This window comes from Mesorhizobium sp. M0590 (assembly GCF_040320905.1).
Classification (GTDB): Bacteria; Pseudomonadota; Alphaproteobacteria; order Rhizobiales; family Rhizobiaceae; genus Mesorhizobium.
In genome coordinates, this window is the sequence record NZ_JAMYQN010000013.1 from 1 (window position 1) to 115,343 (window position 115,343).

Consider the following 115,343-nt stretch of genomic DNA (forward strand, 5'->3'; position numbering starts at 1 on the left):
ATGGTCTCGGCCGGGGCTGTGGCGGTCGAGGTGCCGCCGCTGGAGGTGGCTTCGGAAGGGGCGGTGGCAGTCGAGGTGCTGCCGCTGGAGGTGGCTTCGGAAGGGGCTGTGGCGGTCGAGGTGCCGCCGCTGGAGGTGGCTTCGGAAGGGGCGGTGGCGGTCGAGGTGCTGCCGCCGGTGGTGGCTTCGGAAGGAGCGGTGACAGTCGAGGTGCTATCGCCGGTGGTGGCCTCGGAAGGGACCGTCGCCGTAGAAATGGGATCGGTGGCCGCAGCTTCGGAAGGAGCAGTCCCGGCGGTGCTGAGATTGTGTTGCCGGAAAACGGCCTGCAGTTCCGCGGAGCTCTCAAGCGCGGTGTCGCCTCGCTGTGAACCCCAGGCGTACGCGTACTCGAAGGCGGGTGACGGAACCAGCTTGGCCCAGTGGTCCATCATGGTTTCCATCTGGGCGGCGGTGGGCACCACATATTTGCCACCCATGTCGGTGTTATAGTCGCCACCGCCAAACGTCTGGTAGCCTGGAATGATCTTGCTCGTCGGGATGCCCGATGCCTGAGCGGCAGCGACGAATTTGTCGATCATGTTGTAGTCGACCGCGCCATCCGTGCGGACAGGATAGACATCCACGCCGTAGTAATCGATACCGGTATTGGCGGGATTGTACGTGCCCGAAAAATCCGGATTCGCCGACGTCCCCAAGCTCATCATCGTGATGTAGGTCTTGGCGTCCGGCACATTGGCGTGAATCCAGTCGGATTCTGCCTTCAGATTCGCGGCGGAGGCGTAGGTGCCCCATTGGCCGGTGGGATCCGGCTCGTCGACAAGGAAGAATCCGAACAGCTTCGGATTGCCGATGAAAGGCGTGATCTTGTCGATAAAGGACGACGTCGCTCCGTCAGTTTCGTTGAGGTAGACCAAGCCCTTCATACCGTCCGGCAGCGCATTGAGTTGGTCAACAGATGAAACGTCGGCCAGATTGAATCCGGCTTGCGCAATTTCCGTGCCCGATCCACCTGACGTGTAATGCAGAGTTGTCATCCAATATTCCTTTTTCTGTTTCGACCGTGCCTACTTACAGACGGCGTATATTAGCGCCAAATCACATACCGACACCCTCTGACAGAAATATTGAGGTTTGAAGTAGGATTGAGCGTTGGAGGGGCGCTCCCTTCGAACTCGTTTCCGCAACGGTATCGACGACCAGCCAAGGATGGTTCTATTCGGGATAAGACTCGGCTGACTTGATCCGACCGTGTGGAGCTTGGCTCGAATGGCGAGGTCGAGAAGCCGTCCGACGCAGGACGGCCGGGAAATCTGAAAACCAGACCAAAAACAAAACCCGCCTAGCGGCGGGTCGTCAGTGCGAATCTGCACCGTACCCAAATTACTAGCATAGCTGCCGGCACAAAGCAAGAACAAAATGTGACACAATCGACGAAGCTGCCGATCTAGACGGCGCTTCTCCGAAATGCGAATGCGCCTCGCAGCCGGCATTGCCGCAACAGCGGTGCCGTGCAACATCGGCGGCTTGGAAGGAACCCCGGTGCTGTCTCGCCTGATCGCCGGCCTGCTGCTCGCCTGCGGATTGACCCACAGATCATGTATTCGCTTGCGCAGGCGTCGTGGGGCTACCCAGTTGCCTTTTCCGCGAGGCGACGGTTGGACTCAAACATCTTCTGCGGCATCCGCCGAAAGCTCCTGATCATGACGTTCGCGCGGAAGAGGTTGGCCGGATTGGCCGCGAGGCTGGTGCAAGGCGATATATCCCAGACACCAGGGCGCGGACGAGCGGCTTGCGTACCGGCGTCTCGATGAAGCGCCAGACGATAAAAGAGGCAAGGAGGACCCCGGCCAACACGACGAAGAATGCGGCGTTCTTGCCGACATGAGGCGCCAGCGCGTTAAGCGAAATGTAGCCGATATACTGGTGCAAAAGATACAGCGGATAAGTCAACCCTCCGAGCATCATGATAGCCTTGGATGGAGCAATCACGGAGCGGAGCAATATCGCGCCAGCGAAGACTCCGTAGACCACTATATTGGCAGCGAGGAGGGCCGGATACGAAATGGCTGCGCCAAAGTGCTCCTGCATCCAGTTATGAGAGAACATTGCGGTCTGGCAAGACACCAGGAACGCGACGGCAAGAAACAGGAACGCAGCCGGTGAACGGCCCCTTGCAACGATGTCTTCCGCGAGGATGCCGGCGGCAAACAAAGGCGCATAGTTTGTAATGAAGAGAATGCGTATCACCGGGTTCCCAAAGAAGAACTCGTTGGTTGCCGAAATTGCGAGCCAGATGGCCGCGATGGGTATTTTCCAGCGCTGAAAGGCGCCGGCAAAGATCAGCACTGCAACCCAGCCGTAAAACAGGATCTCGAGCATGATCGACCAGTAGACGCCATCCATGGACGGCCTGCCGAAGAGGCGGGCGAACATGGAAAGATTGGCTACATAGGTTGGAACATCGGTCGGAAAACGCTGATCTTTGGCGACGACGAGAACAACAAACGTCGCGGTCATGCAGACGAGGAATCCGGGATAAAGCCGGGCGAAGCGGGCGACCGCGAATTCCTGCCAGGTTCGACCTTCGGCCGACCACGCGATGACGAAACCGCTGATCAGGAAAAACAGATTGACGCCGAGATAGCCGTAGATGGCGTAAGGTGCTGCGGCAGGATATTCCACGTCGAGATTGCCCGCGATCGCGCCGCCAAAAAGATAGTGAAAGAGCACGACCGCGAGGGCTGCAGCTAGGCGCAGCAGGTCGAGTGATGGCATGCGCGCCGGAATGGCCTTGCCTGCCGGTTCCACAGCTACCTCCCGCAGCCGTTTCAGCTTTTGACAACCATCAGCGGCCTGATCCGCAATACCAGTGCTAACGCGAAGACTGCAAACCGGCGGCAGGTCAAGCCTTTACCTTCTCAAGTACGAACAGCTGCTCGCAGGACAGGAACCGCAGGACGCTAAAAGAGCGTACCAGCTTGAGCCCCGCCGCCGCGAAATCCTGTCGTGCAACGGTGAGATTGACGGGATGAGGCGCCGACATCCTTCCGGTGATCATCTTCCGCAGCCTTAGCCGTATTCTCTGGAGGCGGGTGCCAAGGCCGTAGGATACGATCAGGCGACGGCTGGCAACGCGCGCGAGCTCAATGATAATGTCGCGCCTGAGATGTGGCGGGATAAGGTGAATGAGGCGAAGGCAGACCACCGTATCAAAGCTTTCGTCGGCGAACGGCAGCTGCGTCACGTCACATCGGATGAATCCCCGAAATCCTGATTGACCTTCATATGCTGATTTAGCCAAGGCCATCATTTCCATTGAAATGTCTGCAGCCAGCACCCGACAATTATGCTGGCCCAGCACGCCGGCCAGCTTCCCGGTTCCGCATGGGATATCGAGCACCTGAGATGGAGGCGGGCTGCACCTCTCCAGCGCCTTGGCGATGCAGCGTTGCTCCCGTCGCGCAATGACGTATGACGCAACGGTGGACAGCTTCAACCGGCCTGCATAGCCGTTCAGGTACCAGCTCGCAAAACTCGGATCTTGATATCTCTGTTTTGTCGGGAGCTCATAGGCCGCGACTGCCGCGACCTTGGCGTTGTAATTGGCAGGTATAGCCGTATTTGCCGCTGCCGTCTGATGTGGCTCGAGGTTCTCGCTCATATGCCTGCTTTCATACGATTTCTCCTGCAGATGAGATCGAAGATTTTTGTCCGACACGTTCATTGGATAGCCGACCAAGCTGCCCTATTGGCGATAGAGGGGATAAACGGCCAGTTGGCTGCGTCCATCACAGAGAAGGTTTCCAGAAGGCTGGGTGTCTCGCATCCCTCGAACGGATGAGACATGCCGAACTCATGACTGCCGCGCCCTCGCGGAAGTGTGCTGGGGAATAGGGCTACTGCACATCCCTTTCGGAGACGGAACGGTAAACGGACGGTAGGCAATCCGGAAGGATAGTCACCGAAACGCACTCCTTCCGTTCACGATTTTGGCGTCCGTCGATATCCTAACGTGACCACACCGTCATTCATACGGATGGCGCGGATTCCTGGCTCGTCGGCTAGACATCCCAGGAAGAGATGGGCGTTCGCTTCAGCAAATGGACATGACGTCACTGCCAGTAGGCTTCCCTCAGTCTGGATTGAAAGATGATCTTGGAGCTATTTGGGCCGTCCGGTGCTGGTAAGACGACGTTAGCGTCCGAGCTGGTGCACGTTTTGCGAGCTCAGGGCTACTGTGTTGTTTTGCAGACCGGTGACCGCCGACATCCGGTTAGGAGGGCCGCCTTCAAACTGGTCTCCGGCTTGCATTCAAAGTGGATCGGACAGCGTTCTCTCGGTGCAGAAGTGCTTAAGATTCTTCCACCCAAGAATGAGCTGTGGGCGGCTCGCCTGAACTGGCATCTTGAAGCTCTTCTTCAAGCTTGGCGCGCGGCAATAGCGTCCAATGACACGATCTCAATTTTTGACCAGGGTATGGTGCAATTCGTATGTTCACTGGTTTTGTTCAGCGGCGTAACGGATCGTGAAAGGGTGTCGCGCGCGCTCGAGCTTCTACCCAAACCGGATCTGCTTGTCCGATTGCAGGCGCCAAGGGAAATTCTAGAGGTCCGTCTGAAGGAACGCCGGCGTAACCTCGGTATCATTCAGAAGTTCCTCGAAGTCGATCTGCAGAGCAGTCTTGATCATATTGACCACGTTAATCTCATTGGGGAACAACTTGGATCGTTTCCCGTGCCAACAACTTGCGTCGAAAGTTTAGATTCGAACGGGCTCACAGCCGCCACAGAAATGATAGCGCGTGGAGTAATCGACAAGTTCGGCGCGGCGCGGGCGAAATTTAAAAGAGTTGAAGCTTAGAGAGATGCGGTTTTGAAGCGTCGATAAGAAGATATCCAATAATATGGAAAATCGAATTATTGAAAAGGAACCGCGCGAGTTGACATGACATGCGCTTTTCTCGCTACCAGACTGCCTTGGCGTTGACGTTAGCTGCTGTCAGCGCGATATCCATAGTTATCCACGGGGCGGTGAGTGGAGAAGACGTCGCATCAACAAAGTTCGTCGCGCCGGTAGCCATGGACCTGCCGGATTACCTGCACGCCGCGAAGGATGCGGCATTTGGCACAACTTTCACCCGAATAACCAAACCCGGAATCCTCGGCGCCGGCATCGCATGCGGGAGCAAATATTGCAGCCACCGCTATTCGAGCGCCCAGGCCTGGAATGCGGATCAGAGCCTTCTTGTCATCAGCAACGGCTGCGGCGGCTTATGCTTCCTGGATGGGCGCACCTACGCCCCGCTTTTTCGCCGTGATCGATCGACCGAATGCGAATGGCATCCTCACGATCCCGACCTGATGATCTGCGTCGGTGGTCGGAAAATCTCGACCTGGGCGCCACGCACCAATCATGAGGAGGTCCTGTTTGTTTCGACTGACAGTAGCAATCTCCAGTTCGGGCCATACAAAGGTAATCCAAGCCGAGATGGCAGCCGTATTGCCGTACGCGCGGTTCGCCGGGACGGCAAAGCGGTCGTCTTTGCCTACGATCTCAAACAGCGGCGGAAATTTCCGGAAATCAATCTCGCACAGCTTGTCGGGGCCAACGGCGCCTGCTCAATCTCGCCGCTGGGCGTCAACATCTTATGCATTCAGAACCTGAAAGACGACACTGAACAGACGTTCATCTTTTCTGTTGACGGCGTTCTGCGCCAGAAATGGACTGAGCATCATCGGCCTGGCCATGGCGACATGACCGTCGATGCCGACGGCAGCGAAATCTATGTGGGGATCAGTAAGTCCGATCCAGACATATTCCAGGTGATCAAGCGAAGGCTGTCAGATGGGAAAGTCACCTCGCTCATGAGATATGGTGAAGCACAGCATGCATCGCTCAGGTCGCTGGACAGGCCCGGTTGGGTGTTCCTTACCTATTCGGGCAATCCGGACGAAGTATCGAAATATCCGGCTTGGGCGCCGTATGCGCGGGAAGTCATCGCGTTGCGCATCGACGGCAGCGGAGAGGTCCGGCGCATTGTGCAGACGAAGAACGTTCCATTCGACTACTGGAGTGAGACCCACGCCTCGCCGTCCCCGGACGGTTCACAGGTGATCTGGTCAAGCAATTGGGGAGTACCCGGCGGCCCGGTTTACGATTTCGTCGCCCGTATTGACTGGCCGGAAGGATCAGACACTGGCTCGAGAGCATTAGCCGCGAGCGGTCTTCAATAACAAAACCTTCCGGTCGCCTATGGCGATATGGCCGATCGTGCTTGCTCCATTCACGCTTTTAACGCCTCACGTTCAACTTCGCCGCCATACGGCTCCGTTCGATGTCGATTCATTCAAACGGACGACGACAGTGGCCAAGCCTGCACCTAGCGTGATTGTGCAGTTTGCAAGGCTTATGACACTTGCCGGAATCCTACGAATTACAGCGATGACGTCGGGTGACGGCTTGTATCGCCAAGGGCGCTCGCGCCGGAGCTCACTGTTGATGTCACGGCCGAGAAAGGAATAGCAGATGGATACGGATAAGCGAGCCGAAGAGAATGCCTCTTTCAACCCTGAGTTGTTAGAATGGTTGGTATGCCCAATGACCAAGGGCTCACTTGCCTGGGATTCGGATCGCGATGAACTCGTTTCGAAGAGCGCAGGACTTGCCTATCCGGTTCGCGACGGCATTCCAATCCTGCTAGCCTCGGAGGCACGGACGATCACCTCCCGCGTGGTCAAACTTCGCGCATCCAGACGATGATGGGAGCCGCGCTAAAGTAGGCGGCTTTCCGACGACAGCCAGCAATGACAGGAAAGTGTGCCGCGGAGCGCGAGCCGTTTGTCTGCGGACCACTCTGCGCTCGGCACCCGGGCAGTGCCGACCTCTTTGATGCAACGCGCGGCGACCTGAACCGGCTGGGTACGGCGGCCCGCTGCCGGGACAGGGTTTGCGTCATTTAAACAGACGAGGACAGTGGCAAGACCTGCCCCTACCGTGACCTGGGCGAGATGGGTAGCGAAACCAACACCATGAAAGCAAATTCAAGGGCCGGCCACTTCGCGCGATCGGGCTACAGCGAACGGTCAGGAGACGCAGGATGAATCCGCATCTGGTGTGTGTCGGAGGCGAGGATCATGCCCTGCGAATTCCGTTCTTGATGTCGCTGCGAGAGAAGGGATTCCGTGTTACTGCGGTGTCGAGCGGCGGTGAAGCCGCATTCCTGCGGCATGGCATTCCGCATCGCAGCTACGGTTTCGACCGATTTTCCAGCAGCAGCGGAGAATGGGCCGCCATCAGAACCATTCGAAAGCTGATGGCGGAACTCCGGCCGGACATTATCCAAAGCTTCGACACCAAGCCCAACCTGGTGACGCCACTTGCGGTGCGCGGAAGCGTTCCAGTCGTGCGCACTATCAACGGTCTGGGCTGGACGTTCTCGTCCCTGGAACCGCGCGCCCTTGCCCTGCGCCCAATCTTTTGCGGACTGCAATGGCTTTCGTCGTTATGGACGGCGGCTACGGTGTTCCAGAATCGGGACGATCAGGCATTCTTTGAACGCTACCGACTGATCGGACGCGGCAGCGGACGAGTGATCCGCAGTTCTGGAATCGACGTCGATGCGTTCGCCATGGCAAGGCATCTTGCCCCGTCGGCGATGAAAATGCGCGAAGAGCTTGGGCTCCAATCCGCCGAGATCGTAATTTTTGTCGGCCGGCTAACGCGCCAGAAAGGCATCCCGACACTCCTCAAGGCAGTCCCTCGCATCCTGTCGGAAAGGCCCAATGCCCGTTTCGTGCTTGTCGGCCCATTGGAATCCGAGGGCCCATTTGCAGTGGACAAGGCTGAGATCGATCGACATGTGCCGCATGTCATCGCCTTGGGTCCACGACGCGACGTTCCTGCCCTTCTTGGCATGGCCGATCTGTTCGCCTTTCCAACACAATACCGAGAAGGGATTCCGCGCGTCCTGCTGGAGGCAGGGCTCGCGGGATTGCCTATCGTCGCCTCGATGATGCCTGGTTGCAATGAGGTGGTCGAGGACGGATGGAACGGCCATCTCGTCCCCCCGCACGATGCGAACGGCCTTGCCTCTCGAATTATAGAGGTCCTGTCCGACCGCCGGAAAGGACGGACCATGGGCGCTCGCTCTGTCGAGCTCGTCCGGACGCAGTTCTCGCTGCCCTGGGTGGTCGAGCAATATTGCGATCTCTACGACAATGTCCTTAGTGCCAAATCCCAGGGCGGCTTCGCTCGACCGGCATCGCCGGTGTTGCTTGAAGAGCCTGCTGCAAACCGCGGATCGGGTGGAGCGCGCCGATGATCCGGGACGCGATCCTGGCCTGCGGCGTGGCCATGTCGTATGCGGCGCAGCTCTCAGTTCCGGGCTTGCCCTTCGGCTATGGCGAATTGTTTCTCGCGCTTTGGATCATGCTGTCGATCGGGCGGGTGCTCGCCGGCGGTCACTTGGTAGTCAGGCCCGCCCTGATCCGTGTTGCGGGCTTCTGGCTGATCATCACGCTCGCTCTGGGTATTGGCACCATCGTTGGCTACCTGACCACGGTACTGTATCTGTCGGTGGTGATGCACGATGGGGTAGCCTACCTGCTGCTGATCTGCGTCACCTGCCTGGCCGCCGCGGAGCCCGACGCGGATCGCCGTCTGCGCAGTGCTGCCTGGTGGGTGGTCGCGATTGCGAATGCATGCTTTATTGTTCAGCTGGCACTTGGATGGGGTTGGATCCACCAATCCGGCGTCGATCCCTGGTACTGGGATCGCTTCCGAGGCTGGTCCGAGAACCCCAACCAGCTCGCGCTCTATTGCGCACTCCTTGGTCCGCTCGCCTTGCATCTTGCGACGACTACAAGCAAGCCGTGGGCGAGGTTGGCCGGGCTCAGCAGCCTTATCCTGATCATCTATGTCGGAAGGCTGACGAAGAGTGATACCTATCTTTACACGACGGTCCTGGTCGGCCTGATATTTCTTGGGCTGCGGGTTCGGACATGGCTCGCAGCCGGTGACGGCAAGGTCAGCCTGTCCCGGCAAGTTACCCTCCTGCTGATGATTGGCTTCCTTCCGTTGGCCATGTCGATGACGCCTTACATCGTCACGGAGGTGGGCAGCGTCGAACAGTTCGCCTTGAGTCTTACCAAGGACAAGGGCGGCGAAGCGACCGCCGAAACCGCTGCACTTCGAATCCATCTCTGGGGAGATGCATTGGGCAAGGGCCTAACGTCAGGATCCCTGGGCCTTGGTCCTGGCCCGCATCTGGAGCGCCCGCCCATTTCCTACAGCCAATTTCTGCCCCGGCCTTTCGAGGCTCACAACACGATTCTCGATCTGTACACTCAAGGTGGTTTGGTTGCGGTCCTGGCCCTGGCCTGGATTGTCGGCGCGGCGGCTTTATGCGCATGGCGTGCGAAGCTCGATGCCCTGTTCGTGCTGGTGGTGTCGATCGTCATCTTCGGAATGCCACATCTGATCATCCGCCATCCAATCGTGTGGTTTGCGCTTACCATTTGCCTTGTTGCCGGAACGCCGCGAACGATTTCGGCAACCTCTAGCGACCTGAGGTGATGGCATGTGTGGGATTACCGGAATTCTCCTTGCACCCGATGCCGCCAACATCAAACCGCTCAGGGCAATTGGCCAGATGACGACGGCCCTTCGTCATCGTGGGCCTGATGGCGAAGGCTTCTGGATCAATCGCGAAGCCGGCATTGCCTTCGGCCACCGACGTTTGGCTATAGTCGACCTATCGGAAGCAGGACGCCAGCCGATGCATTCGGCAAGTGGCCGATATGCCATTACCTTCAACGGCGAGATCTACAATTTCCGCGATCTGCGCCGCGAGCTTGAAGACGCTGGCCATCGGTTCCGTGGCGCCAGCGATACCGAAGTGATGCTGTGCGCAATCGAGAGCTGGGGTCTCGACACCGCACTCACGCGCTTCGCTGGCATGTTCGCATTTGGATTGTGGGATCTAAAGACCAGGACCCTCCATCTCGCCCGCGACCGAATGGGCAAGAAGCCGCTCTATGTTGCTGCAACGCGCGATGCGCTCGTTTTTGCCTCCGAGTTGAAGGCAATCCATCGTTTTCCAGGTTTCTGTCAGGAGCTCGATCTCGACGCGGCCGCGACAATGCTTTCGAAAGGATGGGTACCGGGAAACTGTTGCATCTGGCGAGGCGTGTTCAAGCTACCTCCGGGCTCGGTCCTGTCTGTGACGGCGGCGGATTTTGCCGAGGCGCGCAGCGCCGCATCCCTTTCGCAACGCGCCCGACACTGGTGGTCGCTGTCTGAAATCGCCGCGAACGGTCGACAGAATCCAATCGCCGGTACCGACGAAGAACTGACCGATGGACTCGACGATCTGCTTCGACTTGCCGTCCGGGAACGCATGATAGCCGATGTGCCGCTGGGTGCCTTTCTGTCTGGTGGCCTCGACAGCTCCACGGTTGTGGCGCTGATGCAGGCCCAATCGCCAAAACCGGTGCGCACATTCACGATCGCTTTCGGAGAAGGCGGGTTTGATGAGGCTCCCCACGCGGCGGAGGTCGCGCGGCACCTGGGCACCGATCATACTGAACTCCACCTTTCAGCAGCCGCTGCGCGTGAAGTCATTCCGGAACTGCCGCGGATCTGGGATGAGCCGTTCGCCGATGAATCGCAGATACCGACTTTGCTCGTGGCGCGGCTCGCTCGCCAGCACGTTACGGTGGCGCTATCAGGCGACGGTGGCGATGAATGCTTCGCCGGTTACGCTCGTCATTTCATGGCTGCGCGGTTGAAACGACAGCATGCGCTGCCGTCGCCGCTGCGTCACGCGCTTGCTGCAGGGGTCGGATTGCTGGCCCGTGCAGCGCGTCACGATTTCGTCGGCAAGCTGCCGCTTTCGGCGAGTGGACGGCACGCGCTGCGGAGCGACCGGCTGCATCGCCTCGCTCGGCTGCTCGCTGCGCCAGATGAGGACGAATTGCATCGACGGCTGACCGGAGCATCGACCGGGAGCCTCGCACTCCACACGCCGCCCACATCAATTCAAGGGTCCCCCCGGCTTGATGGCCTGCTGTCCCGTCTCTTGTACGACGACATGGCCGGTTACCTGCCCGACGATATATTGGTGAAGTTGGACCGCGCCAGCATGGCCAATAGCCTCGAAGGCCGGTGCCCGCTTCTCGACCATCGGGTTGTCGAATTCGCCTGGCGGCTGCCGGCACATGCGAAGGTCCGCAATGGCAAAGGCAAGTGGCTTCTTCGTCAGCTGCTTAGCCGCTATGTTCCGCAACGGCTGATCGACCGGCCGAAGCAGGGTTTCGATGTTCCCATAGCAGTCTGGCTGAGCGGCCCGTTGCGCATCTGGGCCAGCGATCTAGTCGCCGATATACGCCTCTCCGGAGATGGGATCTTCGACTTTGCGAAGGTCGAAACCTGCTGGCGCGACCATCTTGACGGAAGACAGGATCATTCTCGCGATTTGTGGCCCGCGTTGATGTTCCAGGCCTGGCGCAACGAGGCCGGGCGGTCCGCCGGGCCGGCAACGGGCATGTCCACAGCGCTCGAACTGACAGGAGTATGAGATGGAAGGTTCCATAGTCAGCCGAATTCACCTTCCGCGCGCCACTGAAATGCACGTGCCGACGCGCGAGATCAATCCGCGCATGAGGCCATTCCTGCGCGAACAGGTCGACGCGCAGACCCCCTTCCATCAACTCCTCATTACCATCGCGAGGAGAAAATGGTTCCTGCTTGCAATGGTGATTTTGGGCGGAGTGTTGGCTGGGCTTGCGGGTTTTGTGCGTCCTGTCCTGTTCGAGGCGACCGCACAGGTGATTGTCGATGCTCCTGGCAGGAACGCGGCTCCCGGAGGTGCGGATTCTGCTCAGGAGATGCTGGATGCGAGCATTGATGACCACTTAACCATGCTCTCTTCGCAGGGGCATCTGCGTCGCCTGGTGGCAGCCCTACGCGAGACAAAGATCGGCAACATTGCTGAGCAAGGTGATGTCGGAAATTCCCGCGCCGCCCCGGTAGGCGGCAACCTGCAGAACATACGCACCTTCGCAGCTGGTCTGCTAGAAAGGATTTGGCCGCAGGGCAGGCCGGAGGCGGCCGATGCAGCCGAACTCAAGGCATTGCGGAAGGGCATGAGGGTTGGACAGGAACTGAGATCAAGGGTGATCACCGTCGGCTTCACCGACGACGATCCGGCGCGAGCCGCCCTGGTGGCCAATACGTTCGTCCAAGTATACATCGACGATCTCGCACAGAAGCGCAGGGCGTCAGACAGGCTGGAACTCGCCTCGATCGTCGCCAGCCTGCCGGTCGTACAAAGCGACCTGGCGAAAGCGACCGACCGCCTGGAAAAGTATCGACTGAGCCATGGCGCGGTCGATCAAGGTGCGGCGGATAACGCTGCCAAGGAGACAGCCGAACTTAGTCAGCAGATATCCTTGTCGAAAGCGGATCTCTCAGCGACGGAATCTCACCTTCAGCACATCGAGGCTTTGCGAGAGGAAGGAGCATCGGTCGCGGCGCTCGCCGAAGCGATCGGGTCTCCGGTATTGGCCGACATGGCGGCCCGCCAAGCCAACGACAATGCGGATGCGGGCCTTAGCACTGCGATCAACGGCGAGATCGAACAAGGCACTGCTCGCATTGCGGCGGAGGGGAACATCTACCGTGCCCAGATCGCTGCTCTGGAGGGCCGTAAGAATGTGCTCGATGCGGTGGTGGCCGACACAGCCGGCCGGCTTTCCGGCTTGCGTGCGCTCGAGCCGCAGGTCAGCATCCTGACGCAGCGATACAACCAGCTTCTCACCCAACAACAGGATCTGGTGCAGCGCATCGCAACTCCCTTGCCCGGGGTCTCGATCCTTTCAGCGGCATGGCCGCCAACGAATCCAAAAACCCTGCCGCCCATCTTTCTTATTCCGCCCGGCATGATCGTGTTTGGCCTCATTGGCGGGGTCTTCGTCTTGGTCCGCAGCCGTCTCAATCAGACCTTGCGCGGCGGGGCCGAAGCTGAAGCCGCGCTCAGGGTTCCGTGCCTGGGGCTGATACCGGAAGCGCCCACAATACACGCGAAACGACTACAGCAGCTGGTTCTCGGCCAGCAAAACTGCAGCTACAGCCGAGCCGTCACTTCTCTCCTTGTCACCGTGGCTCTCAACAAAGCGAGAGGCCGTGCGTCGCACGTCATCCTCGTCACGTCCAGCGTCCGGCATGATGGCAAGACCGAGCTCGCATGGAGCCTCGCCTTGGCAGCTACCCGACTTGGGGGACGAGTGCTTTTTCTCGATCTTGATGGCACGGGCGCCCGCCTCACGAACGAGTTTCTGAACGAATTCGGTGCGTTCAAGCCGCATAAATCCTTTGGAGACTATATGAGCGACCGTTGTCCGCTGCACGACGCGGTCACGGGAATGCCTGAAATTGGAATCGACTTCATGGCACTCGCACCATCAGAGGATCTGCTGCCGCAACTGTCCATGATCGACGGGTCCCTGGTCACAGATGAGCTGCGCTCGATGTACAGCATCGTCATCATAAATGGACCGCTGGGACTTGGAGGACCTGAGGCCAGGCTACTGACGGGCTGGGCTGACGCAGTTCTTTTCGCTGTTCGCTGGGCCAGGACGCGTCGCAGCATCGCGCGTGGTGTTCTGCAGTTGCTGACGGAGGACGAGACGGCTCAGGTCCCCGTAGGCAGCGTTCTCACGCAGGTCAATCTTAGGAAACACGCCGGCTACCGGTTTGGGGACAGCGCGGATCTCTTGCTCGAGAGAACATCATGAATGTCACATGCGGGATTCCGCGTAACGACCGCCACGGCATTCGACCTGTCGAGCGGAAGATAATATCGACGATCTCGCAGTCCGGAGCAGGGTCCGCGGCCAAAGGCGATCAAGGCGAAGAAATGCGCGACGCCGGCGCAAAAGACATCGACGATTTCAGCGATCCGAAGCTCGCCCGCTTCCCTGCGGCCTCCGTTGCTCCAACGAATATGGTTTTGCCGCACAAGGAGGACACGGGCCGGGGTCTCGGCTATGCCAGCATCTTCGCTCTTTTGGTCTATATCGGGGGTGCGGGCTTGACCAGCTTGGCGCAGTTATTGATTGCGCGCATCGTTGGCTCCACCAGCTATGGCATTTACTCCTATGTTCTGGCCTGGACCTCGGTGCTTGCCTATCTTGCAACGCTTGGTTTCCATGTATCCTTGTTGCGTTTCGTCTCCGCCTACAGTGCCAAAGGGCGGCTTGACCTGGTACACGGCGTAATCAGGTTTGCTCTGCAGAGGTCGCTGGCGGCGGCGACACTATTCGGCATCGTTGGCGCCGCCTTGATCTTTTTCTTTTCAGATCCTTCTCACAAGGAGCTTCAAATCAGCCAGCTGCTAGGCATGGCAGCAGTGCCTTTGGTCACCGCCTACGCTTTGGGCGCAACACTTGTTCGTGCTTTCGGCGGCGGTGTCTCGGCCCTCCTGCCGGAACGCATAGTGCGCGACGGCCTCTTGTTGACGTTGCTGGGAATGGCGGGCTTATCCGGATCATGGACCCCCAACGCACCCTTGGTGATGCAGGCGGTGCTGGCAAGTTCAGCCATCACGGTCGGCCTGGTGTTCGTCATGGCGACAAAATTTCAGCCGCCTGGCTTGCGGCAGGTTCAGCCAGGCGACGAGTCGCGGGAATGGTGGTCCGCGGTTCCGCCAATGATGCTCATGGCTGGGCTCGATGTTTTCATCAGCCGGGCCGGAGTCATGGTGCTGGGCTGGACGCATCACATTCGCGAAGCAGGCATTTTCGCATTGGGATTGAACGTCGCCTTGCTTGTGAGCCTTTCCCTGGTTGCCGTCTCTACGATGTTTGCGCCGACAGCGGCTGCCCTTCATGCCCGAGGCGATCGGATGGCTCTGCAGCAGCTGTTTTCACGGGCCGCCCTACTTTCCTCTGGTGGGGCTCTAACGATGGCCATCCCGATGCTTGCGATTATTGAACCTCTGTTGAGCTGGTTCGGCGGGGATTTCAGTACCGCGGCACCCGTCGCGCGGATACTCATTCTCGGATATGTCTTTGTCGCGCTGTGCGGACCCCAGATGCTCCTCTTGATGATGACCGGAAACGAATGGGCGGCAGCCGCAACCATGATCGTCGGCGCTGCGGCCAGTATCATAGGCTGTGCCACAGGAATTGCGCTCTACGGCGCGCCGGGCGCCGCAGTGGGCCTCGCGCTTGCGTTGGCGATTTGGAATGTGGCGATGTCGATCTACATCAGCAAACGGCTGAAAATTATCCCTGGGCTGATCTTTGCGCTAACATCGTTCAGAACGCACGCAGTCGAAGGCCAGCGGCGACATTGGTTCCTGCGCTGATTTGAGACCGTCGCGCCCCGATACGCGACGGCATCAGCGTTCAGGAATTTCGAGTCCAGGGTTGTGTCGGATAGAGGCTGGCGAGTGCGGCTTTGTGGCCGACACGTTACGCGCCGAGTGGCAGATCATCGCCCGACAGGGCCCGCGGCCTACACGGTGGCCTCATTCACCAACGTCTGTTGCCGTACGCTGGCCGCGGCATCCGTTCCATGAAAGTCCCGGTACCATTCGACAAAGCGTCGCACTCCGTCCTCTAGCGGTGTTGCCGGGGCGAAGCCGACGGCCTGGCGAAGATCGCTGACGTCGGCGCGCGTCTCCAGAACGTCGCCAGGCGGCAACGGCACATCCACGCGAACTGCCCGGCTGCCAAGAGCGGTCTCGATGATCGAAATCAGCCGGTTGATCTCCTCGGGCCGGTCGTTGCCGATATTGTAGACGCGATACGGCGCGGAACTTGTGGCAGGGTCGGCGGTGCAAGGGTCCCAATTCGGATCCGGCTGCGGCGGTGTAGCAAGTGCTCGAACCACGCCCTCAGCGATATCGTCGATATAGGTGAAATCTCGCCACACGCGGCCGGCATTGGCTACTTCAATTGGTTTGCTCTCGACGATCGCGCGCGTGAACAAGTAGACGGCCATGTCGGGCCTGCCCCAAGGGCCATAAACGGTGAAGAAGCGCAGTCCGGTCACGGGCAGGCCGAACAAATGGCTGTATGAATGCGCCATGAATTCATTCGAACGCTTGGTGGCGGCGTAGAAGCTGACGGGATGATCGGCGCCGTGGTTTTCGGAAAACGGTATGGTTCGATTCAAGCCGTAGACGGAGCTCGAAGAGGCGTAGACGAGATGACTGACGCCATGATGCCGGCAGCCCTCAAGGACGTTGAGAAACGCCACTATATTCGATTGCACATAGGCGTGCGGGTCAACAAGTGAATGACGCACGCCGGCCTGAGATGGACAAGGTGTGAGGGGCGAACGTTTGAAAACAGCAACTGAACGCGCGCGGCATCCGCCAGATCCATTCGTACCGGCGTGAACTTCGCCTCGCTACAGAGGCGTGCAACCGCGCTTCCTTGAGCCGCAGATCGTAATAGGGCGTGAAATTGTCGACGCCCACGACTTTGACACCAAGACGCAAAAGCCGTGAGGCCACGTGAAAACCAATGAAGCCTGCGGCGCCGGTGACGACGATCGGTCCTGTCCGTGCAAGTTTCTTCACCGCGCGGTCCGAACGGGATCGAGCGATTTCCATCTTCTCCACTGCGGCAAGGACAGAATCGCTGCGTAGATCGTTGTCCACTTGTCGCCTTTCGAATCCGTTCGACAGTACCGAATAGCCGGTCCGGGATTGCGGCTTTCGATATTTACGCTGGCGCATCGAACCTAGTGGAGTGCGCAATGCGGTGCACGACCTGCCAAGTCATGACACGCCAACTTGCGTAGTTTGAATCCCGGGCGGATGCCGACGTCCGGCGATTGGATCTAAGTGGCCGGCCTTACGGCAGGACCGAAATCCGCCCAAGAAGGGCCACCAGTTCCGCCTGGCGTTTTGTTTCGGTCTTGGCGAACAGCGAGGCAAGCTGGGAACGGATCGTGGTGCGGCTGAGACGCCAGCTGCGAGCGATCTCCAAAGGTGCGTCGCCCTGGGCCAAGCGCAAGGCGAGGTGCGTTTCTGCGCTCGTCAAGCCAAACATTCTTTGCAGCGTCCGAGGATTTGGCCCCGACCTGTTGTCGCGATCCAGCAGCGCCACAATGCTCGTTCCGTCGGGAGCGATAACGCCGTTCTCGTTCAGTATCACCGGTCGGTCGCCCCTGCTGCGGATCACCACCCAAGACAACGAGCCCGGCAGGAATTGGCCCGGAACATTCGCGATCAGCCGCCTTAGGGCGGCCGTAAGTCCGCTCGCCGTGTCGGCCGCTTCGCCCTGGCGCTCAAGCGTGGTTTGGGCGGCTGCGTTCCACTCGACTACTTTTCTTTCGCGATTCAGCACGAGATAGCCACAGCCAATGCGATCAAGCACGCCGGTTATGGATTCCAGACTGCGGCCTTTTGGTTCGCCGAACCTTGCGTCCAATGGATCCGATGCGCGATCGGGAAGGTGACCAGAAGAGGGCCGCGTATTCCGCGCTTCAAAATCATACTTGGTCCTCGTAACAATGTACCGATTGCTCGAAGAAGCATCGACCTGTCTATCGATCAGATTCATTTTCTACCCCTAACCCAAAGTTTCACACGCCCGAAATAAGTATTCGGGATTCATGTAGTCTTCTATGTGTAGCTGGATTCTAGTCTTCTATGCGCTGACGGATAATACGTTCATCACCACCTTGAAAACTTAATATGATCCGACAGTTCTAAGGCAGCTCTTAGGCCCCGCTGCGTCCGATAAAATGCGCGCTATGATAGCGGTATGGCAATCCGGCAGTGGTACTAAGCTGTACGTTTTTTGCTCTAGTCTCGACGGGCTAGTCAGAAGGTTGTAGTCTGTGTCCATGAGCTCGCAGTCGCGCAGGTCGAATTCGAACCCGTCGGGCAGATTGCTAACTCATATTGCCTCTGCATCGGTGTTAGCTGCCACACTGATATTTGAAATAAAATCGTCAGCCTTTATTGGGCAAGGCGCCAGTTTTCTGGAATTTATTCCGGCTATTATTATTATCGCCTATCTCGAAGACCGCGTACCGGCGCTCGGTGCGACCATTCTGATGGTGGCTGTCGGGCTGTGGGCACGAGGACACGATCAGATTTCAAGTGGAGATTGGGCGCGCGCAATCCTGCTTCTGGTTTCGGGTGGCGTGATTGCCATGACCTTCCATCGTCTGCGGCAGGACTTGCGTGAGTTGCTGGAAGTCGCGGAGGCCAGGCTCGCTGCCGTCGAGGCGACCGAAAGCCGCTATCGTTGGGCCTTCGAACGTGCTGCCATGGGATTCGCGAACACCAACAAGAAAGGTGAGTTGCTGCAGTCCAACAGACGCCTTTGTGAGATGACCGGGTACAAGGAGGAGGAGCTTGCCCAATTGCAGCTCGATACGCTCGCCCATCCGAACGACCGGGATACCTTGGCGCAATTGCTGGCGAGGCTGGGCAATGACATTTCTTCGTTCGTTTCGGAGGTGCGTCTGTCACGAAAGGACGGTACGGCATTCTGGGCCAGGCTAACGCTTTCTTCGTCCGTGCCCGAGGGTGGCCTCTCGGAGAGCATCTTCGTGGTGGTCGACGATATTTCGGAACGACGCGCTGTTCACGAAGCGCTTCGGGCCCAGAAGGAATGGCTGGACCTCGCTCTGTCTGCTGGACGCTTGGCCACGTGGCGCATAGACCTTAAAGACGGGATAGTCACGGGCTCGGACACGTTCTGGGACATTCTCGGCCTGGCCCAGGCCAATAGCCGCAGTTTGGAGGAGCTGTCAGCTGTCGTTCATCCGGCGGACTGGCCAAAGCTGGCGGCATCGAGAAAGGCCGCACCATCGGTCACGAATTACGATGTTGAGATACGCGTCCGCCGACCGGACGGACATATCCGCTGGGTTGCGCTGCGCGGAAGGGAGGAAAGACATGATGATGGTGGACAGCGGCTTGGAGTGGCTGCCGACCTGAGCGAGAGACGACAAACCACGCTGCTGCGCGCCGCGGCAAAGAAGCGGGAGCGCATCATGCTCGAACAACGTCACAGATTCGGCAACGTTTTCGCGGTGATCACGGCGCTCGTGAAAATGGTCGATGTTCCCGGAAACAACGTCGCCAAATACAAGGAAATGCTGATCGACCGGATACGCGCGCTCGAGGCAACCCATCTGCTTCTTTCACGCAACGGCAGCGTATCGGGGGCGATAAACGATCTCGTTGCGCAAGAATTGCACCCATATATTGGAACACGTGCGATATCGGTCAGCGGTCCTTCCGTGGCGATGTCGGGAGGCGCCGCCGAGAGTTTTGCAATGATCGTTCACGAGCTTGCCACCAATTCCATGAAATATGGAGCGCTTGCCGATCCAAAAGGCCGGATCGACGTAAGCTGGACGTTCGCACCTGAAGAAACAGGCAGTGATATCGTGTTCGAGTGGGTGGAATCGGGGCGGCGTAGGACCTCAAGCGTAGTCCGTCATGGCTTCGGTTCCATGATAATCGGAGTGGATGGAGCGCCGCTTGTCGGTCACTCTCCCAGGCTGGAAATGTCGGACCAAGGGTTGCGGTATTCGCTGCGGCTGTCACGCAAGGAAATCGGATTGTAGTGCAGTGCTCCAATCGGAAAGCAGATATCTAAAGGCAAGTCGCGCTGAGCGGCCTTTGAGATGCGCAGGGTTCCTTCCAAGAATGTCGTCGGCTCAAAGCTGCGCCTCGGCTTTGGGATATGCAGTAAAATGCATGAGGAGTCTTGGGACGCCGTTTGCACGTCCAAAAGGACGCGCGGCGCTCTAGCTGGCATGTCTCGAAAGCCAAGTCTTCAGCATAACGGCAGCCTCGGTCCGATTGCGTACCCCCAATTCACGCAGAACCGCAGCAGCGTGGATTTTCGTGGTCGCCTCTGCGATTTCCAGATCGCGCGCAATTTCCTTGTTTGAATAGCCTTCCGCCATCAGCTTGAGGACTTCCTTTTGCCTCGAAGTCAGCCTGCCAAGGTTGACGCCAGCGGTACGCCTCTGTGGGCCTTTGTCGTCGGAATGGGTATGCGCGTGGGTTGTTTGCGTCGCTCCCGGGCGTGACAGAAGTGCAGGAACATAGATGCGGCCGGAGAGGATTTCATTGACGGCCAAAACAACCTCTTCGTCCGTCTGCGATTTTACGATGTAGCCGTGAAGTCCGATCGACAGAGCCGTGAGTATTTCCGAGCGTGAATCGTTTCCGGAAACGATCGCAAATCGCGTGTCCGGATAGGCAGACAGGATCCCGCCGAGCACTTCTTGATTGAACAGGCCCGGCATATTCAGATCCAGGATCGCAAGATCCACGAACGACTGCTCTGCCAGCAAACTGAGCACCGCGTCGAAACAGGACGCTTCAAAGATCTCCACACCTGGAATGCCTGCGGTCAGTGCCAATCGCAAGCCGCGACGATACAAGCCGTGATCGTCGGCGATGACGATTCGATACATTGAACTACCCCAACGCCTATCTGAATGGATTGAACGGTAATGGCCTGAAAGTCGTGGCCATCCACTCGTCGATTCATCCAGCCGACGCTGCAGCACCCCCAACACCGCAAACGCCAGATTTCTAATATAATCTTAAATGACGGGAAACGCTCCTCTTTTTTTGCCCCTTGTGAGCGAAACCCGCCGAACGTCGTCGAATATACGTTCTGACCTTTTGGACAGCTGACAGACCGGCCGGTCGTTCAGCAGTGCTATAGGTCTAAAGATATAGAACAGCAAAACGGCTGAATTGTTACCATTCGAATGCACGACGACATCCACCCTGACGGCCACATACCATCCAGATGCAATGTCCGGATCAGGGGACAGTGGAGAAATCTCACCGGTCTTCTACGGGAAATCTCACCGGTTCTTCTGAGGGGACAAGAACGCGTTTCCCGGGTGCTGACCAGGGCAGGATAGCCGGCCCGTGACGATAGCGTTCAGGCCGAATGAACAAGGGAGGACCAGGATGAAAGCGGTTATTCAATGTGGAGGAATGGGAACACGCCTCCGCCCCTTCACTTCGGTCTTGCCGAAGCCGCTCATGCCGATCGGCGCACGGCCGGTTCTCGAGATGCTTCTGAAATGGTTGCGACGCAACGGCATTCAGGAAGTTTATATTACAACCGGGTATCTCGGCCACTTGATCCGCACCGTGTGTGGAGATGGCTCGCAGTGGAACCTGAAAATTCGATATACGCAGGAGATGGAGCCGCTTGGCACCATCGGGCCACTGTCTTTGATCAGGGATGAACTGACGGAGCCATTCATCGTTCTCAATGGCGATGTCCTCACGGATCTAAGCCTCAGTCGATTTGTAGCAGCGCACCGTAAGCACACCGATCCAGTGACGATCGCAACAGCCTGTCGCCTGATCAAGATGGATTTCGGCGTCATCGACGAAGTCGACAATACCGTGCAGGTCTTTCGCGAGAAGCCGACGCTTTCGCATCTGGTCAGCATGGGAATTTACTGCATGAACCCGGATGTTCTGCAGTTTATCCCATCCGGCATACCCTTTGGGTTCGACGACCTGATGCTGCAGATGATGCAGAACGGCACAACCGTGCACGTGTACAAACATGAGGGTCTCTGGCTCGATATCGGGCGCGTCGACGATTTTCAGAACGCACAGGCCATTTCCTGGGAAGACCAGTCGGCCTCGATCGAGGTCACTGCGACGGCTGCATGATGAAGTCACGAGCCCGGTTCCCACAGTTATCAGTCTAGGAGGTTGTGATGCTCTTGGTCAGTGCCCCGATCTTGGGTGTGCCGGAGAAGACTGCTTTGACCAAGGTCATCGACAGCGGCTGGCTGACCATGGGGGAGCAGGTACGAGCCTTCGAACAAGCTTTTGCCGACGTTCATGATGCGGAGGATTGCGTCGCGGTCAGTTCTTGCACCGCAGCGCTTCATCTCATTTTGCACGCACTTGGCATCGGACCGGGCGACGAGGTGCTGGTGCCATCCTTGACGTTCGTGGCGACCGCAAATGCGGTCCTCTATGTCGGTGCGACGCCGGTTTTCGTCGACATCGAGTCAGCCGACGTGCCGCTGATGTCGATCGTGGAAGCCGAAGCGAAATGCACGGCCCGCACCAAGGCAATCATTCTCGTTCATTTCGCCGGCTACCTCGCCGATCGGGAACAATGGCAGAGGCTCGCCCGTGCCCGGGGGCTGCACATCGTCGAGGACGCGGCGCATGCGCCGGGCTTGAAGGAGGTGGGGACATTTGGTGCCGCAGCCGCCTTCAGCTTCTACGGCAACAAGAACATGACCACGGCGGAAGGCGGGGCTGTGATCGCCAGGGATGCCGGTCTGCTCGAGACAATCCGCCAGGCGCGTGGACATGGGATGACCACCGGGACGCGTCAAAGGCTGAACAGCCGCACCCCTCAGTATGATGTCACCATGCTCGGATTCAACTATCGCATGGATGAATTGCGGGCTGCGATCGGACTGGTCCAGCTGCAAAATCTGCAGGAGTGGAATGAGATCAGGCGTATCCTGGTCATGCTGTATCGCCGTCTCATAGCGAAGCATTGCCCGGCCGTGACCATCCCATTCCACGAGCCGCGGACGTCGGCCTACCACATCATGCCTATCCTTTTGCCACGCTACGCCGACAGGCAAGACGTCATCGACGCACTGCGCGGGCAAGGGATACAAACCACTATCCACTACCCGCCGGTGCACCAGATGACGCTCTATCGTGAGCTCATTCCCGGTACTCACTTACCGCGCACTGAAGATTTCGCGCAGCGCGAACTGACTGTACCGCTGCATCCGCAGATCACCGCGCCATTGGTCGAATCGGTAGTCGTCGCTCTTGCCGCGGCGGTCAATAATTGCGCCCAGACAGGAACAGCCGCATGAATGCCCTGGATCTAGCCATTCACCGGTCTAACGTCTCGAGCGCCGCCCATGGGTCTGCGAGACGAGCAATCGATCTTGTCATTGCGGCAGCCGCGGCGATCGTCTTCGCCCCGCTGATGCTGCTGATTGCCGTGGCGCTGCTGCTGGAAGGCGGGCGGCCCATCTTCTTCACACAGACCCGCGTCGGGGCCGGTGCTCGCCCATTCCGCATGTACAAGTTCCGCAAGTTCAGCGTTCAATGCGACCCCGGTGGCTTGGCTCTGACCATGGCCGATGACAGCCGCATGACGCCGATAGGACGGTTCCTCGCCGTCACCAAGTTCGACGAACTGCCACAGCTTTGGAACGTCTTCAGAGGCGAGATGGCAATCATCGGACCACGCCCGGAGAGCCTTGCCTTCGCCGATTGTTTTCGCGGGGGCTTCGAAGACGTTTTACAATACAAGCCAGGCTTGCTGGGTCCAGCCCAGGTTCTCTTCCGGCATGAAGCCCGTTTCTATCCGCGATCGGTGGACCCGCTACTGTTCTATCGCCAGGTTCTGTTTCCTGCCAAAGCCAGGCTCGACCTTTCCTATTATCCGCAGCGCACGATCGGCTCCGATGTTGTGTGGATGGTGCGCGGCTTGCTGGCGGTGCTTGGCGTGGTTTCGCCGCCGCCGATTGGACCTTGAGAGCAGGTGGGACATCCGCGCTCTCGTGGATTTGCAAAGTCAGTGCCTCACGTCATAGGGGGAACGCTTGGGTCATGGCATACAAGGGCAGGAAAGTTCTGGTTACGGGTGCCGACGGGTTCATCGGTTCTCATCTCACCGAAGCACTCGTCCGCAGCGGCGCCGACGTCACCGCGCTGGCACTCTACAATTCCTTCGACAGCCACGGCTGGCTGGACGATTTGCCCGACACCATACGACGCCAGTTGAATCTCGTCCGCGGCGATGTTCGCGACAGCGCGTTCCTTAACCGGATCGTGCGTGGCCAGGCGGTCGTGTTTCATCTCGCCGCACTGATAGCTATCCCGTATTCGTATGCCGCTGCCCAGTCCTATGTGGAGACCAACATCCTGGGCACGGTCAACGTTCTCGAAGCGGCGCGCCAATGGGAGACGGAGCGTGTAGTGCACACTTCGACAAGCGAGGTTTACGGCACCGCGCTGACAATGCCTATCAGCGAATCCCACCCGTTGCAGGGACAGTCACCATATTCGGCATCCAAGATCGGCGCGGACATGATGGCGGAGTCCTACGCCAGATCGTTCGACATCCCCGTGGTCATCATGCGGCCCTTCAATACGTACGGCCCGCGCCAGAGTGAGCGGGCCATCGTACCGACCATTATACGCCAGGCTCTCGACAAAAAATGCCCGGCGATCATGGTGGGAGACACAAGCCCGATCCGCGATCTTACTTTCGTGGAAGACACCGCGGCGGCGTTTTTGACCGCAGGTTCCGCCGAGCTCGAATTTGGCCATGCCTACAATGCCGGAAGCCAGCGCGCTGTGACGATCTCGGACATATTGGATCTGGTGATCGAGTTGAGTGGCTGCAAGAAACCAATCCACCGGGACGAGCGCCGCCTGCGGCCGCAGAATTCCGAGGTGCGTGCCTTGCTGGCCGATTCTTCGCTCCTCGAAAGCAAGACTGGATGGCGTGCCCAGACCAGCCTGCGCGAAGGCTTGGAGCGGACCATCGGATGGTGGCAAGGGCGCCTCAGCGAAGGCCGGGTGCGACACGAAATGGGTTACATGACATGAGCTTTCGCCCGGGAGGATTGGCTCCGCTGTTGATTGCGGCCGCGGTATCGCCGGATTCGAGCCAGAAGGAGATTGTCGCCCATGGTCCTCGTTGATCGAATCCTTATTGTCGTGCTCGGCATGCTGGCTGCCATGGATACGGCTGCTGCAGCGGAACCGCGGGTCGCCTATCGACTTTCTGCCGGCGACACCGTCGAGATTGGAATTGCTTCCATCCCGGAGCGAACGCAACGTGCGGTGGTCCAGATGGACGGCACGATCGCGCTTCCCGAAGTCGGTATGGTTTCGGTGGGCGGCTTAACTCCGGCTGAACTGCAAACGCGCATGCAGACGATCTTGCCGACCAAGATATTCCACCAGCGTCTGCCTGATGGGCGGGAGCAAATGATCGTCATCAAGCCGACAGACGTGACCGCCGTGGTTGCGGAGTACAGGCCGATCTATGTGACCGGCGACGTGCTCACTCCCGGACAGCAGGCCTACCGCCCGCTGATGACCGTGCGGCAGGCGATTGCCGTGTCAGGCGGTTTCAGCCTTTTGCGGTCCCGGGCAAACCAGGTTGGCCCAGATCCGGTGGATCTGCGGCGCGATTACGAGTCGCTTTGGGGGGAATATACGAGAGATTATTTTCATAGCGCCCGCATCCGCGCCGAACTTCAGGACAAACCGACTTTCGACATGCGGCCACCACAAGGATCTCCCTTGCCGGCAAGTTTTGCGTCGGCGATCGCGCAGGCTGAAGCGGAAGGGCTGAAGCTCTCGTTGGACAACTTCCAGCAAGAGCAGGGCTTTCTGGATAAAAGCGGCAAGGATGCCGCCGCACAAACCGAGACCTTGCTCAAACGCGAGCAGGCCGAAGCGGATGGGGTGAAGGCGGACGAAGACGATCTGGCGCGCGTAAGGAAAGCGTTTGAGTCCGGAAATCTCACCAACAACCGGCTCGCCGACGTTCGGCGCGCTTTGGTTCTCTCTTCCAGCCGGGCACTCGAAACGTCGGTTGAGCTTATGAGAGCACGACGTCAGCAGGACGATTTTGCCAGACAGCACGAACGCAATGACAACCAAAGAAGGATGGGTCTGCTGATCGAGTTGAAGGATACCAACGTGCGCCTTGCCGACGTCAGCGCAAGGCTTCGCGCCGCCAGCCAAAAGTTGCAGCCCACGGGAGCTGCCGCACTGCCGTTGCCGGTTGCCGGCGAGAAGGTCCAGGCCGAGGTCACGATCATTCGCAAGGTCGGCGAAGAATGGCGAAAACAGCTTGCCCAAGAAGACACCGAGGTCATGCCGGGAGACACGATCGAGGTCAGATTCAGCAGCGCTCTCGAAAATGCGGCGACCCGATAGATCGGGCCGCGTTTCGCAACCGCTTTACTGCCTGAAGGCCCTGGAAAACTGGTCGGTAAGGGGCTTCATCAAGTAGGACCAGACACTGCGCTCGTCGGTTCTTATGTGGACTTCGGCGGGCATGCCCGGTTTGAGTATTTTCTCTCCTGTCAGGCACGTCGCTTCATTCTCGACGTCGATGCGCGCCGAAAAAAAGGAAAGCTGGCGTTGCTGATCCTTGATCAGATCCGCTGAGACGCGCTTGACCGAGCCTTCGCAAGCAGGTGTGGTGCCGGCGTCGAACGCTGGAAAGCGGATCGACACCTGCTGTCCGGGATGAATCTCATCGATACGCGACGGAGGAATGGAAGCGTCGACGACAAGGTTGTCGGAATCGGGCACAATCATCATGAGCACCTCTCCTGCGCCAATCACGCCTCCTACGGTATGGACCGAGGATTCTTGTACTGTGCCCGATTGCGGGGCACGAATGTCTGTCCTGCTGAGTTCGTCTTCGGCCACCACCTGGCGCTCGCTGAGCTCGGTCTGCTTGGCTTCGGTTTCGCGAAGTTCGTTGGTCACGTCGCTCCGCATTTGTTCGTCGAGCTGAAGCACCTGCAGGTCCGTTTCACTGATGTGAGCTTGTACCTCTGCTATCGCTGCGACAAGGCGTCCCGATTCGCCGCGAGCCCGGGTCTTGTCCAGGCTGACATTGCTCAACCTCTCCTTGGACACCAACTTCTTTGCGTAGAGAGATTCGACATCCGCAAGGTTCTTGGTCAGCAGATCCAGAGACTCGTCCGTTGCGGACTGCTGCGATTTGAGGCCATCGATCTGACGTTCCAGCTGCTTCGCGCGGCTTTGTAATTGTGCCTTCTGGCCAGCCAGCGCCGCAGCACGGCTTTCAAATAAGGCACGCTCGCCACTGACAAGTGCCGCCACTTGCGGGTCGCCCATTTGAGCGCGAAGGTCGGGCGGGATCTGCATTTCCGGCAGACCCTGGCGCTCGGCCTCCAGTCGGGCCAGACGAATGGTGGCGCGATTGAGGTCCTCGGTGATTATCTGCAGGTTTGCTCGGGTCAATGTGTTGTCCAGCCTGACCAACACATCGCCGGCCTTCACATGATCGCCGTCCTGCGCGAAGATTCCGCCGATGGTGCCGCCGGTTTGATGCTGGACTTTTTTAATGTTGCTTTCGACCACCACGGTTGCGGGCGCAATCACCGCGCCGGCAATCTTGGTCAATCCCAACCAGAGCCCTCCGCCAAAGATCAACAGCAAGCTGGTTGCCAGGCCCAAGAGCAGATTGGCCCGGATGCCATCCGGCTCTGGCTTCGTCTCCAACGAACGGCTTTCGCCACCGGCTGCGACGTATGACGACACGGCAACAGCAGAGCGATACCTCGCATATGTCCGGCTGCACCTTTGTGCGGCGGAACGACAATGTGCTGCTAGGCTCCGGACCAGAGTACCCCAGGGTAGATTGGCTCGAATCCCATCCGGCTCCGGCTTCTCCCCGGTCGGCTGGCCTTCGCCGCCAACCGCAGCATATGACGACATGGTCACGTTAGACACTAAGCAATACCTCACGCATGCCCGCTTGCACCGTGCTGCAGCGGAACGACAATGTTTGGCTTGTCCGGGCGCGGGAAGGGCCGGATCACATTTGCCAGAACGTCTTCGCGCGAGCCGAACGAATGGAGCATCCCGTTCGACAGGACGAGTACCTGATCGATGTTGACGAGAGCGGAGGGGCGATGCGCAACGACGATCACGATACCGCCGCGCTGACGCACTGCCAGGATTGCGCCGGCCAAAGCAGCATCACCGTCTGCATCCAGATTGGAATTTGGTTCGTCAAGAACGACGAGGAATGGATCGCCGTAAAGTGCCCTGGCAAGCCCGACGAGCTGCCTCTGCCCAGCCGAAAGGGCCGCGCCGCCTTCTCCGATGCGTGTTTGAAAACCCTGCGGAAGACGCATGATCATCTTGTCCACGCCCGCAGCCTTGGCAGCTGCCAGCACGCCTTTTGCGTCGCGCTTGCCGCCGAACCTCGAAATGTTATCGGCGATCGTCCCGTCGAACAGCTCAACGTCCTGCGGAAGGTAGCCAATATGAATGCCGAGCAGTTCTGAATTCCACTGATCGAGCGAGGCGCCGTCCAATCTTACCGTGCCACGAAGCGGCTTCCATGCCCCGACCAAAGCGCGCACGAGCGTGGTCTTGCCGGAGCCGCTCGGGCCGACGACCGCCAACCCTGCGCCTCTCGCCAAGCGGAAGCTTACATTGAAGATGGTGGGCTTCTGCAGGCTTGGTGGCGCGACGGTCAAATCCTCGACCGCAAGCTCAGCCTTCGGGCCGGGCAGTTCCATTGGCTCTTGCTGGCTATCAAAAGCATCCAGGGCTGCCGACAGCTCGGTATAGCTTTTGCGGGTTGCCAGAAACCCTCTCCAGTTTGCGATCGCCACATCGACCGGCGCCAGCGAGCGGCCCAGCAATATGGACGATGCAATGATCACGCCAGGCGAGGCCTCGCCGCCGATCACAAGGTAGGCACCAAGCCCTAGCACACATGATTGCAGGGCCATTCGGAGCGTCTTCGACAGTGAGCTTGCTGCGCCGACGACGTCGGAGAGCCGTTCCTGGTTCTTCAGATAAAGATGACTGACCTCGTTCCAGCGCCGGCTAAGCGGGGCGGAAAGGCCCATCGCCTGAACAACCTCTGCGTTGCGGCGGCCGGAGTCGGCCAGAAGCCGCTGCGCTACGAGTGTCTCAGATGCACGAGCCGCAGGTTTGCGGCCGATGATCTCGGCAACCACCGTCAAAAACACAACGGCACATGCCCCGAGCGTTGCCAGCACGCCAAGCGCGGGGTGCAGCAGATAGATGACCACCATATAAAATGGTATCCAGGGAGCGTCGAATAAGACTGTCGGCCCAAGCCCGGAAAGAAAGCCACGTAGCTGGTCCAGATCACGAAGCGGGTGTACCCGGTTCGCATCCGGCCCGGCGACGAGGGGCAGGGAAAGCGAGGCTGCGAACGCTTTTTGCTGCAGATTTCTATGCAGGCGGCTGCCGATGCGGACCAACAGGCGAAGCCTCACGAAATCGAGGAGCCCATAGGCCGCGTAAAGTCCCAGCATCCCGACTGTAAATCCGACAAGAGTCGGCACGCTCTGCGAAGGCAGCACGCGGTCATAGACCTGGAGCATGTAGACGGAGCCGGTCAAGGCGAGGATATTTATCAATGCCGAGAAAATGCCTACGCCGACGAGGCCGTGCACACAGCCGAACATTGCGGAGCGGAGATCGAGCGAGCGCCCTTTGGTCGACTTCATGATGTGCGCTCGTTGACGCGAAATTGCCGCGCAATCTCGTCGATTCTTTCGATGAGGGACAAACTTTAACCTTCCGGGAAGCAGCAGCCCCGCCCCGCTGCTGAACATTACGAATTGCTTACATACGTGCCTTCTTTGATTAAAATGTAGCAAAATCGTGACGCCAGGCTGAGAATTCGGCAACTGGCTCGCCAGGCTGGGGATAACCGGGTCGGGTAAGGAGATATTCCTAATCATGACACGGCGCAGAAGCTTATGGTCATCTTTGTAGCATCAAGGCTTCAAAGCGTCTGGGGAGGGATCGGTTTTGATTTTGTCGATCGAGAGTTAAACGGTTTTGAGATACACTTCATCGGTACGCAATTGTCGGCCACCAACGCCGGCTAAATCGGGAGGCGAGTGTCGTGAGCGAAGAGATCAACGTTGCCGATGCCTACGGCAGGGGGCGCAGCACCTTCATGGGATTGCAGTTGCTGGTCTCGCCCGGTGCGCTTGTTCCTCGGCCGGAAACGGAACTGCTCGGCAAGGCCACTCTCGATGTCCTGAGCCAACTGAACCTGCCGGTGCCTCGCGTTGTCGACATGTGCTGTGGGGCGGGCAATCTGGCGTGCGCCATCGCGCACCACGCTCCCACCGCGCGCGTGTGGGCAAGCGATCTTACCGACGGATGCGTGGAGGTCGCGCGCCGCAACGTCACCCATCTTGAAATCGAGGACCGGGTAACGGTGCTTCAGGGCGACTTGTTCAGCGCCTTCTCAGGGTTGGAGCTCGACGGCACGATCGACGTGATCGTTTGCAACCCGCCCTACATTTCGGAAAAACGGCTCGAGGGCGACCGTTCGCATCTGGTCGAGCTCGAGCCGCGTGAAGCATTCGCAGCCGGCCCCTACGGCCTGAGCATCCACATGCGGGTGCTCAAGGAGGCGCCGCGCTATTTGCGGCGCGGAGGCATCCTGCTTTTCGAGGTGGGGCTTGGCCAGGACCGGCAGGTCATGAGTTTGCTCGAGCGTTCCAAGGCCTATGAGAGTATCCGGGCAGTCACCAACCAGGCCGATGAGGGCAGGGTGGTTGTGGGACATACGAGGGCGCAGGCGTAAGCATCGCAGCCGCGGCAGGTAGACGCGCTGTCGCGGCTAGAAACGGCCGGGAAGTTGAAACAGAGTTGCGCGAGATTTCGGCGATCAGTTTCTCTTGCGTCAGTTTCTCTTGCGCATGACGTATTGCGCAATTCCCTCGATGGAATCGAGATTCTCCGGCAGCAGCTCGCTGTCTTCAACCGTGATGCCGAAGGTCTCCTCGATGAAGCCGATAACCTCGAGCACACCCGTCGAGTCCACGATGCCCTGGTCGAGGAGCGAGGTGTCGCTCTCCAGGCTCTCGGGATCGGCTATATAGAAATTCGAAGCCAGGAAAGCGCGAATTTGTTCGCTGCAGGTATCGGTTCTATCCTTGGTAGATAACATTGATTTCGCCTCCGGTACAAAAGATGAATGCTGATCAACTTCGCCCTGGTACCGACTCATGACAGGGCCGTTTTTTTTAGCTTACCCGTGTCGGTCATCGGCAGACTGGGTACGATGACGATGGACTTCGGAACCATGAAGTTTTCCAGCCGTCTCTGGCACTCTTTCTGCAACTGCTTTTCACCGATCATGCTTCCCTGCTCCATCACGACAAATGCCTTCACTGCTTGCCCGAGCAGCTCGTCCGGAACGCCGATGACCGCGGCTTCCCGTACGCCCGCAATGTTCATCAACACGTTTTCCACCTCCTTCGGCGCTATCTTCTCTCCGCGCGATTTTATGATCTCGTCGCCGCGACCGACGAAGTAGAGGTAGCCCTCGGCGTCCATCCGGCAGTAGTCGCCGGTGTATAGGACCTGCTCGCCCGGCAGCGGGCCGGGCTTGAGCTTCCTGGCTGTCGCCTCCGGCTTGCCCCAATAGCCCTTCATCACCGTCGCTCCGCGGATGACGAGCTGACCAACGATGCCGGGGCCGACCCGCCTGTCATGCTCGTCGACAATCCACATTTCCGTATTGGGGATGGCGATCCCGACGCTCGACGGCTTTCGCTCCAGATCCTCCGGCGGCAGGTAGGTGCAGCGCTTGCATTCGGTAAGGCCGTACATCGAATAGATGCGGGCGCCAGAAAACAGCTCCTGCAGCAGGAGAATGTGCTTGAGCGGCAGGGCGGCCGCAGTATTCGTGACGTAGCGAATACTCGAAAAATCCTGATCCCTGAGAGACCTGAGCTCCCCGAGTGCGGCGAAGATGGTCGGTACGCCGGGAAAACCCGTCACCCTTTCTTGCTTGATCAGCCCAAGGATCTGCGCCGGGAAGGCGAACGAGCGCTCAAGCACCAGCCGGGCGCCCGCACCGAATGCCATGATCATCTGGTAAAGACCGTAGTCGAAGGCGAGCGGCAGGACATTGAGGATCACCTCGTCTTCGGCAAGCGCCAGGTATGAGGAAATCGAGGCGCACGCGGCGATCATGTTTCGATGCGTCAGCATCACGCCCTTGGGCTCGCCCGTCGAGCCGGACGTATAAATGATCGCAGCGAGATCGATGTCGATGCAGCGGCGCGAGGGCGGCGTGCTGCGGGCTGCCGCGACCGCGGCGTCCCAGCGCACAGCATGCGGCAATTCTTGCAGGTCGCTGTGTTCGATCGGCCCGGAGACGATCATGCGGCGCAACGATGGGCAATTCCGCGCCGGCTCCCTGAAAATCGAGTGCAGGTGTTTGTCGGTGATCAGTGCCGTCGGGCGGCAATCGTTGAGCAGATAATCAAGCTTGTCGCTTTTGGTGAGCGGATTGACGATGCACACCACGGCGTTGGCCTTGAGCACCGCCCAGAACGCAATGACGGCCTCGACAGTGTTGTCGGCGAAGACCACCACGCGATCGCCACGCGCAATTCCGGCATCGGTCAAATGGTGCGCTATGGCGTTCGAACGCATATCGAGATCGCCATAAGTGACACGTTGATTGCCGCACACCAGGGCCACCTTCTCGCCGAGCCGGCTGGCAGAGTGGGTGAGATAGTCATGCAGGAGCGGTACGGCGCCATGCATCATGCGAGCACCTCTTCGCGGTGTTCGCGGTCGATATCGATGCTGAGCTTGAGCGTGCGAGCCCCACTTGGAAGGCTCGCGATAAATTGCCGATGAAGAAGCTGCGTCGACAGCACCCCGACAAGCGCCATATTGTCGGAGTTGGACAGGTCGCCGTCGCCGGCGCTGGCCTGGCACTTGTTCAGGAGCCGGGTAACCGACTTGGGATCGAAGACGTTCGCTTCGCGCAGCGCCGCCTCCGAAAGTGCTTCGCGAATGTAGGCCGGAGCGCCATCTGCGACAAAGCAGAGCGCGTTGGGGGCCCGGTAAGGCTGCTTCTTGCGGGTGACGATTTCCGACGGCACGATCGGTTGCGCTACGCGCTTCAGCACATGCTTTTCATCGAGCACGCGCAGCTTGTAGGCGGCAGGAAGCGAATTCGCGAGTCTCACGAGTTCATGATCGAGGAACGGGAAGCGCCCCTCGACGGAATGAGCCATCAGCATTCTGTCCCCTTGTGAGGAAAGCAGGTATCCCGACATCAGCGTCTGAATCTCTATGTACTGGTCCTGCGCAAGAGAGCCCCATCGCGAAAACTCCGGCGGCAGGCGGGCAAGCAGCTCGGACACGGCGTTGCGGCGCTCCGTTTGGGCGCGCATGTCTGCCGAAAACAGCCGCTTGATGGCGCTTGTGGTACGCCAGCGCGTGCCATGCGCAAAACCAGGCGCGTCACAGGCGTGGATGTCGCGCCCGAAGAACTGGCGTGCCATCGCCTGCTGCTGCACCGGCGAGCGGCTGAGATAGGGATAGAGGCGCTCCAGCAGCCGCGAGCGTCGCGTCGAGGCGGGCTGGCGTCCCCAGAAGCGGCGGACCTTGCCCTCGCGGAACAAATCGTAGCCGGCGAACATTTCGTCGGCCCCTTCGCCGGTCAGCACGACCTTGATGCCGTGCTGGCGCACCAGTCTCGAGAGCAGGAACAGCGGCGCCGGCGCGGTCCTGAGGATTGGCCGCTCGGTGTGGTAGATCACCTCAGGGAAGATGCCAGCGATATCGCTGCGCGAAACAACCACCTCATGATGGTCACTGCCGGCCACGCCGGCAACCAGGCGCTGGAAATGCGTCTCATCATACTCGGCGTCGGCAAAACGCAGCGAGAAAGTCTGGAAGCGCTCGCCCGCGAAGCGTCTCCCCAGCGTGGCGACCAGCGAGCTGTCGAGCCCGCCGGACAAATAGCAGCCGACCGGCACGTCGGCGCGTACTATCCTGAGCGCCGTCGCGGCTTCCAGGGCGCTGCGCACTTCCTCCACCGCGTCATCAAGCGAGCCGGTGAATTCATCATCGCCGGGTCCGTCAACCTCTGGATAGTCAGGCTTCCAAAAAGCCCGCTCCCGGACGACGCCGCTGTCATAAATGCGGACATGCCCCGGCGTGAGTTCGCTTACTCCTCCAAACACGCCTTGTGGCGGCGCGACAGTCCAGAGTGTGAAAGTCTGATCGATGCCGGCTGGATCGAAGGCGCGGGGTATATCCGCATCGGCCGCGAAAATGGCCTTCACCTCGCTGGCGAAGTAAAGCCGTCCGCCATGCTCGCAAAAGTGCAGCGGGCAGATGCCGAACCGATCCCGCGACAAGACGAGACGACCTGCCACGGAGTCCCAGATGGCGACTGCCCACTGCCCATTCATTCGCTCGAAGGCGGCCTCGCCCCAGGCATGATAGGCATGGACGATGACCTCGGTGTCGCTGCGTGTGCGAAAGCGATAACCGAGCGCGACCAGGTCTTGTCGCAGCTCGACGTAATTGAAGATTTCGCCGTTGAAGACGATCCACATTGTGTCGCCCGCGCCGGCGAGTGGCTGCTGGCCGCTTGCGAGATCGATGACGGACAGGCGGGCATGCGCCAATCCCGCACGTCTGTCCCGGTAAAGGCCGCGTTCGTCCGGGCCGCGATGCGCCAGCGCGCCCGCCATGCGTATCAGCGCATCGCGGGAAGGGGGCGCCGCTGCGGCGCTCAGCGACACAATTCCGGCGATGCCGCACATCGCCTAGCCCTCGCCCATTGAAGAGGACACCAACGGCCGCGCGTGAAGATAACGTGCGGCGCGCCGCTTGCTGTCGATATCCTTGAAAACCTTCTGGACCTGCATCACGGTGAGGCCGGTTGCCTCGGCGACGTCTTCGTCGGCGATCCCATGGTTCAAGCCGTAGAGGCACAGATCCATCAGATAATAAGGAAGCGCGAAGTAGAACTCCTCCTGACTCTGCGCCATCGAGAAGGTGTCTGTGGTGGGCGGTCTGCGCCGGACCTCTTCCTCCACCCCAAGATATTCGGCCAACTGGTAGACCTGGGTCTTGTAGAGGTGGACGATTGGCATCAGGTCGGCAATTCCGTCGCCCTGCTTGACGAAGAAGCCCTGGTCGTACTCCAGGCGGTTCGGCGTGCCCGCTACCGCGTAGTTGAGGCGGTCGGCATGGTAGTATTCGGTCATCTTGCGCAGGCGCTGCTTGTAGTTGGTTGCAGCGACGATCTGCAGATAGGCTGCCGACGGCAGGCGCACCGTGTCGGTCCTGCCCTCGGGGTCCTGAACCGTGAGGCGCGTGATGTTGAGACCGTTGCTCTCGAGAACCGAGGCGAGCACCAGCTTGCATTTCCAGCCGTCCCCATATTCGGGAACGACGGTCTGGATTGCTTCGGTCTGCCGTCTATAGGCGCCGATCGCTTCCAGGGCCGGCGTTATATCCTCCAGGATCGTTTCGATACCAAGGTGTGCGGCGACAATGCGGCCGAGCCTCAGTGAGTCGCCGGAGGAATGGCGCTCCGGCATGAATATCCCGAGGACCTTGCCTTTCCCAAAGGCGCGAACACACAACGCCGCAACGACGGAGCTGTCGATGCCGCCTGAGAGGCCGACAACCACCCCTCGACGTCGCAGCGTGCCGAGGACCTGCTGGCCCAAGATCTGGACGATGCGATCGACTTCCGCGCCAGCGTCGAGCACCAGGGCGTCTTTGCCGAATGTTGAGATCAGGTCGATGGCTTGTACTCCAGTTTGCGAGACTCGATTGGCGAATAGGTTTTCGCCACCGCTTTCTCGATAAGGGGACGATTGGTGGTAAGGTGAGGCTCTACAACCAGATCGATGTGGCTGCCGACGATCGGAATCACGTCCAGATGGGCGAAGACGCTATCCCAGCCGATTGCCAGAGGCATTCCGGGTCGAGCACAGCGGAACAGGGTGCCTGTGATCGGCAGAGCCGGCTTTGGCTCGGCCACCCACTGGAAGAAGGCTTGCGCGCGCAAAACCTCTTGCAGTTCCAGTTTGGTTCTAAAGCTCGTCGCGTTGAACTGTCCTTGAGCGAAGCGGTCGAGAAACTGGACCAGTTGTGCCTCGCGCTTCATTGCCACGGCGACTTTCGCGAGGGCGCGGCATGCCATCCGGTAAGCGGACACGCGGTTGGTTCGGATTCGATTGAATGTGCGCGTAAACGTCTCCCAGCGGGCGCTTCGCTCCCCGACGAGGCTGGTGTCGAGGATGCCGAGGAACTTTACGGTTCGCCCCGCTGCCAGCAGCCGCGCCGCAACTTCGAAGGCAACAGCGCCGCCGAGCGAATGGCCGAGAAGTCGTACATGGCCCGAGGGTTGGGCGCGGCGGATCTGGTCGACGGCGGCGTCGGCCATATCGGCGAGGCTGTCTTGTCCGCGCAGTATCATAGCCAGGGCCGGATACCTGATCGGGGCAACGCGGGTCACCTTGCCCATCGCTGCTGCAAAGGCTGCAAGGCTCGGGCCATAGCCGACGGACCCCGGGAACAGAAAAAGAATGGGAGGGTCGTGCTTCTGGGCGCGCGCGCTTTGATCGCCTGCCTGGGCGGACACGACCGCCTTGACCATTTGCTCCAGGCTCATCCCGACGGTGAAGGCCTCAAGGCCGAGTTCCTGCCCGATGGCGCTTTCGATTTCCATGACGCAGTGCAGCAGCTTCAGCGAATCTCCTCCGGCGTCATCCCAGCGTCCTGCCGCCACGCGCGTATTGAGAATGCTGGTCCATGCCCGCTGGACAACCTGCTGCGCGGTCAGCTTGCCTCGCGGCTCGAGCGGACGCGCGGTCGCCGCTGTCTCTCTGGCTGAAAGATCCATCTCTGCAAGTGTCGTGATGTCGACTTTGCCGCTCGGCAGACGCGGAATCTCGGCGATCGTGTGCAACCGCAAGGGACGCAGCGGCGGCGGCAGATTGGTCCTGACAAGCTGGCGAAGCTCGTCCGAAAAGGTCGCTTCGGCCGAGCGCCGAGGAACAGCAAAGGCGACAAGCTCATTCGCGGCCGTCACGATTGCCACGGCATCCGCGACAGAGGGTGGACAACGCAGCACCCGTTCGAGTTCGGCTGGCTCGACGCGTCGACCGTTGATTTTTACCTGGCGCCCCTTGCGACCGACGATGTGCAGTAGGCCTTGATCATCAAGTCGAACGAGGTCACCTGTCGCGAAAATCCGAAGGCCTGGATCGTGCGGGTCTGATGTTGCCGGCACAACCGCCCCGTCCTCCCAATGGCCAAGCAAGACATACGGGCTCCTGATCAGAAGCTCTCCGCTGCGGCCCGGTTGAACGCGGCGGCCCGCTTCGTCGACAATTGCGAAGGTGATTCCAGGCAGCAGCCAGCCAACTGGAACCGAATCTCCATGCTCTGGCCAGTCTCGCGGCAGGAACCATTGCGAGCCGGTGGTCTCGGTTGACGAGTAACCGATCTGGATAAGGCACGTATCGGAGACGGCCTTGCGCAGCAGGGCGATGTCGGTCCAGGGCACCTTCTCGCCACCGATCCGGGCGACTCTGAGTGAATGGAACGCTTCTGCAGGTCCGTCTGCCATAAGCGCGCGAAGCAGTGCCGGCACCAGATAGGTGATTGTCACGTCTTCGGATCGCACCAGGCGTTGAACGGCGCGCAGGCCGACCGCTTCGACTTCGACCAGATGCAAGGTGGCGCCGGTGAGAAGAGCAGCAAGAATCTCCCGGCACCCGGCGATTGTGGCGGGTCCGGTCAATGGCAGGAAAACATCATCCGAGTTGATGTGGCACGCATCGACATATTGCTGGACCCGGCACAGCAAGCTGCGCTGGCTGTTAACGATGCCTTTGGGCCGGCCCGTACTCCCTGACGTATAAAGCACGATGGCGGGCGCATCGACCGAGACGGAATAAGAACGAGGCACTTGCCCAGCCTGCGAGGCCGCACTGGTCGACACATCGATCCAACTGACCAGGTGGGGCAATCCATCGGGTCGGACATTGCCCTCGCCCAGGACAGCTGAGAGCCGCGCCCCGGCCACGATTTCAAGGATACGCGAGCTAGGATCTCGCGCGTTGAGTGGCACCGAAGGCCGCCCAGCCGTCATGCTTGCCAGCATGGCAATGGGATACCAGGCCGAGTTGGCCTGAAGAATCCCTATCGCCTGTCCGTCTGGGACGGTCGCCGCGATCTGGTGGGACAGCGTCTCGACTGACCGGAGGAGCTGGGAATAGGTCAGACGATTGGCGCCGTCGCTGATTGCAAGCTTGTCGGGGTACTGGCGGACGACATTTCTCAGGTGATCGAAGGCCGCAATGTTGGTAAAATCGACGCCCAATCTTTGAAATGGGCGCAGTACGGGACCACCCTGATCCAGTGCGTATTGTGGGACACTGGACCAATTATCGGAGGTCGTTGTCTGACAATCCACCGCTAGATCCTGATCCGCGACTTCTGATCCCAAATATGCCGAAGACATGAGTTGCCTACGCTAAGATTAGGGTCACTTATCGCCCCCCGCCCCAATCTTTTCATCGATCATTCTGATGATGCCCTGATCTTCCCTCAAGGGCGCTTGGTTAGTCACTTCGCCTGTTTCGCAAGCCGCCGGCCGAGCCAATCATGCCGGGCTCGCTGGCTGTTGTGGTGCGCATGACACGGACACATGCCAAGGCGGGCTCGAAGACCAAGGTGGGGTCGAAGATGGAATTGCCGCTATTCAGGCATATTGCCTATTCGGTGGTTCTTCCGGACGACACCGGCGATGCTTCGGTGTCGGAATAGCTGCCGGGGACGAAACAATAGGCATAGATCTGTCCCCGATTTTCGTCGGTCACGCGGATCCAATCCTTTTCCCACGTTCGGAAGGTAATACGCCCGCCCGTCATCATAGCTGCGGCTCTGAACGGACTCGGCGCGTTGACAACGCGCACCGAGATAACATCGTCGCCGTCCATACGCTCGACGAGATACGTCTGCATGAAAGCCTCCCCATGCCCCGCTAGATCACCCGCACTTTAACGCCGGCTAATGAATTCGGTTGCAACTGCTTGGCGAAACTTTGGGTCCGATACTTTCCGTACCCACCGGCAACTTGGTCCTCCGTATCCGTCAGGTTTTTCAGCGACGGGATGCCAGTTCAGGGGAGGGCAGGCTGATTGCGGCCATGCCGGCGACATGCCAATCTGCGCCGCAACGTTAGGCCCCTGCCTCCGCGGGCAATGGAAAAGGCGCTCGAATGGGCTCCTTTATGCTGTCCGTGATCTGGCATTCTGCCCGTGATTTGGCCTCATCGGACGACCCTGCAGGCCTTTGCGGGACATCCACATAGCGTGGCGTCGCCATCACCGAGGCATAGCAATGTGCGTCGGCAGAGAAATGGGACGGTTCGAGGTTTTCTGAACCTGCCTCACGACGACTGCGTCGTGTCGACGATCCGTTGGAACAGAAGACCTGGCGCTGGAACGTCAATCGTATTTGGCCAGGAAGCGCCCGACGGCGCTGAGGCAGTCGTACTTTTCCTCCACATGCGGCATGTGGCTGGAATTCGGGAAGACCAGGCCTTCAACGTACGGGATAAGATCCAGAAAGGGCTGGACGCAGGCCTCGGTCGCTTCGTCGTAGAAGCCGCGGAAAACCAGGGTCGGCGCCTCGATCCGATGCAGGCGGTCGACGATGGTCCAATTCCGCATCGTGCCGATGACGTGGAACTCATTGGGACCGTTCATGGTGTGATAGACGGTCGGATCTTCCTCGATTGCCGCAAATGTCCGGGCGACCTCTGGCGGCATCGGAACGACGCGACAGACATGACGGTCGTAGAAAGCCTTCGTCGCCGCAACATATTCGGGGTGATCGGTGGTTCCCGCCGCTTCGTGCCGGTCGAGCGCACTTTGCACATCGGCTGGCAACTCGGTGCGCAATTGCCGGGCTCCTTCCACCCACAGCGCCATCGAGGCCAGCGAATTGGCCAGGATCAATGCCTTGAGCCCCTCAGGGCGGCGCACGGCGTGCTCGGCCGAGAGTATGCCGCCCCAGGACTGGCCGAGCAGGGCATAATGGCCGGCAATGCTGAGATGGGCGAGCAACGCATCGAGTTCGCCCAGGAAGAAATCGACGGTCCAGAAGTCGCCGCCCTTGTCCGGCAGATGGGTCGATTTGCCGTTGCCGATCTGATCGTAGTGGATGACGGCTCGCCCGGTTCCGGCAAGCTCCTTGAATGAGTCCACATAGTCGTGGGTGCAGCCCGGTCCACCATGAGCGACGACCAGGGGCAGCTTGCCCGACCCGAGGTCCCCGGTCACACGGTACCAGGTGCGATAGCCCTTGTAGTCGCTAAATCCTTCGGTGATCGCATGTGCCGTCACAGTCCAAGCTCCGCATCATGGCGCGGCAGGAGCCACTTTGGTGCACCCCTCCCAAGCCTTGTTTGCGGCCGACGGTACTAAGCGGCCCAGCGCATTTACAGCTAGCACTTTTTATAGGTTCGCCGGTTATGGGTTTGCCCGAGGCAAGGCCGATCCCCCGCAGGTCGCGAGCCTCAATGCTCCGGTTCGAGCAGCCGGTAATGGGCGGCGAGCGCGATGGCATGGAAGCGGTTGCGCGCGCCAAGCTTTCGCGTCGCCGCGTTGAGGTGCAGCGTTGCGGTAGGCACCGCGCGGCCAATCTCACGCGCGACCTGCTTGGCCGTCAGTCCGGCAGCGGCCAGGCGCAGGCACTGACGTTCGCGCGACGTCAGATGGACATGTTGGCAGGTGCGGATTCCGGCGTCGAAACCGGCGTAGGCGGAGTCATGCAGCAGATGACCCAGATCTCCGATCTCGGCGATCAAGGGTCTGGCTTCGAGCTCGAACCCGGCCTCCGGATCGGCACGGATCGCGGTGAAGGTGGCGAGATCGCCGCCGGCAAGGCGAATGGGTACGGTGACGCCGCAGGTCATCCTGGTGTCAAGCAAATAGCTGACCACAGGATCGTGCTTGGACTGGAGCACGCGCTGCATGACGGTGCTCTGAACGCCGCTGTGCGACCAGAGAAACGGTCTCGATACGGTGAGCGCGGCCTCCTGCACCGGGTCAAGCTGATAATATCCGCCCTTGCACCAGAGATCCTGCATGTCGCGCGGCACGTTGCGCAGAGCCATCAACGAGGGCGTGATAAGCTCGCCCTTGTGACTGACCGGCACGGGCGTATAGTCGTAGATGAACGCGGTGAAACCGATGGGCTCCAGCACCTCCGTTGCCACCGCCATGGCAGCGTCGATGCTCATTCCGGTTTGGAACCGGCTCTCTAGATCGCCTGGAAGGCTTTGCATCGGGCAAGCTTACCCGCTGATGATTGCTTGTCAAATAGCCATGTCGGCCGGCTGCTCAACAAATAGGCGGGGATAAGCCTGTCCGACCCTATCTATCTTAATAGCTATCCCGTCCGGCTTCGCTCGCCGTAGTCTTTTGTGATTGGGCCAAGTAGCGGACACCGTTCGCAAACCCAGACTGTTTCAGCCGCGCAATGGTCGATCGATCGGGTTCAGCGCGGCAAAAGCCGACACGCCTCCATGAGGGAATAAATATGCGACCCCAAAAAGCATTTGCAGCGTTGATACCCTGCCTGGCTCTGCTCGGCGTGATCATGATGTCGCCGGCAAGCAGTGCCTTGGCCACCGAGGGCAAGCCAGGCGGCACACTCCGACTGCTGGCCAATGCCGCGGCAGGCACCGCCGATCCGCACATCAACTACACGCTGCAGTATTTCCAGATCAATTATGTCCTCTACGATGGCCTGGTGACCTACAAGAAGGCCGGGGACAAGACTGGCTTCGAAGTCGTCGCGGACCTGGCGGAAAGCCTCCCGCAGGTCGAGAACGGCGGCAAGACCTACGTCTTCAAGCTGCGCAAGGGCATCAAATTCGCGGATGGCTCGGATGTCACCACGAAGGACGTGGTGGCTTCGTTCCAACGCATCTTCAAGATCAGCGGGCCGACGGCCGGGACCTTCTACAAAGGCATCGTCGGCGCGGATGCGTGCTTGAAGGCCCCCGCTGCATGCACCCTCGAAGGTGGCCTGTCGGTCGACGATGCGGCCGGAAGCATTACCTTCAACCTGGTCCAGCCGGATGCCGAGTTCCTGCAGAAGCTGGCCGTTCCACACGCGTCGATCCTGCCGGCGAGCGCGCCGCTGAAGGACGCCGGCACCGATCCGATCCCGGGTACCGGACCGTACATGATCGCCAGCTACGACCCCAACAAGCTAATGAAGATTGTGCGCAATCCTCACTTCAAGGAATGGAGCAAGGAAGCGCAGCCGGCCGGATATCCGGACGAGATCGACTATGAATTCGGCCTTACCGACGAGGCGGCGGTGACGGCGGTCGAGAATGGCCAGGCGGACTGGATGTTCGACCCACCGCCGTCCGACCGTCTCGCCGAACTCGGCACCAAATATGCCGCGCAGGTCACGGTTCACCCGCTGACGGCAATGTGGTATGCGCCGATGAACACCAATCTGGCGCCGTTCAACGACATCCGCGTTCGCCAAGCCGTGAACTTCGCGATCGACCGCGCCGCGATCGTCAAGCTGTTCGGCGGCAGCAATCTGGCGCAGCCGGCCTGTCAGATCCTGCCGCCGGGCTTCCCGTCATTCGCAGCCTATTGCTCGTTCACTGCCAATCCAGGTGAGAAGTGGTCGGCGCCGGATATGGACAAGGCCAAGCAATTGGTCGCGGAATCGGGAACCGCAGGTCAGGAGGTGACGATCATCACCGAGGACACCACGGTCTCCAAGGCGATCGGCGTCTACCTGCAGGATGTGCTCAACCAGCTTGGCTACAAGACGTCGGTCAAGCCGATCTCGCAGAACATACAGTTCACCTACATCCAGAACACCAATAACAAGGTGCAGATTTCGATCTCGCAATGGTTCCAGGATTACCCGGCGCCATCGAATTTCCTGCAGGTCTTGTTCAGCTGTGCCTCGTTTACGCCGGGCTCCGACGCCTCGGTCAATATTTCGGGGTTCTGCGACAAGTCGATCGACGCATCGATGGACGAGGCAGAGGCAGCCACCATCGCCGATCCGGCCAAGGGCGCGACACTCTGGACCGCCATCGACAAGGCTGTGACGGACAAGGCTCCGGTCGCTGTCCTGTTCACGCCAAAGCGCGTCGATGTGATCTCTTCCAGGCTGAAGAACTTCACCTTCAGCCCGCAATTCTACTGGATTGTCAGCCAGTCCTGGGTGGAATAGCCGACCGGAGCCAATGCGACGGAGTGCCGCTGGCTCTCCGTCGCATTTCCTTTTCCGGCGGATCAGCGCATCTTCCAGGCCGCGATTTTTCCCAGGCAATCCTGTTCATGGTCAATGTCATTGCGGACCAGCCTGCCATCCCGGTTCGCCGGGCCACCGATGGCCCGTGGCGCACCGCTTGGCGCAAGCTGAAAGGCGATCGTTCGGCAATATCTGCCTTCGCCGTGCTCGTCGTCATTGTGATCGCCTCGCTCGCGGCGCCGCTTTATGCGCGATACGTCTCCGGCACCGATCCATTTGCGACCAATCTCAATGGCGAGATCGTCGTCGATGGGGTGACCCAGCCGGTGCTGCAGCCCTCCACCGAAGGCCTTGGCCTCGGCATGACGCCGGTCGGGCCGACCTGGCGCATCGGCCCCTATATGCTCGGTGCCGACAACCAGGGCCGTGACGTCGCGGCGCGGCTGCTTTACGGCGGACGGGATTCGCTGTTGATCTCGGGTGCTGCAGCCGTGCTGTGCCTTGTCCTCGCGACATTCCTGGGGGTCGTTTCCGGCTTCTTCGGCGGCATCGTCGACATCGGCCTGTCGCGCATTCTCGACGTGCTCTGGGCTTTTCCGATTTTCCTGTTGGCGATTTCGTTGTCGATCGTGCTGATTGCGCAGAGTATCCAGATCGGTCCGTTCGAAATCCGCTCCGGCAGCCTGTGGCTACCGGTCTTCATCATCGGCATCGTCTATGTGCCCTATGTGGCGCGGCCGATCCGCGGCCATGTCCTGACCTTAATGCATGCCGAATTCGTCACCGCTGCGATCGGCCTTGGCGCATCGCCCTGGCGCATCCTTTTGCGCGACATCATGCCCAATGTGGTGACCCGCATCATCGTTTTCGTGCCGTTGATCCTGGCGCTCAACATGATGACGGAATCCTCGCTGTCGTTCCTGTCGATCGGCGTGCAGCCGCCGGATGCCAGCTGGGGCACGATCATCCAGGACGGCCAGGGCCTGCTCTATTCGCGGCCGGTCGTGGCACTGGCGCCGGGGCTAGCCATTGTGATCACGGTGCTGGCCCTAAACATTCTGGGCGACGGCGTGCGCGACGCGCTCGATCCGAAATCCTCGCCGAGGGGCGTCTAGTGGTTGCCGCGCTCGGCTTCCGGCTTGGCCAGATGATGCTGGTTATGTTCGGTATCAGCGTCGTCGCTTTCCTGATCTTCTTTGCGACGCCTGGCGCTGATCCATCGGCGCGCATTGCCGGCCGCAATGCTTCGCAAGAGACGCTGATCCAGGTGCGCCACGATTTCGGTCTCGACCGGCCATTGCCGGTGCAATATGGGCTGATGATGAACCGGCTTTTCGTCAGCCGCGATCTCACCTCCTTCGTCAATCGCGGGCAGCGCGTCATTCCGACCGTGATAAGCGCCATTCCCGTGACGCTGTCGCTGGTCGGCGGCGCGGCAGTGCTGTGGGTGCTCGGCGGATTGATCGTCGGTGTGATCGCAGGCGCAACGCGCGGTACATTCATTGATCGCGCGCTGATGATCCTGAGCCTGGTAGGCGTGTCGATCCCGGTCTTCTGGCTGGGCGAGGTCGCCAACCTGCTGACGCAAAGCCGCTGGCACGACAGCTGGCTGTTTTCCTGGGTTCCTCCGCTCGGCTACATCCCCCTGACCGAGAATCCCTGGGGCTGGTTCAAGGCGCTCGTCATTCCGTGGTTCACGCTGGCAACCCTTTATGTCGGCCTCTACGGCCGGGTGCTGCGGGCAAGCCTGATCGAGATGATGCAGGAGGATTTCATCCGCACCGCCCGAGCCAAGGGGATCGGCGAGCGGCGGGTGGTGCTGCATCATGGCCTCAGGACCTCGCTGGTCGCATTTGTTACCATGTTCGGCCTCGACTTCGGTGCCCTGGTCGGTGGCGGCGCGCTGCTGACCGAAGTGGTCTTCGGACTGCAGGGCGTCGGAAAACTGACCTACGAGGCGCTGCAGACGCTCGATCTGCCGATGATCCTTGCCACGGTGATCTACGCCGCCTTCTTCGTGGTGATGGCAAACTTCGTCGTCGACGTGGTCTTCGTCATAATCGACCCGAGGGCTCGCGATGTCGGCTGATGCTCCTCTTCTGGTGGTCAAGGACCTCACCGTCTCCTTCCGCAGCGACGAGGGCCTGGTGCGCGCGGTGGGAGGTGTTTCGTTCTCCGTCGAGCAGCGCGAGATCGTCGGTGTGGTCGGCGAATCCGGTTCGGGCAAAAGCCAGACCTTGCTCGCCATTATGGGGTTGATCGACAGCCCCAACGCTATCGTCTCCGGTTCCATCCGTTTCATGGGACGGGAGCTGATCGGGCTCAAGCGGCGTGCGCTCGATGCCATTCGCGGCCGCCAGATCGCGATGATCTTCCAGGATCCGATGTCTGCGCTCACCCCGGTGCATACGATCGGCAACCAGATCGGCGAGCAGGTCCGCGCGCATGAAAAAGTGTCGGCGAAAGCGGTACGGGCGAGGGCCGTGCAATTGCTGGATGCGGTCGGCATCGCAAATCCGGATCGGGTCATCGACAGCTACCCGCACCAGCTTTCCGGCGGTATGCGCCAGCGCGCGGTGATTGCCATGGCGCTCTCGTGCAACCCGGCGCTGCTCGTCGCGGATGAACCGACTACAGCCCTCGATGTTACCGTGCAGGCGCAGATCCTCGAACTGATCGGACGATTGCGCGACCAGTTCGGTTCCGCTGTGATCCTGGTCACGCACGATCTTGGCGTCGTCGCCGAAGTCGCGGACCGGGTACTGGTGATGTATGGCGGACGCTTTGTCGAGGAGGGCGGCAAGAGCAGCGTGTTCCGGGCGCCGCTGCATCCCTACACATGGGGCTTGTTCGGCTCGATCCCGCCGATGGAGGGACCACGTCCAGCCCGGCTCGCTGCCATTCCGGGAATTCCGCCATCGCTCTCCAACCTGCCGAAAGGCTGCGCCTTCAGCCCCCGCTGCGCCTTTCGCCACGACGCCTGTCTGGTTCAACTGCCGATCATGCAAGGCGAGAGCCATCGCGCCGCGTGCCTGTTGCCGGAGCCTACGCGCAGACAATTCGCTGCCCAGAGGCCTGGCGGCGTGGTGGAGATGCAACGATGAATGCCAGGCCACGCGAACGTCCGCTGCTTCGTGCCGGCGACCTGTCGAAGCGCTATAGCGTCGGCCGCTCGATCTTCCCGGCGCAGCGCCGGACCGTGCATGCGGTTGATACGGTGTCGCTCGACATCTGGCCCGGGGAGACCCTCGGCATCGTCGGCGAGTCCGGTTGCGGCAAATCCACGCTTGGCCGGTGTCTGGTGCGTCTGACCGAAATCAGCTCGGGGTCGCTGGAATTCGAGGGCCGCGACATCAGCGACGCCTCCCAGCGCCAGCTTCGTCCGTTGCGGCGGCAGATGCAGATGGTCTTTCAGGATCCCAGCGCTTCGCTCAATCCGCGCCGGCGGGTCGGCGATCTGCTGGCCGATCCGTTCCGCATGCATGAACGCCTCTCGGCATCGGAAATGGCGGACCGCGTGGCCGAGCTCCTGCGCCGGGTCGACTTGTCGCCCCAGCACGCATCGCGCTACCCGCACGAATTCTCCGGCGGCCAGCGCCAGCGTATCGGCATCGCCCGCGCGCTGGCGCTGCGGCCACGGCTGATCGTGGCCGACGAGCCGGTCTCGGCGCTCGACGTGTCGATCCAGGCGCAGATCGTCAATCTGCTCGCCGACCTGCGCGAGGAGTACAACCTGACCTATGTGTTCATCGCCCACGATCTTTCCGTGGTGCGTCAGATCTCGAGCCGTGTGGCGGTGATGTATCTGGGATCGATCGTGGAGAGCGGGCCGACCGACGAGGTCTTTGCGGCGCCCAGACACCATTACACCGCGGCGCTGCGTTCCGCCGTGCCGATACCCAGCATCGACCGGGCGCGGCGCGGCCGGCTGGTGCTCAAGGGTGATCTGCCCAGCCCGATGAACCCACCCTCGGGGTGCCGGTTCCACACCCGTTGCCCAGCTGCCACCCCGATCTGCCGCAGCGAGCGCCCGCTTCTCCAAAGCATTGGCGAGGGCCGCCTGGTCGCGTGCCATCATCCCGCCGACGGTTGACTAGGGGAATTCTCGTTCAACGATATCGGATCAGGACCGTTCAGCCGCAATCGTCGCTTCGGCGAGAATAGAGGCCGATCTGGACGCCGCACGATCCGACGCTATGTTGCGCTTCGGCGCTCAAGGCGATCGTTTTTCAGTTTGCCACGCTCACCGACGTCACCTGGCAGATGTCGGGCGAGGTGATCCTGATGACGCTCCTCGGCGGCATCGGCACCATGGTCGGGCCGATCATCTGCGCCAGTTTGGTCGTCGGCCTGGAAAACACGCTCGCCACCTCGAACTTTCCGGTGACCATCGCCACCGCCCTGACCTTCATGGTCTGCGTGCTGGTTTTCCGGCGCGGTATTGTCGGTGAGGTCTATGCGCGGTTTCTCGGGCCAAAGGGTGACGCGAAAGACTGAACGGCTCAGTTCCGCCTCGCTAGGCGATGCGTAAGCCTTGCGCGTCGAGAAGCACGCAGCCCAGCGGGTCGAAGCAGACATCGACCGCTTCGCCTTCACGCAGCGGCTGGCCGTCGATCAACGTGTTGGCGCGCACCAGCGTGCCGGCGCCGATGTCGATCTCGTAGACCGCATTGCCGCCGAGATAGGAGGTCGAGACGATCCGTCCCGCCAGCCTGTTGGCAGCACCGGCGGTACCGACGGTAAGCTTCTGCGGGCGAACGACAACGGTGACCGCGCTGCCGGTCGCGAGCGCCTTCGGCGCGGCCGCCTTTACGACATGGCCGGTGGCCAGCGCGATCGTCGCCATCTTGCCGTCCATCGCTGTCACGCTGCCGGGCAGCATGTTGGCCTTGCCCAGGAAATTGGCGACGAATGCGGTGGCCGGCTGGTCATAGACCTGCGCGGGGGAGCCGATCTGCTCGATCAGGCCGGCGTTCATCACGACGATGTGGTCGGACATCGACAAGGCTTCTTCCTGGTCGTGCGTCACGAAGATAGCGGTGATGCCCGTCTCCCTCTGGATTTTCTTGATCTCGACGCGCATGTCCTCGCGCATATTGGCGTCGAGCGCCGACAAGGGCTCGTCCAGCAGCAGCACTTCCGGCTCGAAGACGATGGCGCGGGCCAGTGCGATGCGTTGCTGCTGGCCGCCCGAGAGCTGCGACGGCAGCTTTGTCTCGCTGCCGGGCAGCCGCACCATATCCAGCGCCTTCTTGACCCGGCGCACGATTTCCGGTTTCGGCACGTTCCGGTATTTCAGGCCGAATGCGACGTTGTCGAAGACGTTCTTGTGCGGAAAGAGCGCGTAGTTCTGGAACACCAGACCAATGTTGCGCTTGTAGATCGGGATGTCGTCGACCCGCTTTCCGCCGATCGAGATCTGGCCACCGGAGATGTCGACCAGGCCCGCGATCGAGCGCAGGATCGTCGTCTTGCCGCACCCGGACGGCCCCAGCAAGGTGACGAAACTACCCTTGCGGATCGCCAGTGAAAAATCGCGCACAGCGGCGAACTTGCCGTAGAAAATATCGATGTCGCGAAACTCGACCGCAGGCTTTCCTATCGGCTGCCGCTCGCTCTGGGCGAGCGGGTCGCCATCAGCCCCGGCCGAAGCCGGCCGGGGCTGCTGGTCGTGGCTGTTGTCGTCATGCACCTTTCGACACCCTGTCCCATTGCTTGGTCCAGGCGTCTTCGTTCTTCGCCCAGTAGAGCGGATCGGCGAAGGTCAGCGATTTCATCGATCCAGTCGGGTCGAAGGCCGGAAGCGCCGCGATCTTGTCGGTCAGCTTCACCTTGGTCGGGTCAAGCGATGGCGGATAGTTCTGGCCCTCGGCGACGGCGATCGACGTGGCCGGATCCAGCATGAAATTGATCAGCTCCTCGCATTCGGCCATCGGCGATCCCTTGAGCACCAGCATGTCCTCCATCCATGCGTATGAGCCGGCAGGGTCGAGATAGCCGATCGGCTGGCCCTGCTGCTGCAGGGCGGCGACACGTCCTGACCAGGCGTCAGTGACGACGATCTCGTTTCGCGACAGGAGGTCCATGAGTTCCGCGCCGGAACTCCAGAACTTCTTGGCCAGGTCGCGGGTCTCGCGAACCTTGGCCCAGACCGCATCCATGTCCTGGATGTTGTTGGGGTCCTGTTTCGTCTGCAGTGCCGCATACCAGACGCGCGTCGTCATATCGGCGTAGCCGCCGATCTTGCCGGCATATTTCGTGTCGGTAAGCAGGTTGGCGCCCTTTTCCTTGGCTTCTTCCGGCGAGATGACCTTGTTGTTGTAGGCGATGCCGGTGGTGCCGTAATCATATGGCACCGCCGACAGCTTCGGCGTGATCTTACGGAACGGCTCGATCATGGCGGTCAGCACATTCGCCATGTTCGGAATGTTCGCCTCGTTGATCTCGGAATTGAAACCGCCATTGACGTATTTGATATAGTAGTTGACGCCGGAAGAATGGACGATCTGGAAGTCGCCTGGTTTCGACGTCTTGATCTTGGTGATGATCTCGTTCTCGTCGCCAAAGGTGCCCTGGACGACCTTGACCTTGGACTTGGCGGTGTAAGGCTGGAACGCGTACTTATCGATCGCCTCCTGCACCACGCCGCCCCATCCGTCGAAGCGCACTTCCGAAACCGCGGCGAGCGCCCGTCCCATCCAGGGCATGGAAAGCCCGGTGGCGGCGGCAGCGGCGGCCGTCAGCGTCAGGAACGATCGGCGGCTGATGTCGCCATTGGCATAGCGTTCGTTGAGCCGTTCCAGTCGTTTGGTGGTTGTCAGTTTCATTTCCATTCTCCCATTTTCATCTTCACTTGCCTGCCTTGAACCAGGTGAGGCTTTGCAGGACGAGCCCGCCAGCCAAGGGAATGCCGACCGTCAAAAGGATCATGACGGTTCCGAGCGCGTTCACCTCGGGGCTGATCGAGATCTTCAGCATCGAAAGGATTTGCGTCGGCATGGTCTCGACGCCCGCCGGCCGCCAGAACAGGCTGGCCGAGGTGTTGTCGAACGAAATGGTGAAAGCGAGCAGAACACTGGCAAGCACTGCGGGAATGAGCAGCGGCAGCGTGATTTCGCGGAATGTCGACACACGCGGCGCCCCGAGCGAAAGCGCCGCCTCCTCATAGGAACGTTTTATGCCGACCATGCGCGCCTGGACGATCAGCACCACGTAGGGGAGCGTGAGCAGAATGTGGCCGAGCACCAGCAGCGTCATGCTGCGCGGCTGGTCGACGGCTTTGATCATGACCAGCAGGCCGACGCCGAGTATCGTTTCGGGGACCAGCGCGGGAAGAATGACAAGCGTGTTGATCGCCTGCTTGCCACGGAACTCGAAGCGCACCAGCGCCAATGCCGCCATGATGCCGAGCAGCGTCGTCACCGTTGCCGTCACCAGGGCAATCCACATCGATGTCCGGAAGGCGTCGAGAACCGGCTCGTTGGTGAGCAGCTTTTCGTACCATCGCAGGCTGAAGCCGGTGAGGGGAAAGCCGCCGAACATCGAGGCGTTGAAGGAAAGCACGACCGTGGCGAGGATCGGCGCAAACATGAAGATGTAGACGCACACCGTGATCGCGCCGGTCAGCCGCCACGCCCATCTGCCTTCGCGATTGGGATGATCCGCTCTCATGCACTGAGGCCCTTCATGATCTGCGATAGGCCCATATAGCGGCTGTAGGCGGCCGCGGCCGCGCCGAGCAGGACGAACAGGACGATGGAAAGCGTGGCGCCCATCGGCCAATTGAGCTGCCCCATGATGGTGTCGTAGATCAAGTTGCCGAACAGCGCATCGCGGCTGCCGCCGAGCAGCTGCGGCGTCACATAGGAGCCGGCCGCCAGCACGAAGCAGAGCAGCAGCCCGGCGCCCAGCCCCGGCATCGATAGCGGCAGGGTCACTTCGCGAAACGCCTGCGCGCTGGTACAGCCCATCGAGCGGGCGGCGGCGATCAGCGTGCGGTCGATGCTTTCCAGGCTGACATAGACGTTCAGGATCATATAGGGCAGCAGAAAATGCAGCAGCCCCATGATGACGGCGCCCTCGGTGTAGAGCATCGGCAACGGCTCGTTGATAACCCCCAGCCTGATGAGCACGACGTTGATCAGCCCCTGTTCGCCGAGAATATGGATCCACGAGAATGTCCGGATGGTGAAGCTGATCCAGAACGGCACGATGAGCAGCAGCAACAGCAGCCATTTGTGCCTGAAGGTCGTGGCCCAGATGAAATAGGCGGGGAAATAGCCAAGGATCGCGCAGATCACAGCGGTGATGGCGCCGACGCGAACGGTCTTCCAAAGAAAACCGTGATAGTAGCTGTCGGTGAGGAATTCCTTCCAGTTGTCGAAGGTCAGCACCGCCGATTCCACCCCCGCGGTGACGAAGGTGAAAAACGTGTAGACCGTCATCATCGCGATCGGCAGCAGCAGAAGCAGGGTAAGCAGTAAAAGCACAGGCGCGACGAGGACCCAGGCCAGTCGCTGATCGTATAATTTCCACCCTTTGGTCACGACCCGTCCAACCACTCTATGTGCAAGCCGCCATCACCGGGCTCGGCTCCGGACTAGATTGGGCGATCGGCGTTCAGGTGTCCACTCTGCATATGGCTCCTGCACAAATTCTGTGCAGGGCCACCGCGCGACCCTCGCCCTGCCGGATTCAACAAATTGCCCGGCGTTCCGCCTGCACATTGATTAAATCAGATATCCCGATATACAGGGTAATTTCGGATATAGATTTTACATGGGCCGGGCAATTTCATGAGTCGCAATTTTCTGGTGATTGAACCTGAGGAAGGCATTGCCGTGCTCAAGGGGCTTGCCTCCTCGGCGCGGATCTCGATGCTGAAACTGCTGCATGAGAAGGGGCCGATGAATGTCAACGAAATCGCCGCCGTGCTGTCGCTTCCGCAGTCGACCGTCTCGACCAACATCCAGGTGCTGGAGGATGCGGGGCTGATCCGCACCGAGAACCTGAAAGCGAAGAAAGGCAGTCAGAAAATCTGTTATCCGACGGCCGAAGAAGTGCTCGTCGTGTTCAAGAGCGAATATCGTGCGGTCAAGAACGACGCGATCGAAGTGTCGATGCCGATCGGGCTTTATACCGGCTTCGAGGTTACCGCGCCCTGCGGCCTTTGTTCGCCGGACGGCATCATCGGTCTGCTCGATGTGCCGAACACTTTCCTCGATCCGGACCGCATGAAAGCCGGTCTGCTATGGTTCACGCGCGGTTTTGTCGAATACCAGTTCCCCAACAATGCCAAGCTCGCCAATGCCGAGATCACCGGACTCGAAGTTGCGATAGAGCTGTCTTCGGAAGTGCCGGGCACCAGCGCCGATTGGCCCTCGGACATCACGCTGACGATCAATGGCGTCGATGTCGGCACCTGGACGTCGCCGGGGGATTTCGGCGACAAGCGCGGCGTCTTCACGCCCTCCTGGTGGAAGCTCAAGGGCTCGCAATACGGTAAGCTGAAGAACTGGCGAATTGCCAATGACGGCACCTATGTCGACGGCCTCAGGATTTCCGAAACCGGCGTCGCCGCACTCGATCTGAAGAGCCATCATTCAATCCGCGTCCGTATCGGCGTCAAGGACGACGCCAAGCGCCCTGGCGGGATCAATATTTTCGGCAAGGGCTTTGGAAATTACGATCAGGACATCCTGCTCAGGATCAAAACTGGTTGATATCATGAAACCGGGTTCTGAAGATAACGCAGCAATTTCAACTATCTGGCTTTCTGCTGTGCCAAAGCGTTCGTCTAATTGTCCTACATTTGGGTATTTTGGCTTGACGAAGGGCTGCTAATTCCTCTTTGATATCGGGCAAGATGATTTAAATCATCGTTTGTGATATCGATGGGAGGAATGCATGAAGGCAGCCGTTACGGCTCATCCGCATTATGTCGTCTCGGAAATCGATCCGAGGCTCTACGGATCCTTCATCGAGCATCTGGGGCGGGCAGTTTACACCGGCATCTATGAGCCCGGCCATCCGACAGCGGATGCCAACGGCATGCGTCAGGACGTCATCGATCTCGTCAGGGAACTCAATGTTCCGATCGTCCGCTATCCCGGCGGCAATTTCGTCTCGGCCTACAATTGGGAAGACGGCATTGGTCCCAAGGAACAGCGCCCAGTGCGCCTCGACCTCGCCTGGCACACATCGGAAAGCAACGAAGTCGGCCTGCATGAATTTGCCGATTGGTGCACCTGCGCCAACACCGAGATGATGCTTGCCGTCAATCTCGGCTCGCGCGGCCTCGACGAAGCCCGCAATCTGCTGGAGTACGCCAACCATCCCGGCGGCAGCAAATGGAGCGACAGGCGCATCGCCAACGGCCGCAAGGAGCCCTTCGACGTCAAGCTCTGGTGCCTCGGCAATGAAATGGATGGCCCCTGGCAGATCGGTCACAAGACCGCGGACGAGTATGGCCGGCTGGCGCATGAGACGGCCAAGGCCATGCGCGCCTTCTCCAAGTCACTCGAGCTGGTGGTCTGCGGCTCTTCGAATGCCAAGATGCCGACCTACCCTGAATGGGAAGCGACGGTTCTCGACCATACCTACAACGAGGTCGACTACATCTCACTGCACATGTATTTCGACAACGACGCCAACGACGCTCCGAACTATCTCGCCATGAGCGAAAAGCTCGACGACTACATTGTCTCGGTCGCCGGCGTCATCGAGTATATCAAGGCCAAGAAGCGCTCCAACAAGCAGGTCTACATCTCGTTCGACGAATGGAACGTCTGGTACCATTCCAAGGAGCAGGACAGGAAGATACTCGGCGGCAGCAACGGCTGGCCGTTCGCCCCGCCGTTGCTCGAAGACATCTATAATTTCGAGGATGTGCTGCAGGTCGGCCTGATCCTCAACACCTTCATCCGCCGTTCCGATGTCGTCAAGATCGCCTGCCTGGCACAACTGGTCAATGTCATCGCGCCGATCATGACCGTTCCGAATGGCCCGGCATGGCGGCAGACGATTTTTTATCCCTATCTGTTTGCTTCTAACTATGGTCGCGGCAATGCGCTGGATCTCAAGGTGGAAAGCCCGACCTACAAATCCAGCGTTGCGGGCGACGTCGCCTATGTCGATGTTGCCGGCGTGCACGACAGGCAAACCGGCCACGTCACCTTCTTCGCCGTCAACCGCCATTCGAGCGAGGCAATCGAAACAGTGGTCGACCTCACCGGCTTCGGCGCGGCGGAGATCGTCGATCACCAGGTGATGGCACACGCCGATCTGAAAGCCGTCAATTCGGCCGAAAACCCTGGCAATGTCGGCCCCAGGAAGGGTGAGGGCGCCTCGCTCGCCGGCGGCAAGCTGAGCCTGTCACTGCCGGCCTATTCCTACCAGGTCATACGCCTGAGGCTCTGAGTTCAGGCGGATCATCGAGAAAGCGCAAACGCTGAGGAGGAGCGTCGACGTGACGGCCGATATCGAGATCAGGAACGTGAGCAAGCAGTTCGGTGCCATGACGGTGCTGGATCATCTGTCGCTCTCCATAAGGGCACGCGAATTCATCGTGTTCCTGGGCCCGTCCGGCTGCGGAAAATCGACGCTTCTTCGAATGATTGCCGGGCTCGAAGCTGTCGACAGCGGCGAGATTGCCATCAACAACGAGCGCATCGATCATCTGCCACCGGGCAAGCGCGGCATTGCCATGGTGTTCCAGTCCTATGCGCTTTATCCGCATATGACGGTGCGCGACAACATGGCCTTCGGCCTTGCGAATATCGGCGTACCAGGCAAGGTCATCGAGGCGCGCATCAATGAAGCCGCCCGCATGCTGGAAATGCCGCATCTGCTCGATCGCAAGCCGGGCCAGCTCTCCGGCGGTCAGCGCCAGCGCGTCGCCATCGGCCGTGCGATCGTCAAGGAGCCGAAGGCCTTTCTGTTCGACGAGCCGCTCTCCAATCTCGATGCCGCGTTGCGCACCCGCACCCGCATCGAGCTTGCCCAGCTTCACCAGCGGCTGCAATCGACGATGATCTTCGTCACCCATGATCAGGTCGAGGCAATGACGCTGGCCGACCGCATCGTCGTCATGAACAATCGCAAGATCGACCAGATAGGTACCCCGATGGAGATCTACGAGCGCCCGGCGACCAAATTCGTCGCGGGTTTCGTCGGCGCGCCGGCGATGAACTTCGTCGATGCGACGCTTGACAGATACGGCAAGAACGCCACGGCCAGGTTTGCGGACGGCGTCTCGGTGCAGACCGAGATCGCCTCCAGCCAACTGACCGATGGCAAGTACACTTTCGGCATCCGTTCTGAAGACGTGCGCATCGTTGCCGCCGGACAGGGCAATGCCGGCGGCGTGGTCGATGTGCTCGAGCGGCTCGGCGAACGCACCCTGATCTACGCGCGGCTGGGCGATGGCCAGCAGATCGTCGGCTCGGATGCCGGCAACAGCCGCGTCGCCGTCGGCGACAGAATCGGGCTCGCCTTTGATGGCCAGAAATCGCATCTGTTCAACGAGACCGGCCGCGCCTGGCATGCGAGGGAGGCCTGAGATGGCTGACCGGCTGGCGATGTCCCCGACCGCGACGCTTGCTGTCGGCGTCAGAGCCCCTACCGCCGACATCTATGCGCCGCAATGGCGAAACGTCATTTTCGTTGCGCCATTCTTGTTCTTCTTCACCACGCTGCTGCTCTTCCCGCTGCTCTGGGGGATGTGGCTGAGTTTCCACAAGGCCGACACGTTTTCGTCCGGAAATTTTGTCGGTCTCGGCAATTACGCCAGGCTGTATCACGACAAGGTCTTCCTGCAATCGATCTGGAACACCTTCTATTTCGTGCTTCTGACGGTGCCGACGCTGGCGCTGATCGGCCTTTTCCTGGCGCTTTGCCTCAACCGCCGCACGCGCACTGCCGCGGTTTTGCGGACGCTGTTCTTTTCCTCGTCGGTGCTATCGGTCACCATCGTCACGCTGATCTGGCGCATCGTCTTCATTCCGAATGTCGGCCTGTTGTCGACGATCTACGGATGGTTCGGCGCAACGGCTCCGGCCTTCATTTCCGATCCCAGCCTGGCGATGGTCGGCATCGCCATTGCCACCATCTGGTGGTGTATCGGCCTGCCGATGATGCTCTTTCTCTCGGCGCTCCAGCAGATTCCACAGGATATTTACGAGGCGGCAGCGCTGGACAATGCCAATCGCTGGCAGACGCTACGCTCGATCACGCTGCCGTCGATCAAGCGGACCTTCATCCTGGTGATCATCATCCAGATCGTGCTGCAATTCCAGCTGTTCGGCCAGGCCTGGCTGATGACGCGCGGCGGTCCGAACAACCTGACCAAGCCGATCGTGCTCTACATCTACGATACCGCATTCCGTCGCTGGGATCTCGGCCTGGGCGCCGCTGCATCGGAAATCCTGTTCATCCTCATCCTGGTCGCGGCCATGGCCCAGTACCTGGTGACACGCAGCAGGGGAGACCAGGCATGAGCGCCACAGCAGCTTCCATCAAGGGCCGGGCATTTGGCGACCATTTGTTATTGGCCCTGGTCATCCTGCTTTCGATCGTCATGATCGCGCCGGTTCTGTGGGTCATCGGCCTGTCACTCAAGGACAATACGGAGCTGATGGCCGATCCGAATTCGGTGTTTCACGCGCCCTATACGCTGAAGAACTACATCAACACCGTCGGCACCTCGTCGGTGTTCATCTGGGTGCGCAACAGCATCATCGTCTCGGGCGGATTGACGCTCGGCACGTTGATCCTGTCGTCGCTCGCCGGCTACGGTTTTGCACGGCTGAATTTCCCCGGCCGAGACGTGCTGTTCGTGATCGTGCTGTTCGGTCTGGCGGTCCCGGAACAGGCCGTGCTTGTCGCCCGTCACCAGATCTTCAGCATGCTGAAGTTCCACAACACCTATCAAGGGCTCATTCTGCCGGGCCTTTCGGCTCCGTTCGGTGTCTTCCTGATGACCCAGTATTTCAAGGCCATCCCGAAGGAGCTGGACGAAGCCGCCATGCTCGATAACGCCAGCCGGCTCAGAATTTTCTGGAAGGTGCTTCTGCCGCTCACGCTGCCTGCGCAGGCGACGCTCGGCATCTTCACCTTTCTCGGCGCCTGGAACGACTACTTCTGGCCGCTGATTTCGGCGACGAAGAAGGACATGTTCACGCTGACGGTCGGCATGGCCTCGACCCAGACCAACTTCGCCCAGTCCGAAGGCATCGGCTTCCTGATGGCGCAGGCGGTGTTCGCCGGTGCACCGATCCTGATCGTCTACCTGTTCTTCCAGAAATACATCGTCACGGCGGTCTCCGGCGCTGCGGTGAGATAACGAAGATTGCCTGACGGCCGGGGGAATGCGCAGCGATTGAAGCACGAAAGCCAATCCAGGGTGGAGCGGCGGAAACTCAGTAGGAGGAACTGATATGAAACTGAAGAAAATACTGTTTGCAGCAGTCTCTGCGGGCGCAATGATGCTCGCAAGTCCAAGCTTCGCGGCCACGGAGCTGAGCGTGCAGCGCTTTTTCGGCGCCTGCGATGCCGATTTCGGCACCAACACCGATGCCACCAAGGCCGTTGGCGAATGCGGCATCATCACCTCGCTAATCAACAAGTTCAACGCCGACAATCCCGATGTCCATGTCAACGTCACCACCGTGGAATGGCCCGGCTATGATCAGCTGACCGCGCAGTTCGCTTCAGGCGACGCTCCGGACATCGTCACGATCCATGAATCCGTACTGTCGGATTATCAGTCGAAGGGCCTGTTGATGCCGCTCGACGATCTCTTGAAGTCGGTCGGCGTGACACCCGACGCCTTCACCGACGCGGCACGCAATGGCGCCACCAAAGACGGCAAGGTCTATGGCCTGCCGATCGACAGCTGGACGATGCTCTATCACGTCAACATGGATCTTTTCAAACAAGCCGGCCTGGTCAATGCCGACGGCACGCCGATTTTTCCAAAGTCGCCCGAGGAACTGCTCGCCCAGGCCGAACAGTTCAAGCAGAAGACGGGCAAGCCTTATTTCGTCCAGAACCTGACCAATGAGACTGCACTCTACACACGCAACCTCTACACCTATCTTTTCCAGCAGGATTCCGATTTCTTCGCCGATCCGAAGCATGTGAAGTTGAATACGCCGGAAGCCAAGAAGGTCGTCGAGATGTACAAGGCGATCTTCGAGAAGGGCTACACCACCAAGGATCTCGATTATGGCGGCTCGATCAACGCCTTCCTTGCCGGCGAGGGTGGCGTCCACCTTAACGGCACCTGGGTGGTCGGCGATTACAACGCCCAGTCCGAGACCAAGGGTACGGCGCTCAACAAGGGCGGCTATGCGGTCTATCCGTATCCGCAGCTGTTTGGCGGCGCCCACGCGCAATATGCCGACGGCCACACCTGGGCCGTTTCGCAGAAAGACCGCACGCCTGAACAGATCGCGGCCATCGGTAAATTCCTGAAGTTCTTCGCCGACAACGACTTCGAATGGTCACGCACCGGTCACCTGCCGGCCTATAAGGCCGTCATCACCTCGGACGCGTTCAAGGCCCTGCCGCATCGCAACACGATCTCTGCGGTCGCTGATCTCGGCAAGCCGCTGCCGTCCGCCGTACAGCGTCAGTTTGCGATCCAGGACATTATCGGCGAAGAGATGAGTGCAGCAATCAGTGGCCAGAAGGACGTCGACACCGCCCTTGCCGACATGGAAAGCCGCGTCAACGAATTGCTCGCCAACATCTGACCACGGTTTCGAAAGGCCCTCCCAAGGCCCCCGCGGCTGGAAACGGCCGCGGGGTTTTGGTGAGGGAGTGGTTATTGTCCTCGAATTGCGAGAACTTGCCGGTGGCGACCGGGTCAAACACGCCAACCACGGCGCCGCAACCTCGGCAGCAGCCGACGCAAGCCCTGGCCGGAGGATTCCGTTAGAACGCCGCGGCCATGGGCATTGCGACCTTGTTGGGGATCTGGATGTCGATCTCCAATCTCGACGTCGTTTCGCCGTGATCCATGCTCACCTGCAGGAAATCCTGGTCGACCTGAACATGCCGGGCGATCACCGCCATGATCTCCTCGCGCAACACCGAGACGAGATCGGGCTGGTTGCGGCTTCGACGCTCGTAAGCCAACAGCAGTTGCAAGCGTTCGCGCGCCACCGGCGCGCTGCCGCGGCGCTTGAAGATATCGAGCAGGTTCATGCTGCCCTCCTTCCCAACAGCCGGTCGAGGAGGCCCCTCCGCTCGAAAGGCAGAATGACCGGCAGGTCCTCGCCCTCGAGTCTTCTTGCCGCGTCGATATAGGCGCGTGCGGCGGGGTTGGTGTTTTCGCTGAGCGTAACCGGCGCGCCCACATTGGATGCGCGCAGCACGTCCTGGCTCTCGGGAATTATTCCCAGCAAGGGCGTCGACAGGATCTCGAGCACGTCATCGATGCTCAGCATCTCGCCGCGGGCAGCGCGCGCAGCATCGTAGCGCGTGACGAGGACGTGTTTGACAATCGATTCACCTTGCTCGGCTTTCATCGTTCTGGAGTCGAGCAGGCCGATGATGCGATCGGAATCGCGGACCGAGCTCACTTCCGGGTTGGTGACGATTACCGCCTCGTCGGCAAAGCGCATGGCAAGTTGCGCGCCCCGCTCTATGCCGGCTGGGCTGTCGCAGAAGACGTAGTCGAAAACCGATCGCAGCTTGTCGATGACATCGGCGACGCCTTCCTCGGTGAGAGCATCCTTGTCGCGCGTTTGCGAGGCCGGCAGCAGGAACAGCGTTTCGAGTCGCTTGTCACGGATCAGCGCCTGCGAAAGCTTGGCGGTTCCCTGAATGACGTTGACGATATCGAAAACAACGCGCCGCTCGGCACCCATGATCAGATCGAGGTTGCGCAGGCCGACGTCGAAATCGACGAGAGCCACCCGCTTGCCGGTTTTCGCGACCGCGGCGCCGAGAGCGGCCGTCGAGGTCGTCTTGCCGACACCCCCTTTGCCGGATGTGACAACCACTACCTTGCCCATATTTGTGCCTCCAATGTTGTTAGTTGAGCGGTGCGACGCAAAGTGCGCCGTCCTCGAGAAAGGCCTGTACCGGCCTTCCTCGCGAGGAGGCGTCCATCTCCTCGGCAGTGCGGTACCAGCCGTCCACCGCCAGAAGTTCGGCTTCGTTTTTCCGGCAAAAGATGCGAGCCGCGGAATTTCCCGTGGCGCCGGCGAACGCACGTCCACGCAGCGTGCCGTAGACGTGGATCGATCCTCCGGCGATGATCTCGGAACCGGAACTGACGGAGCCGACAATGACCACATCGCCATCGGGATGAAAGATCGACTGGCCGGAGCGGATCGGTGCCTTGATCATCAATGAGTTCGGCGCCTGCGGCTCTTCCGTCTTGGCCTCAGCTGCGGCCTTCGGGTGCGGCTGCACGTAAAGCGCGTCGGCGGTGGCCTCCTTGGCGCCAACGAGGAGCGGCGGCAGATCGGCATCGAGAGCTACATTGCCATCGGCCTCGATCGCGTAGATGCGAATCCCGCGCTCCGCGAGTTGTAAGACCAGATCCCGCATCTCGCCCACCTCGGGCTTGAGTATATTCAGATCGAGCACGACCGGGCGGCCGGCAAAGAAGCCGGGAGAGTTTTCGGTCCAGTGATCGAGGCTTTGCAGCCATTCCCCTAGCGGGGCCTCAGGGGTGAGGGTGAAGGCTACAAACGAGCGCGCTCGAAAGCGTATGGACTTGTTTTGGATGGGAGAGACGCAGGTCACAGAGGCGAGTCCTTACTGATTGGTTAAGGCTAGCCCGGCATGGTTAACGAAAAGTTAATGGCGGCTTCCCGAGGCGTTGGCGGAGGCATTCTTTTTGCCCCTGATCGCCCCGCCGGCGCCCTGCTTCCGATGCACGACGAGGTCCTCCTCGCGGCTGCCTGGAGGCGCCTCCAGTTCACGAGGTCGGCCGACCGGTATATTGTTGCCGGAATGCCGGGCCTATTAAGGAGTTATCGATTTGACAAGCGTTGCCAAGGGGCCTGTCGCGGATCGCGGTCGCGCTACCTATGACCTTGGCGCGACCGCCATCTTTGCTTCCAAATCAGACCCGCGCTTTCACTATTGCCTGTATGTGCCTCCCGCGGTTGGGGAAGGGGCCAAAGTCGATCTGATGGTCGCTGTCCATGGCACCGGCCGCACCTCTTTTCTTGGATTCCGCGATGCGTTTTCCGAGTTCGGACGCTGGAACGGCTGCGCCGTTTTGTGTCCGCTGTTTCCAATCGGCGTTCTCGGGGATGATGCCCGCAGCGGATACAAATATTTGCTCGAGGGCAACATACGCTACGATCAGGTGCTGCTCGCCATGGTTGAGGAGGTCAGCGCCAAATACAGTCAGGATTGGAGCCGCTTTGCCATGTTCGGATTTTCCGGCGGCGGGCATTTCACGCATCGTTTTGCTATCCTGCATCCCGACAGGCTCTGGGCGGCCTCAATCGGCGCGCCAGGCTCGGTGACCTTGCTCGATCCGACGCGTGACTGGTGGGTGGGCATTCGCGATCTGCCGGAGAAGTTCGGCATCACCTTCGATGCCGCAGCGCTGGCAAAAGTGCCTTTCCAGATGATCGTCGGCGACGCTGACCTGGAGACTTGGGAGATCACTCATGTCCAAGGCAGCACCCATTGGATGCCGGGCGCCAACGATGCGGGGCGAACACGGCCGGAACGCCTCATGGCATTGTGTCGATCGTTCGAGGAGGCGGGGGCGCGCGTGCGCTTCGATTTGCTGCCAGGCGTATCTCATGAACGGGATGCGGTTCTCGATTCGGTCAAGGATTTCCTCGCCCAACAACTCAAGGAACGAGGGAATGCCTCACGATAAATTCGTTGCGCCCCAGCCCGTGAAGAGATTATCGCAATCAAAGCCCGACCACGTCGACCGCATCCAACCGCGATCTGCTGGCAGTGCGTAACGACTAGAGCAACGCTTCGTATTGATCGCCAATCTTGTCGACTGTGAAATCCGCCGCCCTGTTTTTCAGCACGGCAGCAGGGGTGGGGTGGTCCAGCATCTCGGCCATCGCCTTCGCCAGGGCCGCGGCGTCACCGACCGGCACCAAGGTGCCGAAACGGCCGTCAGCGAGTATTTCGCGCGGGCCATGCGGAGCATCGGTGGAGATTACGGGGACACCGGCGGCCATGGCCTCGACCAAGACGTTGCCAAAGCCTTCGCTGGTCGATGACAGAACGAACAGATCGGCCGCGGCATAGCAAGCCGCGGGATCGTTGACATAGCCGGCAAAGAGCACGTCCCCGCCTATGCCTGTCTCTTCGGCATAGGCGTGCAATTCGGCAGCCAGCGGACCTTCGCCGAAGATAACAAGCCGGGCGGGGCGGCCGGCGCGCAGGGCAGCGAAGGCCCGCAGCAAAGTCCGGTGGTCCTTGACCGGCACCAGGCGCCCGGCGGTGGCAATGACCGGCGCATCGCCCATCGCCGCCAACGCTGCCTGCCAGGCATAGGAAGTCCCCGGCGGTGCTTCAGCCGGCGGCAGCGGGTTATTGATGACGACGACCTTGGATTCGGGGAAGCCGCGGGCGATGATGTCACGGCCGACACCCGCTGAAACGGCGATGGCTTTGGTTGCGCGCGCTGCAACCAGCGCGGAAAGCCAGATCGCCAGCCTCGCGCCGAGGCCGCTGGCAGGCAGCGAGGCGGCGGCATGGAAGCTTGGAAAGAATTTTGCCCGGCTTCTGGCCAACATGAGTGACAGCGCCATCACCAGATTGGCGAATTCCGGGGCGCTATAGACCGCATCAGGATCAAGGCGGCGGAACAAATTTGCGCTTCGCACGATGCCTTTCAGCGTCGCCGACTTGGCGTAACCCTCGCCGCGCAAGAGAAGGCCGAAGTCGACCAGATGCACGGCAGCTGAACGCAGCGCGGCGTTAGGGCCTTCCGCGTTCCAGGTAAAAAGCGTGACCTCGTGGCCACGCGACGCCAGTTCATTTGCCATCAGGACGAAAACACGTTCGGCGCCGCCGCCCCTCAGGCTGGCGATGTGGAAAACGATGCGCTTCACCATGCCTTGCTTCAGGCTCGGCTGGCGGCAAGGCCTGATCGGTTCGGCGGCCGGCGCATGTCGCGGATGATGCCCATGCCGATGGCCAGCAGCATGCCCAGGGCAAAGCCTGCGAACGCTCCTGCGCCTGCCACCAGGGCAGTGCGCGGGGGCCATGAGCGCGCTGGCGGGGGCACCGCGGTCGAAATCACCTGTACGTTTGTGGTGTCGATCTGCTCGCGCTCGCTGATTTGGCGCGCACGTGACAGGAAGCTCTCATAGACCGCTCTCTTCGAGGCGGCATCGCGTTCAAGTTCACGCAGGGCGACTTCGGATTCGCTGTCGGTGAATACATTGCTCTTCAGATCGTTCATCCTGGCGTTGAGAGAAGCCAACGAGGCCCCGGCCTTGTCCAGGCTGGCCTTTGCCGTGCCGATGGTGCGGGAGAACTCGGCCCGGAGTTGCGAGTTGACGGTCTCGAGTTCCGTCCTGAGCCTGACAATCGTCGGGTGGCGCGGACCGAAGGTCATCGACTGTGAATCGATCTGCTGCCGCAGGCTGTTTGACCTGTCGCGCAGCGCCGCGAGCGCTTCCGAAACCGTGGGGTCGGGATTGGCCCCGTTGATACCGGAGGCAACCAGGGCGTCGTAGCTTGCCTGCGCGGCGATAACACGCGATTGCGCATCGACGATTTCGCCATTGAGCTGCGTCAGCGTCTGCGAACTGACGAGCTGGCCATTGCTGGACGACAGGTTGTGGCTGCGCCTGTAGCTCTCGACCTTCTCTTCGGCTGCCTGCACGTCGCTCTTGAGTTGGCCAAGCCGGCTGTCAAGGGCAGCCGCGGCACGGCTGGCGCCGGCAGCTTCCGCCTTAGCCAGTTCTTCCTGGAAGTTTTTGACTATGGCCTGCGAGATCAGGATCGCCTTGGCGGTGGTTTCCGCAGATACCGAGAGGGTTGTGACAAACGAGGTCGGATCCGCGATGGCGTCTACCCGGTCCGCCAGGTTCTTCAAGGCGATGAGCCTCGGGTCGGGCTTCGCCACAGCGCCGGACGAGGATGTGCTCCGGTCCGGATCGAAAAACTCCGGATCGTGAGTCAGATTCAGTTCGTCCACCACACGGGAAAGCACGTTGCCCGAGGTCAGGATGCGCTGCTTGCTGCGCGTGCTGAGCAGTTGGCTATCGATCTGGCCCGGTTGCGAGTAGAGGTCGTTTTCCACAACCTGCAAATTGGATGGGTTGATGAGGACCTCGGTCGTGACGGTGTAACGCTGCTTGCTCAGCAATGCATAGGCGCCGCCGACAATGCCGCCGATTACCGCCAGCATGAAGGCCAGGGCGAGGCCGGCCCGCAGCCAGACGAACAGGCGTCGAAAATCGAGCTCGAGGAAATCGCCGATCTTGTCCAGGGTCACCGTTGCGACAGGCTCTGGAGGTTGCGGCGTCACCGGCGCGGAGCTTAGCGCCGCGACTGGGCCATGCTGTTGCAGCAATGCCCTGCGCCGTGCATTGGCGATACGCTCGAATGCACTGTTATTGGAAGCCGTCGCGGAGATGGGGGGTGTGCCGGAACCGGCAGACATGGTGACAACCCTTGTTAAATCATTACGCTTGGCCTGCTCTACAGAAACATCGTTAACATCTTATTTTCCAAGTTGGCCCATTTTACCGCTCACGCTGTCCGTCCGGCGGACGTTGAAGGGATTTCGTTGCCCAGAATGCCGTTCGAATATCGCCATTTGGATGGGCCATGAGCTATCCCGCTGCCGCTTCGGAACGATTATCGTCCAGCCGAGCGCGCCGTCAGAACGCGCTGTCGCTGCTGTTTTTCCTATGCGCAGCGTTCGCGCTCCTGCTTCGCTTTACGGTATCACCGCAGGTGATGAACATGGTCGTCGACTATACGGCCCAGGGAGGCTCGTTCTACGAGAAGCTGCATTTCGGCACCTATGCGATCATCCTGCTGCTTCCTATCGTTCTTTTCAGCCGGCCGTTTCTGCTGCACGGCGACGAAATTGGAATATTCAAGGCGTTGATCCGCTATTCGGTGCTGATGTTCGCGCTGGTGCCCTATCTGTTCGTTACCGGCCGTGCGGGCTCCTCCGGGTTCATCATCGATACCTATCTGGTGGCCGGCGCCACAGGCCTGTTGATGCTGGCATTGAATGCAGAGGTGCGGCGGGCGCTGGGGGACGTCGTGCTTGGAATGGCGATCCTGAGCGCTGTCATCGGCACCATCGAGGCGGTGACTCAACATCGGCTGTTGCCCTATGGGTTGAACGAACTGCAATTCAGGCCAACTGGCCTGTCGGCCCATCCGCTGGCACTGGGCGCGCTCTGCGCCACAACCATCGGATTCGTGCCGCTGACGCACTGGCGCATATGGGCGCGGGTGATGGCGATCTTCCTGTTGTTCATCGGTTGCGCTGCATCGGGCGCTCGCGCCGCGCTGATGCTCGCCACCGGCGAAATCCTCATTCTGCTGCTGTTCGTGCCTTGGCCGGGCCTGTCGCTCAAATATGAGCGGCAGGCCAAATTTGTCGTGCTGATGTTCACCGTGACGGGTGGCGCGGTGCTCGTAGCGGTACTGTTTGCGGGCGGTCTGCTGAATCGGTTCAGCAACACCATCTTCGACGAAAACTTCATGGCCCGGGTGACCATTTATCAGGTGTTCGGACTGGTCAGCTGGAACGACATCCTGTTCGGCATGAACGTTGACGACCTGCTGGCGATCGTCCGGCAGAAGCTGCATCTGCCCTACATCGAAAGCGCGCCGGTGGTAATTATCTTGCTCTTCGGCCTGCCCATAGCCCTGCTGTTTACAGCGCTGATATTCTGGTTCGTCTTCCGGCTGCTGCGCGGGGCGCCGCTGCCGGCATGGATCGGCACCATAACGTTCTTGCTTGCCGCGCTGTCAAACAACGCGCTTTCGTCAAAAACGCCGGACATGACGATCATCGTGGTGTTGCTGCTTGCCTACAGGAAGCAGCCCCATGGAGGCTCGCTCGAGAGCATGCCTTCGGCTGCTGCATCCAGCCCAAACCCGGCTGGATCTCGTTAAGCACGGACCTCGGATCCGGTCAGCCGGCGCTGTCCACGACCTCGACACCGCCCGCGCGATTGAGCGTGTGAATGCCGGACCGAGCCCATGCCGGCCCGGGATCGATTGAGCGGGGCAGTTCAAAACGGACGTCGAAATCATCAAGCCGATCCAGCCGCATCAATCCCAGGCCGCCGCCATAGGCTCTAGACCCGTTTTGCACCGGCAGCAGCAAAGCGTCGCCCTGGCGGATAAAGGCGCCGCCCGGCCGAGTGGCGGAGTGGTCGACTGCGACGGGATTGAGCGCGTGCGCAGCCCACGGCCCACGCAGCGCCGGGGCGGAATAGACGGCCATCGTGTCGGACGCGCTGCCGTGACCGAACCGCTCAGTCCCCAACAGCCAGAAGCGACCGTCGGATTCGAGCAGCGTGGCGTCGTTGAAATCCCTGTCCGTCATCAGCACCGTATCGCGTACCCAGCGATCCGGAAACTGCTCGGCACGGTAGAGCACCAGTTCTCGCGCCGTAGCGCTTTCAGGGATCATGAAAATCTCGCCGGAGTGAGCAAACACCTGCGGATATGACAGGTGATGCGCTTCCTCCAGCACCACTTTCGGCACGCCGAAAGTGCCGTCGGTGCCAAGTTCAGCGACAGAAATCACCCCGCGGCCGGTGGAGTAGGGAAACTCCTCGACAAACAGAAAATGACGGCCGTCGCGCTCGAGAACGAACGGATCGGCGTAGAAGCGCTGCCCGTCATCGGCAAGCACGGTGAACGGCTTACCATCCAGCTGTCCGGTTTCGGCGACGCCTGGACCGTCGATCAGCCGATAAGCAACCTGCCAATAGAAGGGGCGCCGACCACGTCGCAGTTTTTGCACGGCGCGGTCGACCAACCCCCTGCCGAAAAAGGGCAGATAGTGCCCGATAAATCCGCCTTTCTGCAGGGGCGGCGCCGGGCTCTCGGCAATCGGCGCAAGTTTGCCCGCGGAAAAGCGGGCGACACATTGGGCAATCAGGGAGATGGCGCCGGCGAGCAGGTCGTTGCTGGTTCGAGACAGCCACAACCGGTCGCTGATCATCGGCCGCGCTCTGGCGACGGCAACGCCGTCGAGCCGAGCGGTGAGTTCGGGCAGCCGCCCGCTCGCCAGCATCTCGGTCATGCCCGCGGCAAAGCTGCTTTGGCCGCAAAATTCGAGCGTCAGGACAGGCGTGCCCCGTCGTGCGGCGGTAGCGGTGAGATCGACCATAAGATCGACTGGGCCGGTGTCGCCGGACGGCAACGGCCGGGAACGGCTTGCCAGTGAGGGGCCGAAGCGCCGGCCCTCGAGCGCCAGCACGTTATCCATCGTGCGCGCATTGGGTTCAGGCGTCGGCGCGCGGCAACTCGAAACCGCATGTCCAGCTGCACTCAACCGCGCCAGAAGCTCATTTTCCCAGCGCCGGGATGTGTCGGCGTGGCCGATGATTAAAATATTAGTCAATCCAATATATTCTTTTTCAAGACTACTGTCATAGACTACTTGTCAGCCCAACCTTTCACAAGAGTTAAACCGGGAGAACGCGGCCTTGGTTGTTAATCATATATTAAGAATTGAGATCACGAAGGCGCTTTCCGGCGCTATTATGGCTCTTGCGGGCAATAGTCGGCATGTCCCGAAGGCTGCAGGCGACCAGGATCAGCGATGAACGTCCTTTCACGTCCAAAACTGCCATCCAGGCAGAAACTGCTGATCGTGTTCGGCACTAGGCCGGAGGCACTCAAATGCTTTCCAGTGGCGCGTGCCGCCCTTGCTCATCCAGGCTTCATCACCGAAATATGCATCACCGCCCAGCATCGTGAAATGGTCGACCAGGTTGTCGAGCTGACCGGCCTGCCGGTGCATCACGATCTCAACATCATGCAACCCGGCCAGTCGCTGTTCGACGTGACCTCGCGCGTGCTCCTGGGCATGGCCGAGGTGCTGGAAAAGTCGCAGCCCGATATCGTCATGGTACAGGGCGACACCACCACGGCAATGGCCGCGGCGCTGGCTGCCTTCTACAAGCGTGTCCCCGTCGCTCATGTCGAAGCAGGATTGCGCAGCCACAACATCAACTCGCCGTTTCCTGAAGAACTGAACCGCAAGATTGCCGGCGACATCGCTACCTGGCATTTTGCGCCGACCGTTCAAGCGCGCGACAATCTCATCGCCGAAGGAAAGGCCGAAAGCACCATCTTCGTGACCGGCAACACGGTGATCGACACGCTGTTGCATTTTTCAAGCGCGATCGATGCTGACAGGCTGATGAACGCGAAGCTCGCTGCCCGCTTCCCTTTCCTCGACCCTTCCAAGAAGATGATCCTCGTCACCGGTCATCGCCGCGAGAATTTCGACGGCGGCATCCAGCGCATCTGTACGGCATTGAAGGGATTGGCGGCGCGCGGAGATGTGCAGATCGTCTACCCTGTCCATCCAAACCCCAATGTGCGCTCAGTGGTCAACGCAGAGCTGGAAGGCGTGCCGAACATCCACCTGGTCGAGCCGCAGGACTATCTGCCGTTCCTGTACCTGCAGAAGCAGAGCTATCTGGTGCTTACCGATAGCGGTGGCGTGCAGGAAGAAGCGCCTTCACTCGGCAAGCCGGTGCTGGTAATGCGCGAAAATACCGAGCGACCCGAGGGGATCGTGGCCGGCACCGCCCGTCTTGTCGGCACCGACGTCGAGAAAATCCTGTTCAACGCCAATCGCCTGCTCGACGATCAGGCTGCCTATTGCGGCATGGCGGAACGACACAACCCATATGGCGATGGCCGGGCCAGTAACCGGATTGTTGAGGAACTGCTGCATCATGGCTGAAATCAAAACCGTTTCCGTAATCGGCATGGGCTATATCGGCCTGCCGACCTGCGCCATTTTCGCCAGCCGCGGGCTCAACGTCATTGGCGTCGATGTCAACCGAGCGGTGGTCGAGAAGGTCAACCGCGGCGAAATCCACATCGTCGAGCCGGACCTTGACGGTCTGATCCAGAAGGTCGTGGCGAACGGCAAGCTCATGGCCTACAGCACGCCGCAGCCGGCGGACGCCTATATCATCGCCGTGCCGACCCCGATGACCCACGATCATAAGCCGGACGTGACCTACGTGCTCGCGGCGGCACGAAGCATCGCCCCCGTGCTGAAGCGGGGAGACCTTGTGGTATTGGAATCGACATCGCCGGTTGGAACCACGCGTATCATGACCGGGCTGCTTGCCGAGTTGCGGCCTGATCTCAAATTTCCTGTCCAGCATGGCGAAGACGCCGATGTGCTGGTCGCCTATTCGCCCGAGCGTGTGCTGCCGGGAAAGGTGCTGACCGAGCTGATCAACAACGATCGCTCGATCGGCGGATTGTCCCGCAAATCGTCGGAGCGGACCGCGGCACTCTATTCGACCTTCGTCACCGGCGACCTGTTCATGACAACGGCCGAAAGTGCTGAGCTGGTGAAACTGACGGAGAACGCGTTCCGCGACGTCAACATCGCCTTTGCCAACGAGCTTGCCGCCGTGTGTCAGGATCTGTCGCTCAATGTATGGGAAGTGATCGATCTCGCCAATCGACACCCTCGCGTGAACATCCTCCAGCCGAGCCCGGGCGTTGGCGGTCACTGCATTGCGGTCGATCCATATTTTATCATCGACGCCGCACCCAACAGCACGCGGCTTATGGCTTCGGCACGCCGGATCAATTCCGAACGGCCCATGTCGGTGGTCAGGGATATTGAGGCCTTGCTCGACCCCTCCCGCAAACAGACGATCGCCTGTCTTGGCCTCAGCTTCAAAGCCAACATCGACGATTTGCGCGAGAGCCCGGCCGTCGAGGTGGTGAAACTTCTGTCCGATATCCCCAATGTGAAGATCATTGCGGCTGAACCCAACACAAATGCGCTGCCGCATGAGCTCGAGGGCAGGGGCATCGTGTTCACCGACGCACTTTCGGCCATCGACAAGTCCGATATCGTCGTCCTCCTGGTCGACCATCGGCAGTTCAATCTGGTCGACCCCGAAGCGCTCAAGGACAAGAAGCTCGTCGATACGAGGGGTCTGTGGACGTGGCGCAAGGCACGCAAGCCCGACGCCCGCATCGAAGGCAAGAAACCAGAGGTCGCACAAGTGACGCTTGCAAGGGAGCAGGCCGCATGAACGCGCACGCCCCGGCATGGGCGCAGCATTCCCTGTTGGCATCACGGCGCCGGGAGTTCCTTGGCGCACCGATCCATGCGCTGACCATGGCCGAGACACTGGCCATCGCCGACGAGGCGATGACCCTGGGGCGGCCGCTGCATCATGTGGTCGTGAACGTCGCCAAGCTGGTGACCATGCGCCAGAATGCCGAGCTGCGCGAGGACGTGGCTGGGGCGGACGTGGTCAATGTCGACGGCATCGGCGTGCTTTGGGGTGCACGTCTGTGCGGCGTCGCGCTGCCCGAGCGGGTGGCGGGCGTCGACATCATGATCAATCTGCTGAGCCTCTGCGCGAAGCGTGGATTCAGGCCGTATCTGCTGGGGGCCGAACAGCACGTTCTCGACGCGGTTGTAGTGAGACTTGCCAAGGACCATCCGAGCCTCGTCATAGCGGGAATGCGCAACGGCTATTTCAAGCCGGAGGACGAGGCCGGGATCGTCGCGGCGATCAACGCCTCGGGCGCCGACTGCCTGCTGGTGGCCATGCCGACACCGCGCAAGGAACGCTTTCTCAAACGCTACCGCGATGAACTCGCCTCAAGCTTCGTGATGGGCGTGGGCGGCAGTTTCGACGTCTATGGGGGCAAGGTTGCCCGTGCGCCGAAGCTGATACAAGCGGCCGGCCTGGAGTGGCTGTTCCGCGTCGTCCAGGAGCCGCGACGCTTGTGGCGCCGCTACTACGATACCAACACTGCCTATGCAGGGCTGCTGTGCCGAGAGTTCTGGGAGCGTCGCTGGCGCCGAAACGCCGGTTTATAGTTTCGCGTTCCCCCACAAAACAGGCGTTGACCCTGGACTTCGCTTTACGCGATCCGTAGCCGCGCTCGCAGCTGGGCGACGAATTGCGTCGCTGCCACAGGGTGGAACAACGAGGTCAGCCCGAAGAAAACCGCAGCACCGGCAGTGCCGCCGGCGACAAGCGAGAAGATTGCCGGCACGTCGCCGGGCACCATGCTGGCAAGCTTGGCGGCCACCCCCGTGCTGAGCGAGATGACCACCGAGACACCGATGTCGCGCCATGGCACCGGCACCGGTGTGAGCCGCTCGCTGATGATGATGCAGGTTATGGAGCCCACCACCGAGCCGCCCGCCAGCGCCAAAGCGGCGCCGATCTCCGCCATCGGGGGGATCAACAGCAGGGACAATGCGATTGTTGCCACCGAGCCGAAGAGATTGGCGATGATCAGCAGCCACGGCCGCTTGTGCGCGTGCACTACGACGCCATAGACGAAGCTGGTGAGGTTGGCGCACAGCACGCTGAAGGCAATGATCGGAAACAGCAGGCCGAAGCGGCCGTGATATTGCGAGGGCAGCATGAGCTCGGTGATATCGCTGCTGAGCGCGACCAGCATCGCTGCAATAGGCAGGCAAAGCCGCATCATCAGCGCCATCAGTTGCGACAGCAGCCGGCCCGACGCCGCGGGCCCATCCTCGTCGAACCGGCTGACCACCTCGGGAAAGGCGCCCATGTTGATGGCGTTGGCGACCATGTCGATCGGCTGGCGGGCCAGCGCATAGGCTGCGGCGAAGATCGCCACAGCGCTGGCATCGTAATAGATCTTGAGGAACAGACGCTCCGCGCTGTTGAGCCCGAAGCCTACCAGCGCCATGATGATCAGCGGCACACCGAGCGCAAAGAAGTCCCTGTGGGTGAAGCGCGGCGGACCGGCAACGAGCCGTCGCGATGCCATGATGCCCGCCACGATGCCGGCAATCAAGGCGCCGAGGCTCGAGCCGAGCGACACCGTCAGAAAGCTATCCTGAAAGACGAGGATAGCGCCGATCGGTAACGCGAGTTGCAGCAGGGCACGCAGGGCTTCTAGCATCGAATAGACCGAATGGCGCTGCTGCATCTGCAGCACCGTCAACGCGAAGCGGCTGATGGACCCGGCGACCAGATAGCCGCAGACTGCGATCGCGAACTCGACCCAGCGTTCAGGCACGATCACCGCCGACGCGCCTACCGATATGACCAGCGCCAGTGCCGTGGTGGCAAGCAACACCTGCCCGGCCAGCATCAGGCTGCCGCGGCTGACTTCGCCCTTGCCGCCAAGCCTGAGCAAGGCGATGCGCAGCCAGTTGGTGACGGCAATGTCGGTCATTTCCCCGACGGTCACCACCAGGGTGAGCAGGCCATACTCGGTCTGGTCGATCAAACGCGTCACGACGACCAGCAGGAGCAGCGCCGAAATTCGCGTCAGCAGGATCGCCGGAGCATAAATGAGCGTGGAACGGAGCAGCAAGGGCGTGTCCCTGGAAAACTCACCTTCGACTAGCCGCCGACTGGCGGAAAATCCAGCCCGATGATGCCGAAGGGTGAACAGATTCAGTTTGAACTAAAAGATTTGCCGTAAACCTTATCGGGAACGTTTGCTTTGCAGTTACCCGGTCTGTGTTATTTAGAGTACCATCATGTTGCAGCGCCTCATATCCGATCGAAAAATACATGTCCTGGTCGCGACGCCCTCGGGCGTTTCGGGGCAGGGCGGCATCGACCGCATCATGGGGGCGCTGAAGCAGGAGTTCGAACGGCAAGAAATCACCGACATCGATGTGCGCTTTCTTGCCAGTCGTGGCCCGGGGCATGTCGGACTTTCGATCTTCTATATGCTCGGTTTTTGCTTACGGATGCTTAAAGCGCGTCTGGCTGGACGCGCCGATGTCATTCATATCAACATCTCAGTTTCCGGCAGCACCTACCGCAAGATGGTGATCGCCGCCTGCGCACGGCTGCTGTCGATACCCTATGTCCTGCATTTGCACGGGGCGCAGTATCAGACATTCTGGAAAGCCGACCGCGGTTTCATAAGCCGCCGTATCAAAGCTCTGTTCGAGCATGCCGATCGGGTGATCGTTTTGGGCAGACTTTGGCGCGATTTCGTCGCCAGCCGGGCGCCGGGCGCAGCCGGCAATATCGTGATCGTGCCCAATGCGACCGAAGTCCCGTCGCTGGCGCATGTCGGCGGCGGCGACCATGTGCATATCCTGTTCCTGGGCCGCATCGGCGACCGCAAGGGCGTACCGCAATTGCTCGAGGCACTGCACCGCATGAGCCCTGTCAAGAATTGGCGCGCCACGATTGCCGGCGATGGCGAAGTCGAGGCGGCACGGGCAAAGTCAGCCGCGCTGCGGATTGCAGACCGGATCGCCTTTCCGGGTTGGGTGGGACCGGACGATGTCGCATCGCTGATTTCTTCGGCCGATATTCTGGTTCTTCCATCCTTCGCCGAAAATCTGCCGATGTCGGTGATCGAAGGCATGGCAGCCGGTTTGGCGGTGGTGGCGACCCCGGTTGGCGCCGTCGAAGACATAATCACCGACGGGCAATCCGGGCTGCTGGTGCCGCCAGGCGATGTTACAGCGTTGACCGAGGCGCTGAGCCGCCTCGTGGAGAACCCGGCACTGCGGGCAAAGCTTGGTGCCGGTGCCATGGCCGTGCATCGGGAACGGCTTGAGCTCGCCCCGTTTGTTGGCGCAATCTGCGATGTCTGGCGGTCGGCCGTGTCAAGCCGTCAACCGGTCAAGCGCTGAGGCCGACGATCGCGGCGGCGCGTCGAGCCTGAATTCGCGGTGGAATATCTCCAAATTCAACAGCGCCCATATCAGCTTTTCGTGGTCTGCAGCACGCGTGGTGTGTTCCGAGACGATTTGATCTAGCTGTTTCGGACTCAGATAGCTGCGAATGACGGAGTGAGGCGAGCAAAGATGGTCATGCACGTAGTTCCTCATCGATCCGCGAAACCATTCGGCGACCGGTACCTTGAACCCGACCTTGCGGCGGCTGAGAATTTCCTCCGGGAGGATATTGGCCATGCTGTCGCGCAGGATCTGCTTGCTGTGCAACCAACCCAGCCTGTAGCGATCGGGCAATTTGCTGACGAATGAAACCAGGTCGCGATCGAGGAACGGCATTCTTCCTTCGATTGAACCGGCCATCATCATGTGGTCGCCTCGTTCCAGGAGATTGTCAGGCAGCCACGATGTCTGATCGAAAAACAGCACGCGGCGAAGATGGGAGGCCGCAGCGCTTGACGAGAACGGAAAGTCGTTGCGCTCATAACGTCGATTTGCGGACGCGCCGATCAGGCAAGCGCGCTGCTGCGCCGAAACGGCTCCAAACCAGGAGACCATCCGGGCGGCAAAGTCCCTTTCGCCCGCGGTGCGGGCAAACGTATCGACCTTGGCCGACGCGCCCGGCATGGCGCGTACCAAAGGGGAAAGGACGTTATCGTGCAGCGAGGCTGGAACAAGCGACTGGTAGATCCCGGCCAGTGATTCCGCGCGATGCTTGGGATAGCCGCCGAGAAGCTCGTCGGCTCCTTCTCCGGTGAGCACCATCTTGATGTCCTGCGAGGCGCGCTCCGACATCAGGTAAATTGGAATATCGCTGCTTTGCGAAACAGGTCCCCCGCGTTGGCGAACCATCGCGGGCAGGTGATCCATCAGATCGCCTGGCTGGATGACAAGTTCGCAATGATCGGTCTTGAAATGATCGGCAACGCGCCGGGCGAATCCAAGTTCGCTATAGGCTGCGTCGTCGAACCCGACGGAAAACGTGCGAATGGGCGTGGCGCTATGCCTGGCCATCAGGGCGACGATAGCCGAGGAGTCGAGTCCTCCGGAGAGAAAGGCTCCAAAAGGTGCATCGCTGCGCATCCTGATCTCGACGGAATGGTCGAGCAGTTCCAGAAATCGCCGCTTGGCGGTTTTTCGGTCGATCCGTTCGGTCAGGGCCGCCTGGTCCGGAGGCGTATAGTAACGCGTTTCCTTGACTACCCCCTGCGACCAGACAGCATAGCTTCCGGGATTGAGCTTGCGAATCTGTTTAAAAAGCGTGCGTGGTCCCGGCACATAACGCCAGTTCAGATACTCGTCCACGGCATCCAGATCGAGTTGCTGCGCATCTTGCTGCGCCGACAACAATGCGTTGATCTCCGAGGCAAACAGCAGCAATCTTTCGCTTTGCATGAGGTAAAGCGGCTTTTCCCCGAAGGGATCCCGGCCGAGGATCAATTCCTGCCTCTGAGCATCCCAGAGTGCAAAGGCAAACATGCCGCTCAGCCGGTCGAACATTGACAAGCGCCACTGATCGTAGGCTCGGAGCAGCACCTCGGTATCGGAGCGCGTTCGAAAATGATGGCCAAGGCCGATCAGTTCCTGGCGCAACTCGATGTAGTTATATATCTCTCCGTTGAAAATTATTTTGAGACGACCGTCCTCAATCTGCATCGGCTGATTTGACTCGGGCGCCAGGTCAATGATCGCCAGGCGGCGATGGACCAATGCCAATTGTTGCTCGCCGGTATTCAGGTCCAATATCTCGGTGCCTTCGGCATCGGGACCGCGATGCCGCAATGCGTTTGACATTCTGGCGGCCCGCTCTTGTGGATTTTTAGCCCTTCGACCGATCCATCCGGCAATTCCACACATCGTTCCCCCTAGGCGCGCGCATTCCTCACTTCAGTACAACAAATGTGTTAAACACTTCGTGCCAACACAACCCAACCGCGAGAAAAGCTGCCACAGGCCGTTCCTCGATCAGGCCCGGCGGTCAAGGTTCGCCGCCGGCTATTCACCGGTGAGAGGGAGTGACGGCACCTATGGCAGGCCCAATGCCTGCAGCATCTCCGGGTCGGGAACCGGGGGGCCATCGGGCGGGATGAGGCTCATCCCATAGGGATTGGAGAACTCCCAGACAGACCATGGGATCGCGAAGCGTTCGGCCTCTCGGCGCACTGCCTTGAGATAGCGCGAACGGTCGGCCTCAAAGGCGCCCATGCGGCCGTCCGCGGACATGAGGATAGCGCCGAATTCGCCCATGAAGAGCCGCCGGCTGGGAATGCCATGGCCTTCAGCCCAGTCGACAGCCTGGCGAAAGCTCGCCTCCAGTTGGCTCTGGCCCCAGTTCTGCTCGAAATAGTTCGCGATTGCTTGGCGCGCGGTGGCCATGTTCATGACCTGCTCGACCCTGCTCAAGCCGGCAGCTTCCATCCGCGCTCTAAGGGTTTCGGTCACCACTTCGGGTGTACTGCTGTCGGCCGGCCAGGGAAGTCCCGAAGCAAAGCTGATCGTGTCATCGGGCCGCTGGTGGGTGAAGCTGTGCGGCTCATACATATGGAAGCTGTAATAGAGGTTTGGGTCATCAAAGCTGGGGCTGAGGTTGACCAATCCGGCAATGCTGCCGCCGCAGGCGCCGGTTGCAACGATGGTAAGTTCGCTGCTGACCGCTCGAATGTCGTGGACGGTCCCTGCCATGATCCGCTGCCAGTGATCGCTGCCGCTCGCATCGCAAGGGTAGTATGCGGGCTCGTTGTAAGGTTCGAGGGCGACTTTGTCGGTCCCTATCTTGACCAGCATGGCGGCGACCGCCACAACCATTTGACGATAGCGGGCAACGCCCTCGCTGTCGGCGCCGCCATAGATCATCTCCATGCTGTAGTCGGGAATCTGAGTGACGCCATGCAGGTCGAAAACCACCTTGAGGCCGGTCGACGTGATCCGCTCAACGGCGGCGGCAAGTATGTCCAGCGCCTGCTGCCGCTTGGCGTCCCCGCTGGCAAGCAGCGGGCCGGGATCGACGCTCAGCCGGACGAAGTCGAAGCCCATCGATCGGATGTGGGCAAACACCTCCCCGGCCGGCCAGTCGGTGAGCGGCCTGCTTTCCGCAAGCCACTCCTTTTCGCTGCGATAGGGCGGCCAAACGTAGGTTCCGTCTTTCTCCACCGGCGACCAGTTGAGCCACTGATGCACGCCAACGCCGCGCTTGAGAGGGATGGGCTCTGCCGCGGCCGCCACAAGCAAGGCGAGCACCCAGGCAACAACATACACCGCTTTTCGCATCGCTCCCTCCGCATGCTCGCGGGAGATATTAACCGCAACGAACGGGAAAGAAGATTGCCGGCCCGCAGCTTTTCGACGGCATGGTATACAAGGACCGAAACGTTGACGGGGCGTGCATGAGAATCGGCTGGTACATCAACCGATTGCGCAGCATGGGACCGGCCGAGGTGTTGCACCGGCTGGGCGAGCAACGTCGAAGGATCGTGTCGCGCCGCCGCGATGATGGGTGGGAGCGCTATCCATCGCCGCAGTTGCACCCAGTGCTGCCCGGATTTCGCCATGCTGCGCTGGCAGCGACCGACGCTCAACGGCAGGCCATAGCGGCGGCCGCGCAAGAGATGCTTCATGGCCGGTTTTCGGCACTCGGGCGGACATGGCCAAAGCGTGAGCCCGATCTTTTGTTTCCTGCTGAGCTTTGGCGTCTTGATCCGGTAACCGGCAGGCTTTGGCCTGGCGCCGAGGCTCATACTTTCGATATCGATTTTCGCGATGGCGGCGACCTTGGCGATATAAAATATGTCTGGGAGGTCAACCGGCTGCAGCAATTGCCAGTACTGGCTGCACACCTGCTCCTCAGCGAGGACAATCGATCCCGGAGTGCCATTGAGGCGGCAATCGGCAGTTGGCATTCCGCCAATCCGCCGTTCCGAGGCATTGGCTGGGCTTCCGGCATCGAAGTAGCGCTGCGAGCCATCAGCCTGATCGTCACCCTGGACCTTATCGGTGACCGGCTTGACCCGGCGACGCTGCGGAAAGCTGGTGAGATACTCGCGGCAAGCGCCTATTGGCTGCCGCGGTTTCCGTCGCGATATTCCTCCGCCAACAACCATCTCGTCGCAGAGTTGGCTGGCGAATATCTGGTTTGCCTGGCGCTCGGGGCCGAATCCGAAATTGCCCGCAGCGCCCTCTTAAATGAGACGCACAAGCAGATTCTTGCCGACGGCGCCGGTGCCGAGCAAACGCCGACCTATGCAGCCTTCAGCGCCGAACTCATCTTGCTGTGCGCCGCCGCGGCACGCCAGGCGGGAACGCCGTTTCCCTCGGCCGTCGAAGCGCGTCTGGGCGCCTTCGCCAATTTCGTCGGCTGGCTGCCACAGAAAGCCGCCCGCTTCGGCGACGACGATGAGGGCCATGTGCTGAAGCTGGGCGACGAGCCGAACTATATCCGATCCGTCGCGGCCGCCATCCACGGCTTACTGGGGACGCCGGGCAACGCGCCGGAGCCTGACGATTTTCGTTCGCTTTTCTTTGGTGCGCCGTCAGGCCCGGCGCCCGCGGTGCATGGCTTGCAGACATTCACGCAAGGCGGGCTCTCCGTCTGGCGCGGAGCAATGAATGGCCGCAATGTCGAACTGACGTTCGACCATGGACCGCTCGGCTATCTCTCGATAGCGGCGCACGGCCATGCCGACGCGCTGTCGCTCACCCTGTGCATCGACGATGAGCCGGTGCTGGTCGATCCCGGCACCTGGCTCTACGGTTCGGGAGGCGCATGGCGCGACTGGTTCCGCTCCACACCGGCGCACAACACGCTCAACATCGAGGGCGAGAGCCAAAGCACCATCGCTGGAAATTTCAACTGGTCGCACAAGGCAGTCGCAGCGCTGGTGGAGAGCGAGCCGGGACCGCACTGGAGGCTGAGCGCCCGGCATGACGGCTATAGAAGCCGCTTCGGCGTCGTGCATCAGCGCACTTTGGCGCGCCAGGCCGATGGCATCCTCATCACCGACCAACTGCTCGGCGGCAGGCGCCAGTCCGAGATCGTCTTCCAACTGGCCGCCGGCCTCCATGCCGACCGGCACGAAGAGACGGTCACGGTATTGCGCGGCGACGAGGTACTGTTGGCCATCCGCTTTCCTGATGCTGCGCTCGATATCGGCGCCGGCGGTGACATGCCGGGCCAAGGCGGTTGGGTTTCACTGCGTTTTGGCACCAGGCAGCAAGCCGAACGCCTCGCCTGGCACGGTGAAGTGGGCGAAGCCGGGATCGATATCCATCTTGCCCCAATTCACCCGCCGCAACAGCAAAAATCGGTGCCAACGTAGAGTTGCCGGGCGAGTTCCAGCCGTATTCGACATTAATTACGTTTGGACATTTAGCGGTTTCGTTACCGTTGATCTGCTAGTCTCGCACCATCCAGCCTGCTTTGCCCGCTGCGCCCCGCAACAGCCACTGGTTGCAGGCGGCGTAGCGAGTTTGGCGGGAATTTTGTGCTTTGCTATTCGCCAGATCGCCTTCTTACGACCCCAGACTGCCCTCTTACGACCTGGAGCCGCTGCATCAATGTTTTCCGAATTTGCCAGAGCGATTGTGGAAAAGCTTTCGAACGTCAATCTGACCACGCTCGGCCTGCTTCTCCTCACCGCACTGGGCAGCGCGGTGATCGCCTACTGGCGAACTGCCGAACATAAGTCCCTCAGGGACTTTTTCGACTTCGCCTTCCCACAGGAAGTCATCCTGCACCCGTCGGCGCGAGCCGACGCCCTGTTCTGGATCACGAAACGGGCGATGATGCCTTTCCTGCTCATTCCTGCCGGCGTCACCTTCGTCGTCGCGGTTGGCTATGGTACACGCGAGGCAATTGGCTGGCTCCTTAACATCCACGCGCCGCTTCTCGGCGGCCCGGCGGGACCGGTGACGATCGTCATCTTCACCGCAACCATGCTGGTCGCCTATGATATTTCATACTACCTCTACCACGTCGCCCAGCACCGTTTCCCGTTCCTGTGGGAATTGCACAAGGTACATCATTCGGCCGAGGTGATGGTGGGGATCACCAAGGACCGGGTTCATCCGCTGGACGATCTGATGAACCGTATGTGGGATGGCGTCATCCCGGGCATCTGCTTCGGTGTCTGGAGCCTGATCGCACTCGATCCGGTAGAGGTCGCTATTTTCGGCATCAACGTCTACGTCATCCGCAACATCCTGATGATGGACTTTGTTCGCCATACCCATCTCAAGATATCGTTCGGCCCGTTGAACAACATCATCCTGTGTCCGCACTGGCACCAGGTGCATCACAGCATCGACCCGCGTCACTACGATAAGAATTTCGGCCTGCTTTTTTCATTCTGGGATCGTCTATTCGGAACGCAATTTGTCCCGGAGCCGGAGGAAGACCTGAAATTTGGCCTGGTCGATCGCGATGTGCGCGATTACCAGTCGCTCTTTGGGCTCTACATCCTGCCGCTCAAGAAGATGGCAAGGCATGTCATGCGACTGTTTCACAGACGGCCCAATGTGGTCGCGCAGCCACAGGACAGTTCTCCTTCATGAACACCGCTGTTTCCATCGACGTCCTAGGCGCGGAGCGCCTGGAAATCGTCCGTTCGGCGGATCGCCTGGCTGCGGTCGAAGCCGCTTGGATGGAGCTTTGGCATCGTACCGACGGGCTGATCTTTCAAAGCCATGCCTGGATTTCGGCATGGTGGAGTACCGTACAACGCCGTGACCAGCGCGCGTTGCGGATCGGCCTGGTCTGGAAGGGCGAGAGACTCGTTGCTGTCGTTCCGCTCGCGATCGGCAGGCGCAGGGGGCTGCGGTTTCTCGAATGGGCGGCCGGCAGCTATACCGACTATGGGGATATTCTCGTTGCTCCGGAATGCTCGTTATCGGCGCTGCAGGAGCTATGGACCCAACTCTGCGATGCAGGTGGCTTCGATCTTGCCTTGATCAGCCGTCTCTCGCCGGATGCGGCGGCCCGCAAAATTTTCACGCCGGGAGCCTCCGGCGGCATCAGGCTTCGTCACTTTCACCGAACGGAAGTCAGCTATCGCGTTGCTGGACAATGGGAAAGCGGAGCGGCATGGTTGGCGGACCAGTCGAAAAAGACGCGCCAGAACTATCGGCGCGGCATCAAGGCGCTGGAAGAAACCGGAGAGGTGAGATTTCGCCTGCTTGCGCCCGACGAGCCGCTGCAACCGGTACTGGAGCGCCTCGCGGCCTTGAAGCGGAAATGGCTGACCGAGCGCATGCGTGAATCAGACCTCTTCGAAGAGGGCGTGCCGGTACTCGCCGCGCTCGTCGATGCGTTGGCGCGCGCCGGCGTGCTGCATATCTTCGTCCTCGAATGCAATGGCGTGATGGTCGCGGTGTCGATCAACTTCGTCCAGCACGACATGATGATGGCCTTCGTGACGACGTTCGATCCGGATTTCGGCCGGGCGTCGCCAGGTGTGATCCTGTTGATGGATTACGTGCAGTGGTCGATCGATCACGGCTTGAGCATGGTCGATTTCCTCTGTGGCGCAGAGTCGTTCAAACACAAATTCTCAACGCAGTCGGTTACGCTGGAATCGGTCATCGGGACGCGCACGGCACAGGGTGCGCTTGCATCTCTTGCCGATCGTGTCCTCCAGACCGTCAGGCATATGCGCGAGCGTTCATCGGCACCACCAGAGGGACGCGATACGCCCACTCAAGCCGAAGCAGCCTTGGACTAGAACGGTTCATCGTTTCACGGAAACGCCGAACAGCTCCATCTTTTGTTTTGACGCAATTCCGGATGAAAACCGTTCACACTTTTCCTGGAATTGCTGTAGCGGCCCGCTCGCAAAAAGCTCAAATGAAGCGCGGTATCGGACCGTTTTGCGGCGTGGTGCGGTCGCCGAGGTCGAGGAAGATTTCGTCGATGTAGCACCATCCCCAACCTTCCGGCGGATCGTAGCCTTCGATGACAGGATGGCCGGTTGCCCGAAAATGCTTGGTGGCATGACGGTTGGGCGAGTCGTCGCAGCAGCCGACATGGCCGCATGTGCGGCAGAGCCGCAGATGCACCCACTGCGAACCGCTCTTCAGGCATTCCTCGCAGCCGAGCGCGCTCGGTGTCACGTCGCGAATGTCCCCGGCGTGCCTGCATTCGTCTGCCATCATACGCTCCTGACCAGTTGTGGCGCCACGGCGAGACTGCCGTTTCGCGCGAGATATGCATGCAGCGCTGCAACCACCTGGGCGCCTTCGCCGACGGCAGCGGCGACGCGCTTGATCGAGCCGGAGCGCACGTCGCCGATGGCGAACACCCCGCCGCGGTTCGTCTCCAGTGCACCACGTTCCTGGCCAATGTCAGGCCCGGTGCGAACGAAGCCCTTCGCGTCCAACGCCACGCCGCATTGCGCCAGCCAGTCGGTGTTCGGATCGGCGCCGATGAACAGGAAGAGGTGGCGGATCGGACGTGCTGTCTCGGTGTCGCGGTTGCGCCAGCGCACTTTGCCAAGATTGCCGTCGTCGCCTTCCAGTGCCGCAATCTGCGTCTCAGCCAGCACTTCGATGTTCGGCTGTGCCCTGACGCGCTCCACCAGATAGCGCGACATGCTCGCATCGAGGCTGCTGCCGCGCGCCAGCAGCCATACCTTCTTCACATGCGCCGCCAGGTAGACGGCAGCCTGACCAGCCGAATTGCCGGCGCCGACAAGGGCTACCTCTTGCCCGGCGCAAAGCCGCGCTTCGATCGGCGAAGCCCAGTAATGCACGGAGGTTCCCTCGAATTGCGCCAGGTTTGCCATGTCGAGGCGGCGATAGCGCGCTCCGCTGGCGATCACCACCGACCGTGCCCGCACGGTCTCCCCGCCGCCGACGGCGAGCGTGTAGTGGGCACCGGACGTGTCGCTTGCGCTGCCCAGCAGCTTCGCCTCGTCCGGTATCACCATCTCGACGCCGAATTTCTGCGCCTGGTTGTAAGCGCGCGCCATCAGCGCCATTCCCGAAATGCCGGTCGGAAAACCGAGGTAGTTCTCGATGCGCGAGGAGGCACCCGCCTGTCCGCCGAAGGCACGGCAATCGAGCACGATCGTCGACAACCCTTCGGAAGCCGCGTAGACGGCCGCCGCGAGGCCGGCCGGTCCGGCGCCGACAATGGCCACGTCGTACAGCTTGCCGGCGTCGATCGGCCTCACCAGGCCGATGCAGCGGGCAAGCTCGTTCTCTCCGGGATTGAGCAGCAGCTTGCCGTTCGGACAGAGCACGATCGGCAAATGGTGGATATCGACATGGAAGCGTTCGATCAGGGTCCTGGCGCAGGGATCGGCAGCCGAATCGAGAACGCGATGCGGCTGACCGCTGCGAGCCAGAAAACCTTGCAGCCTCAAAACGTCGCCGCTGTCGACCGGTCCGACAATGATCGGGCCGGCTGTGCCGCTCTCGAGCAGGCCGACACGGCGCAGGATCAGCGCCCGCATGATGCGCTCGCCGAGGTTTGCTTCCTGCACCATCAGGTCCCTCAGCCTTTGCGAGGGGATGACGAGCGCCTCGACCGGCTCGACCGCCTCCACATCCACTAGTGAGGGTCGGGCTGAAAGCTGCGCCAACTCGCCGACGAAATTGCCTGCACCGTGCGTGACGATTGTTTCGCGCCGGCCGAAGCTGCCGCCCTGGATGATATCCACCTTGCCGGACAGGACCACGATCAGACCGGGCGCCAGCTCGCCGGCTTTGACGATCTGTTCGCCTGCAGCATAGGACACGGCTTCGCCGAAACGGCCCATGCGGTCCAGTTCTGCCTCAGCCAGCACTGGAAACATCTGATCGCGACGGGCAATGGAGATCGGATTGGCGGGTTGAGACATGGTTCGAACCTATCGCCGGTTTCCGACAGTTTGAAGCGGTTTTTGCGGCTTGCGGCCGGTAGGAACCTAGCCCGCCTGTCGGTAAACGCTGTGTCCTTCGCTTCGCAGTTAACTGACGGCGGCCGTGCGACGATGTCGTCGCGACGTGCCTCAAAATCCGTTGCATCTCCTTGATTTGTTTGATTTGTGCATCCCGGCAAACCCGGCGCATGCTGCTTCAGCCGGCACCTGCCTAAGCCGGCCAGGCCCGGCGGGCCGTCCTGTGTCAAACTCTCGGCCGCCGGGCTTCTGGACAGCAGAAAACGGCCTGTGTCCGAGCACTCCGCAAACTGGCCTGCGGCCTGTTGTTCGGCGAGTGCTCAGGCAGCTACCTGAAGCACAATCTTGCCGCGCGTATGCTGCTTCTCGAGCTGTTCCTCGGCCCTGGCGACTTCCTCAAGAGGATAGATTGCCTGCACGAATGGCCTGACCTTCCCGGCGTCGATGAGGCGGCTGATCTCGGCAAGCTGCGCCGCGTTCGGCTTGGTCAAATAGGAAACGCCGCGAGCCCGATGCAGGCGGGCCTTCTCCGCCGACGGCTCGGAAAGCGTTGAGACGAGCGTCCCGCCGGGCTTGAGCACGTCCCACGAGCGGTCCTGTGTTTCACCCGCTACCAGGTCGAAGACGAGGTCGACGTCCTCGACAAGCTCCTCGAAGCGCTGGTTCTTGTAATCGACCGCCTGGTCGGCGCCAAGCGCGCGGACGAAATCGAAATCCTGCGCGGACACGGTCGTCGCGACAAACGCGCCCGCGGCCTTTGCGAACTGCACCGCCAGATGACCGACGCCGCCGGCGCCGCCATGGATAAGGACCCGCTGCCCGGATTTGAGGCCGCCGTGATCGAAAAGGCCTTGCCACGCGGTAAGGCCCGCAAGTGGCACGGCGGCGGCTTCGGCGTGGCTTAAGCGTTGCGGCTTCGCCGCCGCCTCCGTTGCCTTGACGACGACATATTCGGCGTTGCCGCCGCGGTCGTTGCCGAGCATGGCATATAGCGGATCGCCCTTCTTCAGCGTATGGGCCCGCGTGCCGCACAGTTCCACCACGCCGGATACGTCGCGGCCGAGCGTGACGGGCAGATCCGCGCCCGAAGAGCCCTCGCGAACCTTGTAGTCGACGGGATTGACGCTTGCCGCGTAGACCTTGAGCGTGACCTCGTCGTCATGCGGCTGAGGCAACGGAACCGCGTCCAGCGAAAGAACCTCCGGTCCACCAAAATCGTGGATTCGGACGGCCTTCATCGTAATCATGGCTTGCTCCTCGTCGGGTTGCAGTCCAGTTCGCTCTGAACAGTTTCGCCGGCAGGGCCGGCGTCTATCCAGCCGGCGGTTCGGTCGTAGCAAAGGCCGGCCGGTGGTGCGCCGTCAGTGTATCGTTTGCGAATGCTCGCCGCCGGGTTGCGAGATGCCGCTCAGCGCTTCACCTGCTGTCGCCGTCTCGCTGTTGGTGGCGAGGTCGCCCAGCGAAACGATGCCGACCAGGCGCTTGTCGCGGTTCAGCACCGGCAAGCGGCGCACTTTCAGGTCAGCCATGTTACGCAGAATATCCTCCGCGTCTTCGTCTTCGAAGCAATACCTGACCTCGGTGCTCATCACTTCCCGTACCTTGGCGTCAGGTGTCTTGCCTTGGGCGACGCCGCGGATTGCGATGTCGCGATCGGTTACCATGCCGACAAGCCGATCGTTCTCGCCCACCGGCATTGCGCCGGCGTCGAGGCGACCCATCATTTCTGCCGCATCGCGCAGGGTTTGCTGCGGACTGGCGATCTCGACGTCCTTTGTCATGCAGTTGCCGACTTTCATTTTAACCTCCCTTGGTTGCAGGGCCCGCCGCCGGTTTCCATGATGAAAGGGTGAATGAGCGCCAGCGCAAAACGTTCCATGGCAAGACCCGTTTCGAGCGCTTCGCCGAAATCACCCTTGCCATCCTCCACCCGACCGCCCTTCAGGCGGTCGGCCCGGGAAAGGTCGGTTCCGAAGGAATTTCGGAAGGCGTGCCGGGAGGAACTCCGATCGGCTCCTGGTCCGGCGTCGGAATTGGATCCGGCGAGGGCGGGGGTACGCCTGGAGGTTCTCCCGGCGGAGTCTCCGGCGGGGCAGGCGGCCGGGCCGGCTCCGGATTGGGATTGTCCGGCAGTGGATTCGGGTTATTCGGATCGGGATTGTTCATCGGTCACTCCCCTGACAACTGTGACCTGATCTCCGCCAAGAGCGGGGGTGCGGCAGCGGCGATCAGGCTCTCTTGTCCTAAACCAAGGGGAAGCAAAAGCGTTCCCGCTTCCGACGCCACGCGCGGTGCCAATCTATCGGGCGGTTCCCAGGCTGGCATACATTCCGTTGGTGCGGAACTGCGTCGGGTTGATGCCGTAGAGGCGGCGGAAGACCTTCGAAAAGTAATTGGCATCCTCGAAGCCGCACATGATGGCGACTTCCTTGACCGGCAGGAAATCGGCCTTCGTGAGCAACTTCGCCGCGCGCTGCAGTCGCTGCTGCAGCACGAATTCGGCGGGCGGAAGACCTTCACTCTCGGCGAAGCAGCGCGAGAAATGCGCGCGGCTCAGGCCGCTGATCTCAGCGAGATCGGCAACGCGGAGCGGCCTGTCGAGATTGGCCCTGATGTGATCGATGACCGGCTGCATGGCGCTCTTGTCGTCTGTGACGGCATGCGAGCCGAAGACATCGTCGTAGAGCGCCATGGCTGCTTCATAGGCGACGGCCGAGGCGGCTCCCGGCGAGACCGCGCCCGTGATCAGGCGCACACTGCAATCAGCCAGATGATCGATCGTCGAGGGCTGCAGCCGCAGCACCGGACCGACGGCGGCAAGGATCGACTTGTGGATGCGCAGTGCCTCCTCGCCGTTCATCGATATCCAGAAGAACTCCCAGCGTTCGCCCTTGGCCAGCCAGTAACGGTGGTTGTGCGGCACGAGAACCAGCAAAGTGTCGCCCTTTTGCAGGCGGTAGTTCCGGTTCTCGTAGCGCAATCGGCCGGCGCCGCTGATCGTATGCTGGAGCACGGTAAACGGCGTCAGGCCGCGCTTGCGCCCATCCCAGTCGTAGACCTCGTTCTCGCGCACTTCATAGCCGGTGCTTGTCGGCATGGTGTGTAGGCGCTGGCGCCCGCGCGGCAGCGATACCGTCCTGCCCGCCGGCCCGATGTCGATCAAGTTCCGCAGCACAAAATTACCCCTAAAAGCATAATCCTTCTCTGGTCGCGTGCCGAATAAGGCGCATAATCCCTTGAGAAAAGCAAAAGAAACCGCGGTCAAAGAGCGGATGGGAGGAAATGCTGGATTCCAGCCTGCATAGCGTGGCAGGCGGGCCAGGCCTCTTTTCGCCGCCTTTGCCCCAGCGTTCGATCAGGTCGAGGTGAGGCTGATGAGTTTCAAGATCGCTATCATCGGTGCGGGAAGCGTCGGGTTCACCAAGAAGCTCTTCACAGACATTTTGTGCGTTCCTGAATTCAGGGATGTCGAATTCGCATTGACCGATCTCAGCGAGCGCAACCTCCAGATGATCAAGTCGATCCTCGACAGGGTCGTCGAATTCAACAGGCTGCCGACCAAGGTTACGGCAACGACAGACCGCCGTGCTGCCCTCGAGGGTGCCCGCTACATCATCAGCTGCGTTCGCGTCGGCGGTCTCGAAGCCTATGCGGACGACATCCGCATTCCCTTGAAGTATGGCATTGACCAGTGCGTCGGCGACACGATCTGCGCCGGCGGCATCCTCTATGGCCAGCGCAACATTCCGGTAATCCTCGATTTCTGCAAGGATATCCTCGAAGTCGCCGAGCCTGGGGCGAAATTCCTGAACTACGCCAATCCGATGGCTATGAACACCTGGGCGGCGATCGAATATGGCAGGGTCGATACCGTCGGCCTCTGCCACGGCGTCCAGCATGGCGCCGACCAGATCGCCGAAGTGCTCGGCGCCAAGTCGCGCACCGAGCTCGACTACGTCTGCTCCGGCATCAATCACCAGACCTGGTTCATCGACCTGCGTCTCAACGGCCGCAAGATCGGTAAGGACGAGCTGGTTGCCGCCTTCGAGGCGCATCCGGTCTATTCGCAGCAGGAAAAGCTGCGCATCGATGTCCTGAAGCGCTTCGGCGTCTATTCGACCGAAAGCAACGGCCATCTTTCCGAATACCTGCCCTGGTATCGCAAGCGGCCGGACGAAATCACCCGCTGGATCGACATGTCCGACTGGATCCACGGCGAGACCGGCGGCTACCTTCGTTATTCGACCGAAACACGCAACTGGTTCGAAACGGAGTTCCCGCAATTTCTGGAATCCGCCGCCAGGCCGATAGACCCCGCCAAGCGCTCCAACGAGCATGCCAGCCACATTCTCGAGGCGCTGGAGACGAACCGCGTTTATCGCGGCCATTTCAACGTCAAGAACAACGGCATCATCACCAACCTGCCGCAGGACGCGATCGTCGAGTCGCCCGGCTTCGTCGACCGCTTCGGTATCAACATGGCCTCCGGCATCACGCTGCCGGAGGCCTGCGCCGCCACTTGCATTTCCTCCATCAACGTCCAGCGCATGTCGGTTCATGCGGCGATCTCCGGCGATATCGACCTGCTGAAGCTCGCGGTCCTGCACGACCCGCTGGTCGGCGCGGTTTCGACGCCGGAAGAGGTTTGGCAAATGGTGGACGAAATGGTCGTCGCCCAGGCTCGCTGGCTGCCGCAATATGCCGATGCGGTGCCGGCCGCGAAGGAACGGCTTTCGAAATCCAGGATCAAGACCCGCGAATGGGCCGGTGCGGCAAGGCGCGACGTCCGTTCGATCGAGGAATTGCGTGCGGAAAAAACGGCTCTCAAGCAGGCCGTGTGAATTTCACCGGGTGGATCGCGGCGAGCTTTCGGGAGAATTTTCCGCACCCGTCTGTACATTCGTTCGAGGAGAAATGGAGCGCGTCAACGCGCTCCTGAACAAACAGGGAGGAGAGACGATGAGGAATTTTCGAAACATTGGCATTCTCGCCGGGCTGGCGCTTAGCGTCTCGGCCTCGGCGCTGAACGCGTATGCATCCGAGCCGACCGTGCCGCCGGTGCCCGCGCAATTCCCCGCCGAGGGAAAGATCAAATACGTCGCGCGCGACTCCATCCTGGAATTCAAGGCACTGCCGGAATATCACGAACCGGATTGGGTCACCGAGAAATACGTCAAGGCGGGCAAGCTGCCGCCGGTCAAGGACCGTTTGCCTAAGGAGCCGCTGGTCTTCAAGACCGGCAACATGCCGGATGGCATCGGCGTTTACGGCGATACGATGCGCCATGTCATCGGCGGCCGGCCGGAAGGCTGGAATTATGGCGCCGGCCAGACGCAAGGCTGGGGCGGCATCGACATCGGCCTTTCCGAATGCCTGACGCGCACCGCGCCGCTTTTCCAGGTCGAGGCCAAGGACACGGAGCCGCTGCCGAACCTCGCCAGGAGTTGGGACTGGTCCAAGGACGGCCACACGCTGACGATGCATCTGGTCGAGGGCGCGAAATGGTCGGACGGCGTTCCATTCAACGCCGACGATGTGATGTTCTATTGGGACGACGAGGTGATCGACCCCAATGTGTCGCCGCTGAACGGCGCGACGCAGGAGACCTTCGGCGTCGGCACGACGTTGAAGAAAATCGACGACTACACCGTCGAGTGGACGTTCAAGGACGCCTTTCCGAAACAATACCTTTACGCCATGGCTTACGGCACCTTCTGTCCGGGCCCGTCGCATATCCTCAAGCCGCAGCATCCGAAATATTCGAAGAACACCTACGAGCAGTTCAAGAACGCGTTCCCGCCGGAATATATGAACATGCCGGTGATGGGTGCCTGGGTGCCGGTGGCATACCGCCCCGACGACATCATCGTCATGCGTCGCAATCCGTACTATTGGAAGGTCGACGAGAAGGGCAACCAACTGCCGTATCTCAATGAACTGCACTACAAATTGTCGACCTGGGCCGACCGCGACGTTCAGGCCGTCGCGGGAGCCGGCGACTTCTCCAATCTGGAGCAGCCGGAGAACTTCGTTGCCTCGCTGAAGCGCGCGGCGCAAAAGGACGCACCGGCACGGCTTGCGTTCGGCGCGCGGCTGATCGGCTATAATCTGCGCATGAATTTCTCAGCCAATGGCTGGGGCAACCCCGACGAGCGCGGACAGGCGATACGCGAGCTGAACCGCAACGAGGATTTCCGCAAGGGCGTCACCATGGCGCTGAACCGCAAGGCGCTCGGCGACTCGCTGGTCAAGGGTCCGTTCACTGCCATCTATCCGGGCGGCTTATCCTCGGGCACGAGCTTCTACGACCGGAAGTCGACGGTCTACTACCCCTTCGATCTCGAAGGCGCCAAGGCGGAACTCGCCAAGGCAGGCCTGAAAGACACGGACGGCGACGGCTTCGTCAATTTTCCTGCAGGTACCGCCGGCGGCAAGAATGTCGAGATCGTGATGCTCGTCAACAACGACTACACTACCGACAAGAGCCTTGCCGAAGGTGTAGTCGCCCAGATGGAAAAGCTAGGGCTTCGGATCGTGCTCAACGGACTCAACGGCACCCAGCGCGATGCCTCGCAATACTCCGGCCGCTTCGACTGGCTGGTACGGCGCAACGATCAGGAGCTGACTTCCGTCGTCCAGAATACCGATCAACTGGCCCCGGTCGGTCCACGAACCAGTTGGGACCATCGTGCGCCGGAAAACGGCGAGGTCGATATGATGCCTTTCGAGAAGGACCTCGTCGACATCGTCAACAAATTTGTCTCGTCCGCGGACAATGACGAGCGCGCCAGCCTGATGAGAGAGTTCCAGAAGATCTCGACCGAGCACGTCTACAATGTCGGCCTGACGGAATATCCCGGCGCGCTGATCATCAACAAACGCTTCTCCAACATCCCGCAGGGCACGCCGATCTTCATGTTCAACTGGGCCGAGGATTCGATTGTCCGCGAGCGGGTCTTTGTCGCTGCCGACAAGCAGGCCAAATACGAGCTGTTCCCCGAAGAGCTTCCCGGCAAGCCCGGAGACAAGGGCCCGATGAACTAGGTTTACCTCCCCTGACTGACAACTCCGGCCGCGCCAGTTGGCGCGGCCGGACAAAGCAAACCTCCGTACGCTCAAAGAGAGCGACCGGCTAGACAAGGAAGCGGACCGACCGATGTTGCGATTCCTGCTCACGCGCATAGCGTCGGCGATCCCGGTCCTCGCCATTCTGAGCCTGGTCACCTTCGCCATCATCCAGGCGCCGCCGGGCGACTATGCCGACTACATCCGCTCGCAGTTGATCAATCAGGGCGGGGCCTCATTCGCCGAGGCCGACGCGCAGGCCAAGGCCTATCGGATAGAACACGGTCTCGATAAGCCGCTGCCCGTCCAGTATCTCAACTGGATCGGCGGCATCATCACCCGCGGCGATTTCGGCTACAGCCTCTATTACAATAAGCCGGTGGCCGATGTGGTGGGCGAGCGCCTGCCGCGCACGCTGCTCCTGGCGCTGGTGTGCCATCTGCTGGCCTCGGTCCTCGGTATCACCTTCGGCATATGGGCGGCGACTAGGCAGTACAGCTGGATCGACAGTGCGCTGTCAGCGATTTCCTTCCTCGGCATGACGGTGCCGCGCTTCCTGATGGCGCTGATCATCGTCTATCTGCTGGTCTTCCAGTTCAACGTCTCCGAGATCGGCAGCTTCTTCTCGCCGCAATTTGGCGGGGCGCCGTGGTCCTGGGCGAAGTTCGTCGATCTCGTCCGGCATGTCTGGCCGGTTGTCGCCATCGCCACCTTCGGCGGGCTCGCCTACAACATGCGGGTGATGCGCGGCAATCTGCTCGACACGCTGAATGCGCAATATGTCGAAACCGCTCGCGCCAAGGGCCTTAGCGGCGGTGCGGTCGTGATGCGCCATGCGGTGCCCAATGCGCTGCATCCGCTGGTCATGTATCAGGGCGTGGTGCTGCCCTATATGCTGACCGGCGAGATCGAGACCGCGATCATCTTTGCCCTGCCGACCGTCGGCCCGGCGATCGTTGGCTCGATGGCGGTGGGCGACGTCTATGTCACGGCGACATTCATGATGGTGCTGTCGGCGACGCTGATCGTCGGCAACATCATCGCCGACATGCTGCTCGTCATGCTCGATCCGCGTGTGCGCCAATATGCAGGGTCCTGAGATGCTTGCTTTCGAGCCCTCGCTGCCGCCACTTGCCGAGGAACCGGCCAAGATCAAGCCGCGCGGCAATGAGAGTTACATCGCACTCGTCTGGCGCCGCCTGAAACGGTCCTGGACCGGCATGGCCGGGCTCATCCTGGTCGCGTTTCTGGTGCTGCTGGCGGTGTTTGCCGACTTCTTCGCACCGATGGATCCCAAGGTGACCGATGTCGGCTTCGCCCCGCCGCAGATGATGAGCTTCCATGACAAGGACGGCAACTTCGTCTTCCAGCCACGCGTCTATGCCCTGGCGGATTCGGAAGACCTCGACCCGGTTACCTTCCAACCCGTCGTCGGGCCGGACTACGACCATCCGCGGCTGCTCGGCTTCTTCATCAAGGGAGCGGAGTACAGACTGCTCGGCCTGCTTCCCGCGAACCGGCACTTCTTCGGCTCGACCGACGGCCAGCCGGTGCACTTCCTTGGCACCGACAAATTCGGTCGCGATGTGCTGGCTCGTGCGATCTATGGTTCGCGCATCTCGTTGATGATCGCATTGACCGTGGTCTTCATCGTCACCGTGATCGGCACGACGGTCGGCATGGTGTCGGGCTATTTCGGCGGCACATTCGATGTCTGGGTCCAGCGCTTCGTCGAACTGGTGCTCGCGTTTCCGCAATTGCCGCTTTATCTGGCGCTGACCTCGCTGGTTCCGGTGACGGCGCCGACGAATGTCTTCCTGGCCTTCGTGATCGTTGTCATGTCGGCACTCGGCTGGGCGCAGATGTCGCGCGAAGTGCGCGGCAAGACCCTGGCACTGGCGCGGATCGACTACGTTCGTGCGGCGATGGCGGTCGGCGCCACAGATGGCCGCATCATCATGCAACACATTTTTCCGAACGTGATGAGCCACGTGATCGTTGCGGTCACGTTGGCAATCCCCAGCGTGGTCCTGCTCGAATCCTTCCTCGGTTTTCTCGGCTTCGCGGTGAAGCCGCCGCTGATCTCCTGGGGCCTGATGCTGCAAGACACCGCGACCTATTCGGTCATCGGCACTTATCCCTGGATCCTTTCGCCGGTCGGCTTCGTGCTTGTCACCGTCTTCGCGTTCAACGCGCTTGGGGATGGACTGCGCGATGCGGTCGATCCTTATTGAGCATGACATGATGCAACACGCGCTCGTCAAATCCTTCGCACCGCCTGTCCGGCTCGACCATGACGGCCGTTCGGAAAACCCGGTCATTGATGCCCGCAACATCGCCGTCGATTTCAAGGTCGAACACGGCATGATCGAAGCCGTCAAGGACATCTCCTTCCAGCTCTATCGCGGCGAGACGATCGCCATTGTCGGCGAGTCGGGATCGGGCAAGTCGGTGACGGCGCGCACCGTCATGGGACTGTTGTCGAAGCGCGCAGTCGTGTCGCCGAAATCGACTGTCGAATACAACGGGGCCAACATCCTGAAATTTTCCGAGCGTGCGCGGCGCAAACTGCGCGGCGACCGCATCTCGATGATCTTTCAGGAGCCGATGAGTTCGCTTAACCCGATCTACACGATCGGCAGCCAGATCGTCGAGGCGATACGGGTGCATCGCAAGATGAGCCGCAGGCAGGCCGAAGCAAGAGCGCTCGAGCTGCTGCAGCAGGTACAGATTCCTGAGCCCCATGCGCGGCTGAAACAATACCCGCACCAGCTTTCCGGCGGCCAACGCCAGCGTGTGATGATCGCCATGGCGCTGGCCAACGATCCCGATGTGCTGATCGCCGATGAGCCGACGACGGCGCTCGACGTCACGGTTCAGGCGCAGATCCTCAATCTCATCCGAAACCTGCAGAAGAAACTGCGCATGGCGGTGATCCTGATCACGCATGACCTGACCGTGGTGCGGCAGTTCTCCGACTATGTCTACGTCATGCAGCATGGGGAGATGCGCGAGCACAATGTGACGGAGAAGCTGTTCGCCAATCCACAGCATCCCTACACCTGTCACCTGCTTGCCTCCGAGCCGCGCGGCCAGGCAAATCCGTTGCCGGAAGGCGCCGACGTTATTCTTGAAGCTAGGAATGTGCGCGTCTCCTTCATGCTGCGGCATGGCACGTTCATGAGGCCGGACCTGCGCGAACTCGTCGCCGTCGACAGCCTCAGCCTGACCCTTCGGCGGCACGAGACGCTGGGTCTCGTTGGCGAATCCGGATCGGGCAAGACCACCTTCGGCGAGGCGTTGCTCAGGCTCAACACCACGGACAGCGGCGAGATCTATTTCGATGGCCGGCCGATCCATGGCTGTTCGCGGGCGCAGATGCGGCCGTTGCGGTCGCGCATGCAGGTCGTCTTCCAGGATCCGTTCTCGTCGCTCAACCCGCGCATGACGATCGGCCAGATCATCGAGGAAGGGCTGGTCGTCAACCGCATGGGCGCCACCAGGAACGATCGGATCGAGCGGGTGCGCGAGGCGCTGATCAGCGCCGGCATGCCCGGCGATATCCTCTCCCGTTTCCCGCACGAGTTTTCCGGCGGCCAGCGCCAGCGTATTGCGATTGCCCGCGCCGTCGCGCTCGAACCGGAATTCATCGTACTCGACGAGCCGACATCGGCGCTGGATCTCTCGGTCCAGGCGCAGATCATCGAATTGCTGCGCAAGCTGCAGCGCGAACGGGGCCTGAGCTACATCTTCATCTCGCACGACCTCAAGGTCGTGCGGGCGCTGTGCCACCGCGTCATCGTCATGCAGCACGGCAAGATCGTTGAAGAGGGGCCGGTCGACGAAGTCCTGTCCCATCCCAAGACCGCTTACACCGAACGGCTGGTCAAAGCCGCTTTCGAGGTAGCCTAATTGCTTATGCCGGAGGTTGTTGTGGCAAGAAATCCCAAGGTCGCTTTCATCGGAGCTGGCTCGACGGTGTTCATGAGGAACATCGTCGGCGACATATTGCAGCGTCCGGCTTTATCCGGCTCGACGATCGCGCTGATGGACATCAATCCGCAACGGCTCGAGGAAAGCGCAATCGTCGTCGGCAAGCTGATCTCGACGCTTGGCGTAAAGGCCAAAGCCGAAACCTATTCGGACCAGCGCAAGGCGCTGGCGGGCGCCGATTTCGTCGTCGTCGCCTTCCAGATCGGCGGCTACGAGCCCTGCACGGTAACTGATTTCGAAGTTCCGAAGAAATACGGGCTGCGCCAGACCATCGCCGATACGCTCGGTGTCGGCGGCATCATGCGAGGCTTGAGAACCGTGCCGCATCTCTGGAAGATCTGCGAGGACATGCTCGCGGTCTGCCCGCACGCGATCATGCTGCAATATGTCAACCCGATGGCGATCAACACCTGGGCGATCGCGGAGAAATACCCCCACATCAAGCAGGTCGGCCTCTGCCATTCGGTGCAAGGCACGGCAATGGAGCTGGCGCATGATCTCGACATTCCCTGCGAGGAGATTCGCTACCGCTCGGCCGGCATCAATCACATGGCCTTCTACCTGAAGTTCGAGCATCGCCAGCCGGACGGCTCCTACCGCAATCTCTATCCGGATCTGCTGCGCGCCTACAGCGAAGGGCGGGCGCCGAAGCCTGGATGGAATCCGCGCTGCCCGAACAAGGTGCGCTACGAGATGCTGAAGCGCCTCGGTTACTTCGTCACCGAGAGCTCCGAACATTTCGCGGAATACACGCCCTATTTCATCAAGGACGGGCGCGAGGATCTGATCGAGAAATTCGGTATCCCGCTCGACGAATACCCGAAGCGCTGCATCGAGCAGATCGAACGCTGGAAGGGGCAAGCGGAAGCCTATCGCTCGGCTGACAAGATCGAAGTGGAGCAGTCGAAGGAATATGCGTCCTCGATCATGAACTCGGTCTGGACCGGCGAGCCGTCGGTGATCTACGGCAACGTCCGCAACAATGGCTGCATCACGACATTGCCGTATAATTGCGCGGCCGAGGTGCCATGCCTCGTCGACGCCTCCGGCATTCAACCCACGTTCATTGGCGACCTGCCGGTGCAGCTCACCGCGCTGATCCGCACCAATATCAACGTCCAGGAGCTGACGGTCCAAGCGCTGATGACCGAGAACCGCGAGCACATCTATCACGCGGCGATGATGGACCCGCACACGGCGGCCGAGCTCGACCTCGACCAGATATGGTCGCTGGTCGATGATTTGCTGGTTGCGCATGGCGATTGGCTGCCGGCCTGGGCGCGTGGAGCGCGCAGCGTTCGGGCGGCCTGAGGCGCAGGGCTGTCTGTTTCACTCACCTATGCCGACCATAGGGCCGGCTTTGAAAGCGGAGCGGCGTTGCCGGCAGATGTTTCGAAATCAAAGAGTTTCTGCGTTACGAGAGCAGCCGCTCCCCTTGCCCAGGAATTGTCCTCCCAGTCCAGCAGCATTGGTGGTGCCGCGCGAAAGGTATTTTTCCCAAGCGTCAGCCGCATTGGGCCAAACAGCGCATCGCCAAACGACACGGCTTCACCGCCGACGACAATGACCTCCGGGTCGGTGATGTTGACAAGATTGGCGAGATGCCGGCCGATGCCATGTCCGGCTTCTTCGAGAATGGCGACGGCTCGCGGTTCGCGGTCTGCCAAGGCTGCCATAAGGCTGACTTTGCTATCCGTTTCGTTGTGCCCGGTGGCTTCGCGCCAGGTGCGCAGGATCGCCGGCTCGGCGTAATAGGCCATCAAGCAGCCGCGTTTTCCGCACTCGCAAAGGCGGCCGTTCTCCTCATAAGAGCTGTGGCCGAACTTGCCGGCGGCACCGTTCGCGCCGCGATAGAGTTTGCCATCGAAGACGAGCGCGCAGCCGATTCCGACGCCGATCGCCAGCACGGCCATATTGCGGTGCTGGCGTCCGAGGCCGAAGAGTTGCTGGGCAATGGCATAGGCATTGGTGTCGTCCTCAAGCCACACGGGGACGTCTACCAGTTCGGCCAGCATCGGGCCAAGGGGAACGTTGTCCCAGTTGTAGCGATTGCTGCGGATACACACAGCCTTCTGGTTGTCTATGACGCCAGGCATTGAAACGCCGATCCCGGCAAGCTTGGCAGCGGGCCGATCGACAATGGAAATCAGCTCCGGTACCGCCTTGGCCAAGGTCGCTATGATATGGTCGGGATCGCTGTCCGAGAGCTTGACGCGCAGAGAGCCCAGCGGATTGGTCGCAAGATCGGTGACCACGCATTCGACCGATCCGACCATCAGCTTGAAACCTATGGCAAGGCCGTTGGCATAGTTGATATCCACCGGGATAGGGCGGCGCCCAGCCGAGCCCACGACTGTCTTGCCTTCGATCAGCAGGCCATCCTCGATGAGGTCGGCCACGACGAAGGTGACCGCTGCCGGACTAAGGCCGGTAACTGACGCTATGTCGGCCCGGCTGCGCGCTCCTTCCTGCCGCAAGAGATTGAGGATCAGTCTGCGGTTCATCGCCCGAGTCGTGCTCGGGTCACCCTTGAGCTTCACGGATCCGCTTTCTTAATTTTGTAAATTAATTATTGCCTCTCGAGAAAACGTATGCATAAGTTTGCCCGACTGTTCAACACCCGAACCGGGGGTCAGCGAAATTAATCCGGTTAGCAATATCACCGCTCTGAAGGAGCGGGCAAGCATATTCCCTTGCCCGGGAGGTGAGCGGTGCCGGTGAGAAGAACAACCGCGCCGGCCGGTGTGCCAGTAGAGAAATTGACAACACGGGAGGAGTAACAATGACGTTCAAGTGGATTGAAAAGCCGTCGACGCGGCGCAATTTCCTGAAGGGAGCTGGGGGCATTTCCGCTGGAGCCCTCGCGGGCTTCCCGATGCCGGCACTCAGCCAGTCGAGCGAAGTCACCATCATTTCAGACGAAAACAATGCCGATGCCCTGCCGATCTTGCGGCGCATTGCGGCCGACTTCGAGAAGCAGTCCGGCACCAAGGTTGTGATCAACAATATGGATCACGAGGCCCACAAGACCGCGATCCGCAACTACCTTGTCGCCGGGGCGCCGGATGTCTGCTTCTGGTTCTCCGGAAACCGCATGCGCGCCTTCGTCACCCGCGGCCTGTTCGACGACATTTCGGATCTGTTCGAGAAGGAAAAGTACAAGGACGTGCTGGGTGCCATGACCGGTGCCGTCACTGTCGACGGCAAGCAGTATGGCCTGCCGACTGGCGGCACGATGTGGGGCATGTTCTATCGCAAGGACGTCTTTGCCGAGCACGGACTGACGGTGCCGGCGACCTGGGACGAATTCCTGGCTTACGGCCAGAAGTCCAAGGCTGCCGGCCTTATTCCCGTCAGCATCGGCACCAAGGAACTCTGGCCGGCGGCCGGATGGTTCGACCAGATGAACCTGCGGATCAACGGTCTCGACAAGCACTTTGCCTTGATGAACGGCAAGATGGCTTACACCGACCCGGCGCTGACGCCTGTTTTCGACCACTGGGAAGAGCTGATCAAGCAGGGTTTCTTCACACCGGATCAGACGTCGTTCGGCTGGCAGGAGGCCGGCGCCTTCCTCGCCCAGAAGAAGGCCGGCATGATGAACCTCGGTGCCTTCGTGAAGGCTACTTTCCCTGAGCAGGATCTCGAGCAGCTGACATTCGCTCCTTTCCCGAAGATTGACGGCGCCCTCGACCGCTACGAAGAATTCTCGGTCAATTCGGTCCACATCCCGGCCAACGCCAAGAACAAGGCGGGTGCCCGCGAGTTCCTCGCCTTCTTCTACCAGCCGGAAAATTTCGGCCCTTATCTGGAACCTGGCGGCAACGTTCCGCCGCGCAACGACCTTCCGGCCAGCAAGGATCCGCTGGTCAACGCAGCCGTGGAAAGCCTGAAGACGGTGGCCGGCACATCGCAATATTACGACCGCGATACCGATCCCGACATGGCCCAGGCCGGCCTGGTCGGCTTCCAGGAATTCATGGCCAAGCCGGAGCGCCGGGACGCCATTCTTCAGCGTCTCGAGGGAACCCGTCGCCGGATCTTCAAGATCTAGCGCCTCCCAGCGGAGGGGAGCGGGGTTCGTGCTCTGCTCCCCGATGCTTTCCGTGAATGAGGTCTCCCAAAATGACGAAGCTTTGGCGCCGCCATCGCTGGTGGCTGACACCGACACTTCTGATTCTGCCCGCCGCTGTGCTGTTTTCCGTCGTCATTCTGGCATCTGCGGTCGAGAGCCTATGGATCAGCCTGCACGAATGGGACGGCTTCAGCCCGATGGTCTGGATCGGCCTCGGCAACTACCGCGAACTGTTCGCCGACCCGCAGTTCTATGTTTCGCTGAAGAACAATCTGATCTGGTTGGTGATGTTCATGCTGGCGCCGCCGCTCGGCCTCGCCATCGCGCTGCTCGTCAACCAGAAAATCCGCGGCATGCGCCTGCTCAAATCGCTGTTCTTCATTCCGCTGGTGCTGGCTTCGGTTGCCGTCGGCGTGGTCTTCACCTGGGTCTATACGCCGGAATTCGGACTTCTCGCCCTGATCTTCCGCACCTTCGGCGCGACCGCCCCGGCAGTGCTGTCGGATGAAAATTTCGTCACCTTCGCCGTCGTGATCGCAGCGTTGTGGCCGCAGATCGCCTTCTGCATGGTGCTCTATCTCGCCGGCCTCAACAATCTCAGCGAGGACCTGATCGGCGCCGGGCGGGTCGACGGCGCCAGGGGCTGGAACATGCTGCGCCACATCGTGTTGCCGCAGCTGACGCAGGTCACCTTTATCGCCATCGCCGTCACTGTCGTCGGCGCACTGCGTTCCTTCGACATGGTCTCGGTGATGACCAGCGGCGGCCCCTTCGGTTCGTCCGAGGTGCTTGCCTATCAGATGTTCGAGCAGTCCATATTTTCCTACCGCTTCGGCTATGGCGCGGCCATTGCCTCGGTGCTGTTCGTGATCATGGCGGTCTTCATCGCCTGGTACCTGACGCGGATGATCCGCGCCGATGAAAGAGGCGGCTGATGTTTCCCCGCCCGATTCCCGAGACTGCTATTTGGCAGCGTGGCCTCTATGTCGTGCTGGTGGTCGGCATCCTGATTGTCTGGCTGGCGCCGCTCTTTGCCATCATTCTTACCTCGTTCCGCTCTACGCAGGATGTCATGGGCGGCAATCTGTGGGGCTGGCCGACCCAATTCGGCCTGGTCGACAACTACACGGCGGTCTTCACCCAGACGCCGATGGCCCGCTACTTCCTCAACAGCCTGACGATCACCATCCCCTCGGTGATGGGCGTTCTCATCTTGAGCACGCTCGCTGGGTTCGTGCTCGCCCGTTACCGGTTTCGCGGCAACATGCTCGTCTTCGCCCTGTTCGTCGGCGGAAACTTCCTGCCGCACCAGATCATGATGATCCCGGTGCGCGATCTCATGGTGCGGCTCAACCTCTACGACACGATGGCGGCCCTGATCATCTTCCACATCGCCTTCCAGACCGGGTTTGCGACACTGTTCATGCGCAACTTCATCGCCGCCTTGCCGGGAGAACTGTTTCAGGCCGCCAGGGCCGAGGGCGCGACGCCGTTTCAGACATTGGTACATGTCGTGGTCCCATTGGTGCGGCCGGCTCTCGCGGCGCTGGCCATCCTGCTCTTCACCTTTATCTGGAACGATTATTTTTGGGCGGTCGTGCTCACCATCAGCGATACCGTCAAACCGGTCACCGCCGGCCTCGCCAATCTGCGCGGCGAATGGGTCTCGGCCTGGAACCTGATCTCGGCTGGCACCATCGTCGTGGCTTTGCCGCCGGTTGCCATGTTCTTCCTAATGCAGAAGCACTTCATCACCGGCCTCACCATGGGAGCGGTCAAGGGATGAGCGCCATGGCTTCAAGGCGTCGCCCACCCGATCCGAAACTGATTTCGCAAGCAGGGCTCCATGACCAGTCTTGAACTCCGGCAGATACAAAAGAATTATGGCAGCTACCACGCGCTGCGCGGCATCGATCTCAGCGTCGAACAGGGCGAGTTCATTGTCACCGTCGGGCCGTCCGGCTGTGGCAAGTCAACGCTGTTGAAGATCATCGCCGGGCTTGAAACCGTCTCGACCGGTGAAATTCTCATCAACGGCCGTGATGTCACCACCACCGAGCCGGGTGAGCGCGGCATTGCCATGGTCTTCCAGTCCTATGCGCTTTACCCGCACATGACGGTCGCCGAGAACATGGGTTTCGGCCTGCGCATGGCGCATCGCCCCAAGGCCGAGATCGATGCCGCCGTGCTGCGAGCCGCCAAGATCCTTCGCATTACCGACCAGCTCGACAAGCGGCCGAAACAGCTTTCCGGCGGCCAGCGTCAGCGTGTGGCCATCGGCCGTGCCATAACCCGCTCGCCCGACGTGTTCCTGTTCGACGAACCGCTATCCAACCTTGACGCAGCGCTGCGCACGCAGATGCGCGTCGAGCTTTCCGATCTGCACGCCAGGCTCGGCGCCACCATGGTCTATGTCACGCACGACCAGACCGAGGCGATGACAATGGCGAGCCGTATCGTCGTGCTCAATCGCGGCTCGGTCGAGCAGGTGGGCGCTCCGCTCGAACTCTACCGCAATCCGGCCAATCTCTTCGTCGCGGGCTTCCTCGGCGCACCCCGAATGAATTTTTTCGAAGTGACCGTCGCCGCTGTCTCCGGCGGCGCCGCCACGCTGTCGACCGCCGGCCTTTCTCCTTTGACTGTCGAACTGACGGAAGCGGCATCCGTACAGGTCGGCGATAGGGTGACGATGGGGATTCGGCCGGAGAGCATCAGCTTGGCCGCGGAAGAGACGGCGAGTTTTGCCGGACGGGTACGGCTGGTCGAGCATCTCGGCCGCGAGACCATCCTCTATGCCGACGCCGGCCCGCTGCAATGCGTCAGTTCCGAAAGCGGCAGCGGCAACGTCACCGTCCAGATCGGCCATGCGAGTGCCGTCGCTGCCGATGCGACCGTCGGCTTCAAGGTCGAGCCGCGTGACGTCTATCTCTTTTCCTCTGTCGATGAGCGGACAATCAGTGCCCGCAAATCCACCATCACCGACTGACCTGCAGGAGTATCCTTCGTGAACAAGACTTCAAACGGCCGCGCCCTGTCGGTCTGGCGCACGATCCAGACCGACCGCTTTCTGGTCGGCGCGCCGCATTACCCCGAGCATGTGGACGAGAGTTACTGGGACAATGACGCCAGGCGCATGGCCGAGGCCGGCTTCAACGTCGCCCGCCTCGGCGAATTCGCCTGGCACATTTTCGAACCGCGTGAAGGCATCTTCGATTTCAGCCTGTTCGACCGGGCAATCGAGGGGCTGGCGCGTCACGGCGTCAACACGATCTTGTGCACGCCGACCGCCACTCCGCCGCGCTGGCTGACGGCAAAGCATCCGGAAATCCTGCGGCTTGATGGAAATGGCCGGTCGATGAGCCACGGCTCACGCCAGTATGCCGACACCAGCAGCCCGGTGTTTCGCGACTATAGCCGCAAGATCACCGACGCGATGGCGGACCACTACCGCGACAATGCAAATGTCATAGGCTGGCAGACCGACAACGAACTCAACACCAGCATGCCGGAATCCTATTCGCCGTCGGCATTGAAGGAATTCCAGGCTTATCTCCAGGAAACCTACAAGACGATAGACAGGCTGAACTTCGCCTGGGGTGGCGATTTCTGGGCGACGGCTTACGGCGATTTCCGCGAAATTGTCTTCCCGCTGGATTTTTCCCCGTCCTTTCCCGGTCCCGGTCACCTCCAGGACTACCACCGTTTTCTCGCCTTTTCGACAGCACGGTTCCAGCACGACCAGGTCGAGATCCTGAGAAAAGCGAATGCCAGTTGGTTCATCTTCCACAATCTCGGCGGATTGCGTGACATCGACTTTCGCGGCCAATTCTCCACCGATCTCGACTTCGTCGGCTACGACATCTATCCGTTCCTCTATGACGAGTTCTTTCGCCTCGGCAATCACGCCAAGATCCAGGCGCTGCATCTCGACATCTGCAGGGGATTTTCCGGCAACTACATAGTGCCGGAACAACAGTCGGGTTTTGGCGCCCAGCCGGGCTTCTGCACGCTGACGCCGGAGCCGGGCGAAATGCGACGCATGGCGATGTCGTCGGTTGCGCGTGGCGCCGATGGGATCATGTTCTTCCGCTGGCGTCCCGCACATTTCGGCGCCGAGATATACTGGATGGGCATCATAGACCATGATGATGTCGCTCGCCGCCGCTATGACGAAGCCAGGCAGTTCGCCACCGAGATGACGGCGCTTAAAGACAAGATCCTGGGCACCCATGTGCGGATGGATGTCGGCATCGCCGGCTCGGACTTCGACAATCAGGAAGCCCACAAGACCTTCCCCATCGGCCTGCCAAGTCCGCAGGATGATGCAATCTTGCTGCATCAGTATTGCTATGACCGCGGCATCGCCTGCGGCTTCATCCACCCGGAAGACGATCTGTCGAAGCTCAAGGTGTTCTACGTGCCGCATTGGGTGATCTGGAAGGACAGCTGGACCGAGCGGCTGCAAGTCTTTGCCGAAAATGGCGGTACCGTCATCATCGGCGCGCGCACGGGAACCCGCGACGAAAACAACCACGTCATCCGCGAGACAGCGCCGGGCCGGTCGCTGTCGAAGTTGACCGGCGTTCGCGTCGAGGATTTCGGGCGGCTGGCGGCACCTGGGGCCAATGGCCTGTTCAATACGATGTCGCGCTCCGGCGGGCTCGTCATTCCTCCCGACAGACCGGCCGAATCCAGCCGCCGTATCCGTCGTTTCACCGTCGGAAACCACGAGTTCGATGCCGGTTATTTCTATGAGAACCTCGCAGTCGAACCGGAAGTCGAAATTGTAGGGGTTTGGTCGAACCGCTACGCGGCAGGAACGCCTGCAATTACCTCCCGCGCCGTCGGCAAGGGCCGTGTGCTCTATGTCGGCACTTATCTAACCCCGGAGCTGACAGCTCAACTCGCTACGCGCACTTTCGTGGATGCGAATGTGGAGCCTCTGGTTCCGGATCTGCCGGACGGCGTCGAGGTCACGATGCGCGAGAATGACGAACGCCGGCTGTTGTTCGTGCAAAACATCAAAGACACGCCCGTTGCGGTAACCGGCGTTCCCTTCGGCAGCAACCTGCTCGATAGCGAAGGACCTGTCTCCGGAGTGTTGACGCTGGACGGCTATGGCTGCGCTGTCCTCGAATTGATCTGAGCATTGTCGCGGACGTTAGCCATACGAAACCTGAGTACTCCTGGAATTCGACCGCCATCGGCAGCACGCCGGCATCGATCCATATCGAACCGGCGCTTTGAACGTGCGCAAGGAACGGCCGGCGAACTGCTGTTGCTCGCATTCAACGACGGCAGTTACACTAGCGGCGCGACCATCGGAGCCGATGGCGGCATCTCGTTTCATCCTTGTGAGCGCCATGAATTTCGACATTTCCGTCCGAACCGAGGCCTTCCGCAGCCGGATCGCCGATTTCGTCGAGCGCGAAATCCTGCCGCTCGAGGCAGATAAGGCTTCCTACGACGGCCATGGCAATGTCGCGCTGCCGCTGCTCGAAACGCTGCGGGGCAAGGCGAAAGCAGCCGGCCTGTGGTGCCTGCAGCTCAAACCCGAGACCGGCGGGGCCGGCCTTTCCAAGGTGGATATGGCCGTCTGCTATGAAGAGATGAACCGCTCGATCTTCGGTCCGGTCGTGTTCAATTCCGCGGCCCCCGAGGATGGCAACATGATGGTGCTGGAGCGACTGGGAACGCCGGAGCAGAAGCAAAGATGGCTGAAGCCGATCGTCGAGGGCAAGGTGCGTTCGGCTTTCGCAATGACGGAACCGCATCCGGGCGGCGGCTCCGACCCGTCGATGATCATGACCAGAGCCGAACGGCGTGGCGACAGATATGTCGTCAAAGGCCGCAAATGGTTCATCACCGGCGCGCAAGAGGCGAGCCACTTCATTCTCATTGCGCGCACTTCGGACGATCCGCGTCACGGCCTTTCGGCCTTGCTGTTCCACAAGGACCAGCCGGGCTGGCGGATCGTGCGGCGCATCGAGATCATGGGACCGGAAGAACATGGCGGCCATTGCGAGTTGGAATTCGACGGCCTGGAAGTCCCGGTCGAGGACGTGCTTGCCGGCGAAGGCAGCGGCCTCCGGGTTACCCAGGTCCGGCTCGGTCCGGCGCGGCTCACCCATTGCATGCGTTGGCTCGGGCTTGCCAAGCGCTGCATCGAGATCGCGCGCGCCTATGCCGCCGAGCGTAGCGGTTTCGGGCAGCTTTTGGCCGACCGTGAGAGTATCCAGCTGATGCTCGGCGATCTTGCCATGCGCATCGAGATCGGGCGGCTGCTGGTGATGAAGGCGGCTTGGGAGCTCGATCGCGGCGGCTTTGCCCGCAAGGAGATCTCCATGGCCAAGATCCAGGTCGCCAACATGCTGCATGACGCCGCCGACGTGGCGATCCAGATCAACGGCGCCCGCGGCTATTCGAAAGACACTGTACTCGAATGGATCTACCGCTACGCCCGCCAGGCTCGCCTGGTGGACGGCGCCGACGAGGTCCACAAGATGGTGCTCAACCGCTTTCTCAACGAGGAAGGTGCGGGCTTCTGGCGCTGGCATGTCGAAGCCGGCAGACAAGACGAAACAGGTCGCGGCGGGAACCGCTGAGCCGGCAATGAGGATGGATTTCGATCCAGTACGCCTGGAGGATTTTCTGAGAGCGCATTTTGGCGATGGCCAGATGTCGCTTGAGCGGATCGTCGGCGGCCAATCCAACCCGACCTATTTCGTCGACTATGGCGGCCGCCGCATGGTTCTGCGCAAGAAACCTCCGGGACCGATCCTGCGCGGCGCTCATGCGGTCGATCGCGAGTACCGTGTGATCGAGGCGCTAGCATCGACAAAGGTGCCGGTGCCGCGGCCGGTGCTCTATCACGACGGCGACGAGCCGCTCGGCACGCCGTTCTATCTGATGCAGCGGCTCGACGGCCGGGTGTTCCACGATGGCGCGTTGCCGGGACTGACGCCGGACGAGCGGCGCGGCATCTATTTCGGCATGGCCGAGGCGCTGGCAAAGCTGCACGCCGTCCGGCCGGAAGAGGTTGGGCTCGGCGACTATGGCCGTCCCGGGAACTATTTTGAGCGACAGATCGCGCGCTGGACCAGACAGTTGCGGGAATCGCCGAGTGAGCGCATTGCCGCGCTCGAAGCCGTCGCCGAATGGCTGCCGCGACATCTTCCGCCAGATGACGGCCACGTTTCGATCGCGCATGGCGATTTCCGTCTCGGCAATCTCATCTTCCATCCCGAGCGGCCCGAGGTGATCGGCATACTCGACTGGGAGTTATCGACCCTCGGCCATCCGCTTGCTGATCTCGGCTTCTGCTCGATGCCCTGGCATTCCTCATCGGACGAATATGGCGGCATCCTCGGCCTTGATCAGGCAGCCCTCGGGATTCCGACACAGCGCGAATTCCTCGATCATTACTTCGCCCACGCCGTGCCGACGGCGCCGCTCCAGCGGTTCCATCTGGTGTTTGCCATGTTCCGCTTTGCCGTGATCTTCGTCGGCATCGCCGACCGCGTGCTGGCCGGCAGCGCGGTTGCGGCCGATGCGGCCGACGTGGCACCGCTGGCCGGCCGTTTTGCTGCACGCGCTATGGAAGTCATCGACGGCGCGCGGCCGTGGTGACGCGAGGCTGGCAATCAGCTGAGCGAACCGCACGCGATAACGCTGTTCAGTTCATGCGAACTTCCGGTTCGGCAAGCAGTGGAATCTCCAGGCCACGCCGCAAGCCGGTCGCCACGACCGACACCCTGAATTTTCCGGCGAGTGCCTTGTCGAAGATGGCGCCGACGATGATGTCGGCATCGTTGTCGACCTCCTCGCGGATGCGGGTAGCGGCTTCGTCGACCTCGAACAGCGTCATGTCCATGCCGCCCGATATCGAGACAAGGACGCCCTTGGCGCCCATCATCGAAGCTTCGTCGAGCAGCGGGTTGGCGATTGCCGCTTCCGCTGCCTTCTTGGCGCGGCCTTCTCCGGCGGCTTCGCCGGTTCCCATCATGGCGCGGCCCATGTCGCGCATCACCGACTTCACATCGGCGAAGTCGAGATTGATCAGGCCTTCCTTGACGATCAGATCGGTGATGCAGCCGACACCCGCATAGAGGACCCGGTCGGCCATGGCGAAGGCGTCGGCGAACGTGGTTCTGGCGTCGGCGATCCTGAACAGGTTCTGGTTGGGAATGACGATGACGGTATCGGCGCTTTCGCGCAGGCGCTCGATGCCCTCATCGGCAGCGTACATGCGGCGCCTGCCTTCGAAGACGAATGGCTTGGTGACGACGGCAACGGTCAGTATTCCGGCTGCCCGCGCTGCCTGCGCTATCACAGGCGCGGCACCAGTGCCGGTTCCGCCTCCCATGCCGGCGGTCACGAAGCACATGTGCGTTCCAGCAAGGTGATCCATGATCTCGTCGATGGATTCCACGGCCGCAGCACGGCCGACCTCGGGCAGGGACCCGGCGCCGAGACCTTCGGTGATATGAGCGCCCAACTGGATCAGCCTCGTTGCCTTCGACATGGCAAGGGCCTGGGCATCGGTGTTGGCGACGATGAATTCCGCGCCCTGCAGGCCTTCGGCGATCATGTTGTTGACGGCGTTGCCGCCGCCGCCGCCGACCCCGACGACGGTGATCTTGGGCCTCATCTCCGAGATTACCGGCCTCGTCGCGGTGTTCATTGCCGTTCTCCCTGGATACGCCGAGTGGTCGCTGGAAGCTTGTCCCGGGCGCACTGCGAAAACTCTGAACCGGGCAGTGCGAATCAGGACAGCCCCAGAATGCAGGGAATCAGAGCGCGGAGCGGGCTGCAAGTGCGCGATGTGCCTCATAGGGGACTTGCGTCTGAAAGTTCACGCAATGCGCCTTGATACAGTGCAGATCGCGGCGCGGGGCGCCGCACGCTACAACTTCGGCGCGAGGCACTGCGCGACATGGTCGGCAATCGTCAGGCAGGAGGTCAGGCCGGGGCTTTCGATGCCGAACAGGTTGACCAGGCTATCCACGCCGTGCACCGCCACGTCCTGGACGACGAAGTCGGCATTGGCCTCACCGGGACCGGACAGTTTTGGCCGGATGCCGCTGTAAGCGGGTTGCAGGCTGCCATCGGCCAGGTCCGGCCAGTATTTGCGGATCTCGCTGTAGAAGCGCTCGCCACGAGCCGGGTCGACGCGGTAGTCGAGTTGATCGGTCCATTCGACGTCCGGCCCGAAGCGGGCGACGCCATTGAGGTCGAGCGTCAGATGAACACCGAGCCCGCCGGGTTCGGGCACCGGATAGACCAATCGCGAGAACGGCGCCCGGCCGGCCACCGAAAAATAATTGCCCTTGGCATAATGGAGCTTTGGCACGAATTGCTGATTGAGCCCTTCAAGCGAACCGGCAAGTGCTGCGGCGCCAAGCCCGGCGGCATTGACGAAACGCGGAGTGGCGATCTCGAAGCGCTCGCCGCCGGCAGCGTCCACCGTCTCGAGCACGACGCGGCCTGCTTCGATGCGGCCGGAGGCGATGCGCGTGTTGAGACTAAGTGCCGCCCCGTGCTCCTCGGCGTCGCCCAACAGGGCGAGCATCAGGGCATGGCTGTCGATGATGCCGGTGGCGGGCGACAGCAGCGCCGCCGTGCACTTAAGGCTGGGCTCCAGCGCATGCGCCTCGGCTTCGCGCAACGGCACCAGGTCGCCGGCGCCGCAAGCGCGTGCATTGGCCCGGATTGAGGCGAGCACCGGCTCCTGTTCGGCATTTGTGGCAACGATGAGCTTCCCGCAGCGCGCGTGCGGGATCGCCCGCTCCTCGCAATAGCGATAGAGTCTTTCCCGGCCGGCCACGCAGAACCGGGCTTTCAGCGATCCAACCGGATAGTGGAGGCCGGCATGGATGACCTCGGAATTGCGCGAACTTGTTCCGGTGCCGATAGCGCTCTCGGCTTCCAGGACCAGCGTATCGATGCCGCGCTGCGCCATCTCTCGCGCGATCGCCAGGCCAACAACGCCGGCGCCGGCGACAATGCAGTCGACATGGTCCACGGTCAGGTCAAGCCGAAGTTCTGCATGCGTCCATCCATCCGCTGGCCCTGTCGAAAGCGCTTGACACTATACCGTTCGAGAAAGATGCATCAAACGGCATAACGCACGGGGACCTGCTGAGCCGGACCGGCGGCAGGACTGTTCCGCGTGCAGCACAGGAGCCGTCATGGACGCAAGACCGAATTCACCCGAAGCCCGCGACATAAGCTTTCACATGCATGGCTATACGAATGCGCGCAAGCATCAGGAGTCGGGGCCGCTCGTCATCGAGAAGGGCGACGGCATCTATGTCGAGGACCTTGCCGGCAACCGCTATATCGAGGCGATGGCGGGGCTCTGGAGCGTCGCGGTCGGTTTTTCGGAGAAGCGGCTGGTCGATGCGGCAGTACGGCAAATGTCGAAGCTGCCTTACTATCACGATTTCGGCTCCAAATCGCATTCGCCGCTGATCGATCTCGCCGAGAGACTGGTGCAGATGGCGCCGGTGCCGATGAGCAAGGCGTATTTCACCAATTCCGGCTCCGAGGCCAACGATACGGCCATGAAGATGATCTGGTACCGGTCGAATGCGCTCGGCCAGCCGGCGCGCAAGAAGATCATCAGCCGCAAGAAGGGCTATCACGGCGTCACCATCGCCTCGGCAAGCCTGACCGGACTGCCCAACAACCACACTTCGTTCGATCTGCCGATCGCCAATGTGCTGCACACCTCGACGCCGCACCATTGGCGCGAGGCGCTGCCGGGTGAAAGCGAAGAGCTGTTTTCGACGCGGCTCGCCGACGAGCTGGAAAAGCTGATCCTCGCCGAAGGACCGGAAACCATCGCCGCCTTTTTCGGCGAACCGATCATGGGCGCCGGCGGCGTCATCGTTCCGCCGGCCGGCTACTGGGAGAAGATACAGGCGGTGCTATCGAGATACGACATCCTGCTCATCGCCGACGAGGTGATCTGCGGCTTTGGCCGAACAGGTGAGATGTTCGGCTCGCAGACCTTCGGCATCAGGCCCGACATCATGGTGTTGTCGAAACAGATCTCTTCGTCCTACCTGCCGATCTCAGCCCTGCTGATCAATGACAAGGTATTCGAGCCGATCGCCGACGAGAGCAACCGTATCGGCACCTTCGGCCACGGTTTCACCGGCGGCGGCCATCCTGTTGCGGCAGCGGTCGCGCTCGAGAACCTGAAGCTGATCGAGGAGCGCGACCTTGTCGGCAATGCGCGTGCGGTCGGCGCGCATTTGCAGAAGCGGCTGCGCACGCTCGCTTCGCACCCGCTTGTCGGCGAGGTGCGCGGCATCGGCCTGGTCGCGGCGGTCGAGCTGGTCGGCGACAAGGCAAACAAGACGCCGTGGGGGAAGACCGGTGAACTGGGCGGGCTCGTCAACGGCTTCATGCAGCAGAACGGCGTCATCTCGCGCAATATGGGCGACGCGCTGGCCTTCTGCCCGCCGCTGATCATCACCGAGCCGCAGGTCGACCAGGTGATCGACGCGTTTGAACGGTCGCTCGAGGCTGCCGTCAAGCAGGTCCGATCGCAGAGCTGAATAGGCAAAGTCGATTTTGAAACCTGAAAACAAAAACGCCTCGGCGACGGCTGGCAGAAGGTTACCCTCCACACCCGTTGCTGCCGTTTAGTCTCCGTGCTTTGTTTTCGCAGATGAGCCGCTGAATCCTTCCAGTTCCTCGCCGATTCCTGAAAGTGCGTTGACGATCGTCGCCTCGACGTCGCCACGCTGTTTCTGGGGAATCAAGCCAAGTCCTTTTTGTATCGCTTCACGCCAATGTTTCCCCCTGTCCCACGCTTCCGAAAACGCGATGGCGAGATCGTCCTGGCGACGGGTAGCTTCCAGTGCCTCGACCAGAAGTGCTGCCTGGTGGACATCCTTTTCCCGCTTGCCCACGCCGTTTGCGTTGTTCTGTCGGCGCGAGGCAACGATCAGCTTGTGAACCGCATATCGTCCGGGCGACGGTACCACGACAGGCACTCCCGATCGATGCAGCAGCACAGTTCTGATTGGTTCGTGGATCAGGAAATCGAGAAACCGAAGAGGCTGCGCGGATGCACCGCCCAAAGACGGCATCGAGGTTGCATGATCGGCGTAGTCATCGCTGCCCGTGTTCGGTGTAAGGAACTCGACCTTGTATCGGACTGCGTTCTCGAATTGCGTCGCGTGTCCGGGATCTGATCTGTAAGGGATTTCCCTGAAGGTTGGGTCGATCTCCCTCAAGATTTCGAGGATGGGCGGCAGGCTGTCCTCGACCGCGGCCGACACGGAATGGAATAGGGCGAAGTCTGCATCGCCCGTCTGCAACGCTGCACCGGGCAGCTTCACGCCCAGATAGCCCGCGTAGGACTGAAAGGCGACTGTGCCGACCAGGACGCCGCGCAAGCGGAAGATGCCAGCCTTCCCCAGCGCCTCGACGACATCCCCGGTGAACCTTTCGGGTTCTGTCAGCCCTGCCTCGCGCACGAGCGTGGATACCAGCTTCCTGCGGGCGCGGAGGTCGTCCTTGATCTGACGGAAGGATTCGACGCGTTTTGCAATCTCGGGATCGCTGTCAGGCCCGACATACCGTCGCGTCTTCGTCGGCTGCGTTTCCTCGAAATACCAGTATACCTTGCCCTTGACGGGCACCTTGACGAGATTGCCCGTCGTAGGGAAATCCGTTTCGAAGGCTGCGTCCAAGGATCGCTGGACGAGTTCCGCATACATCGTGCGGTAAACGAGGTCGACCGTCTTCATGTCAGGCGGCTCCGGTTATAAGAAAAATGCGGTTCTCTTATAGCGGCATGACCTCAAGGGACGCAAGCGGGAGTTATAAGAAAATAGCGAAAACCTTATAACGCCGCAGGAGAGGGTCAGGAATCCTTGTTGCCGGCGTGCAGCCAAATCAGAATGGGTTTTGCTCATTCAGATAAACAAAGCCATCACGAAAACGCTGCTTGGATGTGGCGCTCGACCTCACCGCGTCCGCGAACGGCCCGAGCCTGTCATAGGCGTTTTTGGTCGACGCGCTATTTTGGCGATCGCATCCGGCACGACGACCAGCTTGCCAACGAAATCCTTGGCGATGAAATCCGCCTGGGCGCGATGGAAATCGGACAGCTTGTAGACGCCGCCGACCAGCGGCCGGATCTTCTTCTCCTCGATGTAGCGCACGATGCGGCGGAAATCCGCCCGTGTGCCCTGGCTCGAGCCATGCAGTTGCAGCTGTTTGAGATACATGGTGCGCAGATCCAGCTGCACGACCGGGCCGGCAATTGCACCAGCCGTGGTATAGCGGCCTTCCGGCCTCAAGATGCGCAGGAGGTCGTTGAAGATCGCGCCGCCGACCAGATCGGCCACCACGTCGATCGGCTGGCCCCCGGTCGCCGCGCTGACGGCGGCCGGCAGATCGGCAACGCCACGGGTGATCACCGCCTCGGCGCCGATGTCACGCACGGCCTGTTCCTTGCCCTTGCCGGCAACCGCATAGGGAATGGCGCCGCGCGCCCGCGCCAGCTGCACGATGCCCGAGCCGACGCCGCCCGAGGCGCCGGTGACCAGCACACGCTCGCCGGCCTTCAATGCGGCGCGTTCCAGCATCTGCTCGCCGGTGAGATAGGCGCAGCAGAAAGTGGCAAGCTCGACGTCGCTCAGATCGGTATCGACGACATGGGCATTCTCTGCAGGCACCGCCTGGTATTCGGCATAGCCGCCGTCTCGACCGTGGCCCATATAGTCGATGTCGGCGAGTGAATCGTCGTCGCGATTGTAGATGGAGAAATCGACCATCACCCGCTCGCCGATGCGGGCCGGCGACACGCCGTCGCCGACGGCAACGATGTTGCCGACCGTGTCGGTGCCCTGGATGCGCGGGAAGCTCAGCGTATTGCCCTGACGACGCCAGGTCGACACAGCGGCGGCATCCTCCTCCGTTCCATAGGCGCCCTGGCGCACCCAGACGTCGGTGTTGTTCATGCCGCAAGCGGTGACCTTGATCAGCACTTCGCCCCGGGCGGGCGAGGGCACTTTCACATCGGTGCGGTAGACGAGCTTTTCCGGTCCGCCGTGACCGATCAGCTGCACGGCGGCCATGGTGGCGGGGAGGGTCTTGGTCATGGCATTCATGTCGGTTCTTCAGATGTCGGCAAACACGCTTTTCACCGCATCGGCTGTTTTCGACACGACGATGTCGGCCTCTTCGCGGGTGAGGCAGAGCGGCGGCGCGAAACCGAGAATGTCGCCCTGCGGCATGGCCCGGCCGATGACGCCGCTTGCCGCAAGGGTGGTCGCGACCTGCGGCCCGATTTTTTGCGTGGCGTCGAAGAACACGCGATCGTTCTTGTCGGCGACGAACTCGATCGCCGCCAGCATGCCGTCGCCGCGCACCTCGCCGACGTTTTTGTGGCCGCCGACGGCTTTCGTCAGCTCGGCGCGGAGATAGGCGCCGGTCTCGCCGGCGTTCCGCACTAGGTCCATCTCGTCGATCAGTTCCAAGTTGGCGACGCCGGCGGCGACGCAGATCGGGTGCGCCGAATAGGTCCAGCCATGGCCGAGCGAGCCGAGCTTGTCGGAGCCTTGGACGAGCACCTGCCAGACCTTGTCTGAGACTATGACGCCGGAGAGCGGCGCATAGGCCGAGGTCAGGCCCTTGGCGATGGTGATCAGGTCAGGCTTGATGCCGTAATGGTCGGAGCCGAACATGGTGCCCAGCCGGCCAAAGCCGGTGACGACCTCGTCAGCAACCAGCAGCACGTCGTACTTCTTCAGTACCGCCTGGATCTTTACCCAGTAGCCGGCCGGCGGCGGCACGATGCCGCCGGTGCCGAGGATCGGCTCGCCGATGAAAGCAGCGACTGTTTCCGGCCCTTCGGCGAGGATCATCTCCTCGAGCTTGTCGGCACAGTATTGCGAAAACTGCTCCTCGCTCAGCGAGCGGTCGGCGCGGCGGAAATAGTAGGGCGCCTCGGTGTGCAGGACCGGCGCGCGGGGCAGGTCGAAGGCGTTGTGGAACAGGTCGAGGCCGGTCAGCGATCCGGTCATGATGCCGGAGCCGTGATAGCCGCGCCAGCGCGAGATGATTTTTTTCTTCTCCGGCCGGCCGAGCACGTTGTTGTAGTACCAGATCAGCTTGATGTTGGTTTCGTTGGCATCGGAACCGGAGAGGCCGAAATAGACCCTCGACATGCCCTGCGGCGCGCGGTCGATGATCATCTTGGAAAGCGTGATCGATGCCTCGGTGCCGTGGCCGACATAGGCGTGGTAATAGGCGAGGTTCTTGGCCTGCGCGGCGATGGCGTCGGCTATCTTCTGGCGGCCATAGCCGACATTGACGCAGTAGAGCCCGGCGAAGGCATCGATGCTCTTGCGACCGTTATTGTCCCAGATGGTGACGCCTTCGCCACCGGCGATCACACGCGTCGGGCTCTCGCCACGCGCATGCGTGCCCATATGGGTCGAGGGATGGAAGAAATGATCGCGATCCCAGGCGGCGAGTTCGTTGGACTGGTCGAGCATTTTTTACTCCTTGAAAGCAAAAGCCTGACGGGGCGTTACGCCACGTCGAGGCAGAGATATTTGAAGTCGGTAAAGGCTTCGAGCCCGTGACGCGAGCCCTCGCGGCCGATGCCGGACTGCTTGACGCCGCCGAACGGGACCGGCGCGCCGGTGATCTTGACGCGGTTGATGGCGACCATGCCATAGTCGAGCGCGCGGCCGATGCGCAATTGCCTACCGCCGTTTTCAGTCACGACATAGGCGACCAGGCCGTACTCTGTCGCATTGGCGCGGGCGACGACTTCGTCTTCGCTGTCGAAAGGCGTCACTGCCGCAACCGGACCGAAGGTCTCCTCGCGCATGATCAAAGCGTCGTCTCCAACGTCGGCCAGCAGGGTCGGCTGGTAGAACAGCGGCCCGGCAGGATGGCGCTTGCCGCCGGTCAGGCAACGCGCGCCTTTGGCGAGCGCATCGGCCACCTGCTCCTCGACCTTCTTGACCGCGCGTTCGTGCATCAAGGGTCCGATTTCGGTGTCGTCAGCGAGGCCATTGCCGGCCCGCAATGCCTCGACGCGTTTAGCGAAAGCAGCGCAGAACCGATCGTATATCGGACGCTGGACATAGATGCGGTTGGCGGCGAGGCAGTCCTGGCCGGAGGTGGCGAATTTAGCGTCGACGGCGATGGTCACAGCCTTGTCGAGATCGGCGTCGGCGAAGACGATCAGAGGCGCATGACCGCCAAGCTCCATCACCAGACGCTTCATCGTCGGCGCACTTTGCGCGGCGATCAACCTGCCGATCTCGGTCGAGCCGGTGAAGCTCATGGCGCGAACCCGCGGGTCTTCGCACATCCGCCCGACGATGATCGAAGCCCTGCCGGTGAGGGCGTTGAACACGCCAGCCGGCAGGCCGGCACGTTCGCCAAGCTCGGCCAACGCCAGTGCAGACAGCGGCGTTTCCGAGGAAGGATGCGCGACGATGGTGCAGCCGGCGGCGAGGGCGGCCGCCGCCTTGCGGGTCAGCATGGCCGCGGGAAAATTCCACGGGGTGACGACGCCGACGACACCAAGCGGTTCGCGTCGCACCACCATCT

89 protein-coding genes and 3 pseudogenes (1 of these 92 running past the window's edge) are annotated in these 115,343 nt (G+C 60.8%); 50 read left to right on the top strand and 42 right to left on the bottom strand.

Annotation, left to right across the window (positions count from 1 at the left end; genetic code table 11):
* The 3 genes and pseudogenes from NKI52_RS21025 to NKI52_RS21035 all read right to left on the bottom strand — a co-directional run.
* Positions 1-1,037: pseudogene (locus tag NKI52_RS21025) on the bottom strand (calcium-binding protein); the annotation flags it as partial.
* Positions 1,038-1,701: 664 nt separating this feature from the next.
* Positions 1,702-2,811 carry an acyltransferase family protein gene (locus NKI52_RS21030; protein WP_023675605.1) on the bottom strand — a complete coding sequence of 370 codons (1,110 nt, stop codon included), beginning with the start codon at positions 2,809-2,811 and terminating at the stop codon, positions 1,702-1,704.
* A gap of 94 nt (positions 2,812-2,905) precedes the next feature.
* Entirely contained in the window at positions 2,906-3,727 is an 822-nt protein-coding gene (locus NKI52_RS21035) for a class I SAM-dependent methyltransferase (protein WP_352699390.1), read from the bottom strand.
* A 425-nt stretch (positions 3,728-4,152) separates the two neighbouring features.
* Here NKI52_RS21035 and NKI52_RS21040 point away from each other — a divergent pair, with 425 nt between their 5' ends.
* The 8 genes from NKI52_RS21040 to NKI52_RS21075 all read left to right on the top strand — a co-directional run bounded on the left by NKI52_RS21040 (position 4,153) and on the right by NKI52_RS21075 (position 15,370).
* Positions 4,153-4,863, top strand: coding sequence for an AAA family ATPase (locus NKI52_RS21040; RefSeq protein WP_023675607.1), 711 nt, complete (start codon positions 4,153-4,155; stop codon positions 4,861-4,863).
* 89 nt (positions 4,864-4,952) lie between these two features.
* Positions 4,953-6,236, top strand: a complete 1,284-nt coding sequence (locus tag NKI52_RS21045; protein WP_023675608.1) for a hypothetical protein — start codon at positions 4,953-4,955, stop codon at positions 6,234-6,236.
* 292 nt (positions 6,237-6,528) lie between these two features.
* Entirely contained in the window at positions 6,529-6,762 is a 234-nt protein-coding gene (locus NKI52_RS21050; RefSeq protein WP_023675609.1) for a Trm112 family protein, read from the top strand.
* 337 nt (positions 6,763-7,099) lie between these two features.
* Positions 7,100-8,323: a glycosyltransferase family 4 protein gene (locus NKI52_RS21055; RefSeq protein ID WP_023675610.1), complete on the top strand. Its 1,224-nt coding sequence runs from the start codon at positions 7,100-7,102 to the stop codon at positions 8,321-8,323.
* On the top strand, positions 8,320-9,576 hold the full coding sequence (locus NKI52_RS21060; RefSeq protein ID WP_023675611.1) for an O-antigen ligase family protein: 1,257 nt from the start codon (positions 8,320-8,322) through the stop codon (positions 9,574-9,576). The genes NKI52_RS21055 and NKI52_RS21060 overlap by 4 nt, the downstream gene beginning before the upstream one ends.
* A 4-nt stretch (positions 9,577-9,580) precedes the next feature.
* A complete protein-coding gene (gene asnB, locus NKI52_RS21065) occupies positions 9,581-11,578 on the top strand; it encodes an asparagine synthase (glutamine-hydrolyzing) (protein WP_023675612.1) in 1,998 nt (665 codons plus the stop codon).
* 1 nt (position 11,579) lies between these two features.
* Complete coding sequence (locus tag NKI52_RS21070) at positions 11,580-13,796, top strand: GumC family protein (protein ID WP_352576392.1); 2,217 nt, start codon at positions 11,580-11,582, stop codon at positions 13,794-13,796.
* Complete coding sequence (locus NKI52_RS21075; RefSeq protein WP_352576394.1) at positions 13,793-15,370, top strand: lipopolysaccharide biosynthesis protein; 1,578 nt, start codon at positions 13,793-13,795, stop codon at positions 15,368-15,370. Before NKI52_RS21070 ends, NKI52_RS21075 begins: the two co-directional genes overlap by 4 nt.
* Before the next feature lie 149 nt (positions 15,371-15,519).
* Here the strand turns inward: NKI52_RS21075 and NKI52_RS21080 are convergent.
* A pseudogene (locus NKI52_RS21080) lies at positions 15,520-16,624 on the bottom strand (NAD-dependent epimerase/dehydratase family protein).
* Positions 16,625-16,868: 244 nt separating this feature from the next.
* On the bottom strand, positions 16,869-17,579 hold the full coding sequence (locus tag NKI52_RS21085) for a helix-turn-helix transcriptional regulator (protein ID WP_352455322.1): 711 nt from the start codon (positions 17,577-17,579) through the stop codon (positions 16,869-16,871).
* Between the two features lie 286 nt (positions 17,580-17,865).
* On the opposite strand from NKI52_RS21085, the gene NKI52_RS21090 reads away from it, so the two are divergent.
* Complete coding sequence (locus tag NKI52_RS21090) at positions 17,866-19,605, top strand: sensor histidine kinase (protein ID WP_352699393.1); 1,740 nt, start codon at positions 17,866-17,868, stop codon at positions 19,603-19,605.
* Positions 19,606-19,788: 183 nt separating this feature from the next.
* Here NKI52_RS21090 and NKI52_RS21095 read toward each other — a convergent pair whose 3' ends face one another.
* Entirely contained in the window at positions 19,789-20,466 is a 678-nt protein-coding gene (locus NKI52_RS21095) for a LuxR C-terminal-related transcriptional regulator (RefSeq protein ID WP_023675618.1), read from the bottom strand.
* Between the two features lie 511 nt (positions 20,467-20,977).
* Between NKI52_RS21095 and NKI52_RS21100 the strand changes: the two genes are divergently transcribed.
* From NKI52_RS21100 to NKI52_RS21120, 5 genes are all read left to right on the top strand, one after another.
* Positions 20,978-21,700: a nucleotidyltransferase family protein gene (locus NKI52_RS21100; RefSeq protein ID WP_352679313.1), complete on the top strand. Its 723-nt coding sequence runs from the start codon at positions 20,978-20,980 to the stop codon at positions 21,698-21,700.
* Positions 21,701-21,747: 47 nt separating this feature from the next.
* Positions 21,748-22,884: a DegT/DnrJ/EryC1/StrS family aminotransferase gene (locus NKI52_RS21105; RefSeq protein ID WP_023675620.1), complete on the top strand. Its 1,137-nt coding sequence runs from the start codon at positions 21,748-21,750 to the stop codon at positions 22,882-22,884.
* Entirely contained in the window at positions 22,881-23,555 is a 675-nt protein-coding gene (locus NKI52_RS21110; RefSeq protein ID WP_023675621.1) for a sugar transferase, read from the top strand. Before NKI52_RS21105 ends, NKI52_RS21110 begins: the two co-directional genes overlap by 4 nt.
* A 74-nt stretch (positions 23,556-23,629) precedes the next feature.
* Entirely contained in the window at positions 23,630-24,634 is a 1,005-nt protein-coding gene (locus tag NKI52_RS21115; RefSeq protein WP_023675622.1) for an SDR family NAD(P)-dependent oxidoreductase, read from the top strand.
* Positions 24,635-24,715: 81 nt separating this feature from the next.
* The gene (locus tag NKI52_RS21120; RefSeq protein ID WP_352699395.1) at positions 24,716-25,978 is read left to right on the top strand and encodes a polysaccharide biosynthesis/export family protein; all 1,263 of its coding nucleotides are present in this window, start codon (positions 24,716-24,718) and stop codon (positions 25,976-25,978) included.
* A gap of 24 nt (positions 25,979-26,002) precedes the next feature.
* Here the strand turns inward: NKI52_RS21120 and NKI52_RS21125 are convergent, their stop codons facing one another.
* Positions 26,003-27,301, bottom strand: a complete 1,299-nt coding sequence (locus NKI52_RS21125; RefSeq protein WP_352699397.1) for an HlyD family type I secretion periplasmic adaptor subunit — start codon at positions 27,299-27,301, stop codon at positions 26,003-26,005.
* A 242-nt stretch (positions 27,302-27,543) separates the two neighbouring features.
* Positions 27,544-29,295, bottom strand: a complete 1,752-nt coding sequence (locus tag NKI52_RS21130) for a type I secretion system permease/ATPase (RefSeq protein WP_352699399.1) — start codon at positions 29,293-29,295, stop codon at positions 27,544-27,546.
* A gap of 404 nt (positions 29,296-29,699) precedes the next feature.
* On the opposite strand from NKI52_RS21130, the gene NKI52_RS21135 reads away from it, so the two are divergent.
* On the top strand, positions 29,700-30,392 hold the full coding sequence (locus NKI52_RS21135; protein ID WP_352679306.1) for a N5-glutamine methyltransferase family protein: 693 nt from the start codon (positions 29,700-29,702) through the stop codon (positions 30,390-30,392).
* 99 nt (positions 30,393-30,491) lie between these two features.
* Here the strand turns inward: NKI52_RS21135 and NKI52_RS21140 are convergent, their stop codons facing one another.
* The 8 genes from NKI52_RS21140 to NKI52_RS21175 all read right to left on the bottom strand — a co-directional run bounded on the left by NKI52_RS21140 (position 30,492) and on the right by NKI52_RS21175 (position 40,898).
* The gene (locus tag NKI52_RS21140) at positions 30,492-30,758 is read right to left on the bottom strand and encodes an acyl carrier protein (RefSeq protein ID WP_023675628.1); all 267 of its coding nucleotides are present in this window, start codon (positions 30,756-30,758) and stop codon (positions 30,492-30,494) included.
* A gap of 56 nt (positions 30,759-30,814) precedes the next feature.
* Complete coding sequence (locus tag NKI52_RS21145) at positions 30,815-32,371, bottom strand: class I adenylate-forming enzyme family protein (protein ID WP_352569014.1); 1,557 nt, start codon at positions 32,369-32,371, stop codon at positions 30,815-30,817.
* A complete protein-coding gene (gene asnB / locus NKI52_RS21150; RefSeq protein ID WP_023675630.1) occupies positions 32,368-34,389 on the bottom strand; it encodes an asparagine synthase (glutamine-hydrolyzing) in 2,022 nt (673 codons plus the stop codon). The genes NKI52_RS21145 and asnB (NKI52_RS21150) overlap by 4 nt, the downstream gene beginning before the upstream one ends.
* 3 nt (positions 34,390-34,392) lie before the next feature.
* Positions 34,393-35,376, bottom strand: a complete 984-nt coding sequence (gene nadE / locus NKI52_RS21155) for an NAD(+) synthase (protein ID WP_352699493.1) — start codon at positions 35,374-35,376, stop codon at positions 34,393-34,395.
* Positions 35,373-38,111, bottom strand: coding sequence for an AMP-binding protein (locus tag NKI52_RS21160; RefSeq protein WP_502897781.1), 2,739 nt, complete (start codon positions 38,109-38,111; stop codon positions 35,373-35,375). Before NKI52_RS21160 ends, nadE begins: the two co-directional genes overlap by 4 nt.
* A gap of 253 nt (positions 38,112-38,364) precedes the next feature.
* On the bottom strand, positions 38,365-38,613 hold the full coding sequence (locus tag NKI52_RS21165; protein ID WP_156937305.1) for a hypothetical protein: 249 nt from the start codon (positions 38,611-38,613) through the stop codon (positions 38,365-38,367).
* 486 nt (positions 38,614-39,099) lie between these two features.
* Positions 39,100-39,999, bottom strand: a complete 900-nt coding sequence (locus tag NKI52_RS21170; RefSeq protein ID WP_023675634.1) for a proline iminopeptidase-family hydrolase — start codon at positions 39,997-39,999, stop codon at positions 39,100-39,102.
* 173 nt (positions 40,000-40,172) lie between these two features.
* Positions 40,173-40,898: a LuxR family transcriptional regulator gene (locus NKI52_RS21175; protein ID WP_245274646.1), complete on the bottom strand. Its 726-nt coding sequence runs from the start codon at positions 40,896-40,898 to the stop codon at positions 40,173-40,175.
* A 299-nt stretch (positions 40,899-41,197) separates the two neighbouring features.
* On the opposite strand from NKI52_RS21175, the gene NKI52_RS21180 reads away from it, so the two are divergent.
* The 6 genes and pseudogenes from NKI52_RS21180 to NKI52_RS21205 form a co-directional block, all read left to right on the top strand.
* On the top strand, positions 41,198-42,871 hold the full coding sequence (locus tag NKI52_RS21180) for an ABC transporter substrate-binding protein (protein ID WP_023675636.1): 1,674 nt from the start codon (positions 41,198-41,200) through the stop codon (positions 42,869-42,871).
* Between the two features lie 107 nt (positions 42,872-42,978).
* The gene (locus NKI52_RS21185) at positions 42,979-44,007 is read left to right on the top strand and encodes an ABC transporter permease (protein ID WP_352576404.1); all 1,029 of its coding nucleotides are present in this window, start codon (positions 42,979-42,981) and stop codon (positions 44,005-44,007) included.
* On the top strand, positions 44,007-44,981 hold the full coding sequence (locus NKI52_RS21190) for an ABC transporter permease (RefSeq protein WP_352699403.1): 975 nt from the start codon (positions 44,007-44,009) through the stop codon (positions 44,979-44,981). Before NKI52_RS21185 ends, NKI52_RS21190 begins: the two co-directional genes overlap by 1 nt.
* Complete coding sequence (locus tag NKI52_RS21195) at positions 44,971-45,996, top strand: ABC transporter ATP-binding protein (protein WP_352576408.1); 1,026 nt, start codon at positions 44,971-44,973, stop codon at positions 45,994-45,996. Before NKI52_RS21190 ends, NKI52_RS21195 begins: the two co-directional genes overlap by 11 nt.
* Complete coding sequence (locus NKI52_RS21200; RefSeq protein ID WP_352576410.1) at positions 45,993-46,985, top strand: ABC transporter ATP-binding protein; 993 nt, start codon at positions 45,993-45,995, stop codon at positions 46,983-46,985. Before NKI52_RS21195 ends, NKI52_RS21200 begins: the two co-directional genes overlap by 4 nt.
* Before the next feature lie 110 nt (positions 46,986-47,095).
* Positions 47,096-47,389: pseudogene (locus NKI52_RS21205) on the top strand (branched-chain amino acid ABC transporter permease); the annotation flags it as partial.
* 19 nt (positions 47,390-47,408) lie between these two features.
* Here the strand turns inward: NKI52_RS21205 and NKI52_RS21210 are convergent.
* From NKI52_RS21210 to NKI52_RS21225, 4 genes are read right to left on the bottom strand one after another with little or no spacing between them, the layout of a single operon-like run.
* A complete protein-coding gene (locus NKI52_RS21210; RefSeq protein WP_023675642.1) occupies positions 47,409-48,584 on the bottom strand; it encodes an ABC transporter ATP-binding protein in 1,176 nt (391 codons plus the stop codon).
* Entirely contained in the window at positions 48,577-49,719 is a 1,143-nt protein-coding gene (locus tag NKI52_RS21215) for an extracellular solute-binding protein (protein ID WP_023675643.1), read from the bottom strand. The genes NKI52_RS21210 and NKI52_RS21215 overlap by 8 nt, the downstream gene beginning before the upstream one ends.
* Before the next feature lie 22 nt (positions 49,720-49,741).
* Positions 49,742-50,563, bottom strand: a complete 822-nt coding sequence (locus tag NKI52_RS21220) for an ABC transporter permease (protein ID WP_023675644.1) — start codon at positions 50,561-50,563, stop codon at positions 49,742-49,744.
* Complete coding sequence (locus NKI52_RS21225) at positions 50,560-51,438, bottom strand: ABC transporter permease (RefSeq protein WP_023675645.1); 879 nt, start codon at positions 51,436-51,438, stop codon at positions 50,560-50,562. Before NKI52_RS21225 ends, NKI52_RS21220 begins: the two co-directional genes overlap by 4 nt.
* 249 nt (positions 51,439-51,687) lie before the next feature.
* Here NKI52_RS21225 and NKI52_RS21230 point away from each other — a divergent pair, with 249 nt between their 5' ends.
* The 6 genes from NKI52_RS21230 (at position 51,688) to NKI52_RS21255 (ending at position 58,647) form a co-directional block, all read left to right on the top strand.
* Complete coding sequence (locus NKI52_RS21230) at positions 51,688-52,614, top strand: ArsR/SmtB family transcription factor (protein WP_352576412.1); 927 nt, start codon at positions 51,688-51,690, stop codon at positions 52,612-52,614.
* Between the two features lie 184 nt (positions 52,615-52,798).
* The gene (gene arfA, locus NKI52_RS21235) at positions 52,799-54,310 is read left to right on the top strand and encodes an arabinosylfuranosidase ArfA (RefSeq protein WP_023677146.1); all 1,512 of its coding nucleotides are present in this window, start codon (positions 52,799-52,801) and stop codon (positions 54,308-54,310) included.
* A 49-nt stretch (positions 54,311-54,359) separates the two neighbouring features.
* Positions 54,360-55,451 (top strand): ABC transporter ATP-binding protein, encoded by a 1,092-nt coding sequence (locus NKI52_RS21240; protein WP_023677147.1) that lies wholly within the window; start codon positions 54,360-54,362, stop codon positions 55,449-55,451.
* A 19-nt stretch (positions 55,452-55,470) separates the two neighbouring features.
* The gene (locus NKI52_RS21245) at positions 55,471-56,388 is read left to right on the top strand and encodes a carbohydrate ABC transporter permease (RefSeq protein ID WP_051406145.1); all 918 of its coding nucleotides are present in this window, start codon (positions 55,471-55,473) and stop codon (positions 56,386-56,388) included.
* Positions 56,385-57,233 (top strand): carbohydrate ABC transporter permease, encoded by an 849-nt coding sequence (locus tag NKI52_RS21250; protein WP_031211878.1) that lies wholly within the window; start codon positions 56,385-56,387, stop codon positions 57,231-57,233. The genes NKI52_RS21245 and NKI52_RS21250 overlap by 4 nt, the downstream gene beginning before the upstream one ends.
* A gap of 94 nt (positions 57,234-57,327) precedes the next feature.
* A complete protein-coding gene (locus tag NKI52_RS21255; RefSeq protein ID WP_352449655.1) occupies positions 57,328-58,647 on the top strand; it encodes an ABC transporter substrate-binding protein in 1,320 nt (439 codons plus the stop codon).
* A gap of 181 nt (positions 58,648-58,828) precedes the next feature.
* On the opposite strand, the gene minE is transcribed toward NKI52_RS21255, so the two are convergent.
* Genes minE through minC form a run of 3 tightly spaced genes read right to left on the bottom strand, consistent with a single transcriptional unit; the run spans position 58,829 to position 60,652 of the window.
* Complete coding sequence (gene minE, locus NKI52_RS21260; RefSeq protein WP_023677151.1) at positions 58,829-59,101, bottom strand: cell division topological specificity factor MinE; 273 nt, start codon at positions 59,099-59,101, stop codon at positions 58,829-58,831.
* On the bottom strand, positions 59,098-59,913 hold the full coding sequence (gene minD, locus NKI52_RS21265; RefSeq protein ID WP_023677152.1) for a septum site-determining protein MinD: 816 nt from the start codon (positions 59,911-59,913) through the stop codon (positions 59,098-59,100). Before minD ends, minE begins: the two co-directional genes overlap by 4 nt.
* A gap of 19 nt (positions 59,914-59,932) precedes the next feature.
* Entirely contained in the window at positions 59,933-60,652 is a 720-nt protein-coding gene (gene minC, locus NKI52_RS21270) for a septum site-determining protein MinC (protein WP_352587357.1), read from the bottom strand.
* Between the two features lie 238 nt (positions 60,653-60,890).
* Here minC and NKI52_RS21275 point away from each other — a divergent pair, with 238 nt between their 5' ends.
* Entirely contained in the window at positions 60,891-61,751 is an 861-nt protein-coding gene (locus NKI52_RS21275) for a hydrolase (RefSeq protein WP_023677154.1), read from the top strand.
* Positions 61,752-61,845: 94 nt separating this feature from the next.
* Here the strand turns inward: NKI52_RS21275 and NKI52_RS21280 are convergent, their stop codons facing one another.
* A complete protein-coding gene (locus NKI52_RS21280; protein ID WP_352455346.1) occupies positions 61,846-62,952 on the bottom strand; it encodes a glycosyltransferase in 1,107 nt (368 codons plus the stop codon).
* Between the two features lie 8 nt (positions 62,953-62,960).
* Positions 62,961-64,511: a GumC family protein gene (locus tag NKI52_RS21285; protein ID WP_031211881.1), complete on the bottom strand. Its 1,551-nt coding sequence runs from the start codon at positions 64,509-64,511 to the stop codon at positions 62,961-62,963.
* A 167-nt stretch (positions 64,512-64,678) separates the two neighbouring features.
* On the opposite strand from NKI52_RS21285, the gene NKI52_RS21290 reads away from it, so the two are divergent.
* Entirely contained in the window at positions 64,679-65,989 is a 1,311-nt protein-coding gene (locus tag NKI52_RS21290) for a VpsF family polysaccharide biosynthesis protein (protein WP_352455347.1), read from the top strand.
* Positions 65,990-66,008: 19 nt separating this feature from the next.
* Here the strand turns inward: NKI52_RS21290 and NKI52_RS21295 are convergent, their stop codons facing one another.
* Complete coding sequence (locus NKI52_RS21295) at positions 66,009-67,451, bottom strand: glucosamine inositolphosphorylceramide transferase family protein (RefSeq protein ID WP_245274719.1); 1,443 nt, start codon at positions 67,449-67,451, stop codon at positions 66,009-66,011.
* A 201-nt stretch (positions 67,452-67,652) separates the two neighbouring features.
* Between NKI52_RS21295 and wecB the strand changes: the two genes are divergently transcribed.
* The 3 genes from wecB to NKI52_RS21310 are packed head-to-tail and all read left to right on the top strand — an operon-like array spanning position 67,653 to position 70,931.
* Entirely contained in the window at positions 67,653-68,807 is a 1,155-nt protein-coding gene (gene wecB / locus NKI52_RS21300; RefSeq protein WP_023677159.1) for a non-hydrolyzing UDP-N-acetylglucosamine 2-epimerase, read from the top strand.
* Entirely contained in the window at positions 68,800-70,131 is a 1,332-nt protein-coding gene (wecC, locus tag NKI52_RS21305) for a UDP-N-acetyl-D-mannosamine dehydrogenase (RefSeq protein WP_023677160.1), read from the top strand. Before wecB ends, wecC begins: the two co-directional genes overlap by 8 nt.
* Positions 70,128-70,931, top strand: a complete 804-nt coding sequence (locus tag NKI52_RS21310; protein ID WP_031211886.1) for a WecB/TagA/CpsF family glycosyltransferase — start codon at positions 70,128-70,130, stop codon at positions 70,929-70,931. The genes wecC and NKI52_RS21310 overlap by 4 nt, the downstream gene beginning before the upstream one ends.
* Positions 70,932-70,975: 44 nt before the next feature.
* On the opposite strand, the gene NKI52_RS21315 is transcribed toward NKI52_RS21310, so the two are convergent.
* Positions 70,976-72,415 (bottom strand): lipopolysaccharide biosynthesis protein, encoded by a 1,440-nt coding sequence (locus NKI52_RS21315; RefSeq protein WP_352576415.1) that lies wholly within the window; start codon positions 72,413-72,415, stop codon positions 70,976-70,978.
* A 169-nt stretch (positions 72,416-72,584) separates the two neighbouring features.
* Between NKI52_RS21315 and NKI52_RS21320 the strand changes: the two genes are divergently transcribed.
* A complete protein-coding gene (locus NKI52_RS21320) occupies positions 72,585-73,703 on the top strand; it encodes a glycosyltransferase family 4 protein (protein WP_023677163.1) in 1,119 nt (372 codons plus the stop codon).
* On the opposite strand, the gene asnB (NKI52_RS21325) is transcribed toward NKI52_RS21320, so the two are convergent.
* On the bottom strand, positions 73,677-75,602 hold the full coding sequence (gene asnB, locus NKI52_RS21325; RefSeq protein WP_352699406.1) for an asparagine synthase (glutamine-hydrolyzing): 1,926 nt from the start codon (positions 75,600-75,602) through the stop codon (positions 73,677-73,679). The two genes, NKI52_RS21320 and asnB (NKI52_RS21325), sit on opposite strands and share 27 nt — an antisense overlap.
* Before the next feature lie 168 nt (positions 75,603-75,770).
* On the bottom strand, positions 75,771-77,012 hold the full coding sequence (locus tag NKI52_RS21330; RefSeq protein ID WP_352699408.1) for a glycoside hydrolase family 5 protein: 1,242 nt from the start codon (positions 77,010-77,012) through the stop codon (positions 75,771-75,773).
* A 116-nt stretch (positions 77,013-77,128) separates the two neighbouring features.
* Here NKI52_RS21330 and NKI52_RS21335 point away from each other — a divergent pair, with 116 nt between their 5' ends.
* The 3 genes from NKI52_RS21335 to NKI52_RS21345 all read left to right on the top strand — a co-directional run bounded on the left by NKI52_RS21335 (position 77,129) and on the right by NKI52_RS21345 (position 81,457).
* A complete protein-coding gene (locus NKI52_RS21335; RefSeq protein WP_352699410.1) occupies positions 77,129-79,057 on the top strand; it encodes a heparinase II/III family protein in 1,929 nt (642 codons plus the stop codon).
* 238 nt (positions 79,058-79,295) lie between these two features.
* Positions 79,296-80,291, top strand: coding sequence for a sterol desaturase family protein (locus NKI52_RS21340; RefSeq protein ID WP_352679376.1), 996 nt, complete (start codon positions 79,296-79,298; stop codon positions 80,289-80,291).
* Entirely contained in the window at positions 80,288-81,457 is a 1,170-nt protein-coding gene (locus NKI52_RS21345) for a GNAT family N-acetyltransferase (protein WP_352699412.1), read from the top strand. Before NKI52_RS21340 ends, NKI52_RS21345 begins: the two co-directional genes overlap by 4 nt.
* Before the next feature lie 118 nt (positions 81,458-81,575).
* On the opposite strand, the gene NKI52_RS21350 is transcribed toward NKI52_RS21345, so the two are convergent.
* The 6 genes from NKI52_RS21350 to NKI52_RS21375 form a co-directional block, all read right to left on the bottom strand.
* Positions 81,576-81,887 (bottom strand): UBP-type zinc finger domain-containing protein, encoded by a 312-nt coding sequence (locus NKI52_RS21350; RefSeq protein ID WP_036238601.1) that lies wholly within the window; start codon positions 81,885-81,887, stop codon positions 81,576-81,578.
* A complete protein-coding gene (locus NKI52_RS21355) occupies positions 81,884-83,575 on the bottom strand; it encodes an FAD-dependent oxidoreductase (protein ID WP_031211893.1) in 1,692 nt (563 codons plus the stop codon). Before NKI52_RS21355 ends, NKI52_RS21350 begins: the two co-directional genes overlap by 4 nt.
* Positions 83,576-83,934: 359 nt before the next feature.
* Positions 83,935-84,861: an NADP-dependent oxidoreductase gene (locus tag NKI52_RS21360; RefSeq protein ID WP_352449638.1), complete on the bottom strand. Its 927-nt coding sequence runs from the start codon at positions 84,859-84,861 to the stop codon at positions 83,935-83,937.
* 114 nt (positions 84,862-84,975) lie between these two features.
* Positions 84,976-85,413, bottom strand: a complete 438-nt coding sequence (locus NKI52_RS21365; RefSeq protein WP_352569048.1) for a CBS domain-containing protein — start codon at positions 85,411-85,413, stop codon at positions 84,976-84,978.
* Positions 85,410-85,544: a hypothetical protein gene (locus tag NKI52_RS21370; protein ID WP_352472518.1), complete on the bottom strand. Its 135-nt coding sequence runs from the start codon at positions 85,542-85,544 to the stop codon at positions 85,410-85,412. Before NKI52_RS21370 ends, NKI52_RS21365 begins: the two co-directional genes overlap by 4 nt.
* Positions 85,545-85,913: 369 nt before the next feature.
* Positions 85,914-86,789 (bottom strand): AraC family ligand binding domain-containing protein, encoded by an 876-nt coding sequence (locus tag NKI52_RS21375; protein ID WP_502897782.1) that lies wholly within the window; start codon positions 86,787-86,789, stop codon positions 85,914-85,916.
* Positions 86,790-86,988: 199 nt separating this feature from the next.
* Between NKI52_RS21375 and NKI52_RS21380 the strand changes: the two genes are divergently transcribed.
* From NKI52_RS21380 to NKI52_RS21405, 6 genes are all read left to right on the top strand, one after another.
* Positions 86,989-88,455 carry an alpha-glucosidase/alpha-galactosidase gene (locus NKI52_RS21380; RefSeq protein WP_352449637.1) on the top strand — a complete coding sequence of 489 codons (1,467 nt, stop codon included), beginning with the start codon at positions 86,989-86,991 and terminating at the stop codon, positions 88,453-88,455.
* Positions 88,456-88,573: 118 nt separating this feature from the next.
* Positions 88,574-90,658: an ABC transporter substrate-binding protein gene (locus NKI52_RS21385; protein ID WP_352569049.1), complete on the top strand. Its 2,085-nt coding sequence runs from the start codon at positions 88,574-88,576 to the stop codon at positions 90,656-90,658.
* Positions 90,659-90,770: 112 nt separating this feature from the next.
* A complete protein-coding gene (locus NKI52_RS21390) occupies positions 90,771-91,778 on the top strand; it encodes an ABC transporter permease (protein WP_352569051.1) in 1,008 nt (335 codons plus the stop codon).
* A 1-nt stretch (position 91,779) separates the two neighbouring features.
* Positions 91,780-92,913, top strand: a complete 1,134-nt coding sequence (locus tag NKI52_RS21395; protein WP_352699415.1) for an ABC transporter permease — start codon at positions 91,780-91,782, stop codon at positions 92,911-92,913.
* A gap of 10 nt (positions 92,914-92,923) precedes the next feature.
* Complete coding sequence (locus NKI52_RS21400; RefSeq protein WP_352452369.1) at positions 92,924-94,591, top strand: ABC transporter ATP-binding protein; 1,668 nt, start codon at positions 92,924-92,926, stop codon at positions 94,589-94,591.
* A gap of 21 nt (positions 94,592-94,612) precedes the next feature.
* Positions 94,613-95,983 carry an alpha-glucosidase/alpha-galactosidase gene (locus NKI52_RS21405; protein WP_352699417.1) on the top strand — a complete coding sequence of 457 codons (1,371 nt, stop codon included), beginning with the start codon at positions 94,613-94,615 and terminating at the stop codon, positions 95,981-95,983.
* Between the two features lie 26 nt (positions 95,984-96,009).
* On the opposite strand, the gene NKI52_RS21410 is transcribed toward NKI52_RS21405, so the two are convergent.
* On the bottom strand, positions 96,010-97,212 hold the full coding sequence (locus NKI52_RS21410; RefSeq protein ID WP_352699419.1) for an ROK family transcriptional regulator: 1,203 nt from the start codon (positions 97,210-97,212) through the stop codon (positions 96,010-96,012).
* Positions 97,213-97,454: 242 nt separating this feature from the next.
* Between NKI52_RS21410 and NKI52_RS21415 the strand changes: the two genes are divergently transcribed.
* From NKI52_RS21415 to NKI52_RS21445, 7 genes are all read left to right on the top strand, one after another.
* Entirely contained in the window at positions 97,455-98,726 is a 1,272-nt protein-coding gene (locus tag NKI52_RS21415; protein WP_352699421.1) for an ABC transporter substrate-binding protein, read from the top strand.
* Positions 98,727-98,797: 71 nt separating this feature from the next.
* Positions 98,798-99,682: a carbohydrate ABC transporter permease gene (locus NKI52_RS21420; protein ID WP_023677182.1), complete on the top strand. Its 885-nt coding sequence runs from the start codon at positions 98,798-98,800 to the stop codon at positions 99,680-99,682.
* Positions 99,682-100,533: a carbohydrate ABC transporter permease gene (locus tag NKI52_RS21425; protein ID WP_352452362.1), complete on the top strand. Its 852-nt coding sequence runs from the start codon at positions 99,682-99,684 to the stop codon at positions 100,531-100,533. Before NKI52_RS21420 ends, NKI52_RS21425 begins: the two co-directional genes overlap by 1 nt.
* 60 nt (positions 100,534-100,593) lie before the next feature.
* Entirely contained in the window at positions 100,594-101,733 is a 1,140-nt protein-coding gene (locus NKI52_RS21430; protein WP_352699423.1) for an ABC transporter ATP-binding protein, read from the top strand.
* Positions 101,734-101,751: 18 nt separating this feature from the next.
* Positions 101,752-103,893: a beta-galactosidase gene (locus tag NKI52_RS21435; RefSeq protein WP_352699425.1), complete on the top strand. Its 2,142-nt coding sequence runs from the start codon at positions 101,752-101,754 to the stop codon at positions 103,891-103,893.
* A 217-nt stretch (positions 103,894-104,110) separates the two neighbouring features.
* Complete coding sequence (locus NKI52_RS21440) at positions 104,111-105,352, top strand: acyl-CoA dehydrogenase family protein (RefSeq protein WP_352699496.1); 1,242 nt, start codon at positions 104,111-104,113, stop codon at positions 105,350-105,352.
* A gap of 7 nt (positions 105,353-105,359) precedes the next feature.
* Entirely contained in the window at positions 105,360-106,376 is a 1,017-nt protein-coding gene (locus tag NKI52_RS21445) for a phosphotransferase family protein (RefSeq protein ID WP_352699498.1), read from the top strand.
* Positions 106,377-106,422: 46 nt separating this feature from the next.
* On the opposite strand, the gene ftsZ is transcribed toward NKI52_RS21445, so the two are convergent.
* Together ftsZ and NKI52_RS21455 are read right to left on the bottom strand one after the other, a co-directional pair.
* Entirely contained in the window at positions 106,423-107,430 is a 1,008-nt protein-coding gene (ftsZ, locus tag NKI52_RS21450; protein WP_023677189.1) for a cell division protein FtsZ, read from the bottom strand.
* A gap of 222 nt (positions 107,431-107,652) precedes the next feature.
* Positions 107,653-108,771, bottom strand: a complete 1,119-nt coding sequence (locus tag NKI52_RS21455; protein WP_352699427.1) for an NAD(P)/FAD-dependent oxidoreductase — start codon at positions 108,769-108,771, stop codon at positions 107,653-107,655.
* Between the two features lie 166 nt (positions 108,772-108,937).
* Between NKI52_RS21455 and NKI52_RS21460 the strand changes: the two genes are divergently transcribed.
* Positions 108,938-110,314, top strand: a complete 1,377-nt coding sequence (locus tag NKI52_RS21460) for an aspartate aminotransferase family protein (protein WP_352455373.1) — start codon at positions 108,938-108,940, stop codon at positions 110,312-110,314.
* An 87-nt stretch (positions 110,315-110,401) separates the two neighbouring features.
* Here NKI52_RS21460 and NKI52_RS21465 read toward each other — a convergent pair whose 3' ends face one another.
* The 4 genes from NKI52_RS21465 to NKI52_RS21480 all read right to left on the bottom strand — a co-directional run.
* Positions 110,402-111,514: a nucleotidyltransferase family protein gene (locus NKI52_RS21465; RefSeq protein WP_352569059.1), complete on the bottom strand. Its 1,113-nt coding sequence runs from the start codon at positions 111,512-111,514 to the stop codon at positions 110,402-110,404.
* Positions 111,515-111,733: 219 nt separating this feature from the next.
* On the bottom strand, positions 111,734-112,882 hold the full coding sequence (locus NKI52_RS21470) for an alcohol dehydrogenase family protein (protein ID WP_352569060.1): 1,149 nt from the start codon (positions 112,880-112,882) through the stop codon (positions 111,734-111,736).
* 9 nt (positions 112,883-112,891) lie between these two features.
* Positions 112,892-114,271 (bottom strand): aspartate aminotransferase family protein, encoded by a 1,380-nt coding sequence (locus tag NKI52_RS21475; protein WP_352569061.1) that lies wholly within the window; start codon positions 114,269-114,271, stop codon positions 112,892-112,894.
* 35 nt (positions 114,272-114,306) lie between these two features.
* A protein-coding gene (locus NKI52_RS21480; protein ID WP_352569062.1) for an NAD-dependent succinate-semialdehyde dehydrogenase crosses the window boundary here: on the bottom strand, positions 114,307-115,343 show its 3' portion. The gene runs 457 nt beyond the window's last position; only the last 1,037 of its 1,494 coding nucleotides appear in the window; the start codon falls outside the window, past its right edge; the stop codon is at positions 114,307-114,309.

Excerpts from the sequence above, each read along its gene's own strand:
- NKI52_RS21035 (WP_352699390.1), bottom strand. The coding sequence starts at position 3,727 with ATGAACGTGTCGGACAAAAATCTTCGATCTCATCTGCAGGAGAAATCG.
- NKI52_RS21040 (WP_023675607.1), top strand. The coding sequence starts at position 4,153 with ATGATCTTGGAGCTATTTGGGCCGTCCGGTGCTGGTAAGACGACGTTA.
- NKI52_RS21045 (WP_023675608.1), top strand. The coding sequence starts at position 4,953 with ATGCGCTTTTCTCGCTACCAGACTGCCTTGGCGTTGACGTTAGCTGCT.
- NKI52_RS21050 (WP_023675609.1), top strand. The coding sequence starts at position 6,529 with ATGGATACGGATAAGCGAGCCGAAGAGAATGCCTCTTTCAACCCTGAG.
- NKI52_RS21055 (WP_023675610.1), top strand. The coding sequence starts at position 7,100 with ATGAATCCGCATCTGGTGTGTGTCGGAGGCGAGGATCATGCCCTGCGA.
- NKI52_RS21060 (WP_023675611.1), top strand. The coding sequence starts at position 8,320 with ATGATCCGGGACGCGATCCTGGCCTGCGGCGTGGCCATGTCGTATGCG.
- asnB (WP_023675612.1), top strand. The coding sequence starts at position 9,581 with ATGTGTGGGATTACCGGAATTCTCCTTGCACCCGATGCCGCCAACATC.
- NKI52_RS21070 (WP_352576392.1), top strand. The coding sequence starts at position 11,580 with ATGGAAGGTTCCATAGTCAGCCGAATTCACCTTCCGCGCGCCACTGAA.
- NKI52_RS21075 (WP_352576394.1), top strand. The coding sequence starts at position 13,793 with ATGAATGTCACATGCGGGATTCCGCGTAACGACCGCCACGGCATTCGA.
- NKI52_RS21085 (WP_352455322.1), bottom strand. The coding sequence starts at position 17,579 with ATGAATCTGATCGATAGACAGGTCGATGCTTCTTCGAGCAATCGGTAC.
- NKI52_RS21090 (WP_352699393.1), top strand. The coding sequence starts at position 17,866 with ATGAGCTCGCAGTCGCGCAGGTCGAATTCGAACCCGTCGGGCAGATTG.
- NKI52_RS21095 (WP_023675618.1), bottom strand. The coding sequence starts at position 20,466 with ATGTATCGAATCGTCATCGCCGACGATCACGGCTTGTATCGTCGCGGC.
- NKI52_RS21100 (WP_352679313.1), top strand. The coding sequence starts at position 20,978 with ATGAAAGCGGTTATTCAATGTGGAGGAATGGGAACACGCCTCCGCCCC.
- NKI52_RS21105 (WP_023675620.1), top strand. The coding sequence starts at position 21,748 with ATGCTCTTGGTCAGTGCCCCGATCTTGGGTGTGCCGGAGAAGACTGCT.
- NKI52_RS21110 (WP_023675621.1), top strand. The coding sequence starts at position 22,881 with ATGAATGCCCTGGATCTAGCCATTCACCGGTCTAACGTCTCGAGCGCC.
- NKI52_RS21115 (WP_023675622.1), top strand. The coding sequence starts at position 23,630 with ATGGCATACAAGGGCAGGAAAGTTCTGGTTACGGGTGCCGACGGGTTC.
- NKI52_RS21120 (WP_352699395.1), top strand. The coding sequence starts at position 24,716 with ATGGTCCTCGTTGATCGAATCCTTATTGTCGTGCTCGGCATGCTGGCT.
- NKI52_RS21130 (WP_352699399.1), bottom strand. The coding sequence starts at position 29,295 with ATGAAGTCGACCAAAGGGCGCTCGCTCGATCTCCGCTCCGCAATGTTC.
- NKI52_RS21140 (WP_023675628.1), bottom strand. The coding sequence starts at position 30,758 with ATGTTATCTACCAAGGATAGAACCGATACCTGCAGCGAACAAATTCGC.
- NKI52_RS21145 (WP_352569014.1), bottom strand. The coding sequence starts at position 32,371 with ATGATGCATGGCGCCGTACCGCTCCTGCATGACTATCTCACCCACTCT.
- asnB (WP_023675630.1), bottom strand. The coding sequence starts at position 34,389 with ATGTGCGGCATCGCCGGAATTGTGTCGCTGAGCGCCGCAGCGGCGCCC.
- NKI52_RS21160 (WP_502897781.1), bottom strand. The coding sequence starts at position 38,111 with ATGTCTTCGGCATATTTGGGATCAGAAGTCGCGGATCAGGATCTAGCG.
- NKI52_RS21165 (WP_156937305.1), bottom strand. The coding sequence starts at position 38,613 with ATGCAGACGTATCTCGTCGAGCGTATGGACGGCGACGATGTTATCTCG.
- NKI52_RS21175 (WP_245274646.1), bottom strand. The coding sequence starts at position 40,898 with ATGAGCATCGACGCTGCCATGGCGGTGGCAACGGAGGTGCTGGAGCCC.
- NKI52_RS21180 (WP_023675636.1), top strand. The coding sequence starts at position 41,198 with ATGCGACCCCAAAAAGCATTTGCAGCGTTGATACCCTGCCTGGCTCTG.
- NKI52_RS21185 (WP_352576404.1), top strand. The coding sequence starts at position 42,979 with ATGGTCAATGTCATTGCGGACCAGCCTGCCATCCCGGTTCGCCGGGCC.
- NKI52_RS21195 (WP_352576408.1), top strand. The coding sequence starts at position 44,971 with ATGTCGGCTGATGCTCCTCTTCTGGTGGTCAAGGACCTCACCGTCTCC.
- NKI52_RS21200 (WP_352576410.1), top strand. The coding sequence starts at position 45,993 with ATGAATGCCAGGCCACGCGAACGTCCGCTGCTTCGTGCCGGCGACCTG.
- NKI52_RS21215 (WP_023675643.1), bottom strand. The coding sequence starts at position 49,719 with ATGAAACTGACAACCACCAAACGACTGGAACGGCTCAACGAACGCTAT.
- NKI52_RS21220 (WP_023675644.1), bottom strand. The coding sequence starts at position 50,563 with ATGAGAGCGGATCATCCCAATCGCGAAGGCAGATGGGCGTGGCGGCTG.
- NKI52_RS21230 (WP_352576412.1), top strand. The coding sequence starts at position 51,688 with ATGAGTCGCAATTTTCTGGTGATTGAACCTGAGGAAGGCATTGCCGTG.
- arfA (WP_023677146.1), top strand. The coding sequence starts at position 52,799 with ATGAAGGCAGCCGTTACGGCTCATCCGCATTATGTCGTCTCGGAAATC.
- NKI52_RS21245 (WP_051406145.1), top strand. The coding sequence starts at position 55,471 with ATGTCCCCGACCGCGACGCTTGCTGTCGGCGTCAGAGCCCCTACCGCC.
- NKI52_RS21250 (WP_031211878.1), top strand. The coding sequence starts at position 56,385 with ATGAGCGCCACAGCAGCTTCCATCAAGGGCCGGGCATTTGGCGACCAT.
- NKI52_RS21255 (WP_352449655.1), top strand. The coding sequence starts at position 57,328 with ATGAAACTGAAGAAAATACTGTTTGCAGCAGTCTCTGCGGGCGCAATG.
- minE (WP_023677151.1), bottom strand. The coding sequence starts at position 59,101 with ATGAACCTGCTCGATATCTTCAAGCGCCGCGGCAGCGCGCCGGTGGCG.
- minD (WP_023677152.1), bottom strand. The coding sequence starts at position 59,913 with ATGGGCAAGGTAGTGGTTGTCACATCCGGCAAAGGGGGTGTCGGCAAG.
- NKI52_RS21280 (WP_352455346.1), bottom strand. The coding sequence starts at position 62,952 with ATGGTGAAGCGCATCGTTTTCCACATCGCCAGCCTGAGGGGCGGCGGC.
- NKI52_RS21285 (WP_031211881.1), bottom strand. The coding sequence starts at position 64,511 with ATGTCTGCCGGTTCCGGCACACCCCCCATCTCCGCGACGGCTTCCAAT.
- NKI52_RS21290 (WP_352455347.1), top strand. The coding sequence starts at position 64,679 with ATGAGCTATCCCGCTGCCGCTTCGGAACGATTATCGTCCAGCCGAGCG.
- wecB (WP_023677159.1), top strand. The coding sequence starts at position 67,653 with ATGAACGTCCTTTCACGTCCAAAACTGCCATCCAGGCAGAAACTGCTG.
- wecC (WP_023677160.1), top strand. The coding sequence starts at position 68,800 with ATGGCTGAAATCAAAACCGTTTCCGTAATCGGCATGGGCTATATCGGC.
- NKI52_RS21310 (WP_031211886.1), top strand. The coding sequence starts at position 70,128 with ATGAACGCGCACGCCCCGGCATGGGCGCAGCATTCCCTGTTGGCATCA.
- NKI52_RS21320 (WP_023677163.1), top strand. The coding sequence starts at position 72,585 with ATGTTGCAGCGCCTCATATCCGATCGAAAAATACATGTCCTGGTCGCG.
- asnB (WP_352699406.1), bottom strand. The coding sequence starts at position 75,602 with ATGTGTGGAATTGCCGGATGGATCGGTCGAAGGGCTAAAAATCCACAA.
- NKI52_RS21330 (WP_352699408.1), bottom strand. The coding sequence starts at position 77,012 with ATGCGAAAAGCGGTGTATGTTGTTGCCTGGGTGCTCGCCTTGCTTGTG.
- NKI52_RS21335 (WP_352699410.1), top strand. The coding sequence starts at position 77,129 with ATGAGAATCGGCTGGTACATCAACCGATTGCGCAGCATGGGACCGGCC.
- NKI52_RS21340 (WP_352679376.1), top strand. The coding sequence starts at position 79,296 with ATGTTTTCCGAATTTGCCAGAGCGATTGTGGAAAAGCTTTCGAACGTC.
- NKI52_RS21345 (WP_352699412.1), top strand. The coding sequence starts at position 80,288 with ATGAACACCGCTGTTTCCATCGACGTCCTAGGCGCGGAGCGCCTGGAA.
- NKI52_RS21350 (WP_036238601.1), bottom strand. The coding sequence starts at position 81,887 with ATGATGGCAGACGAATGCAGGCACGCCGGGGACATTCGCGACGTGACA.
- NKI52_RS21355 (WP_031211893.1), bottom strand. The coding sequence starts at position 83,575 with ATGTCTCAACCCGCCAATCCGATCTCCATTGCCCGTCGCGATCAGATG.
- NKI52_RS21360 (WP_352449638.1), bottom strand. The coding sequence starts at position 84,861 with ATGATTACGATGAAGGCCGTCCGAATCCACGATTTTGGTGGACCGGAG.
- NKI52_RS21365 (WP_352569048.1), bottom strand. The coding sequence starts at position 85,413 with ATGAAAGTCGGCAACTGCATGACAAAGGACGTCGAGATCGCCAGTCCG.
- NKI52_RS21380 (WP_352449637.1), top strand. The coding sequence starts at position 86,989 with ATGAGTTTCAAGATCGCTATCATCGGTGCGGGAAGCGTCGGGTTCACC.
- NKI52_RS21385 (WP_352569049.1), top strand. The coding sequence starts at position 88,574 with ATGAGGAATTTTCGAAACATTGGCATTCTCGCCGGGCTGGCGCTTAGC.
- NKI52_RS21390 (WP_352569051.1), top strand. The coding sequence starts at position 90,771 with ATGTTGCGATTCCTGCTCACGCGCATAGCGTCGGCGATCCCGGTCCTC.
- NKI52_RS21395 (WP_352699415.1), top strand. The coding sequence starts at position 91,780 with ATGCTTGCTTTCGAGCCCTCGCTGCCGCCACTTGCCGAGGAACCGGCC.
- NKI52_RS21400 (WP_352452369.1), top strand. The coding sequence starts at position 92,924 with ATGCAACACGCGCTCGTCAAATCCTTCGCACCGCCTGTCCGGCTCGAC.
- NKI52_RS21415 (WP_352699421.1), top strand. The coding sequence starts at position 97,455 with ATGACGTTCAAGTGGATTGAAAAGCCGTCGACGCGGCGCAATTTCCTG.
- NKI52_RS21420 (WP_023677182.1), top strand. The coding sequence starts at position 98,798 with ATGACGAAGCTTTGGCGCCGCCATCGCTGGTGGCTGACACCGACACTT.
- NKI52_RS21425 (WP_352452362.1), top strand. The coding sequence starts at position 99,682 with ATGTTTCCCCGCCCGATTCCCGAGACTGCTATTTGGCAGCGTGGCCTC.
- NKI52_RS21430 (WP_352699423.1), top strand. The coding sequence starts at position 100,594 with ATGACCAGTCTTGAACTCCGGCAGATACAAAAGAATTATGGCAGCTAC.
- NKI52_RS21440 (WP_352699496.1), top strand. The coding sequence starts at position 104,111 with ATGAATTTCGACATTTCCGTCCGAACCGAGGCCTTCCGCAGCCGGATC.
- NKI52_RS21445 (WP_352699498.1), top strand. The coding sequence starts at position 105,360 with ATGAGGATGGATTTCGATCCAGTACGCCTGGAGGATTTTCTGAGAGCG.
- ftsZ (WP_023677189.1), bottom strand. The coding sequence starts at position 107,430 with ATGAACACCGCGACGAGGCCGGTAATCTCGGAGATGAGGCCCAAGATC.
- NKI52_RS21460 (WP_352455373.1), top strand. The coding sequence starts at position 108,938 with ATGGACGCAAGACCGAATTCACCCGAAGCCCGCGACATAAGCTTTCAC.
- NKI52_RS21465 (WP_352569059.1), bottom strand. The coding sequence starts at position 111,514 with ATGAAGACGGTCGACCTCGTTTACCGCACGATGTATGCGGAACTCGTC.
- NKI52_RS21470 (WP_352569060.1), bottom strand. The coding sequence starts at position 112,882 with ATGAATGCCATGACCAAGACCCTCCCCGCCACCATGGCCGCCGTGCAG.
- NKI52_RS21475 (WP_352569061.1), bottom strand. The coding sequence starts at position 114,271 with ATGCTCGACCAGTCCAACGAACTCGCCGCCTGGGATCGCGATCATTTC.